100 protein-coding genes, 4 tRNA genes, 3 rRNA genes and 1 riboswitch (2 of these 108 running past the window's edge) are annotated in these 115,343 nt (G+C 53.4%); of the genes, 69 read left to right on the top strand and 38 right to left on the bottom strand.

What is annotated here, in order from left to right; translation table 11 throughout:
• From ACF2G4_RS13745 to ACF2G4_RS13715, 7 genes are all read left to right on the top strand, one after another.
• Positions 1-543: ribosomal RNA gene (locus ACF2G4_RS13745) — 16S ribosomal RNA — on the top strand (it extends 999 nt beyond the left edge of the window).
• Positions 544-616: 73 nt separating this feature from the next.
• Positions 617-693: transfer RNA gene (locus ACF2G4_RS13740), tRNA-Ile, on the top strand.
• 47 nt (positions 694-740) lie between these two features.
• Positions 741-816 (top strand) — tRNA-Ala (locus tag ACF2G4_RS13735).
• A 208-nt stretch (positions 817-1,024) separates the two neighbouring features.
• Positions 1,025-3,931: ribosomal RNA gene (locus tag ACF2G4_RS13730) — 23S ribosomal RNA — on the top strand.
• Between the two features lie 96 nt (positions 3,932-4,027).
• Positions 4,028-4,143, top strand: a 5S ribosomal RNA gene (gene rrf / locus ACF2G4_RS13725).
• The 16S, 23S and 5S rRNA genes sit together here with 4 tRNA genes alongside, the layout of an rRNA operon.
• A 98-nt stretch (positions 4,144-4,241) precedes the next feature.
• Positions 4,242-4,318, top strand: a tRNA-Asp gene (locus ACF2G4_RS13720).
• Positions 4,319-4,326: 8 nt separating this feature from the next.
• Positions 4,327-4,402 (top strand) — tRNA-Trp (locus tag ACF2G4_RS13715).
• Positions 4,403-4,527: 125 nt separating this feature from the next.
• Here the strand turns inward: ACF2G4_RS13715 and hdfR are convergent.
• Positions 4,528-5,352, bottom strand: coding sequence for an HTH-type transcriptional regulator HdfR (hdfR, locus tag ACF2G4_RS13710; RefSeq protein WP_243079952.1), 825 nt, complete (start codon positions 5,350-5,352; stop codon positions 4,528-4,530).
• 121 nt (positions 5,353-5,473) lie between these two features.
• Here hdfR and ACF2G4_RS13705 point away from each other — a divergent pair, with 121 nt between their 5' ends.
• The gene (locus ACF2G4_RS13705) at positions 5,474-5,812 is read left to right on the top strand and encodes a DUF413 domain-containing protein (RefSeq protein WP_215845272.1); all 339 of its coding nucleotides are present in this window, start codon (positions 5,474-5,476) and stop codon (positions 5,810-5,812) included.
• A 22-nt stretch (positions 5,813-5,834) separates the two neighbouring features.
• Here ACF2G4_RS13705 and ACF2G4_RS13700 read toward each other — a convergent pair whose 3' ends face one another.
• Positions 5,835-7,355 carry a YifB family Mg chelatase-like AAA ATPase gene (locus ACF2G4_RS13700; protein ID WP_409074986.1) on the bottom strand — a complete coding sequence of 507 codons (1,521 nt, stop codon included), beginning with the start codon at positions 7,353-7,355 and terminating at the stop codon, positions 5,835-5,837.
• Between the two features lie 330 nt (positions 7,356-7,685).
• Here ACF2G4_RS13700 and ilvL point away from each other — a divergent pair, with 330 nt between their 5' ends.
• The 6 genes from ilvL to ilvA all read left to right on the top strand — a co-directional run bounded on the left by ilvL (position 7,686) and on the right by ilvA (position 14,247).
• Positions 7,686-7,784 (top strand): ilv operon leader peptide, encoded by a 99-nt coding sequence (gene ilvL, locus ACF2G4_RS13695; protein WP_082097622.1) that lies wholly within the window; start codon positions 7,686-7,688, stop codon positions 7,782-7,784.
• A gap of 149 nt (positions 7,785-7,933) precedes the next feature.
• Positions 7,934-9,580, top strand: coding sequence for an acetolactate synthase 2 catalytic subunit (gene ilvG / locus ACF2G4_RS13690; RefSeq protein ID WP_215845273.1), 1,647 nt, complete (start codon positions 7,934-7,936; stop codon positions 9,578-9,580).
• A complete protein-coding gene (gene ilvM, locus ACF2G4_RS13685; protein WP_215845274.1) occupies positions 9,577-9,834 on the top strand; it encodes an acetolactate synthase 2 small subunit in 258 nt (85 codons plus the stop codon). The genes ilvG and ilvM overlap by 4 nt, the downstream gene beginning before the upstream one ends.
• A gap of 19 nt (positions 9,835-9,853) precedes the next feature.
• On the top strand, positions 9,854-10,783 hold the full coding sequence (locus ACF2G4_RS13680) for a branched-chain amino acid transaminase (RefSeq protein ID WP_243079949.1): 930 nt from the start codon (positions 9,854-9,856) through the stop codon (positions 10,781-10,783).
• A gap of 62 nt (positions 10,784-10,845) precedes the next feature.
• Positions 10,846-12,696 carry a dihydroxy-acid dehydratase gene (gene ilvD / locus ACF2G4_RS13675; RefSeq protein ID WP_215845275.1) on the top strand — a complete coding sequence of 617 codons (1,851 nt, stop codon included), beginning with the start codon at positions 10,846-10,848 and terminating at the stop codon, positions 12,694-12,696.
• A gap of 3 nt (positions 12,697-12,699) precedes the next feature.
• Positions 12,700-14,247: a threonine ammonia-lyase, biosynthetic gene (gene ilvA, locus ACF2G4_RS13670; RefSeq protein ID WP_243079948.1), complete on the top strand. Its 1,548-nt coding sequence runs from the start codon at positions 12,700-12,702 to the stop codon at positions 14,245-14,247.
• 10 nt (positions 14,248-14,257) lie between these two features.
• Here the strand turns inward: ilvA and ilvY are convergent, their stop codons facing one another.
• On the bottom strand, positions 14,258-15,139 hold the full coding sequence (ilvY, locus tag ACF2G4_RS13665; protein ID WP_243079947.1) for an HTH-type transcriptional activator IlvY: 882 nt from the start codon (positions 15,137-15,139) through the stop codon (positions 14,258-14,260).
• Positions 15,140-15,302: 163 nt separating this feature from the next.
• On the opposite strand from ilvY, the gene ilvC reads away from it, so the two are divergent.
• On the top strand, positions 15,303-16,778 hold the full coding sequence (gene ilvC, locus ACF2G4_RS13660; protein WP_243079946.1) for a ketol-acid reductoisomerase: 1,476 nt from the start codon (positions 15,303-15,305) through the stop codon (positions 16,776-16,778).
• A gap of 427 nt (positions 16,779-17,205) precedes the next feature.
• Here the strand turns inward: ilvC and ACF2G4_RS13655 are convergent, their stop codons facing one another.
• The 3 genes from ACF2G4_RS13655 to ACF2G4_RS13645 form a co-directional block, all read right to left on the bottom strand.
• Complete coding sequence (locus ACF2G4_RS13655) at positions 17,206-18,537, bottom strand: MFS transporter (protein ID WP_243079945.1); 1,332 nt, start codon at positions 18,535-18,537, stop codon at positions 17,206-17,208.
• A 277-nt stretch (positions 18,538-18,814) separates the two neighbouring features.
• A complete protein-coding gene (gene yhjD, locus ACF2G4_RS13650) occupies positions 18,815-19,828 on the bottom strand; it encodes an inner membrane protein YhjD (protein WP_215845277.1) in 1,014 nt (337 codons plus the stop codon).
• A gap of 45 nt (positions 19,829-19,873) precedes the next feature.
• On the bottom strand, positions 19,874-20,773 hold the full coding sequence (locus ACF2G4_RS13645; RefSeq protein WP_243079944.1) for a LysR family transcriptional regulator: 900 nt from the start codon (positions 20,771-20,773) through the stop codon (positions 19,874-19,876).
• Positions 20,774-20,888: 115 nt separating this feature from the next.
• On the opposite strand from ACF2G4_RS13645, the gene ACF2G4_RS13640 reads away from it, so the two are divergent.
• The gene (locus tag ACF2G4_RS13640) at positions 20,889-21,647 is read left to right on the top strand and encodes an SDR family NAD(P)-dependent oxidoreductase (RefSeq protein WP_243079943.1); all 759 of its coding nucleotides are present in this window, start codon (positions 20,889-20,891) and stop codon (positions 21,645-21,647) included.
• A gap of 48 nt (positions 21,648-21,695) precedes the next feature.
• Here ACF2G4_RS13640 and ACF2G4_RS13635 read toward each other — a convergent pair whose 3' ends face one another.
• Positions 21,696-22,544: a PhzF family phenazine biosynthesis protein gene (locus tag ACF2G4_RS13635; protein WP_332626037.1), complete on the bottom strand. Its 849-nt coding sequence runs from the start codon at positions 22,542-22,544 to the stop codon at positions 21,696-21,698.
• Between the two features lie 110 nt (positions 22,545-22,654).
• Between ACF2G4_RS13635 and ACF2G4_RS13630 the strand changes: the two genes are divergently transcribed.
• Positions 22,655-23,278 carry a glutathione S-transferase family protein gene (locus ACF2G4_RS13630; RefSeq protein ID WP_243079941.1) on the top strand — a complete coding sequence of 208 codons (624 nt, stop codon included), beginning with the start codon at positions 22,655-22,657 and terminating at the stop codon, positions 23,276-23,278.
• Here the strand turns inward: ACF2G4_RS13630 and ACF2G4_RS13625 are convergent.
• Entirely contained in the window at positions 23,245-24,732 is a 1,488-nt protein-coding gene (locus ACF2G4_RS13625) for a PLP-dependent aminotransferase family protein (RefSeq protein ID WP_409074985.1), read from the bottom strand. The genes ACF2G4_RS13630 and ACF2G4_RS13625 overlap by 34 nt on opposite strands.
• 134 nt (positions 24,733-24,866) lie before the next feature.
• On the opposite strand from ACF2G4_RS13625, the gene ACF2G4_RS13620 reads away from it, so the two are divergent.
• Positions 24,867-25,451: a LysE family translocator gene (locus ACF2G4_RS13620; protein ID WP_215845282.1), complete on the top strand. Its 585-nt coding sequence runs from the start codon at positions 24,867-24,869 to the stop codon at positions 25,449-25,451.
• Here the strand turns inward: ACF2G4_RS13620 and ACF2G4_RS13615 are convergent.
• The 3 genes from ACF2G4_RS13615 to ACF2G4_RS13605 form a co-directional block, all read right to left on the bottom strand.
• Entirely contained in the window at positions 25,448-27,832 is a 2,385-nt protein-coding gene (locus ACF2G4_RS13615; protein WP_409074984.1) for a phosphoketolase, read from the bottom strand. The two genes, ACF2G4_RS13620 and ACF2G4_RS13615, sit on opposite strands and share 4 nt — an antisense overlap.
• Positions 27,833-27,967: 135 nt before the next feature.
• The gene (mqo, locus tag ACF2G4_RS13610; protein ID WP_332626034.1) at positions 27,968-29,578 is read right to left on the bottom strand and encodes a malate dehydrogenase (quinone); all 1,611 of its coding nucleotides are present in this window, start codon (positions 29,576-29,578) and stop codon (positions 27,968-27,970) included.
• Positions 29,579-30,125: 547 nt separating this feature from the next.
• A complete protein-coding gene (locus tag ACF2G4_RS13605; protein ID WP_243079938.1) occupies positions 30,126-30,368 on the bottom strand; it encodes a DUF1158 domain-containing protein in 243 nt (80 codons plus the stop codon).
• A gap of 318 nt (positions 30,369-30,686) precedes the next feature.
• Between ACF2G4_RS13605 and mntP the strand changes: the two genes are divergently transcribed.
• From mntP to ACF2G4_RS13550, 11 genes are all read left to right on the top strand, one after another.
• Entirely contained in the window at positions 30,687-31,259 is a 573-nt protein-coding gene (gene mntP, locus ACF2G4_RS13600; RefSeq protein WP_243079937.1) for a manganese efflux pump MntP, read from the top strand.
• 125 nt (positions 31,260-31,384) lie between these two features.
• Positions 31,385-31,462, top strand: coding sequence for a stress response protein AzuC (gene azuC / locus ACF2G4_RS13595; RefSeq protein WP_215848200.1), 78 nt, complete (start codon positions 31,385-31,387; stop codon positions 31,460-31,462).
• A gap of 252 nt (positions 31,463-31,714) precedes the next feature.
• The gene (gene dgcN, locus ACF2G4_RS13590; protein ID WP_215845285.1) at positions 31,715-32,722 is read left to right on the top strand and encodes an N-acetyltransferase DgcN; all 1,008 of its coding nucleotides are present in this window, start codon (positions 31,715-31,717) and stop codon (positions 32,720-32,722) included.
• A gap of 1 nt (position 32,723) precedes the next feature.
• Positions 32,724-33,689, top strand: coding sequence for an N-acetyl-D-Glu racemase DgcA (gene dgcA / locus ACF2G4_RS13585; RefSeq protein ID WP_409074983.1), 966 nt, complete (start codon positions 32,724-32,726; stop codon positions 33,687-33,689).
• A 15-nt stretch (positions 33,690-33,704) separates the two neighbouring features.
• The gene (locus ACF2G4_RS13580; RefSeq protein WP_409074982.1) at positions 33,705-35,576 is read left to right on the top strand and encodes an ABC transporter ATP-binding protein; all 1,872 of its coding nucleotides are present in this window, start codon (positions 33,705-33,707) and stop codon (positions 35,574-35,576) included.
• Between the two features lie 22 nt (positions 35,577-35,598).
• Positions 35,599-37,140, top strand: coding sequence for a glutathione ABC transporter substrate-binding protein (locus tag ACF2G4_RS13575; protein WP_409074981.1), 1,542 nt, complete (start codon positions 35,599-35,601; stop codon positions 37,138-37,140).
• A 416-nt stretch (positions 37,141-37,556) separates the two neighbouring features.
• Positions 37,557-38,477 carry an ABC transporter permease subunit gene (locus ACF2G4_RS13570; protein ID WP_332626030.1) on the top strand — a complete coding sequence of 307 codons (921 nt, stop codon included), beginning with the start codon at positions 37,557-37,559 and terminating at the stop codon, positions 38,475-38,477.
• A 9-nt stretch (positions 38,478-38,486) separates the two neighbouring features.
• Positions 38,487-39,368, top strand: coding sequence for an ABC transporter permease subunit (locus ACF2G4_RS13565; protein WP_409074980.1), 882 nt, complete (start codon positions 38,487-38,489; stop codon positions 39,366-39,368).
• A gap of 2 nt (positions 39,369-39,370) precedes the next feature.
• A complete protein-coding gene (locus ACF2G4_RS13560) occupies positions 39,371-40,432 on the top strand; it encodes a P1 family peptidase (protein WP_409074979.1) in 1,062 nt (353 codons plus the stop codon).
• Positions 40,429-41,250: a M55 family metallopeptidase gene (locus ACF2G4_RS13555; protein ID WP_409074978.1), complete on the top strand. Its 822-nt coding sequence runs from the start codon at positions 40,429-40,431 to the stop codon at positions 41,248-41,250. Before ACF2G4_RS13560 ends, ACF2G4_RS13555 begins: the two co-directional genes overlap by 4 nt.
• Positions 41,251-41,408: 158 nt before the next feature.
• Positions 41,409-42,245 (top strand): fumarylacetoacetate hydrolase family protein, encoded by an 837-nt coding sequence (locus tag ACF2G4_RS13550; protein WP_243079929.1) that lies wholly within the window; start codon positions 41,409-41,411, stop codon positions 42,243-42,245.
• A gap of 205 nt (positions 42,246-42,450) precedes the next feature.
• On the opposite strand, the gene ACF2G4_RS13545 is transcribed toward ACF2G4_RS13550, so the two are convergent.
• The 6 genes from ACF2G4_RS13545 to ACF2G4_RS13520 are packed head-to-tail and all read right to left on the bottom strand — an operon-like array spanning position 42,451 to position 49,054.
• Positions 42,451-43,977: a serine hydrolase domain-containing protein gene (locus ACF2G4_RS13545; protein WP_409074977.1), complete on the bottom strand. Its 1,527-nt coding sequence runs from the start codon at positions 43,975-43,977 to the stop codon at positions 42,451-42,453.
• Positions 43,974-44,714, bottom strand: a complete 741-nt coding sequence (locus ACF2G4_RS13540) for an ABC transporter ATP-binding protein (protein WP_332626027.1) — start codon at positions 44,712-44,714, stop codon at positions 43,974-43,976. The genes ACF2G4_RS13545 and ACF2G4_RS13540 overlap by 4 nt, the downstream gene beginning before the upstream one ends.
• A gap of 10 nt (positions 44,715-44,724) precedes the next feature.
• The gene (locus ACF2G4_RS13535; RefSeq protein WP_332626026.1) at positions 44,725-45,552 is read right to left on the bottom strand and encodes an ABC transporter ATP-binding protein; all 828 of its coding nucleotides are present in this window, start codon (positions 45,550-45,552) and stop codon (positions 44,725-44,727) included.
• Complete coding sequence (locus ACF2G4_RS13530; RefSeq protein ID WP_332626025.1) at positions 45,553-46,452, bottom strand: ABC transporter permease; 900 nt, start codon at positions 46,450-46,452, stop codon at positions 45,553-45,555.
• A complete protein-coding gene (locus ACF2G4_RS13525; RefSeq protein WP_243079925.1) occupies positions 46,449-47,459 on the bottom strand; it encodes an ABC transporter permease in 1,011 nt (336 codons plus the stop codon). Before ACF2G4_RS13525 ends, ACF2G4_RS13530 begins: the two co-directional genes overlap by 4 nt.
• Positions 47,459-49,054: an ABC transporter substrate-binding protein gene (locus tag ACF2G4_RS13520; protein ID WP_215845295.1), complete on the bottom strand. Its 1,596-nt coding sequence runs from the start codon at positions 49,052-49,054 to the stop codon at positions 47,459-47,461. Before ACF2G4_RS13520 ends, ACF2G4_RS13525 begins: the two co-directional genes overlap by 1 nt.
• 186 nt (positions 49,055-49,240) lie before the next feature.
• Here ACF2G4_RS13520 and ACF2G4_RS13515 point away from each other — a divergent pair, with 186 nt between their 5' ends.
• The 4 genes from ACF2G4_RS13515 (at position 49,241) to ACF2G4_RS13500 (ending at position 53,589) form a co-directional block, all read left to right on the top strand.
• Positions 49,241-50,305 (top strand): dipeptidase, encoded by a 1,065-nt coding sequence (locus ACF2G4_RS13515; protein WP_409074976.1) that lies wholly within the window; start codon positions 49,241-49,243, stop codon positions 50,303-50,305.
• Between the two features lie 2 nt (positions 50,306-50,307).
• A complete protein-coding gene (locus ACF2G4_RS13510; RefSeq protein ID WP_215845297.1) occupies positions 50,308-51,222 on the top strand; it encodes a LysR family transcriptional regulator in 915 nt (304 codons plus the stop codon).
• Between the two features lie 62 nt (positions 51,223-51,284).
• On the top strand, positions 51,285-52,205 hold the full coding sequence (locus ACF2G4_RS13505; protein ID WP_243079921.1) for an alpha/beta fold hydrolase: 921 nt from the start codon (positions 51,285-51,287) through the stop codon (positions 52,203-52,205).
• On the top strand, positions 52,198-53,589 hold the full coding sequence (locus tag ACF2G4_RS13500; RefSeq protein ID WP_409074975.1) for a hypothetical protein: 1,392 nt from the start codon (positions 52,198-52,200) through the stop codon (positions 53,587-53,589). Before ACF2G4_RS13505 ends, ACF2G4_RS13500 begins: the two co-directional genes overlap by 8 nt.
• A 20-nt stretch (positions 53,590-53,609) precedes the next feature.
• Here the strand turns inward: ACF2G4_RS13500 and ACF2G4_RS13495 are convergent, their stop codons facing one another.
• Positions 53,610-54,962, bottom strand: a complete 1,353-nt coding sequence (locus ACF2G4_RS13495; protein WP_215845298.1) for an MFS transporter — start codon at positions 54,960-54,962, stop codon at positions 53,610-53,612.
• A 183-nt stretch (positions 54,963-55,145) separates the two neighbouring features.
• Positions 55,146-56,048: an FCD domain-containing protein gene (locus tag ACF2G4_RS13490; RefSeq protein ID WP_409074974.1), complete on the bottom strand. Its 903-nt coding sequence runs from the start codon at positions 56,046-56,048 to the stop codon at positions 55,146-55,148.
• Between the two features lie 136 nt (positions 56,049-56,184).
• Here ACF2G4_RS13490 and ACF2G4_RS13485 point away from each other — a divergent pair, with 136 nt between their 5' ends.
• Positions 56,185-57,213: a zinc-binding alcohol dehydrogenase family protein gene (locus ACF2G4_RS13485; RefSeq protein ID WP_332626022.1), complete on the top strand. Its 1,029-nt coding sequence runs from the start codon at positions 56,185-56,187 to the stop codon at positions 57,211-57,213.
• Between the two features lie 56 nt (positions 57,214-57,269).
• Here the strand turns inward: ACF2G4_RS13485 and ACF2G4_RS13480 are convergent, their stop codons facing one another.
• A complete protein-coding gene (locus ACF2G4_RS13480) occupies positions 57,270-58,196 on the bottom strand; it encodes a nucleoside hydrolase (protein ID WP_409074973.1) in 927 nt (308 codons plus the stop codon).
• A 220-nt stretch (positions 58,197-58,416) separates the two neighbouring features.
• Here ACF2G4_RS13480 and ACF2G4_RS13475 point away from each other — a divergent pair, with 220 nt between their 5' ends.
• The 5 genes from ACF2G4_RS13475 (at position 58,417) to ACF2G4_RS13455 (ending at position 62,799) form a co-directional block, all read left to right on the top strand.
• Entirely contained in the window at positions 58,417-59,169 is a 753-nt protein-coding gene (locus ACF2G4_RS13475; protein WP_409074972.1) for an alpha/beta hydrolase, read from the top strand.
• 36 nt (positions 59,170-59,205) lie between these two features.
• Complete coding sequence (locus ACF2G4_RS13470; RefSeq protein ID WP_215845301.1) at positions 59,206-59,880, top strand: heavy metal response regulator transcription factor; 675 nt, start codon at positions 59,206-59,208, stop codon at positions 59,878-59,880.
• On the top strand, positions 59,877-61,268 hold the full coding sequence (locus tag ACF2G4_RS13465) for a heavy metal sensor histidine kinase (protein WP_409074971.1): 1,392 nt from the start codon (positions 59,877-59,879) through the stop codon (positions 61,266-61,268). Before ACF2G4_RS13470 ends, ACF2G4_RS13465 begins: the two co-directional genes overlap by 4 nt.
• A 32-nt stretch (positions 61,269-61,300) precedes the next feature.
• A riboswitch (Fluoride riboswitch) is annotated at positions 61,301-61,377 on the top strand.
• Positions 61,378-61,467: 90 nt separating this feature from the next.
• Positions 61,468-61,845: a fluoride efflux transporter CrcB gene (gene crcB, locus ACF2G4_RS13460; RefSeq protein WP_215845303.1), complete on the top strand. Its 378-nt coding sequence runs from the start codon at positions 61,468-61,470 to the stop codon at positions 61,843-61,845.
• Between the two features lie 138 nt (positions 61,846-61,983).
• Complete coding sequence (locus ACF2G4_RS13455) at positions 61,984-62,799, top strand: sugar phosphate isomerase/epimerase (RefSeq protein WP_243079914.1); 816 nt, start codon at positions 61,984-61,986, stop codon at positions 62,797-62,799.
• Here ACF2G4_RS13455 and ACF2G4_RS13450 read toward each other — a convergent pair.
• Both ACF2G4_RS13450 and ACF2G4_RS13445 read right to left on the bottom strand, forming a co-directional pair.
• Positions 62,796-63,401, bottom strand: a complete 606-nt coding sequence (locus ACF2G4_RS13450) for an alpha/beta hydrolase (RefSeq protein ID WP_243079913.1) — start codon at positions 63,399-63,401, stop codon at positions 62,796-62,798. The two genes, ACF2G4_RS13455 and ACF2G4_RS13450, sit on opposite strands and share 4 nt — an antisense overlap.
• A 9-nt stretch (positions 63,402-63,410) precedes the next feature.
• Positions 63,411-64,352: a glutathione S-transferase family protein gene (locus tag ACF2G4_RS13445; RefSeq protein ID WP_215848202.1), complete on the bottom strand. Its 942-nt coding sequence runs from the start codon at positions 64,350-64,352 to the stop codon at positions 63,411-63,413.
• Positions 64,353-64,718: 366 nt separating this feature from the next.
• Between ACF2G4_RS13445 and ACF2G4_RS13440 the strand changes: the two genes are divergently transcribed.
• Entirely contained in the window at positions 64,719-65,843 is a 1,125-nt protein-coding gene (locus tag ACF2G4_RS13440; RefSeq protein ID WP_409074970.1) for a GNAT family N-acetyltransferase, read from the top strand.
• On the opposite strand, the gene ACF2G4_RS13435 is transcribed toward ACF2G4_RS13440, so the two are convergent.
• Positions 65,840-67,672 carry an ABC transporter ATP-binding protein gene (locus ACF2G4_RS13435; RefSeq protein ID WP_332626017.1) on the bottom strand — a complete coding sequence of 611 codons (1,833 nt, stop codon included), beginning with the start codon at positions 67,670-67,672 and terminating at the stop codon, positions 65,840-65,842. The two genes, ACF2G4_RS13440 and ACF2G4_RS13435, sit on opposite strands and share 4 nt — an antisense overlap.
• Positions 67,673-67,754: 82 nt before the next feature.
• Here ACF2G4_RS13435 and ACF2G4_RS13430 point away from each other — a divergent pair, with 82 nt between their 5' ends.
• Positions 67,755-68,252 (top strand): GNAT family N-acetyltransferase, encoded by a 498-nt coding sequence (locus ACF2G4_RS13430; RefSeq protein WP_215845306.1) that lies wholly within the window; start codon positions 67,755-67,757, stop codon positions 68,250-68,252.
• A 39-nt stretch (positions 68,253-68,291) separates the two neighbouring features.
• Here ACF2G4_RS13430 and ACF2G4_RS13425 read toward each other — a convergent pair whose 3' ends face one another.
• Positions 68,292-69,209: a sugar ABC transporter substrate-binding protein gene (locus ACF2G4_RS13425; RefSeq protein WP_215845307.1), complete on the bottom strand. Its 918-nt coding sequence runs from the start codon at positions 69,207-69,209 to the stop codon at positions 68,292-68,294.
• A gap of 421 nt (positions 69,210-69,630) precedes the next feature.
• On the opposite strand from ACF2G4_RS13425, the gene ACF2G4_RS13420 reads away from it, so the two are divergent.
• From ACF2G4_RS13420 to ACF2G4_RS13385, 8 genes are all read left to right on the top strand, one after another.
• The gene (locus ACF2G4_RS13420; protein WP_409074969.1) at positions 69,631-71,025 is read left to right on the top strand and encodes an MFS transporter; all 1,395 of its coding nucleotides are present in this window, start codon (positions 69,631-69,633) and stop codon (positions 71,023-71,025) included.
• Positions 71,026-71,343: 318 nt separating this feature from the next.
• Complete coding sequence (locus ACF2G4_RS13415) at positions 71,344-72,510, top strand: HD-GYP domain-containing protein (protein ID WP_409074968.1); 1,167 nt, start codon at positions 71,344-71,346, stop codon at positions 72,508-72,510.
• 154 nt (positions 72,511-72,664) lie between these two features.
• Positions 72,665-72,754 carry a K(+)-transporting ATPase subunit F gene (kdpF, locus tag ACF2G4_RS13410; protein ID WP_215845309.1) on the top strand — a complete coding sequence of 30 codons (90 nt, stop codon included), beginning with the start codon at positions 72,665-72,667 and terminating at the stop codon, positions 72,752-72,754.
• Positions 72,754-74,439: a potassium-transporting ATPase subunit KdpA gene (gene kdpA / locus ACF2G4_RS13405; RefSeq protein ID WP_409074967.1), complete on the top strand. Its 1,686-nt coding sequence runs from the start codon at positions 72,754-72,756 to the stop codon at positions 74,437-74,439. The genes kdpF and kdpA overlap by 1 nt, the downstream gene beginning before the upstream one ends.
• Entirely contained in the window at positions 74,436-76,484 is a 2,049-nt protein-coding gene (gene kdpB / locus ACF2G4_RS13400) for a potassium-transporting ATPase subunit KdpB (RefSeq protein WP_409074966.1), read from the top strand. Before kdpA ends, kdpB begins: the two co-directional genes overlap by 4 nt.
• A 10-nt stretch (positions 76,485-76,494) precedes the next feature.
• On the top strand, positions 76,495-77,076 hold the full coding sequence (gene kdpC / locus ACF2G4_RS13395; RefSeq protein WP_409074965.1) for a potassium-transporting ATPase subunit KdpC: 582 nt from the start codon (positions 76,495-76,497) through the stop codon (positions 77,074-77,076).
• A 7-nt stretch (positions 77,077-77,083) separates the two neighbouring features.
• Positions 77,084-79,759: a two-component system sensor histidine kinase KdpD gene (gene kdpD / locus ACF2G4_RS13390; protein WP_409074964.1), complete on the top strand. Its 2,676-nt coding sequence runs from the start codon at positions 77,084-77,086 to the stop codon at positions 79,757-79,759.
• 54 nt (positions 79,760-79,813) lie between these two features.
• On the top strand, positions 79,814-80,317 hold the full coding sequence (locus ACF2G4_RS13385; RefSeq protein ID WP_409074963.1) for a TIGR00645 family protein: 504 nt from the start codon (positions 79,814-79,816) through the stop codon (positions 80,315-80,317).
• A 130-nt stretch (positions 80,318-80,447) separates the two neighbouring features.
• Here the strand turns inward: ACF2G4_RS13385 and ACF2G4_RS13380 are convergent, their stop codons facing one another.
• Positions 80,448-81,380: a LysR family transcriptional regulator gene (locus ACF2G4_RS13380; protein ID WP_409074962.1), complete on the bottom strand. Its 933-nt coding sequence runs from the start codon at positions 81,378-81,380 to the stop codon at positions 80,448-80,450.
• Between the two features lie 93 nt (positions 81,381-81,473).
• On the opposite strand from ACF2G4_RS13380, the gene ACF2G4_RS13375 reads away from it, so the two are divergent.
• The 5 genes from ACF2G4_RS13375 to ACF2G4_RS13355 all read left to right on the top strand — a co-directional run bounded on the left by ACF2G4_RS13375 (position 81,474) and on the right by ACF2G4_RS13355 (position 86,427).
• A complete protein-coding gene (locus ACF2G4_RS13375) occupies positions 81,474-82,682 on the top strand; it encodes an MFS transporter (RefSeq protein WP_215845314.1) in 1,209 nt (402 codons plus the stop codon).
• An 83-nt stretch (positions 82,683-82,765) separates the two neighbouring features.
• On the top strand, positions 82,766-84,106 hold the full coding sequence (locus ACF2G4_RS13370) for a cation:proton antiporter (RefSeq protein WP_409074961.1): 1,341 nt from the start codon (positions 82,766-82,768) through the stop codon (positions 84,104-84,106).
• Positions 84,107-84,141: 35 nt separating this feature from the next.
• Positions 84,142-84,480: a hypothetical protein gene (locus ACF2G4_RS13365; RefSeq protein ID WP_215845315.1), complete on the top strand. Its 339-nt coding sequence runs from the start codon at positions 84,142-84,144 to the stop codon at positions 84,478-84,480.
• Between the two features lie 170 nt (positions 84,481-84,650).
• On the top strand, positions 84,651-85,547 hold the full coding sequence (locus ACF2G4_RS13360) for an alpha/beta hydrolase (protein ID WP_215845316.1): 897 nt from the start codon (positions 84,651-84,653) through the stop codon (positions 85,545-85,547).
• Positions 85,548-85,785: 238 nt separating this feature from the next.
• Positions 85,786-86,427 carry a hydrolase gene (locus tag ACF2G4_RS13355; RefSeq protein WP_215845317.1) on the top strand — a complete coding sequence of 214 codons (642 nt, stop codon included), beginning with the start codon at positions 85,786-85,788 and terminating at the stop codon, positions 86,425-86,427.
• 318 nt (positions 86,428-86,745) lie between these two features.
• Here ACF2G4_RS13355 and gorA read toward each other — a convergent pair whose 3' ends face one another.
• The gene (gene gorA / locus ACF2G4_RS13350) at positions 86,746-88,098 is read right to left on the bottom strand and encodes a glutathione-disulfide reductase (protein ID WP_409074960.1); all 1,353 of its coding nucleotides are present in this window, start codon (positions 88,096-88,098) and stop codon (positions 86,746-86,748) included.
• A gap of 128 nt (positions 88,099-88,226) precedes the next feature.
• On the opposite strand from gorA, the gene rnz reads away from it, so the two are divergent.
• A complete protein-coding gene (gene rnz / locus ACF2G4_RS13345) occupies positions 88,227-89,138 on the top strand; it encodes a ribonuclease Z (protein ID WP_215845318.1) in 912 nt (303 codons plus the stop codon).
• Here the strand turns inward: rnz and ACF2G4_RS13340 are convergent.
• Positions 89,135-89,950, bottom strand: coding sequence for a lysostaphin resistance A-like protein (locus ACF2G4_RS13340; RefSeq protein ID WP_409074959.1), 816 nt, complete (start codon positions 89,948-89,950; stop codon positions 89,135-89,137). The two genes, rnz and ACF2G4_RS13340, sit on opposite strands and share 4 nt — an antisense overlap.
• A gap of 57 nt (positions 89,951-90,007) precedes the next feature.
• Complete coding sequence (locus ACF2G4_RS13335) at positions 90,008-90,850, bottom strand: 23S rRNA (adenine(2030)-N(6))-methyltransferase RlmJ (protein WP_332626006.1); 843 nt, start codon at positions 90,848-90,850, stop codon at positions 90,008-90,010.
• Between the two features lie 436 nt (positions 90,851-91,286).
• On the opposite strand from ACF2G4_RS13335, the gene prlC reads away from it, so the two are divergent.
• Together prlC and rsmJ are read left to right on the top strand one after the other, a co-directional pair.
• The gene (gene prlC / locus ACF2G4_RS13330; protein ID WP_215845320.1) at positions 91,287-93,329 is read left to right on the top strand and encodes an oligopeptidase A; all 2,043 of its coding nucleotides are present in this window, start codon (positions 91,287-91,289) and stop codon (positions 93,327-93,329) included.
• Between the two features lie 8 nt (positions 93,330-93,337).
• Positions 93,338-94,090: a 16S rRNA (guanine(1516)-N(2))-methyltransferase RsmJ gene (gene rsmJ / locus ACF2G4_RS13325; RefSeq protein ID WP_332626005.1), complete on the top strand. Its 753-nt coding sequence runs from the start codon at positions 93,338-93,340 to the stop codon at positions 94,088-94,090.
• A 50-nt stretch (positions 94,091-94,140) separates the two neighbouring features.
• Here rsmJ and uspA read toward each other — a convergent pair whose 3' ends face one another.
• A complete protein-coding gene (gene uspA / locus ACF2G4_RS13320; protein WP_215845322.1) occupies positions 94,141-94,578 on the bottom strand; it encodes a universal stress protein UspA in 438 nt (145 codons plus the stop codon).
• A 428-nt stretch (positions 94,579-95,006) separates the two neighbouring features.
• On the opposite strand from uspA, the gene uspB reads away from it, so the two are divergent.
• Positions 95,007-95,342, top strand: a complete 336-nt coding sequence (gene uspB / locus ACF2G4_RS13315; protein WP_215848203.1) for a universal stress protein UspB — start codon at positions 95,007-95,009, stop codon at positions 95,340-95,342.
• Between the two features lie 37 nt (positions 95,343-95,379).
• Here uspB and pitA read toward each other — a convergent pair whose 3' ends face one another.
• On the bottom strand, positions 95,380-96,879 hold the full coding sequence (pitA, locus tag ACF2G4_RS13310; protein WP_215848204.1) for an inorganic phosphate transporter PitA: 1,500 nt from the start codon (positions 96,877-96,879) through the stop codon (positions 95,380-95,382).
• 243 nt (positions 96,880-97,122) lie between these two features.
• On the opposite strand from pitA, the gene ACF2G4_RS13305 reads away from it, so the two are divergent.
• The 6 genes from ACF2G4_RS13305 (at position 97,123) to ACF2G4_RS13280 (ending at position 101,931) form a co-directional block, all read left to right on the top strand.
• Complete coding sequence (locus ACF2G4_RS13305) at positions 97,123-98,307, top strand: NAD(P)/FAD-dependent oxidoreductase (protein WP_215845323.1); 1,185 nt, start codon at positions 97,123-97,125, stop codon at positions 98,305-98,307.
• Positions 98,308-98,335: 28 nt separating this feature from the next.
• The gene (rluF, locus tag ACF2G4_RS13300) at positions 98,336-99,208 is read left to right on the top strand and encodes a 23S rRNA pseudouridine(2604) synthase RluF (RefSeq protein ID WP_409074958.1); all 873 of its coding nucleotides are present in this window, start codon (positions 98,336-98,338) and stop codon (positions 99,206-99,208) included.
• A gap of 229 nt (positions 99,209-99,437) precedes the next feature.
• Positions 99,438-99,635 (top strand): hypothetical protein, encoded by a 198-nt coding sequence (locus ACF2G4_RS13295; RefSeq protein ID WP_409074957.1) that lies wholly within the window; start codon positions 99,438-99,440, stop codon positions 99,633-99,635.
• A 1-nt stretch (position 99,636) separates the two neighbouring features.
• On the top strand, positions 99,637-100,440 hold the full coding sequence (locus tag ACF2G4_RS13290) for a hypothetical protein (RefSeq protein WP_409074956.1): 804 nt from the start codon (positions 99,637-99,639) through the stop codon (positions 100,438-100,440).
• Positions 100,441-100,521: 81 nt separating this feature from the next.
• A complete protein-coding gene (locus ACF2G4_RS13285; protein WP_215848205.1) occupies positions 100,522-101,040 on the top strand; it encodes a GNAT family N-acetyltransferase in 519 nt (172 codons plus the stop codon).
• 210 nt (positions 101,041-101,250) lie between these two features.
• Complete coding sequence (locus tag ACF2G4_RS13280; RefSeq protein WP_243079897.1) at positions 101,251-101,931, top strand: SDR family oxidoreductase; 681 nt, start codon at positions 101,251-101,253, stop codon at positions 101,929-101,931.
• 14 nt (positions 101,932-101,945) lie between these two features.
• Here the strand turns inward: ACF2G4_RS13280 and ACF2G4_RS13275 are convergent, their stop codons facing one another.
• Complete coding sequence (locus ACF2G4_RS13275; protein ID WP_243079896.1) at positions 101,946-103,331, bottom strand: sugar porter family MFS transporter; 1,386 nt, start codon at positions 103,329-103,331, stop codon at positions 101,946-101,948.
• Positions 103,332-103,616: 285 nt separating this feature from the next.
• On the opposite strand from ACF2G4_RS13275, the gene ACF2G4_RS13270 reads away from it, so the two are divergent.
• Entirely contained in the window at positions 103,617-104,276 is a 660-nt protein-coding gene (locus ACF2G4_RS13270) for an epoxyqueuosine reductase QueH (RefSeq protein WP_409074955.1), read from the top strand.
• On the opposite strand, the gene ACF2G4_RS13265 is transcribed toward ACF2G4_RS13270, so the two are convergent.
• Positions 104,277-104,765, bottom strand: coding sequence for a helix-turn-helix domain-containing protein (locus ACF2G4_RS13265; protein WP_409074954.1), 489 nt, complete (start codon positions 104,763-104,765; stop codon positions 104,277-104,279).
• A gap of 350 nt (positions 104,766-105,115) precedes the next feature.
• Here ACF2G4_RS13265 and ACF2G4_RS13260 point away from each other — a divergent pair, with 350 nt between their 5' ends.
• Positions 105,116-106,135, top strand: a complete 1,020-nt coding sequence (locus ACF2G4_RS13260) for an alpha/beta fold hydrolase (protein ID WP_409074953.1) — start codon at positions 105,116-105,118, stop codon at positions 106,133-106,135.
• A 13-nt stretch (positions 106,136-106,148) separates the two neighbouring features.
• Here the strand turns inward: ACF2G4_RS13260 and ACF2G4_RS13255 are convergent, their stop codons facing one another.
• The 3 genes from ACF2G4_RS13255 to proP form a co-directional block, all read right to left on the bottom strand.
• Positions 106,149-107,135 carry a sensor domain-containing diguanylate cyclase gene (locus ACF2G4_RS13255; protein WP_215845331.1) on the bottom strand — a complete coding sequence of 329 codons (987 nt, stop codon included), beginning with the start codon at positions 107,133-107,135 and terminating at the stop codon, positions 106,149-106,151.
• 110 nt (positions 107,136-107,245) lie between these two features.
• Complete coding sequence (gene hemB / locus ACF2G4_RS13250; protein WP_215845332.1) at positions 107,246-108,223, bottom strand: porphobilinogen synthase; 978 nt, start codon at positions 108,221-108,223, stop codon at positions 107,246-107,248.
• A gap of 128 nt (positions 108,224-108,351) precedes the next feature.
• Positions 108,352-109,857, bottom strand: a complete 1,506-nt coding sequence (proP, locus tag ACF2G4_RS13245) for a glycine betaine/L-proline transporter ProP (RefSeq protein ID WP_215845333.1) — start codon at positions 109,855-109,857, stop codon at positions 108,352-108,354.
• Positions 109,858-110,281: 424 nt separating this feature from the next.
• Between proP and ACF2G4_RS13240 the strand changes: the two genes are divergently transcribed.
• Complete coding sequence (locus ACF2G4_RS13240) at positions 110,282-110,755, top strand: hypothetical protein (protein ID WP_215845334.1); 474 nt, start codon at positions 110,282-110,284, stop codon at positions 110,753-110,755.
• On the opposite strand, the gene ACF2G4_RS13235 is transcribed toward ACF2G4_RS13240, so the two are convergent.
• Both ACF2G4_RS13235 and ACF2G4_RS13230 read right to left on the bottom strand, forming a co-directional pair.
• A complete protein-coding gene (locus ACF2G4_RS13235) occupies positions 110,744-111,706 on the bottom strand; it encodes a D-2-hydroxyacid dehydrogenase family protein (RefSeq protein ID WP_332626041.1) in 963 nt (320 codons plus the stop codon). The genes ACF2G4_RS13240 and ACF2G4_RS13235 overlap by 12 nt on opposite strands.
• Positions 111,681-113,285, bottom strand: a complete 1,605-nt coding sequence (locus ACF2G4_RS13230) for an EAL domain-containing protein (RefSeq protein WP_409074952.1) — start codon at positions 113,283-113,285, stop codon at positions 111,681-111,683. Before ACF2G4_RS13230 ends, ACF2G4_RS13235 begins: the two co-directional genes overlap by 26 nt.
• Positions 113,286-113,519: 234 nt before the next feature.
• Between ACF2G4_RS13230 and ACF2G4_RS13225 the strand changes: the two genes are divergently transcribed.
• Positions 113,520-114,284, top strand: coding sequence for a class II aldolase/adducin family protein (locus tag ACF2G4_RS13225; protein ID WP_243079891.1), 765 nt, complete (start codon positions 113,520-113,522; stop codon positions 114,282-114,284).
• A gap of 9 nt (positions 114,285-114,293) precedes the next feature.
• Entirely contained in the window at positions 114,294-115,247 is a 954-nt protein-coding gene (locus tag ACF2G4_RS13220; protein ID WP_215845337.1) for an ABC transporter substrate-binding protein, read from the top strand.
• A 54-nt stretch (positions 115,248-115,301) separates the two neighbouring features.
• Here the strand turns inward: ACF2G4_RS13220 and uxuA are convergent, their stop codons facing one another.
• Positions 115,302-115,343, bottom strand: the end of a protein-coding gene (gene uxuA, locus ACF2G4_RS13215) for a mannonate dehydratase (RefSeq protein ID WP_243079890.1). Its footprint extends 1,143 nt past the window's final position; only the last 42 of its 1,185 coding nucleotides appear in the window; the start codon falls outside the window, past its right edge — the gene reads right to left on this strand; its stop codon occupies positions 115,302-115,304.

The raw sequence follows: 115,343 nt of genomic DNA, 5'->3' as shown, positions 1-115,343 counted from the left end.
AGAGAACTTAGCAGAGATGCTTTGGTGCCTTCGGGAACTCTGAGACAGGTGCTGCATGGCTGTCGTCAGCTCGTGTTGTGAAATGTTGGGTTAAGTCCCGCAACGAGCGCAACCCTTATCCTTTGTTGCCAGCGATTCGGTCGGGAACTCAAAGGAGACTGCCGGTGATAAACCGGAGGAAGGTGGGGATGACGTCAAGTCATCATGGCCCTTACGAGTAGGGCTACACACGTGCTACAATGGCGCATACAAAGAGAAGCGACCTCGCGAGAGCAAGCGGACCTCACAAAGTGCGTCGTAGTCCGGATCGGAGTCTGCAACTCGACTCCGTGAAGTCGGAATCGCTAGTAATCGTGGATCAGAATGCCACGGTGAATACGTTCCCGGGCCTTGTACACACCGCCCGTCACACCATGGGAGTGGGTTGCAAAAGAAGTAGGTAGCTTAACCTTCGGGAGGGCGCTTACCACTTTGTGATTCATGACTGGGGTGAAGTCGTAACAAGGTAACCGTAGGGGAACCTGCGGTTGGATCACCTCCTTACCTGAAGATACCTCCCGCGAAGTGCTCACACAGATTGTCTGATAGAAAAGTAAAGAAGCAGTAAAACCCCGGCAGGCTTGTAGCTCAGGTGGTTAGAGCGCACCCCTGATAAGGGTGAGGTCGGTGGTTCAAGTCCACTCAGGCCTACCAAATCCTGTTCGTCAGGATCACTGGTCGACGGGTTTTACCAGACTTTTGGGGCTATAGCTCAGCTGGGAGAGCGCCTGCCTTGCACGCAGGAGGTCAGCGGTTCGATCCCGCTTAGCTCCACCATCAACTCCCCCGTTGATACCCAAACAAAACTTCAGAATGCATTTTCGAGTGCATTGCGAAGTTTTACTGCTCTTTAACAATCCGGAACAAGCTGAAAATTGAAACGACGCGCGCCGCATCCCTCCGTAATAAGGGGTGCACAGGCGACGCGTTCGAGTCTCTCAAATGCTTACAGCACGCAGCGTTGCAAAACGCCTGTGGGTTGTGAGGTTAAGCGACTAAGCGTACACGGTGGATGCCCTGGCAGTCAGAGGCGATGAAGGACGTGCTAATCTGCGTAAAGCGACGGTAAGGTGATATGAACCGCTACAGCCGTCGATGTCCGAATGGGGAAACCCGGTGCACTCAGTGCATCATCGCAACATGAATACATAGTGTTGCGAGGCGAACCTGGGGAACTGAAACATCTAAGTACCCAGAGGAAAAGAAATCAACCGAGATTCCCCCAGTAGCGGCGAGCGAACGGGGAGCAGCCCAGAGCCTGAATCAGCTTGTGCATTAGTGGAACGGTCTGGAAAGTCCGACGGTACAGGGTGATAGTCCCGTACACAAAAGTGCACAAGCTGTGAGCTCGATGAGTAAGGCGGGACACGTGGTATCCTGTCTGAATATGGGGGGACCATCCTCCAAGGCTAAATACTCCTGACTGACCGATAGTGAACCAGTACCGTGAGGGAAAGGCGAAAAGAACCCCGGCGAGGGGAGTGAAACAGAACCTGAAACCGTGTACGTACAAGCAGTGGGAGCCTCTTTTATGGGGTGACTGCGTACCTTTTGTATAATGGGTCAGCGACTTATATTCTGTAGCAAGGTTAACCGTATAGGGGAGCCGCAGGGAAACCGAGTCTTAACTGGGCGTTAAGTTGCAGGGTATAGACCCGAAACCCGGTGATCTAGCCATGGGCAGGTTGAAGGTTGGGTAACACTAACTGGAGGACCGAACCGACTAATGTTGAAAAATTAGCGGATGACTTGTGGCTGGGGGTGAAAGGCCAATCAAACCGGGAGATAGCTGGTTCTCCCCGAAAGCTATTTAGGTAGCGCCTCGTGAACTCATCTCCGGGGGTAGAGCACTGTTTCGGCTAGGGGGCCATCCCGGCTTACCAACCCGATGCAAACTACGAATACCGGAGAATGTTATCACGGGAGACACACGGCGGGTGCTAACGTCCGTCGTGAAGAGGGAAACAACCCAGACCGCCAGCTAAGGTCCCAAAGTCATGGTTAAGTGGGAAACGATGTGGGAAGGCACAGACAGCCAGGATGTTGGCTTAGAAGCAGCCATCATTTAAAGAAAGCGTAATAGCTCACTGGTCGAGTCGGCCTGCGCGGAAGATGTAACGGGGCTAAACCATGCACCGAAGCTGCGGCAGCGGCGCGTAAGCGCTGTTGGGTAGGGGAGCGTTCTGTAAGCCGTCGAAGGTGGACTGTGAGGTCTGCTGGAGGTATCAGAAGTGCGAATGCTGACATAAGTAACGATAAAGCGGGTGAAAAGCCCGCTCGCCGGAAGACCAAGGGTTCCTGTTCAACGTTAATCGGAGCAGGGTGAGTCGACCCCTAAGGCGAGGCCGAAAGGCGTAGTCGATGGGAAACAGGTTAATATTCCTGTACTTGGTGTTACTGCGAAGGGGGGACGGAGAAGGTTAGGTTAGCCGGGCGACGGTTGTCCCGGTTTAAGCGTGTAGGCTGGCAGTCCAGGTAAATCCGGACGGCCTCAAGGCTGAGGCGTGACGACGAGGCACTACGGTGCTGAAGTAACTGATACCCTGCTTCCAGGAAAAGCCTCTAAGCATCAGGTAACACAAAATCGTACCCCAAACCGACACAGGTGGTCAGGTAGAGAATACCAAGGCGCTTGAGAGAACTCGGGTGAAGGAACTAGGCAAAATGGTGCCGTAACTTCGGGAGAAGGCACGCTGGCGCGTAGGTGAAGGGACTTGCTCCCGGAGCTGAAGCCAGTCGAAGATACCAGCTGGCTGCAACTGTTTATTAAAAACACAGCACTGTGCAAACACGAAAGTGGACGTATACGGTGTGACGCCTGCCCGGTGCCGGAAGGTTAATTGATGGGGTTATCCGCAAGGAGAAGCTCTTGATCGAAGCCCCGGTAAACGGCGGCCGTAACTATAACGGTCCTAAGGTAGCGAAATTCCTTGTCGGGTAAGTTCCGACCTGCACGAATGGCGTAATGATGGCCAGGCTGTCTCCACCCGAGACTCAGTGAAATTGAACTCGCTGTGAAGATGCAGTGTACCCGCGGCAAGACGGAAAGACCCCGTGAACCTTTACTACAGCTTGACACTGAACCTTGAGCCTTGATGTGTAGGATAGGTGGGAGGCTTTGAAGCGCGGACGCCAGTCCGCGTGGAGCCAACCTTGAAATACCACCCTTTAATGCTTGATGTTCTAACGTAGGCCCGTAATCCGGGCTGCGGACAGTGTCTGGTGGGTAGTTTGACTGGGGCGGTCTCCTCCTAAAGAGTAACGGAGGAGCACGAAGGTCAGCTAATCACGGTCGGACATCGTGAGGTTAGTGCAATGGCATAAGCTGGCTTGACTGCGAGAGTGACGGCTCGAGCAGGTGCGAAAGCAGGTCATAGTGATCCGGTGGTTCTGAATGGAAGGGCCATCGCTCAACGGATAAAAGGTACTCCGGGGATAACAGGCTGATACCGCCCAAGAGTTCATATCGACGGCGGTGTTTGGCACCTCGATGTCGGCTCATCACATCCTGGGGCTGAAGTAGGTCCCAAGGGTACGGCTGTTCGCCGTTTAAAGTGGTACGCGAGCTGGGTTTAGAACGTCGTGAGACAGTTCGGTCCCTATCTGCCGTGGGCGCTGGAAAACTGAGGGGGGTTGCTCCTAGTACGAGAGGACCGGAGTGAACGCACCGCTGGTGTTCGGGTTGTCACGCCAGTGGCACTGCCCGGTAGCTAAGTGCGGAAAAGATAAGTGCTGAAAGCATCTAAGCACGAAACTTGCCCCGAGATGAGTTTTCCCTGACCCCTTGAGGGTCCTGAAGGGACGTTGAAGACTACGACGTTGATAGGCCGGGTGTGTAAGCGCAGCGATGCGTTGAGCTAACCGGTACTAATGACCCGTGAGGCTTAACCTTACAACGCCAGAGGCGTTTTGGTTGAGAGACAGAGATTTTCAGCTTGTTCAGCGGATAACCCTGCGCGGCAGAAGCGGCGCGGGACAACAGAATTTGCCTGGCGGCTGTAGCGCGGTGGTCCCACCTGACCCCATGCCGAACTCAGAAGTGAAACGCCGTAGCGCCGATGGTAGTGTGGGGTCTCCCCATGCGAGAGTAGGGAACTGCCAGGCATCAATTTAAGACCAGCACGCTGGTCGTGACCCCGCGGGTGACGCGGCGGGGGCGAAACACCTGCAGCCTGCAGCGCGGGCGGCAGTACAGAATCGGTGGAGCGGTAGTTCAGTTGGTTAGAATACCTGCCTGTCACGCAGGGGGTCGCGGGTTCGAGCCCCGTCCGTTCCGCCACCCTATTTAGGGGCGTAGTTCAATTGGTAGAGCACCGGTCTCCAAAACCGGGTGTTGGGGGTTCGAGTCCCTCCGCCCCTGCCAGAAATGGAAAAAACCTTTGCTTAGGCAAAGGTTTTTTTTTGCCTTCAAAACAGCGACAAGAACAAAAATTAAGCCAGTTAACTTTATAACGGGCTTAATTAGTGCTTTGTTAGGCAAAAGATCTGTCAGCGTACCATTACCGGGAATTTTAATAGCTGTTTGATATGTGCCTGCTGATCACTGTTTTGCAGCCACACCGCATAAAGCGGGCGAACAGCAACCGGTGTGTCGGGAATAACCATCAGATCACTATAAAGGCTGTGCCAGTAATCAGGCAAAAACGCACAGGCGCCGGTGGTATGTAACAGTTCACGCGTGACGTGCGCAGAAGTAGTCGTTAAAACGGGTACGTCATCTCCTCCAGAAAGATAACTTTCATGCTGATGAAAATCCGCACCCCATTCCAACTTAATGTAATCGTATTTCTCACGCTTCTCTGTTTTACGCGCACGGAATAGGGCTAATGAGATATGACCTATCTGTTGGCTCGTCAGCTCATCCATTTTCGGTGCTTCAGTGGTGACCAGCAGGTCGAGTTGACGCTCATGTAATTGCTTAACCAGCAGATGACGTTGCGCCACACGCGCCTCAAGGTGAAGACTCTCACGATTCTCATAAAGCGTCTGCAGCCAGGGCGTCAAGTAAGCCTCCCATAACGAGGCGCTGGCCCCAATTGAGAGCTCATGATGCTGCTGAGTATGCGAGACTTCTTTCTTGGCCATGAGCCATGTACTCATCAAACTCTCGGCATAGGGCAATAACCGTTCGCCAGCTGAAGTCAGTCGTATGTTATTGCGGTGACGAGTAAAAAGATTTACACCAAGCTGATTTTCCAACTGACGGATGCGAAAACTGACAGCAGATTGCGTTAAGTAAAGTGCTTCTGCAGCGCGCCCGAAATGGCGAGTTCTACTCACTTCCAGGAAAGTTTTCAGTAATTCCGTATCCACAGCGTTCTCCCAAAAAATGTTTGTCGTATAGATTTAAATGTTTTGTTTTACACTCTGTCAAGCCTATCTAATACTCCGCGCCATAAATAGCACGGCCATACGAGAATCAGGAGCGTGTAACATGGCGGAAAGCTTCTCAACAGAAAATCGGTTCTTTGATAACAAACATTACCCTCGCGGTTTTTCGCGTCACGGTGACTTTACTATTAAAGAAGCACAGCTTCTTGAGCGCCACGGATTCGCTTTTAACGAACTTGATTTGTCAAAGCGTGAACCGATAACGGAAGAAGAACGTTTATTTATTGAAGTATGTCGTGGTGTGCGTGAGCCGCAAACGGAAGCGGAACGTGTATGGACAAAATATACCGCACGTATCAAGCGTCCTAAGCGTTTTCACACCTTGTCGGGTGGTAAGCCTCAAATGGATACCGTCGAAGATTACAGCGACAGTGAAGATTAAAAAAGGGGCGAAAGCCCCTTTTTTATTGCAGGCTTTTATGAAGATAAATCATTAACCTGTCAATACTGCGATAGCTCAGCGCTTCCTGCAAATGGCTTCGGTTAATATCCTTTTCTCCTGCCAGATCCGCCACTGTACGCGCCACTTTTAAAATCCGTTGCCATGCTCGTACTGATAAGCCCAGTTTATTCAGTACAGATTCAAGCCACTCTGCATCCTCTTTCCGAATGTCACACCAACACTGTATATCCGCATTGCTCATATGAGCGTTAATTTTTCCTGCACGCGCAATCTGTACAGCTCGAGCTGACAAAACGCGCTCACGTACTTTTGCAGATGTTTCACCCGCGTGACGTTGCTGGCTGAGCATCCCGCTTGGCAATAAAGGGACTTCAAGCGAGAGATCAAAACGATCGAGAAAGGGCCCAGAAAGCTTACTGAGATACCGTAAAACTTGCTGAGGTGTGCAGCGATTATGTTGGCCTTGGTAATGGCCAGTTGGGCTAGGATTCAGCGCTGCGATAAGCTGAAAGCGAGCAGGATAGGTCACTTTCGCTCGGGCTCGAGATATGGCGATTTCGCCAGATTCTATCGGTTCGCGTAATGAGTCTAAAACTTTTCGTTCAAACTCAGGAAGTTCATCCAAAAAAAGCACCCCATTGTGCGCTAATGAAATTTCGCCTGGACGAGGTAGCGAACCGCCCCCAATCAACGCATACAACGAAGCGCTATGATGAGGGGACCTGAATGGCCTTTTACGCCATTGCTGATGAAGATCACCGCTGTTGGCCAGGCTGGCGATAGCGGCACACTCCAGTGCTTCCTGATCGCTCAGCGGTGGCATAATACCTGGCAATCGCGTGGCCAACATGGTCTTTCCCGTACCGGGCGGGCCAATTAACATCAAATTATGTCCGCCTGCAGCGGTAATCTCTAAGGCTCTTCGGCCTTGTTCCTGCCCAATGATGTCACTTAAATCTTCGCTAAAACGCTCGGGTGTTTCATCCTGCGGTTCGGCTACGGTTAGTTCACACTGATTATGCAAAAAAGCGCAGACATCGAGTAGATGCGGACTAACCAGTGATGTACCCAAGCGGATAAGTCCTACATCTGCCTGATTCTCTACAGCGAGTATGAGTTGACGACCCGCTTCAAGCGCAGCCATTGCTGCCGGAATCGCGCCCTGAACGCGACAGAGCGCGCCATCAAGAGCTAACTCCCCCAGAAACTCATGCTGAGTCAATTTCTCGGCAGGAAGCTGTTCAGAAGCCACAAGAATGGCGATTGCCATCGGGAGGTCATAGCGTCCGCCTTCTTTCGGTAAATCGGCTGGGCCCAGATTGATGGTGATACGTTTAGCTGGAAAGTTAAAACCGCTGTTGATGATGGCGCTACGAACCCGCTCCCGGGCCTCTTTTACCGTCGTCTCGGGTAAGCCAACTAATGTCAATGCAGGCAAACCATTACTGATATGCACTTCAATGGTCACTAATGGTGCTTCCACACCCAATGCAGCACGCGTAAGTACTTTAGACAATGACATAACCGCTCCTTGTTGCAGCGATTCTGACGACATAAGGGAGAGATTACGAAAGGATAAAGGTGGACGCGCGAGATGCTGCACAGCAAATTTATGCCACTTGCTTGAGATTACGGCTAAGCGAGACACTGCCCGCAAAAGCACCAATCAATTATAACGTTAGGAAAGTGATGAATATTTATCATTCAGCAAATATCCTTTTAATTACAATCTGATAACGAATAACTCAAATCAAAATTATGAAAATAACTGATGAAAATTATTGTCATCACCCTGCTAACTATGATAACTCTGTAGGCATTACTTCGAACACGTAAAAGAATTGAACAAAAAATGAAAGCCCTTCTACAAGTGATTAGCCTAGTCGTGATTAGCGTGGTGGTGATTATTAACCTACCGTGCGGGGCAACGCTTGGAGAAAGAAAGGCTTAAAAATCAAGCCTGAAACTCGAAAAACCCCCGCACCGAAAGGTCCGGGGGTTTTTTTTCGGCCAGGCTAAATATCAGCAAATCATCAAGGAACAAACAATGAACAGTAGCATAAAATTCTGTTGTTCCCCTCAGGATACAGGAGAATAGCGATGACAGGTGCACAGTGGGTGGTTCAGGCTATACGCGCGCAGGGCGTTGATACCGTATTTGGTTATCCCGGCGGCGCAATCATGCCGGTATACGATGCGCTCTATGACGGCGGCGTGGAACACCTATTGTGCCGGCATGAGCAGGGCGCTGTGATGGCTGCAATCGGATATGCGCGTTCTACCGGTAAAACGGGTGTTTGCATTGCAACCTCAGGTCCGGGTGCGACCAACCTGATCACTGGCCTTGCTGACGCCATGATGGATTCCGTTCCTGTAGTTGCGATCACCGGGCAGGTTTCATCCGCGTTCATCGGAACCGATGCCTTTCAGGAAATTGATGTGTTAGGCCTTTCCCTGGCCTGCACCAAACACAGCTTTTTGGTTGAGTCGCTTGATGATCTGCCTTCCGTGATGGCTGAAGCGTTTGCCATTGCTCAATCTGGCCGTCCTGGCCCGGTTTTAGTTGATATTCCTAAAGATATCCAAATTGCGAAAGGTGAACCCGTGCCGCATCTGCTGCCGGTTGAAGAAGTGTTGGCGCTGCCGCACGACGCCATTCTTGAAGCGCGTGCGATGATGGCGCAGGCACAGAAACCGATGTTGTATATCGGCGGCGGTGTTGGCATGGCGCAGGCAGTTCCGGCGCTGCGTGCGCTGGCACAAGAAACTGGTATACCAGCCGTTGCCACATTAAAAGGGTTGGGCAGCGTAGATGCAGAAAGCGAGGTTTACCTCGGTATGCTGGGCATGCATGGAACCAAAGCCGCTAACTTGGCTGTTCAGTCTTGTGATTTGCTGATTGCGGTAGGTGCGCGCTTTGATGATCGCGTAACCGGCAAGCTGGATACCTTTGCGCCGCTTGCTAGCGTGATTCACTTGGATGTTGATCCTGCTGAATTCAATAAACTGCGCCGTGCCCATGTTTCTCTGCAAGCTGACCTGAATCATGTGTTACCTGCCCTGAGCCAGCCGCTGCAAATTGATGCCTGGCGTGAAGAGGTAAAAAGCCTCAAAGCAATGCACGAATGGCGTTACGATCATCCCGGTGATGCAATCTACGCTCCGCTGTTGTTAAAGCAGTTGTCCGATCGTAAGCCAACCAACGCTGTAGTCACCACAGATGTCGGACAGCATCAGATGTGGTCGGCGCAACATATGTCTTTTAGCGCCCCTGAAAATTTCATTACGTCCAGCGGACTGGGCACGATGGGTTTTGGGCTGCCCGCCGCCATTGGCGCGCAAGTCGCACGTCCGCAAGATACGGTGATCTGTGTCTCTGGCGATGGCTCCATCATGATGAATATTCAGGAGCTGGGCACCATCAAACGCGGCAAGCTGCCGGTAAAAATCGTGTTGTTGGATAACCAACGTTTAGGCATGGTACGCCAGTGGCAACAGCTGTTTTTTGATGGTCGCTACAGTGAAACGAATCTGTCCGATAACCCCGATTTTCTTACACTGGCGAGCGCCTTTAATATCCCAGGCCAGCGTATTACCCGTAAAGAACAGGTCGACGCCGCACTTGATGCTCTGCTGAACAGCGAAGGTCCTTACTTCCTGCATGTTGCGATTGATGAGCATGAAAACGTCTGGCCATTGGTACCACCGGGTGCCAGCAACGCAAACATGATGGAGAAAACCGCATGATCCAGCATCAATTGTCTATCGAAGCACGCTTCCGCCCTGAAATATTGGAGCGCATTTTACGCGTGGTCCGTCACCGGGGTTTCCAGGTGTGTTCCATGAACATGGCGTCAGTGGCCAATGCCGAAAACATTAATATTGAAATGACCGTTGCCAGCCAGCGCTCAGTCGATTTACTGTCTTCTCAGTTAAGCAAATTGATGGATGTCGCGTGCGTCCAGATTCAACAACAGACAACACAACAAATCCGCGCATAGTCGCGAAAGGAATAAAAAAATGAGCACGAAGAAAGCAGACTTTATTTGGTTCAATGGGGAGATGGTTAAGTGGGAAGATGCCAAGGTTAGCGTCATGTCTCACGCGTTGCATTACGGCACTTCAGTTTTTGAAGGCGTACGTTGCTACGACTCTCACATCGGACCGGTTGTGTTCCGCCATCGCGAGCACATGCAACGTCTGCACGATTCCGCCAAAATTTACCGTTTTCCAATCAAACCGAATGTTGACGAGTTGATGGAAGCTTGCCGCGAAGTTATCCGCGTTAACAAATTGAAAAGCGCCTATATCCGTCCGCTGGCATTCGTGGGTGACGTCGGTTTGGGCGTGAACCCGCCAGATGGCTTCAGCACTGATGTGATTATTGCTGCATTCCCGTGGGGGGCTTATCTGGGCGCTGAAGCGCTGGAGAACGGCATTGATGCGATGGTCTCTTCCTGGAATCGCGTTGCGCCAAACACGCTGCCAACCGCCGCTAAAGCGGGTGGTAACTATCTTTCTTCACTGTTGGTCGGTAGCGAAGCGCGCCGTCACGGTTATCAGGAAGGTATTGCCCTCGACACCAATGGCTATATTTCAGAAGGTGCGGGTGAAAACTTATTCGAAGTGAAAGATGGCATTCTGTTCACACCGCCGTTCACTTCCTCTGCACTGCCGGGCATCACGCGTGACGCCATCATCAAACTGGCCATCGACATGGGCATTGAAGTGCGTGAGCAAACGCTGTCGCGTGAATCGCTGTATCTGGCTGACGAAATCTTTATGTCAGGCACCGCAGCAGAAATCACCCCGGTTCGCAGCGTCGACGGCATCCAGGTCGGTGAAGGCAAGCGTGGTCCGGTGACTGCACGCATCCAGCAGGCATTCTTTGGCCTGTTCACTGGCGAGACTGAAGACAAATGGGGCTGGTTAGATCCGGTTAACTCATAATTAGATAGTGCGCGGGCGTCAGTCGACGTCCGCGACCTTATTCATTTTGGAGTAAATAGAGCATGCCTAAGTACCGTTCCGCCACTACCACCCATGGCCGTAATATGGCAGGTGCCCGTGCCTTGTGGCGCGCGACAGGAATGACCGACGACGATTTCGGCAAGCCGATTATTGCCGTGGTCAACTCATTCACCCAATTCGTACCTGGCCACGTTCATCTGCGTGACCTCGGCAAACTGGTCGCCGAGCAGATTGAAGCGGCGGGCGGTGTAGCCAAAGAGTTCAACACCATCGCGGTCGATGACGGTATTGCCATGGGGCATGGCGGCATGCTGTATTCACTGCCTTCACGCGAGCTCATTGCAGACTCGGTTGAATATATGGTCAACGCACACTGCGCCGATGCCATGGTCTGTATCTCTAACTGCGACAAAATCACCCCCGGCATGTTAATGGCGTCAATGCGTCTGAACATCCCGGTGATCTTTGTTTCCGGCGGTCCAATGGAAGCCGGTAAAACCAAGCTTTCAGACAAAATCATCAAGCTGGATCTGGTTGATGCGATGATTCAGGGTGCCAACCCAAACGTCAGCGATGCCGACAGCGAGCAGATCGAACGCTCTGCGTGTCCAACCTGCGGCTCGTGCTCCGGCATGTTCACTGCAAACTCAATGAACTGTCTGACCGAAGCGCTGGGTCTTTCGCAGCCGGGCAATGGTTCTTTGCTGGCAACTCACGCAGACCGCAAAGATCTCTTCATCAACGCCGGTAAGCGCATCGTGAGCCTGACCAAACGCTATTACGAGCAGGATGACGTCAACATGCTGCCGCGCAATATCGCCACCAAGGCAGCGTTTGAGAACGCCATGACGCTGGACATTGCCATGGGCGGTTCCACTAACACTGTTCTGCATCTGATAGCGGCGGCGCAGGAAGGGGGAATCGATTTCAATATTTCCGATATTGACCGCTTGTCACGCAAAGTGCCGCAACTGTGTAAAGTGGCGCCGAGTACGCCGAAATACCACATGGAAGATGTTCACCGTGCAGGTGGCGTAATCGGGATTCTGGGTGAGTTGGATCGTGCTGGCTTGCTCGACTCCAGCACTCGCAACATCCTCCAACAGACAATGCGTGAGACGTTAGATCAGTACGACGTCATGCTGACAAAAGACCAGGCGGTGAAGGACATGTTCCGCGCAGGTCCAGCCGGTATTCGTACCACCCAGGCATTCTCACAGAATTGCCGTTGGGACACGTTGGATGACGATCGTGCCGAGGGGTGTATTCGTACCCGCGAGCATGCGTACTCACAGGAAGGCGGCTTGGCGGTACTGTACGGCAACATTGCAGAAGATGGTTGTATCGTCAAAACTGCGGGCGTGGACGAAGAAAGCCTGACCTTCAGTGGCCCGGCGAAAGTTTACGAAAGCCAGGATGATGCGGTAGCCGCCATTCTGGGTGGCAAAGTCGTTGCGGGCGATGTGGTTGTCATCCGTTACGAAGGGCCGAAAGGCGGACCAGGCATGCAAGAAATGCTCTATCCGACCACTTACCTGAAATCCATGGGGCTGGGCAAAAGCTGTGCACTGATCACCGATGGCCGTTTCTCAGGCGGGACTTCAGGTCTGTCGATTGGTCACGCATCGCCAGAAGCCGCCAGCGGCGGCACTATCGCGCTGGTGAAAGAGGGCGATATCATTGAGATCGATATCCCGAACCGTGGCATCAAGCTGGCGGTACCGGATAACGAACTGCATGCGCGTCGTGAAGAGCAAGAAGCGCGCGGTGCCGAGGCTTATACGCCAGTCAACCGTGAACGTGAAGTCTCCTTTGCGCTGCGTGCCTATGCTTTGCTTGCAACCAGCGCAGACAAAGGCGCGGTACGTGACAAGAGTAAGCTGGGAGGCTAACTGATGGCTGAGTCTCAACCGCTACCCGATGCGCCATGTGGCGCAGAGTACTTGCGCGCGGTGCTGCGTTCACCGGTGTATGAAGTTGCACAGGTAACGCCGCTACAAAAAATGGAAAAAATTTCATCGCGTCTCGGTAACACCATTCTGGTGAAGCGCGAAGATCGTCAACCGGTGCACAGTTTCAAACTGCGTGGCGCCTACGCGATGATTGCCGGTCTGAATGAAGAGCAGAAAGCGCGCGGTGTGGTAACGGCTTCGGCCGGAAACCATGCACAGGGCGTGGCGCTCTCCGCCAGTAAGTTAGGTATCAAATCACTGATTGTGATGCCGCTGGCAACAGCCGATATCAAGGTTGATGCGGTGCGCGCATTTGGCGGTGAGGCTTATCTGTTTGGCGCCAACTTTGACGAGGCGAAAGCCAAGGCCATTGAATTGTCAGAGCAGCGGGGCTACACCTTCGTTCCGCCTTTTGATCATCCCGCAGTGATCGCCGGGCAAGGCACGCTGGCGTTGGAGCTGCTGCAACAGGATGCGCATCTCGATCGCGTTTTTGTGCCGGTTGGCGGCGGCGGTTTGGCGGCGGGCGTGGCGGTACTGATCAAACAGCTAATGCCACAAATCAAAGTGATTGCGGTGGAATCAGAAGATTCAGCTTGCCTGAAAGCAGCGCTGGAAGCGGGCCATCCGGTTGATCTGCCGCGTGTGGGTTTATTTGCTGAAGGCGTGGCGGTAAAGCGCATCGGCACTGAAACTTTCCGTCTCTGCCAGGAATACCTCGACGACATCATCACCGTTGACAGCGATGCTATCTGCGCCGCGATGAAGGATCTGTTCGAAGATGTGCGTGCCGTTGCTGAACCTTCTGGCGCGCTGGCGCTGGCGGGCATGAAAAAGTACATCCAGCAACATGACATCAAAGGCGAACGTCTGGCGCACGTGTTATCAGGCGCTAACGTCAACTTTCACGGGTTACGTTATGTTTCCGAGCGTTGCGAGTTAGGCGAACAGCGTGAAGCGCTGCTGGCAGTCACTATTCCCGAACAGCAGGGCAGTTTTCTTAAGTTCTGTCAGACGCTAGGTGGACGTTCCATTACTGAGTTCAACTATCGCTATGCTGATGCTGACAAAGCCTGCATTTTTGTGGGTGTGCGCTTAACGCGTGGCCTGGAAGAGCGCAGTGAAATCATCACGCATCTGACCGAAAGTGGTTATCAGGTAGTGGATTTGTCAGACGATGAAATGGCGAAGCTGCATGTGCGTTACATGGTGGGAGGACGTCCATCCAAGCCGCTGCGTGAACGCTTATTCAGTTTTGAGTTTCCAGAAGCGCCGGGCGCTTTGCTGAAATTTCTGCAAACGCTTGGTACCCACTGGAATATTTCGCTTTTTCACTACCGCAGCCACGGCACCGACTACGGTCGCGTGCTGGCGGGCTTTGAACTGGGCGATATCGAACCCCGCTTTGAAGAGCACCTCGCCGATCTGGGTTACGACTTTCATGATGAAACCCAGAACCCGGCGTTCCGCTTTTTCCTCGCGGGGCAGTAAATTTCGGTGACTACAGCTGGCTCCAGAAAGCACTAATAAGCGGCTCCCCGAGCCGCTTTTTTTGTACGCAGACACCAAGCTCGAATGGCGCGACCGATTCCACGTTTTCTAGCATCAATACGCGATTACGCACCGGTTCTGGGCTGTTTTCCAGTACCACATCAGGCAGCAAGGCAATGCCACACCCTAGCGCGACCATTGACACAATCGCTTCATGCCCGGAAACCGTGGCATAAATCAACGGATTGGGAATACGGTGACGCCGAAACCATAAATCGATGCGGCGGCGTGCAGGCCCTTGTTCCGGCAGAATAAAGGGAATTTGTGACCAGTCTGGCGTCGGCTGCGTGGCTTGTGCTCGCACCGTGCAGGGCAGCGCTGGCGCGATCAGCACCAGCGGGATCAGCCCCAATGGCATAAAATCAATGCTGGCGGGCAGCGTTTCAGGCCGTCCGGCAATCGCCAGATCGGCATCGCCGGAGTGCACTTTTTCCACCGCATCGGCGGCATCGCCGGTGTTGAGCTTGATTTCAACTTGTGGATGTTCAGCGCGAAAACGATCAAGAATTGGCGGGAGATGGCTGTAGGCGGCCGTTACCGAGCAGAAAAGACGGAGTTCACCACTCAGCGACGGGCCATTCAGATCCATCACGTGACGCAGCTGTTGATACTGCAACAGCGTTTGTTGCGCGAACTGGCGCAAGCGCTCACCTGCTTCAGTTAGCGTCACCGTGCGGTTATCACGTAAAAAAAGCGCGTGGCCCACATCTTCCTCCAGGCGCTGTATCTGACGCGACAGCGTCGAAGGGCTGACGTGCATAGCGCGTGCGGTACGGCCAAAGTGACAGCTTTCAGCCAGATGAAGAAACAATTTTAGATCTCGTAAGTCCATATGCGCATCGTCTCAAAGTGGTATTGCAAATATTGCAATGTAACGTTGTTAATATATCAATTTAAGCAACAGATTTCCTGTCATATGATGGGGTCATTCGCGGCGCTGCAATCAGCTGTCGTATCCAAACAAAAACAGTAAACACAACCTCACTGGAGTACCCATGGCCAACTATTTCAACACATTGAACCTGCGCAATCAGTTAGCGCAGTTAGGTAAATGTCGTTTCATGGCGCGCGATGAATTCGCGGACGGCGCTAGCTTTCTGAAAGGCAAAAAAGTCGTCATCGTTGGCTGTGGTGCTCAAGGCCTGAATCAGGGTCTTAACATGCGCGATTCCGGTCTGGACGTTTCCTACGCTCTGCGCGCGGAAGCCATCGCGGAGAAACGTGCATCGTGGCGCAAAGCGACCGATAACGGTTTCAAAGTAGGCACTTACGAAGAGCTGATTCCACAAGCTGATTTAGTGGTTAACCTGACGCCAGACAAGCAGCACTCAGCGGTCGTTCAGGCTGTTCAGCCGCTGATGAAAGATGGCGCTGCGCTGGGTTACTCGCACGGCTTTAACATCGTTGAAGTCGGTGAAACTATCCGTAAAGACATCACCGTGGTGATGGTTGCACCGAAATGTCCGGGCACCGAAGTGCGTGAAGAATATAAACGTGGTTTCGGCGTACCTACGCTGATCGCGGTTCACCCAGAAAACGATCCAAAAGGCGAAGGCATGGCCATCGCTAAAGCCTGGGCTGCGGCAACCGGCGGCGATCGCGCTGGTGTGTTGGAATCCTCTTTCGTGGCTGAAGTAAAATCTGACCTGATGGGCGAGCAAACCATTCTGTGTGGCATGCTGCAGGCGGGTTCACTGCTGTGCTTCGACAAGCTGGTGGCTGAAGGTACCGATCCGACCTATGCTGAAAAACTGATTCAGTTCGGCTGGGAAACCATCACCGAATCGCTGAAATTTGGTGGTATTACCTTGATGATGGATCGCCTCTCTAACCCGGCGAAACTGCGCGCTTATGCGCTGTCTGAACAGTTAAAAACCATCATGGCTCCCCTGTTCCAGAAGCACATGGACGACATCATCTCCGGCGAATTCTCTTCTGGCATGATGGCTGACTGGGCGAATGATGACAAAAATCTGCTGACCTGGCGTGAAGAGACCGGCCAAACTGCGTTTGAAACCGCGTCTCAGTACGAAGGTAAAATCGAAGAGCAAGAATACTACGACAAAGGCGTTGTGATGGTTGCCATGGTGAAAGCAGGCGTTGAGCTGGCTTTCGAAACCATGGTTGATGCAGGCATCATTGAAGAGTCAGCTTATTATGAATCACTGCATGAGCTGCCACTGATTGCTAACACCATTGCACGTAAGCGTCTGTATGAGATGAACGTGGTTATCTCTGACACCGCCGAGTACGGTAACTATCTGTTCTCCTTCGCGGCTGTTCCGCTGCTGAAAGAGTTCATGACCACTCTGCAGCCGGGCGATCTGGGCAAAGCGGTTGAAGGGACTCAGGTTGATAACGCACAGCTGCGTGATGTCAACGAAGCGGTTCGTCAGCATGCAATCGAAACCGTAGGCCGCAAACTGCGTGGCTACATGACTGATATGAAGCGTATCGCTGTCGCTGGTTAATCCTCAGTAACACGATTTTCAGCAGAGAAACCCCGGCTTGCCGGGGTTTTTTTATGGGCTGAATTGGGTACACGCTGCTTCATTCCGGGCAGGCTAAATAAGGTGTCTTTGTTGGTGCGCGCTGCCCCATTCCAGGCAGGCTAGATAAGGTGTCGTTTGTCGGTGCGCGCTGCCCCCCATCCCGGCCTTCCCCCGCGAAGCGGGGGAAGGCGACGCTGCCGCATGTAGCTTCATAACTAACAGATAGCAGCATCTTCCTCCCCCATTTATGGGGGAGGACCGAGGTGGGGGACAAACGACACCTTACTCAGGAGTAACCGGGATGGGGGACAGCGTGCACCATCAAATACTCAACCTAACCCAACCCCAATAAAAAACCCGGCCTGAGCCGGGTTTCTCATCACTACTGAAGCCGAAGTCTTAGCAATTATGCCTCATACAGCGTTTGGTTACGCGTCTCTTTACAGGCAATCAACGCAATCAGCGTCAGCACCGCCATTGAGGCCAGATAGAACCCTACCGCCTGCAAACCATAGTGGGTGTTCAGCCAGGTTGCGATATAAGGCGCAACGGACGCACCAAGAATCGATGAGAGGTTATAGGAGAACGACGCGCCGGTATAACGCACTTCTGTCGGGAACAACTCCGGCAGCAGCGCGCCCATTGGGCCGAAGGTCAAACCCATGATGCTCAGGCCGAGCAGCAAGAAGACCATGACCAGCGCTTGCGATCCTGAACCCAACAGCATCGGGAACATAAACGAAAAAACGATAATCAGCAGGGTAATGGTGATCATGGTTTTACGACGACCAAAGCGGTCAGCCAGGATACCGGCAATCGGCACCGTGATGCCAAAGCCAATCACGGCCACCATCAGCATCCACAGGAAACTGTTACGCGAGAACCCAAGGCCAGCAGGGGCCGCTGCGGTGCCGTAACTCATGGAGTAAACGGTCATGATGTAAAACAGCGTATAGGTCGCGAGCATGATAAAGGTGCCAAGGATCGTCGCGGTCATATGCTTGCTTAGCAGCGCCACAATCGGTACACGCACCTGTTTCTTCTCTTTTTGCACCTTGGCAAACACCGGGCTTTCATGCAGCGAAACGCGCACATACAAACCAATTAACACCAGCACGGCGGAAAGGATAAACGGCACGCGCCAGCCCCAATCCATGAACTGCTGATCGGTAAGCAGCCAGGAGAGCAGCAGGAACGTTCCGTTGGCAAAAAAGAAGCCGATCGGTGCGCCCAGCTGCGGGAATGAACCGTACAACGCACGCTTCTTAGCCGGTGCGTTTTCGGTTGCCAGCAGCGCCGCGCCGCCCCATTCGCCGCCTAATCCCAAACCCTGCCCAAATCGCGCCAGTGCCAGCAGCAGCGGTGCCATCACACCAATGGTTTCATAACTTGGCAGCAGGCCAATCACCACGGTAGAAATGCCCATGGTCAGCAGTGAAGCGACCAGCGTGGCTTTACGGCCAATGCGATCACCAAAGTGGCCAAATAGCGCGGAGCCAATTGGACGCGCCACGAAGGCGATGGCAAAAGTCGCCAGCGATTGTAGCGTCGCGACGGTGGCATCACCTTGTGGGAAGAAGATGTGCGGAAAAACAATCACGGCGGCAGTGGCATAAATATAGAAATCGAAGAATTCAATGGCTGTACCGACCAGCGATGCAATAACCACTTTGCTACGCGAATTGACCGGCGTTGGATCATATTGCTTGTCGATTTTTTCTGAGATGGAGGCTTGCATAACTGTATCTTATTTGTAAATGAGACCAAGAATCTTACGCACCTGTATGACGTCATTCAATGACGAAAAACCGCGACACAACAGGCTTTAGCGGCCAAAAAGTGGATAATTTCTGTCTCTTAACTAATGTCGGGTTATGTCAGGGTGAAGTGGCGGAATTTTGGCGGGATACTCTACAAAATGGCTTAATAAAAGAGACCCCTCAGCTATTCATCCTGCTATTTGCATGAAAAATAGGCGAGGGGAAAGATTTTCCGCTGTTGTTAACGCTTTGTCATCAACGGTTACGTGAATCTTTAACCGTTTCCGAGATGCGCGGGTCATCTTTGTACTTAGCCGTAGCGATCCAGGCCGCACAAAACAGCGTCAAACGCGCGAAGAAATAGAAAAAGGCCATTAAGCCCAGCACCGAGCCAAAGGCGGCGCCAGAAGGTGAACTAGCCAGCTTGGGCAGCGTCAGCGTCATCACAAATTTAATCACCTCAAAGCCAATCGCCGCCAGCAGCGTACCGCGAAACAGCGCTTTTTTACGTGGCTTGTGGCGCGGCAGAATCCAGAAAATCCACAGAAACAGCAGATAGTTGGCTAAGACGGAAATCGACGTCGCGATGATAGTCAGCGCGGGGCGCAGCCATTCAATGCCATCCAGCCCTAACGCACGCACAATGGTTTCCTGCGCAGAACCGGCAACAGAGGTCAGCGATAGGGTGATAACCAACGCCAGCATTAAACCGATCAGCGACAAAAGATCGCGGAGGTAGCGTTTCCAAATCTTCTCTTTATCGTCGGGCTTGCGTTCCCAAACGTCACGCGACTGCGCGCGAATCGCTTCACGCAGATTGCCCATCCAGTTCAAACCTGAATAGAGTGCCAGCAGTAAACCGGTGATTCCCACCGTCGCACGCTGTTGAACCGCCGTATTCACCGTGTTCTTTAGCGTGGTTGCCAACGTGGGATCGCTGATGCTGCTCACAATCTTGTTGATCACATCGGTCAACAGATCCTGATTTGATGCCAACACAAAACCCACCGCGGCAAAGGAGACCATCAAAATCGGGATCAACGATAAAAAAGAAAAATAGGTAATGGCGGCACCAAACTGGCTGCCGAGACGATCGTTAAAGCGATCAAGCGCACGAATGAAATGCGCAACCGCGGGAATAGCCTGAAACCAGGCGGCAAAACGCGACACGCGAACAATGGATTTATCGACAGATTTATTGCCGGTCTTGATATCGATCAGCGGCTTATCAGGCTGCGTATCGTGTGGTTTTTCCTGGTTGTCTGTCATAGACGCTCATCATCCTGTTATTAATCAAAAATAAATTATAGCTTGTCAGGTAACGTACTCCTGCAAGACCTGGCTCAGCCACTCCATAAACACCCGCACGCGCCGTGCTACGTTGCGCCGATGTGGGTAGAGCAGATGGATAGGCATCGGTTTCGCCGGAAAATGGTGCAGCACTTCAACCAGCTCACCCGACTCCAGCAGTTTTTGAATGCCAATCGCCGGCACCTGAATAATGCCCAAACCCGCCAGGCAGGCAGCGCGATACGTTTCGGTGCTGTTCACCGTCACCACGCCGCCCGTCTTGACGAAATGCGTCAGTTTGCCATCGAAATACTCAAAACCGGGTGAAGGTTGGCCCAGCTGTTGGGTGTAATGCACCATCGCATGTTGCGATAATTCTTCCAGGCGAATCGGCATACCAAAGCGCGAAAGGTAGCCAGGACTTGCGCAGTTGATCAAGCTGTAGCTGCCGATCTTACGGGCAATCAAGCCTGAATCTTTCAAATCGCCAACGCGAATCACGCAATCAAACCCTTCCCGAACCACATCAACCTGGCGATCGCTGCTGCTGAGTTCTAATTCGATACCGGGATAGTGCTGCAAAAATTCCGGCAAGCGCGGCAGGACAAAACCGGTTGCCATCGCCACCGACATATCCACGCGCAGCTTACCGCTTAGGGTGGCGGGATCGTGTTGAAACAGGCTGTCCATATCATCCAGGATCGACAGCATGTCCAGGCAGCGATCGTAATAAACCAGCCCATCTTGAGTCAGTTGCACGCGACGCGTGGTGCGATGCAGTAGCCGCGTTCCCATCTGATTTTCCAGCGCCTGTAACTGCCGCGACACGCTGCCCTTAGGAAGACCTAAACTTTCTGCAGCTCGGGTAAAACTGCCCATTTCGGCAACCCGGACGAACACCTGCATTGCGTGAATTTTATCCATGTTGTTCACCGATTGTTGTTTTAAGTGAAACAGTGATGCGTATTGAACTGCGTTTATGGATCAATTATTAGCGAATATCCTTAACGCGTGTTCAATTTTGCAACAGGAGCGAAGTATGAGTCATAAAATAGCGTTAATTACTGGCGGAAGTCGTGGTTTAGGCAAGAATGCAGCCCTAAAACTGGCAGCCAGGCAGACCGATATCATTTTGACCTACCGTAGTCAGGCAGAAGAGGCGCAGGCGGTTGTTAAGGAGATTGAAGCGCTCGGTGGCCGTGCAGTCGCGCTGGCACTGGATGTCGGGGATACTCAACAATTTGACGGCTTCGTGGCCGCAGTAAAAAACGCGCTGCAAAATCGCTGGCAGCGAGAAAGCTTTGACTATTTAGTGAACAATGCTGGCATCGGTCATTACAAACCTTTCGCGGAAACCACCGAAGAGGAATTTGATAGTCTGATCAATGTCCATTTCAAAGGCCCTTTTTTCCTGACGCAGAAACTGTTGCCCGTGATTGCCGATGGCGGACGCATCCTGAATATCTCCAGCGGACTGACACGCATCATCCTGCCAGGTTCTGGCACCTACGGCTCGATCAAAGCAGCGATGGAAGTCTTAACGCGTTATCAGGCGAAAGAGTTAGGTGAGCGCGGTATCCGCGTCAACATTTTGGCGCCAGGCGCGATAGAAACCGATTTTGGTGGCGGTCGGGTGCGTGACAACCCAGAAATGAACAAGCACATCGCTTCACTAACGGCGTTGGGACGCGTGGGCTTACCAGACGATATTGGCAATGCCATCACCGCATTGCTGAGTGACGAAACCGGCTGGATCACCGGTCAACGCATTGAAGCATCAGGCGGGCAGTCGATTTAAGCGTGCGGGCGACAAGAGGTCGCCCGTTTCTTTTACCGCTGACCTCTTTTATAACTGAATCGTGCCGTCGATAACCGTAACGGTGTTACCACCAATCCAAATTCTTTCGCCGTCGAAATCGACTTGCACGCGGCCTGCACGCTGAATGGCGGTGCCCTGACGTACACGATACGCGCTGATTTGGCCTTGCGCGGCAAAGTAACGCGCCAGGCAGGCGTTAGCGCTGCCGGTGATCGGATCTTCTGTCAGGCTGCCGTTTTCTACCAGTAATCCGCGTACTTCATACTGCTCCGCTTCGCCTTCTGGCAGGCGACCAAACACCATCACGCCATTTACGCCAGCATGTTTCTTCAAGCGCTGCATATCGCTGACGTCAGGTTGGATTGCCAACACCGCGTCGGCGCTGATCATCGGAATCAACAACCAGCGGATTCCCATGTCTGCCACCGTGGCGCTGTGCGTATGATCGAACGCGTCGCTGTTTAAGGCACTGCTCATCAAGGCATCGTTATAGGGCGTTAAGGTTGCAGCCGGTGCCGCAAAGGCCAGCGCACCGCCGGCACCGATTTTCACCGTGACGTTACCCACCCCGCACTCCTGTACAATCTCTCCTGGCGTTTTAGTCGGCCAACCCGCTTCAAGCAGCGCATGAGCGGTGCCCAGCGTGGGATGTCCAGCAAACGGCAGCTCGCCTTCAACGGTAAAAATGCGCACGCGATAATCCGCCTGCGCATCTTGTGGTGGCAGCACAAAGGTGGTTTCTGACAAATTCGTCCAGCGCGCAATCGCGGCCAGCTGTTCATCACTCAATCCCTGTGCATCCATGATCACAGCCAGCGGATTACCGTTAAATGCTGACGAAGTAAACACATCTACTTGCTTAAACGCGACCTTCATTGTCTCTCCTTGCTGATTAGGGTTTGCAAAAGGCTTTTTCTGTCTGGTGATTGCTTATCACTGTTAACAGCGTTATGAATAAGTTAAAGATTTCGCTGGTGGAGCTGGTTATGTTGAAAATTCTTGGACGCGCTTCCTCAATCAACGTGCGCAAAGTTTTATGGCTGTGTGAAGAATTGGATCTTGATTACGAACGCGAAGAGTGGGGCGACAGCAACAAATCGCTGCACTCGCCCGAGTTCATGGCGCTCAATCCCAATGCGCTGATTCCGGTACTCAAAGATGATGACTTCGTGCTGTGGGAATCCAACGCCATCCTGCGCTACCTGGTCAACGCTTACAGCGGCGAATGGCTTTATCCGACACAACCGCAGGCGCGTGCGCCTGTCGATCAGTGGATGGATTGGCAATCCACCGAGCTTAATACGTCCTGGCGCTACGCGTTTATGTCGCTGGTGCGCAATTCGCCTGCCCATCAGGATCCACGCTTGCTGGCTGCCGCGTGTAAAGGCTGGTCTCACACCATGAATATCCTTGATCAGCAGCTAAAAAAAACCGGGCGCTACGTCGCAGGGCGTAACTTTACGCTGGCTGATATTCCGGTTGGCCTGGCGGTGAACCGCTGGTTTGAAACTCCATTGGATCATCCCGATTATCCGGCGGTGCGCACCTATTACGAACGGCTGACCGAACGCCACGGCTACACCGTTTGGGGCCGTAACGGTACGCCTTGATCCTGACCTGGCGGCAAACCCGCCAGTTCGCAAGCCACCGCGCCAGCCCGCTTGATAGCCCAGGTATAGCGGTCATCAAACGGGTAACAGCAGGAGAGGCGCAACGCATGGTTATAGCGTTCACTCAAAGAGTAGAGCGCGCCGGGCGTGACGCAAATTTGCTCGCGCAGCAGGCGATCAAACATTTCGGTAGTATTCACTCCACCCGGCAGCTCGACCCAAAATACAAAACCACCGCGCGGCAACGTCGCGCGCGTGCCTTGCGGGAAGTAACGCGCAATCAATCCTCGCGCTTCATCCAGATTCGCGGCATAACGGCGTCGTAACGTACGAAGATGATGATCGTAACCGCCGTTAGCTAAAAATTCCGCCAGGGTTTCAGACAGCAGCGCCGACTCAGCCATAGAAGAAACCGCTTTGAGTCGCGCCACCGCATCATGAAAGCGCCCGGCAGCAATCCAACCAATGCGAAAATCGGGTGCCACGGTTTTGGTAAAGCTGGTGCAGTAAAGCACCCAACCATGCTGATCAAAGGCTTTCACGGCAGGTGAGAGCGGCCAGTCAAACTGCAATTCGTCATACAGGCCATCTTCCAGCATTGGAATCTGGTAAGTATTCACTAACTTCGCAAGCCGCTTCTTATTCTCCAGCGACATGCAGTAACCCAGCGGATTCTGCGCACTCGGCATGGTAATCAGCGCCTGGATACGCTTCTCCTGCAGCAGCATTTCCAGCGCATCCAGCGATAAGCCTTGCTGCGGATCGGTAGGAATCTCCAGCGCCTTCAGGCCCAGCGACGCCAGCAGCGGAAACAGGAAAAAGTAAGTCGGTGACTCCAGCCCAATACAGTCGCCCGGTTGAGTTACCGCACGTAAGGCCAGCTGCAACGCCTCCATGCAACCGTGCGTCAGCGTGATCTCATCAGAAGTCAAAGATTGCCCGGCATGCAAAGCGCGCCGCGCAATCTCCTCCCGTAAGCGCTCACTACCAGGCGGAAGCGCATAGCGCCCAATCATGTTGGGATTTCGACGTAATAATGAAGCGGTAATGCGGCCAATACGCGCCGAGGGAAACAGCTCGCTATCTTGCGGGCAAGCCAGCGAAATATTGATGTAATCAGGGTGATTTTGCGCAGCAAATACTTTATCGATCAGGTCCAGTTTTTCACTGCTGGGATCTCTGACGCGCGCTTTATGCGGCGCGTCGCGCGTCACCGCCGGTAAAACGCTTCGGACATAATAACCTGATTGGGGACGCGCCTCGATTAAGCCGCGATCTTCCAGCAGTTGCCAGGCATTAAGTACAGTATTAACGCTAACCTGCTGCGATTGGGCTACCCGACGAATAGCGGGAAGGCGTTTGCCAGGCTTCAGCGTACCTTGATGGATCGCCTCAGCAAAGTTATCTGCTAGCTGATGATAAAGGCGTTGATCGGTTGATGGCGCAAGGGACACAGAAGCCTCCAAAATTAACGGGTACAATTTTAAATAATCTTAACTGTAACCATCACAATAGTAATTTTGTGTCTCTGTTACCATTGTTTTTATCGCCGTAGCATGAAGCTCTGTTCACTACCCGGAAAGCCATCATGCTCGATCCCTCTTTTTTCAGTTATGTCACCGTTATGTCCATTACGCCTGGCCCCAATAACCTGTTGCTTGCAACATCAGGTGTCAATTTTGGTATGCGGCGTACCTTGCCCATGGTGTTTGGCATTATGATTGGTTGTGCGGTGCAAACGGCGATTGCGGGCATGGCACTGGAACTCTTGCTGCACTGGATGGCGACGATTCGCCTGCCGCTAACGCTGGTGGGATGTGCCTATTTACTGTGGCTATCGTGGAAGCTGTTTCGGGCAGGCGCGCCGGAATTGCGGGCTAAGCCGCAGCCGATGTCGCTGTTAGGCGGTGCCTGTTTTCAGGCAATTAACCCTAAAGCCTGGCTGATGGCGAGTAACGTCGCGCTGCTTTACAGCACCAGCAGCGGCGTACTGACGGTAATGATCGGTTTTATGCTGCTTAATTTGCCGTGCATTTTAGTCTGGGCGGCATTGGGTGATCGGCTGCGCAGCCACCTGCAAATTGAGTGGAAGCGCCGCCTGTTTAACAGTTTGATGGCGCTGTCGCTGGTTGCAACGACAGCGTGGATGCTGGTGGATGCACTCGCGGCTTAATCGGGCGCGCCCGGCGCGTCCTGTGATGGCCACAACCAGTCGCGCACTTCAGGGATATCTTCGCCATATTCCCGTACGTAACGATGGTGCTCCGCAATGCGTTCCTGCAGGTCATCCAACAGCTCGGGGTGTTTATCGGCAAGGCCCGGCACGCGCAGAATCGCCTCCTGCGCCAGATGATAACGATCGAGTTCATTAAGCACTGTCATATCAAATGGCGTGGTGGTGGTGCCTTCTTCATTAAAACCGCGTACATGGAAGTTGCGGTCGTTGTTACGCTGATAGGTCAGGCGATGAATCAGGCTCGGATAACCGTGGAACGCAAAAATCACCGGTTTATCTTGCGTAAACAGCGCATCAAAATCTGCTTCGGATTTGCCGTGCGGATGCTGATCTTGCGTTTGCAGTGCAAGAAGATCCACCACGTTTACCACGCGAATACGCAAATCAGGCAAATAGCCGCGCAGTAAATCGACCGCAGCCAGGGTTTCCAGCGTCGGCACATCGCCAGCGCAGGCCATGACAACATCGGGCGATTCGCCTTCTGGCGTGGTGCCTGCCCAGCGCCATTCGCCCATGCCCGCTTCGCAGTGCGCAATCGCACTGTCCATATCCAGCCACTGCGCCGCGGGCTGCTTGCCTGCCACAATCACGTTGATACGATCCCAGGTGCGTAAACAGTGATCGCCAACCCACAGCAGTGTGTTGGCATCTGGCGGCAAATAGATACGCACAATGTCAGCTTTCTTGTTGGCAACATGATCGATAAAGCCCGGATCCTGATGACTGTAGCCATTATGGTCCTGCCGCCAGACATGCGAAGAGAGCAGATAATTCAGCGAGGAGATCGGTTTACGCCAGCCCAGCTTGCGCGTCACTTTCAGCCATTTAGCGTGCTGATTAAACATAGAATCGACGATATGAATAAACGCTTCATAACAGTTGAACAAGCCGTGGCGGCCAGTAAGTAAATAACCTTCCAGCCAACCCTGACACTGATGTTCACTGAGAATTTCCATTACCCGACCATCGCGGGCCAGCTGCTCGTCATAAGGCTTAACGGCCTCAAGCCACGTTTTACTGGTGACATCAAACACGGGCGTCAGGCGATTTGACGCGGTTTCATCTGGGCCAAACAGACGGAAATTATCTTTATTTCGCTGAAAGATGGCGCTTAAATAACGACCCAGATGCTCGGTAGCTTGCGCCTGTTGTGAGCCGGGTTTTTGCGTATCAAAAGCAAATTCGCGAATATCTGGCACATTCAGTTCGCGTCGCAGTAAGCCGCCATTAGCAAAGGGTGAAGCGCCCATGCGTTTGTCGCCCTGCGGTGCCAGCGCCTGTAATTCAGCTTTCAGCGCACCGTTTTCATCAAACAGATCTTCTGGCTGATAGCTGCGCATCCACTCTTCAAGAATTTTGCGGTGATCATCATTTTCACGACAGCCTGAAACCGGCACCTGATGCGCACGCCAGAAATCTTCTACTTTTTTGCCATCAACGGTTTGCGGGCCGGTCCAACCTTTAGGGCTGCGCAGAATAATCATTGGCCAGCGCGGAATATCTTCTGTGGCATGGCCTTCGCGTGCTTTACGCTGGTAAGTGGCGATTTTCGCAAAGGCGTTATCCAGGGCATCAGCCATCTGCACATGCATTTTTTCAGGTTCATGACCCGACACAAACAGCGGTTCGTAGCCATAACCGCTGAACAACTGATGCAAATCGTCATCGCTGGCGCGCCCAAGAATCGTCGGGTTAGCAATTTTGTAGCCGTTGAGATGCAGGATCGGTAGCACCGCGCCGTCACGTTCAGGATTAAGGAATTTGATGCCGTGCCAGCTTGACGCCAGCGGCCCGGTTTCCGCTTCGCCATCGCCTATCACACAAGGCACCACTAAATCGGGGTTATCAAAAGCCGCGCCGAACGCGTGAGAAAGCGAATAGCCCAGCTCACCCCCTTCGTTTATCGAACCCGGCGTTTCCGGCGCGGCATGGCTTGGAATCCCACCGGGAAAAGAAAATTGCTTAAATAGCCGCTGCATACCTTCCGCATCCTGGCTAATGTGCGGATAAATTTCGCTGTAGCTGCCCTCTAACCAGGTATTCGCCACCATTCCTGGGCCACCATGTCCTGGCCCACAGATATAAATCAGGTTGAGATCCTGCTGGCGGATGATGCGATTGAGATGGGCATAGATAAAATTCAGACCGGGTGTAGTGCCCCAATGCCCAAGCAGGCGGGGCTTGATGTGTTCCGGTTTCAGCGGCTCACGCAGTAGCGGGTTTGCCATCAGGTAAATCTGCCCAACAGAAAGGTAATTGGCAGCACGCCAATAGCGATCCAGCAAGGTGAGTTCAGCGGCGGCGGTCGGTTGGGACATATCATTTCCTCCTGATTCAGTGGGCAAATGGTGTGCAGCACACCACTAACCCTAATAGAGAATCAGTGAGTCGACCAGGCCAGCAGCAAACAAAAAGGCCTCGCAATGCGAGGCCTTGGAAGAAAGCTTAGCCGGTTACTTTCCAACAACGTGCGCGGTTTCGCGGCCTTCGTCGTTGGCAGCCATGGGCGTGACCGCGACGTATTCAAGCTGCAAAATACGGCTGGTATCAGCCAGTACGCGTTCTGTCAGCGCCACATCACCATTCAGTTTGCGGCCCCAGGATGGGATCACAGTGCGGATTTTGTTCTGCCATTCCGGCGATGCCATCTGCTCGGGATACACTTTTTGCATCAACTCCAGCATGATCGGTGCGGCGGTTGATGCACCTGGTGATGCGCCAAGCAGGGCAGAAATCGAGCCATCTTCCGATGCCACTACTTCGGTGCCAAGGCGCAGCACGCCGCCTTCTTTCTCATCTTTCTTGATGATTTGCACACGTTGGCCCGCTGTCACCAGACGCCAGTCTTCCTGCTTAGCTTGCGGAACGTACGCGCGCAGCGCATCCATTCGATCGCGATCGCTTTGCAGTACCTGATCCATCAGGTATTTCACCAGGTCAAAACTTTTCAAACCCACATGCATCATCGGCAGCAGGTTCGAACTGTTCATGGAAGCGAACATATCCAGCAGTGAACCTTGCTTCAAAAACTTAGTAGAGAAGGTCGCAAACGGCCCGAACAGCAGCACTTGCTTACCATCCAACACGCGAGTATCAACGTGCGGCACAGACATCGGCGGTGCGCCAACGCTGGCTTTGCCATAGACCTTCGCCATGTGCTGTTTCACAACTTCTGGGTTTTCGGTAACCAGGAAAGAGCCGCCGACCGGAAAACCTGCATAGCCGCTAGCTTCCGGGATGCCGGCTTTTTGCAGCAGCGGCAGCGCCGCACCACCTGCACCGATAAACACCGTTTTCGCCGTCAGCGTGCGCTGCGTACCGCTTGCCAGACAGTGCAGCGTGACCTGCCAGCGACCATCATCGAGGCGGCTGATATCACGCACTTCCTGATGCAGGCGCAGACGGAAATTAGGCTTTTTCTCCAGCGCTGCAATCAGCTGACGCGTGACTTCGCCGAAGTTAACGTCGGTACCCATTTCGGTCCAGGTCGCGGCCACTTTCTGGCTGCGATCGCGGCCTTTCATCACCAGCGGGATCCACTCCTCAATCTGCTGAGCATCTTCTGAGTAATCCATGCCACGGAACAAGGTGCTTTTCTGCAACGCCTTGAAGCGCTTGCGCAGAAACGAAACGTTATCCTCGCCCCAGACAAAACTCATGTGCGGCGTACTGTGGATAAAGCTTTTAGGGTTCTTCAGATTGCCTTTCTGGACGTGATAAGCCCAAAACTGGCGTGAAATCTGGAAGGATTCGTTGATCGCCACCGCTTTAGAGATGTCGATACTGCCGTCGGCCTTTTGCGGCGTATAGTTCAGCTCGGCCAACGCAGCGTGGCCGGTGCCCGCATTGTTCCAGCCATTCGACGACTCTTCAGCCACGCTGTCCAGACGCTCGACCATTTCGATTGACCAGTCTGGCTCTAAGTCTTGCAGCCATGCGCCTAAGGTTGCGCTCATGACGCCCGCGCCGATAAGCAGAACATCGACGTCTTTACGCTCCTGCGTGGTGGTGTCCTTGCCAATGGCACTCATCGCGAGCGCAAGGTTTACAGCTGAATTGCACATGAGGCGACATCTCCTCTTCTGTTGACCTGAAGCTCAACAGGTTTGCAGGCGAAATAGACACGCTTCGTTCGAGCGCGTTGCGCTATCTCTTAAGGTTAAGACTCAGGTATAGGTTAAAGCGGTGATAACGGTTAACTGCACGTTATGCTTTGTCTTAGGAATATAACATTCTCGCATCTGAATTAAACATTTGTTTATTTTTTAAATGCAGAAATGATTCAGCATAAGAATTAATCATCAAAGGCGGCGGGATATAAGGTGTTTTTACCATTAAATCAGTAAGTTAACCGAGTAATATGTTGCAGGTGGGTTTAAGCAAAAAACAGCAGAGGAAACCGTTGAGTTTTTAAGGAATTAATTAACTTAATGATTATAAACAATAAAAAAATAGTTGAGAATTTATGCGATTTTTTGGTTACGTGATCTGAATCACCTTTCTGTAAAAATTATGTTACATATTTGTGTGTATTCAAACAGGCTGCAAACCTCAACAGCCATCGCGCTTTGTTATGTCAGCAGAGAGAAAGAGCCGCTTTCCAGCTCAGGTTTAAACCCTAAACCAGCGGCGCCAGACAAAACGAATCACAAAGAACTCCACCGTTCCCAGCAGCAAAAACCAAATGCAAAAAACCACGGTGTAAAGCTGGCTGAGATCCTGGAAATGAAACATCTCCATCAGGCGTTGCGCCAAAGCGATGCCAAAAGCGGGCGCGGGCAGCAGCAGGGCGGAGAGGAAACCCAGCAATAAAATACCGCCTGGGATAATGACTGTTTCGAATGGGTTATTCATTAGCGACTTTCTCAAAGGGTTAGCCCGCTATTTTCGGGCAATCCACGTTGCGGTTCAATCCCACAATGCCGAACCGGGCGTCAAAAACGGTCTTAAATCACTAAGACAGGTCTCAGAAAATGCTTTTACACCATCAACTTAGCGTCAAACATAGCGGCTGTTAAAAGTTATAGCCTTTGCTATACTTAAATCCATGATTTTACTGTCTTTTTATCTTTAGTAATGCGTGCTAGACTGCGGCCACTTTTTCATTACTGAACAAAATGTGTGGTGAAATCAGCGGTAACTCTGGCTTTTTTCATCGCAATACCTGAAATCATGACTTTTATTGCCACGCTCATTCTTGCCTTAGGTATGTCCATGGACGCTTTTGCCGCTGCACTCGGCAAAGGTGCCACGCTGCATCGTCCTGGATTCAAAGAAGCGCTGCGTACCGGTCTGATTTTTGGTTCGATTGAAGCCTTAACGCCATTAATTGGCTGGGCAATCGGGCTTGCAGCCAGCCGCTACATTATGGCGTGGGATCATTGGGTTGCCTTTATTCTGCTGGCCTTTCTGGGTGGCCGTATGATGATGGAAGGTTTTCGCCAAAATGTCGCAGAACCTTGCGAAGCGCCACAGCAGCACGGGTTTATGGTGCTGGCCACCACGGCCGTAGCAACCAGTTTGGATGCGCTGGCGGTCGGCGTTGGTTTGGCTTTTTTGCAGGTCAATATTATTACCACGGCGTTAACCATCGGCGCGGCTACCACCGTCATGGCCACCACCGGCGTACTGGTCGGGCGTTTTATCGGTCCCATTCTTGGCAAATGGGCCGAAGTGCTCGGGGGTTTAGTCTTGATTGCAGTAGGCTCAACTATTCTGTTCCAACATCTTGGTTACTTCGCTTAAGCCGTGACTGAGTAAAAAGCAAAAAACCCAAAAAATGTGATCTACTTCAAAATTTATTGCCTGTAAAATGCGCGGAAGTTATACTTTTCGCGTATTTCTTCAACAAATTTTGAAACAGGTGACACATGAAACGCATTATTAAGTACGTGTTCCGCGCTTACGTTGAAACGTTTAAACACGTACCGCCGGGTGCAATGTACTAAACACCCCGCAAGAAACCCTCGATAATCGCGGTCAGGGATCGACCGGTGATTATCACTTTTTCCTCTCGCTTTTTCGCTGTAACGCCCTCTTATTCGCCTTTTTAAGCGCCCTCAGACTTACAACCATAAGCAGGCGATCTACACATAGCTGTAGGTTATACCCCAGCATCAAACAAGCATTCGTCACGCTGTCATCTGCATGAAATATTCCGTTCAGGCCCCCTAAACTCTGACGGAATAAAGAGAAACATCATGCTGATCCCTCAACCTTATTTGCTTTTCCTTGGTGATGTCACCGATCCGCTGGCAGCCAAAACAGCGCGCGGCATTCATGTATGGCGTCCTGAACAATGCGTTGGTGAAATCCGTTTGCCGGGTTGCACGGTCAGCCTTGGCCTGGAAGAACTCGACATCGCGACAGCGAAAGCGCGCGGCGCGAAAACACTGGTACTCGGTACCGCTAACGCAGGCGGATATTTGCCCACGCATTGGCTAGCAACCGTAACCGAGGCGATCACCGCAGGAATGAACGTTGCCAGCGGCTTGCATCATCGCCTGGCTGATGAACCGGAACTGGTGGCGTTAGCACAAGAGCATGGCGTGGAACTGTTCGATATTCGCCATATGCGGCCAAAATTGGATGTTGGCAGCGGTAAAAAACGCAGCGGTAAACGCATCTTAACGGTCGGTACGGATTGCTCGGTCGGCAAAATGTACACTTCGCTGGCGCTGGAAGCGGCAATGCGCGAGATCGGAATGAAAGCGGATTTCCGCGCTACCGGGCAAACCGGCATTCTGGTTGCAGGCGAAGGCATTGCGATTGATGCAGTGATTGCCGATTTCATCGCAGGTGCAGCAGAGGCGCTTTCGCCAGCTAACGATGACGATCACTGGGATATTGTCGAAGGTCAGGGTTCACTGTTCCATCCTTCTTATGCAGGCGTCAGCATGGGGTTGATTCATGGCGCACAGCCACATTGGCTGGTGATGTGTCATGAAATGGGCCGTCCGCATATGCGTCACTTGCCGCATCAACCGATGGTTAGCCTGGCCGATTGCGTTGACGCTAACCTGCGCGCCGCCGCAGTGACCAGCGACAACGTCCAACTCGCCGGTTTTGCTATCAACACCTCTAATTTCCCTGAACAAGAAGCCCGCGATTATTGCGCACAGGTCAGTGCTGAGTTTGGTGTTCCTGCGACCGATCCGGTGCGCTTTGGTATCGACGCGATCGCAGCGTTGCTGAAGGAGCAGGGCTAAGATGCGTCGCATGCAGATTCAGCTGCTGGAGTTGCCTTTAGCGCGTCCGTTTGCCATCTCACGCGGCACCCGTACTGCGGTAACGGTCATTCGCGTCACGTTAGAACAGAACGGTTTTATCGGGCGCGGTGAATGTACGCCAACGCCGCGTTATAGCGAAACCGCTGAAAGCGTGCATGCTCAGCTTGAAGCGTTACAGGCCGATATTGAAGCTGGCCTCAGCCGTGACGCGTTGCAAACCCGTCTCGCTGCCGGTTCAGCCCGTAACGCGCTGGACTGCGCTTTATGGCGGCTGGATGCCGCACTGGCGAAACAAACGCTGTGGCAGCAGGCGGCCCGCAAGGTGCCGGTCTCCGTTGTGACCGCTGAAACGTTGAGTCTGGATACGCGCGAAAACATGGCAGAAGCTGCCACAGATGCGGTATCGCGCGGTGCCGTGCTGCTGAAAATCAAACTCAACCGTGATGAGATTCTGGAAAAAGTGGCGGCAATCCGTGCCGTTGCGCCCCATGCGACGCTGATCATTGATGCCAATGAAGCCTGGGCGGGCCTTGATCTGCAAAGCCTGTTTAACGCCTTGCTGCCCTACAATATCGCCATGATTGAGCAGCCGTTACCTGCTGGTCAGGATGGTGATTTACAACGTTTCACCCATTCCATTCCTCTCTGCGCTGACGAAAGCTGTCACACCGTTGCCGAGATTGAAGGTCTGCGCAATCGCTATGAAATGATCAACATCAAGCTCGATAAGTGCGGTGGTTTGACCGAAGCGCTGGCGATGGTTGTCGAGGCGAAAAAGCAGGAAATGCGGGTGATGGTGGGCTGCATGCTGGGTTCGTCGCTGGCAATGGAAGCCGCGCTGCCGGTGGCGATTGATGCAGAGCATGTCGATCTCGACGGCCCCATTTGGTTAGCGGCAGACAGTTCGCCGTTTCTCACCTATTCGCAAGGCCGCATCTGGCTGTAACACTCTGGAGCAACGATGACGGACACCTCCTTTTTAACTGCCCCCGCCAGCGTTGCCGATACGCGTTCCGCGCCGGTACTCGCCATTCAGGATCTTTGCGTCAGCTTTCGTGGGCGCAGCGGCGTTCATCAGGCGCTCAAGGGCATCTCTTTTGCTATTCATCCCGGTGAAATTGTTGCTGTAGTCGGCGAAAGTGGTTCCGGTAAATCCGTGACCTCGCTGGCGATAATGGGATTGCTGGCCGCCTCGGCGCGCACCGAACGGGGTTCCATTTTTTTCCGCGATCGTGCCGGAAAAGAGCATGATCTGAGCAAATTGAGCGATGAACAGCGGCGAACGCTGCGTGGTCGTGAAATGGCGATGATTTTTCAGGAGCCGATGACGTCACTCAATCCGGTATTGCGGGTGGGCGATCAACTCACTGAAGCGTTGCGCGACCATCAGTTGTGCGATAAAGCGCAGGCCCATGCACGGGCGCGTGAGCTGTTACGTCAGGTGCGCATCGCCGATGTTGATCGCGTAATGAAAAGCTATCCCCATTCGCTGTCTGGCGGTATGCGCCAGCGCGTCATGATTGCGCAGGCGCTGGCGTGCGATCCGCAACTGCTGATTGCCGACGAACCGACCACCGCGCTCGACGTTACGGTGCAGGCGCGCATTCTGCATATCCTGCGTGATTTACAACAGCAAAAGCAGATGGCGGTGTTGTTCATCACCCATGACATGGGCGTAGTGGCAGAAGTTGCCGATCGCGTTGTGGTGATGTATCGCGGCAACGTTGTTGAGCAGGGCACGGTCGCAGAGGTTTTCACTGCACCGCAGCATGACTACACCAAGGCATTGCTGGCGGCAGTACCCAAACTCGGCGACATGCGTGAGCTGCCATGGCCGCAGCGCTTTCCATTACTGGGCGCAGAAACCACCGCCGCATCCAGCCAACACACCGCCCGTTACGAGGAAAAACCGTTGCTCGATGTACGCGGTTTGAAAGTGTACTTCCCGATACGCAGCGGTATTTTTTCAGCGCTAACCCATCAGGTTCATGCGGTAGAGCAGATCGACTTCACGCTCTGGCCAGGCGAAACCCTGGCGATTGTCGGCGAAAGCGGTTGTGGAAAGTCCACCACCGGACGAGCGCTGATGCGTTTATTACACAGCGATGCCGAGAGCATTCACTTTCAGGGCAATGAAATTACCAACCTGAAAGAGGCGCAATTCCAACCGCTGCGCCGTGAAATTCAAATGGTTTTTCAGGACCCTTATGCCTCGCTTAATCCTCGGTTAACCGTGGGTTTTACCATTGCGGAACCGCTGCTATTACATGGCGTGGTGAAGTCGCTGGAAGCGGCCACGCCGCAGGTTGAGGCGCTGTTGAAAAGTGTCGGTTTACTGCCGGAACATGCGCAGCGCTATCCGCATGAGTTTTCTGGCGGTCAGCGCCAGCGTATTGCTATCGCCCGCGCGATGGCGCTCAAACCCAAAGTCATTATTGCTGATGAAGCCGTTTCGGCGCTCGACGTCTCGATTCAGGCGCAGGTTGTCAATTTGATGATGGATTTGCAGCAGCAAACCGGCGTGGCATGGATTTTCATCTCTCATGATATGGCGGTGGTTGAGCGTATTGCCAATCGTGTGGCGGTGATGTATCTCGGCCAAATTGTCGAGATCGGCCCGCGCCAGTCAGTTTTCAACCATCCGCAACATCCTTATACCCAACGTCTGCTGGCTTCGGTGCCGGTTGCCGATCCATTGAACCGTCCTGAGCGTCATTTCGATGACAGCGAAATTCCCTCGCCGCTGCGCAAGGTTGGCGAGACGGTAGAGAAAAATCGTTATCGCCAGGTGGCTCCCCATCATTGGGTAGCCGAAGGCGCTTTTCCGCGTTAATTCATCAATACCAGGAGCCACCATGAAGCCGTTATTACGTCGTACGTCTCTCGCCCTTGGGCTGTCATTGTGTCTGGCGAATGTTGCCCAGGCGCAGGATCTGCGCATCTCCATGTATGCCGACATTACCGGGCTAGACCCGCACGATACCTCCGATAACATCAGCTATTCGGTGCAGAGCGGCATCTTTGAACGCTTGTTCCAGTTCGACGCCAAAATGACGCTGACACCGTGGCTCGCCACCGCTTACACCAGCAATGAAGACGCGACTCAATTTACGATTACGCTGCGCGATGGCGTGGCTTTCCAGGACGGCACGCCGTTTGATGCTGAGGCGGTGAAAGCTAACCTTGATCGCCTTGCCGATCAGAGCAAAGGGCTGAAACGCAACAGCCTGTATCGCATGATTAACACCGTCACGGTGCTGGCACCGAATAAGGTGCAGATCGATCTCAATGAATCCTTTGGTGCCTTCATCAACACGTTGGCGCATCCATCAGCCGTGATGTGGAGCCCGGCGATTCTCAAGCAATACCCAGAAGAGTCGCAACTGCGTTTGCATCCTGTGGGCACCGGCCCGTTCAAATTCGTTGCATGGCAGCCGGGCAAAGCAGTCACCATGGCGAAATATACGGGTTACTGGAATAAAGGCTGGCCGAAAGTCGACAACGTGATTTTCTCGCCTAGCCCAGAAGATGCTACACGCGTAGCAGCATTGAAGTCAGGCCAGGTAGATGCGATTTACCCGCTGCCGTCCGATTTAATTGGCACCGTGCAAAGCGACAGCAAGTTGGCGATTCAGCGCGATCCGAGCATTTATCTCTATTACATGGCGATCAACACGCAGCATAAAGCGCTGGCTGATGTGCGCGTGCGTCAGGCGATCAACTACGCCATTAACCGCGATCTCTGGCTGAAAGTTGGTTTTGCCGGTATGGGAACGCCAGCGACCTCGGCGATTCCAGCGGGCGTCCAGTTTTATCAGAAACAAGGCGAGCCGAATTACCGCTATGCGCCTGACGAAGCCAAGGCGCTGCTGAAAGCGGCGGGCTACCCGAACGGGCTGGACTTGAAATTGTGGAGCACCAATGCCACAGCCAGCGTGCGTGCTGCGCAGTTCCTGAAGGCCCAACTGGCAACCGTGGGCATCCGCGTAACGGTAACGCCAATGGATTCCGGCACCCGCAACGCCAAACTCTGGGGTGTGAAAGATCCTAAGCAGGCTGAATATGATCTCTATTACGGCGGCTGGTCTACCTCAACCGGTGATGCAGATTGGGCGTTGCGTCCGCTGTTCGCCACTGAATCTTGGGTGCCGACCTCCTATAACGTTTCTTACTACAGCAATCCCGCGGTGGATAAAGCCATTGCAGGCGGTTTAGCGACAGCCGATTCAACCAAGCGCGCTGCCTCTTACGCAGAAGCGCAGACGCTGCTGTGGAAAGATGCACCGATTGCATTCTTAGGTACGCCGGACAATTTAGTCGGCAAGACCAAAGCGCTGAGCGGCGTCTCGATGCTGCCAGACGGCAATTTGCTGTTTACCCAAGCGGCGTTTAAGTAAGGCTTTGTTGGGGTAGGGCGTTGTTTGCCTCCCATCTCGTTGCTCTTTAGTCCGGGGTCGTTTGTCCCCCACCTCAATCCTCCCCCATACATGGGGGAGGAAGACGCTGCTTTATGTTAGTGATGAAGTTGCATGTGGCAGCGTCTCCTTCCCCCGTTGGCGGGGGAAGGCCGGGATGGGGGACAGCGCGCAGATGAGGTCGTTTGTCCCCCACCTCGGTCCTCCCCCACATGTGGGGGAGGAAGAGGCTGCAATATGTTAGTGATGAGACTGCATGTGGCAGCGTCTCCTTCCCCCGCTAGCGGGGGAAGGCCGGGATGGGGGACAGCGAGCACAATCTTGCAGACAGCGAGCACAATCTTGGGTCCGCGCCTTGTCCCTGGACAATAAGCACCGAGTCAATAAAAAGGAACCTCATGTTCGCATACATCATTCGTCGACTGCTGGAGATGATCCCGGTGCTGTTGGTGGTCTCACTGCTGGTCTTCGGCTTCATCAAGCTGCTGCCCGGCGATCCGGCACGTATCTATGCGGGACCCGATGCGCCCATCGAGGCGGTCGAAGCAGCACGTCAGCACCTTGGTCTTAACGATCCGCTACCACAGCAATATATTCATTGGCTTGGCGGCATTTTTCGTGGCGACCTGGGCGTCACCTATCGTACCCAGCAACCGGTATTAGAGGTGATCAAACAAGGATTTATGCCAACTATGTGGCTGGCGCTGGCCGGTTTTGTCTGGTCAGTCGTGCTGGGCCTCATTTTGGGGGTGATCGCCGCGCTGCGTCGCGGAAAATGGCAAGACTGGACTTTAATGAGCGTGGCGGTTGGCGGCATCTCAATGCCAACCTTTTGGCTTGGCCTGCTGCTGATACAGTTTGTTGCCATGCCGTTTGGCCTGTTCTCCGTTAGCGGCTTCAATAAGCCCGCCGATATTATCCTGCCTGCTATCACGTTGGGTTCCTCAGTAGCGGCGGTCATGGCACGCTTTACCCGCTCAGCCTTTCTCGAAGTGGCGCAGGAAGATTACGTGCGCACCGCACGCGCCAAAGGGTTGCGCCAGCGGCTGGTCACCTGGAAACATGTGATGCGTAACGCACTGATCCCGGTGATCACCATGCTGGGTCTGCAGTTTGGTTTTCTGCTGGGTGGATCAATTGTGGTGGAAAGTGTCTTCAACTGGCCGGGTTTAGGCTGGCTGTTGATCGAGTCGATAAAATCGCAAGATCAGCCGGTGATCCAGGCGCTGGTGATGCTGTTTGTGTTTGAATTTATTGCAATCAACCTGCTGGTCGATCTGCTCTACGCGGTGGTTAATCCCGCCATCCGTTTGAAATAGGAGTCAGAGATGAGCGAAACGCTTTCTGCTGTTGTGCCTGACACTATCCGCTCGCCGTGGCGCGATTTTTTACACGCTTTAGTGCGTAATCCGCTGGCGCTGGTGTCGGGCAGCTTTGTGCTGCTGCTGGTGTTGGTGGCGATTTTTGCCCCCTGGTTAGCCCCGTGGAATCCCATGGAGCCGGACTGGATGGCGCTCTCTTCGCCGCCGTCTGTCACACACTGGATGGGCACCGATGATCTGGGCCGCGACGTATTAAGTCGTATTATTTATGGTGCGCGCATTTCGCTGTATGTCGGCGTGGTGTCTGTCACGCTCGGCATGCTGGTGGGGGTTTTCCTTGGCCTGCTGGCGGGTTATTACGGACGTTGGGTCGATATGCTGATCATGCGCGCTTCTGACGTATTGTTCGCCTTTCCCGGCATGCTATTGGCAATTGCGGTGGTGGCGATTCTTGGTCCCGGCTTGAATAACGTGATCATTGCCGTAGCGGTGTTCAGTGTGCCGGTCTTCGCCCGCATCGTGCGTGCCTCCACGTTGACGCTGAAACAGGCGGCCTATGTGGAAGCCGTGCGGTGCGCCGGTGCGCCAGATCGGGTTATCCTGCTACGCCACATTTTGCCCGGCACGCTTTCCAGCGTAATCGTCTACTTCACCATGCGTATTGGCACCAGTATTCTCACCGCAGCGGGCCTGAGCTTCATTGGCCTTGGCCCGGAGCCAGACGTGCCTGAATGGGGCAATATTCTGGCCATGAGCCGCAGCATGATGATGGCGGGCTTGTGGCATGTCAGCGTCTTTCCGGGGCTGGCGATATTTATCACCGTGCTGGCGTTTAACCTGCTGGGCGATGCCCTGCGTGACACCCTGGATCCAAAACTGAAGAGCTAATCATGGATTTTCAACAGATGCAGCGTGACCTGCTGTTGCAGCGCTGGCGCAGCGAACGTCAACTCGGTCAACCGCGCAGCGAATGTGGTGCAACTGATCGCATCACCGATGTTCCGGGCGTACGCGTCGGGCATCACACAATAGCAGCAGGCGAAGTGCAGACCGGTGTCACGGCAATTGTACCGCCCGGCGATAATCTTTTTACCCAGCCGCTGCCCTGTGCGGCGGCAGTATTTAACGGTTTTGCCAAGCCGGTTGGCTTAGTGCAGCTCAGTGAGTTGGGCGTGCTGCAAACCCCAATTTTGCTAAGCAACACGCTGGCGGTGGGCACGCTGTATACCACGCTGGTGCGTGAAGCGATTCTTGCTAATCCGGAATTAGGCCGCAGTTTACCCACCGTGAACCCGCTGGCGCTGGAGTGCAATGATGGCTGGCTAAATGATATTCAGGCGCTGGCGATCACGGAAGAGATGGCGCGCTCTGCGCTTAGCAATGCCGATGCAGATTTTGCGTGTGGCAGCGTGGGTGCTGGGCGTGGCATGAGCTGTTTCAGCCTGAAAGGGGGGATCGGCAGCGCCTCGCGGCTCATTCCCACGTTGAACGCCACGCTCGGTGTTTTGGTGCTGGCAAACTTCGGCGCATTAACCGCGTTAACGCTGGATGGCGTTCGCCTGGGCGAGATGATTGCGCCGCTGCTGCCGGAACTGACGCCGCAGCGCGATGCCGGTTCGATCATCATCATCATGGCTACCGATGCGCCGCTCGATGCTCGTCAGCTTAAGCGCGTCGCGAAACGCGCCGGTGCGGGTTTGGGGCGACTTGGCAGTTATTGGGGCCACGGTTCCGGTGACATCGCCGTCGCGTTTTCCACTCAAGCAACGCCGCAACCACCCGATGACGCTGCACTGGAGCTGCTGTTGGCCGCCGCCGCAGATGCCACCGAGCACGCGGTGCTGGATGCGTTACTCAGCGCCGAGGCAGTAACCGGTTTTCGCGATCATCATCGTCCGGCTTTGCGTGAGGTGCTGGATAGACTGGCTGCACAAGGAGAATCTGACCAATGAAAATCTTTATCTCTGCCGATATTGAAGGCATCGCTGGCGTCATGCGCCCGGAGCAGTGTTCTCCAGGACATGCAGAACATCAGTTGGCGCGTGGCCTGATGGAACAAGAGGTGAATGCCGCCATTGATGGCGCGTTTGCTGGTGGTGCAACGGAGGTGGTAGTGGCCGACAGTCACGCACAAATGACCAATCTGCGTGCTGAAAATATCGATCCGCGCGCCCGGCTGGTGCAGGGTAAACCGCGCGGCTTATCGATGGTGGAAGGGCTGGAGCAGCAAGCTTTCGACGGCATGATGTTTATCGGCTATCACAGTGCGGCGGGTGAGTTTGGCGTGCTGGCGCATACCATTAACGGGCGCGCATTTTGGCGTATTCAGATCAACGGCCAGGTGATGGGTGAAAGCGACATCTATGCCGCAGCGGGCGCGGAGCAGGGCACGCCACTGTGGCTGGTAAGCGGCGACGATTGCCTGAAAAAGTGGATTGGCGAATATTATCCGTCAGTGGAGTATGTCCAGGTGAAGCGGGCCATTTCACAAACCAGCGCTGAATCGCTCAGCCCTGAAATGGCCCGAACCGCGATTCGTGAAGCCGCAGAACATGCCGTTAAACGGGCGGACCTGAAATCGACGACGTTGCTCACCGCACCTTATCAGCTGCGTTTACAGGCCAGCAAACCGGTATTAGCCGATTTGTTCAGCCTGATACCGGGTGTAGAGCGGATTGATGCGGTGACGGTGGGTTATCAGGCTGACCGCATGGCGACAATTATCAGCCTGTTAAGCGCATTCTCTTATCTGGCGACGACGCAAAATTAGGTCATCCGATGAGCAGAACTCTGTACGATTTTTAGCGTCGCTTTTGTTACCCTGCACGGCATTGATTAAGCACACGTTTTTAAAACAGCGTTCACAACACGCGATACCCAAAATCATTCGAATTGAAGAGTGATGGGTATATAACAAATGAGGCAGTAATGCAGCTTTGCAGTTTTTACCTTCCTGACCAGGAAAGAAAAAGTTTTGGTATTGTGCTGGAAAATGGCGTTATCGATCTCGGCCTGCGTTTTGGCGCAGAATGTCCCGATCTTAAAAGCTTTCTGACCCGCTCATCGCTGGCCGATCTCGATGCGTTTCGTGCCATGCCCGCTGATCATCCGTTCTCTGCACTGCGCTTCCTGCCAGTGATTGAAAACCCGGGTAAAGTCTTCTGCGTAGGCATGAACTACGCCGATAAGCGTAAAGAGTTCGCCGAAACCCTCGACGCGCCGACTTTATTTGTTCGTTTCGCCGATTCGCTGACCGGCCACGATTCACCCTTGCAGAAGCCAGCTACTACACAAGAGTTTGATTATGAAGGTGAGCTGGCGGTGATTATCGGTAAAGCTGCGCATCAGGTAAAAGCCGCAGAGGCGTTAGATGTGGTCGCCGGTTACAGCTGCTTTATGGATGCGACAGTACGCGATATGCAGTTTACCTGGTTCACCGCTGGGAAAAACTGGCCGCAAACCGGGGGATTCGGGCCGTGGATGACCACCGCCGATGAAATCCCCGATCCGCAGCAGTTGGCAATCAAAACCTTCCTGAATGATCGGGAAGTGCAGAACGACAACACCAGCAGCATGGTGCATCCGGTGGCGAAGATTATTGAATATATCTCGGCATTCAGCCCGCTATCACCTGGCGATGTGATCATCACCGGTTCACCGGGCGGTGTCGGCAAGAAACGCACGCCGCCGCTGTTTATGTTTAGCGGAGATGTCATCGAAGTACATATCGAAAAAATCGGCCGTTTAGTTAACGCAATCGCGTAGCGCCTTCATACTTCGCGCTGCAGGTGCGTTGGCTGCATGGGTTAACCCCGGTCACTTACTCATGTAAGCTCCCGGGGATTAACCCGTTTGCCGCCTTCCTGCAGCACGAATTATTTTGGCTCGCTTCGGTGAGCGCTGAGGCTAAAAAGAGGGCGCTGCTGCGGCTCGCCTCGGTGAGCGCTGGAAAAGACGACGCTGCTGCGGCTCAGGTTGGTGAGCGCTGAAAATAGACCACGCGGCTGCGGCTGAGTTGGAGTCGAATACGCTCGCCCTGGCGCTGTATCACAAAGCGCTTCTGCCACGGGCCATCCTTACCGGTGGCGAGAACCCGATCCTGCCCCAGCGATTGCAGCGTGGCGGGGATTGCGGCGGGCCCGATTCCCATCATCAACACCTTGCCTTCCACAGTCAGCTCCGCGCGCTGTTCTGGCGCAAACCAGCGGCCTTGTAGTGCCGTAATTGATGCTTCATCCGGCTCTACCGGTACAAAGCGGCGTGCCGCGTGACCAATTTCACCGACAATTGCCTGCCCTTCATGACGTAAACGCAGCGGGAAAGTGCTGGAAAGCGACACGGCATCGCCATGCGCATCGCCGCGCCACAGCGTTTCGCCTGCGCCCAGCCAGGTCGCGGTCACGCCAGCGATTTCCAGCCAATCGGCGTCAGCCGGATTTTCTGCCACATACAGCCCAGGCGTTAAGTCATGACCTTTTTCTGGCAGGGAACGATTAATCAGCGCCGCCATCACCCGCATCGCGCTTTCAGAGGTTGTAATGTCCTCACGATTGGCAACCAACGCCACGCCAATTTTCAATTCCGGGTGCAGCAGAAAATAACTTTTATAACCCGCGTGCGAACCGCCGTGACCAAACAGCGTCTGGCTGCCGATCATGCTGCTGGTTAACCCCAAGCCGTAGCCGCTGGTGCGGCCATCTGCCAAGGTGCGTGGCGCACTGAGTCGCTGCAACACGCCCGCGCCTGGTCCGCTGTCTGCCAGCAAGGTTTGCAACCAGCGCGTCAAATGACGCAGGCTACCGGTGATACAACCTGATGCCGAAAGATGCAGGCCAGCGCTGGAAAGCAACCAGCGCTCACCATCATGCCAGTAACCTGGCACCAAACCCGGTACGATATCAAACCAGGTTTCGGCGGCGGTGAGATCAATCTCCAGTGGTTCGCAGAGATACTGCTGGAGCAGGTCGCGAAAGCGCACACCTTTGGCTTTCAACGCCTCTTCAACCAGGCGATAACCGGTATTGGTATAAGAAATTTCGCTGCCCGGCGAATAATTTAACTCGCCTTCTTCCGCTACAAAGTGCAGCAGATCTGCGGCTGAAGTCGCGTTGTAAACCGACAAACCCAGCAGCGATAACGTTTCACGCACGTCGGGTAAACCGCTGCTCATATCGAGTGCCTGGCCCACAGTAATCTGACCGTTCGCGCCGCGCAGCTGGGGTAAATGCTGCACCAGCTTATCGTCGAGCGATAAATAGTGACGGCCCGGCCCAGTAACCAGTGCTGCGAAAATGTGTTTGGTAATTGAAGCAAAGCGCACCACGCTGTCGGGGCTGAACGGCGTTTGCAGGGCTAAATCGGCCAGGCCCGCGCTGTGCGCTGAGTGGATCTGATGGGCGTCGAACAGCACGATTGCGCCGCCCGGTGCGCCCGGCTGTTGCCAGCTTTGGGTGATCTGTTCCGCGACGTCTGCCGCGTGTTGCCAGTTAACTGTCATGCAGGTTCCTCAAGCGTCATGCTGAGATCAAAAAGCTGCGCAGTATGCGGATGCTGAATGCGCCTGGCGCGCAAATCGTCCGCGCTCAGCTGCTCCACCATCTCACCGTTTTGCATCACGCCAATGCGCTGACAGAGATGCGCCACCACTGCCAGATTGTGCGTCACCATAATGTAGGTGAGTTTGCGTTCGCTGCGTAGATCACTGAGCAAATTCAGGATTTCCGCCTGCACCGAAACATCGAGCGCTGACGTCGGCTCATCCAGCAGCAGGACTTCAGGTTCAGCAATCAGCGCACGGGCAATCGCCACGCGCTGGCGCTGACCGCCAGAAAGCTGATGCGGAAAACGAAAACGCACCGCCGCCGCTAAACCAACTTCACTCAGCGCCTGGCTGATGCGCTGTTCAGCGCGATCCAGCCGATGCACCAGCAGCGGCTCGTGCAGGATACGGTCGATGGTTTGGCGCGGATGCAGCGAACCATAGGGATCCTGAAACACCATCTGCACCTGCTGGTAGAAATGGCGTCCGCGTTTTGCGCTCAATGCCATTTCGCCAAACCGCATCGTACCGCGCCAGTCGTGATTCAGCCCGGCCAACGCCCGCAAAAGGGTGGATTTGCCGGAACCGCTTTCGCCCACCAGCCCAAAACTTTCGCCATTGGCCACACGAAAACTCACGCCTTTCACCACCTCGTGCGCACCAAAAGCGATGCGCAGATCATCAATCTCAATCATCTTGATTCCCTTAATCGCGCCACGCGGCATCGCGCTGCAATACCGGTAAACGCGCGCGCGGATGGCGCAGCGACGGCAGGCAGGCCAGCAAACCTTGCGTATAAGGATGCTGCGCCTGATGCAGTTCGCCCGCCTTTAGCTGTTCAACAATCTTGCCGGCGTACATCACCGCCACGCGATCGCAGAAGTGCGACACCAAAGGCAGATCGTGGCTGATCAGGATCAATCCCATGCCGCGTGCAGAAACCAGATCGTCAATCAGTTTGAGGATCTCCGCCTGCACCGTGGCATCCAGCGCGCTGGTGGGTTCATCGGCAATCAGCAATTCAGGATCGGGTGCCAGCATCATGGCAATCATGACGCGCTGGCCCATGCCGCCAGAAACTTCATGCGCATACCGCTGTGCGACTGCTTCAGCGTCACGAATTTTGACCTGCTCCAGCAAACCAATGGCTGCCTGCATGGCGGCTTTTTTGCTGCCGCCTTTGTGCTCACGCCAGGCTTCTGCCACCTGCTGACCGATGGTCATCACGGGATTAAGCGAATATTTCGGATCTTGCAGGATAAAACCGACACGCTTGCCGCGAATCTGGCGCAGCACTTTCTCACTCGCCTGGCGCAGATCGATGCCGTCAAAGCGCAACACATCCGCGCTAACGTCTGCATTGCCGGGCAACAGCTGCATCAGGCTGCGTGCGGTAAGCGACTTGCCGGAACCGCTTTCGCCGACGATGGCAAACTTCTCTTTGCCGACGCTGAGGCTGACGCCGCGCACCGCCTCAACGGTTTCGCTGCGACTGCGAAAGGCGATGCGCAGGTTTTCAATTTCCACCAGCATTTAGCGCTCCTTGGGATCGAGGACGTCGCGTAAACCGTCGCCTAAAAAGTTAAACGCCAGCGATGTCAGGAAGATGGCGATACACGGCATCAGCGGCACCCACCATTCGCTGAACAGGAAGCGGCGTGCAGTCGCGATCATCGTGCCCCATTCGGGTGATGGCGGTTGCGCGCCCATGCCGAGAAAGCCCAGGCTGGCAGCTGTGATGATGATGGAGCTCATGTCTAACGTGATGCGCACAATCAGGCTGGGCACGCACAGCGGCATGATGTGACGCAGGATAATGCGCAGCGGTGTTGCACCCGTCAGGCGGTTGGCGGCGATAAAATCGCTGTGGCGATATTGCAGCGTTTCGGCACGCGCCAGACGTGCGTAAGGTGGCCACGAAGTTAAGGCAATCGCCAGCACCGCACTTTCAATGCCCGGTTTCAACGCAGCAACAAACGCCAGCGCCAGAATCAAACGCGGAAAGGCGAGAAAAATGTCGGTGATGCGCATCAACGCTTTATCAATAAAGCCGCCGCAATAACCCGCAATGCAGCCAATTAGCAGGCCGAGCGGGGCGGTAAGCAGCACTACCGCGATCACCATGCCCAACGTGGTTCTGCCGCCATAAATAATGCGCGTCCAGACATCGCGCCCGAGTTCATCGGTGCCGAGCCAGTGTGTAAAAGAGGGCGCGGCCAGGCGATTCTCCAGATGCTGTGCGCTGGGAGCGAAACCACTCAGCAGAGGCGCAAACAGCGCCAGCAGCAGCATAAGCATAATGACAATCAATCCTGCCACGGCCAGCGGATTGCTGCGCAGGTTGAGCCACAAGCGGTAGCGGCGGCCCCAAACTGCCTGTCGGCGGTTGCTGGGCGTGTCGTCGAGCAGCCAGGCTCGTGAGAAAAAAGTCATTTTACGCGGGGATCCCAAAGTCGATAGAGAAGGTCAGCTAGCTGATTTAGCAACACGTAAACCGCGCCGACCAGCAGCGTGGCACCGACCACTGGATTCATATCAGCGTTCATCAGCGAGGTAGTGAGATATTGGCCGAGACCAGGCCAGGCGAAGACATTTTCCGTCACCACCGCGCCTTCCAGTAATCCGGCGTAGGTAAGCGCCAGCACCGTGACCAACTGCACCGCCACGGTGGGAAAGGCGTGTCGCCAAATCACCCGACGGGACGACAACCCTTTGGCGCGGGCAGTGATCACAAATTCGCCGCCTAATGCGTTGAGCATGAAGGTACGCGTCATACGGGTGATATACGCCATGCTGAAATACGCCAGGATCAACACCGGCTGCGCCATGTGCGCCAGCGCATCCCAAAAGGCGTCATATTCGCCCGCCAGCAGGGAATCGATCGTTAAAAATCCCGTGACCTGCGGCACCATGTCCTGCCAAATAATGTCCTGGCGTCCCGGGCCAGGCGCGATACCCAACACCGCGTAGAACACCAGCAGGCTGAGCAGCGCCAGCACAAACACCGGCAGCGAATGGCCAGCAAGGCATATCACGCGAATGGTTTGATCTATCCACGAACGCTGGCGTACTGCGGCCCAGACCCCAAGGGGAATGCCAACCAGCGCGGCAATCACGATCGCCGCCGTTGCCAGCTCCATCGTCGCCGGAAAGAAGCGCGCAATATCGCTGGTGACAGCGTTAGAGGTGAGAATGGATTTGCCTAAATCTCCGTGCAGCAGTTGATTCAGGTAGTGACCAAACTGGATGTAGAGGGGCTGATCCAGCCCCATTTCCATCCGCACGCGCTCAACCACCGATTGCGGCGCGTTATCACCCACCGCCGCCAGCACCGGATCGGTGGGCATGACGCGGCCAATGAAAAAGGTCAACACGGATAAGCCAAACAGCGTCAGCACTAAACTGCCCAAGGTGCTGAAGGTTTTTTTCAACGCCCCCATCAGGCTTTTTTCACCTGCGCATAGGACCACTGTTCCAGCACCGTGAGATGCACATCAGAGATGTTTTTATTGCAGGCCACGGTTTGAATCTGCTGCATCATATAAATGAACGGGCTTTTTTCCCGGCCCATTTGCTGAATTTTTTGGTAGAGCGCAATGCGTTTCGCTGGGTCACTTTCATGCAGTGCCTGCTCGGTGAGCGTGTTGAATTCATCGTCGGACCAGCCGCAACGCCACGCCAGCGTGCGGTTGCGCGCATTGGTGCTGTTGTCGGTATTGACGCAGAACGCTTCGGTATTGGAGTTGGGATCAAAGTAATCTGCGCCCCATGATGTCAGCGCAAGCTGATGTTGGCGGGCGCGCATTTTGGTTAGCACCTGACGGTTTTCTGAAGAGATCAGCGACACCTTGATACCAATCGCGCCTAACTGAGTCTGAACCGCCTGAGCGATATCTGGGTAAGGCTGCATTGAATAGTGGTCGAGCGTGATGTCGAAACCGTCTGGATAACCCGCTTCTGCCAACAGCGCTTTGGCTTTACTGACGTCTTTATGGAACGGTGTGTCATCCAGCGCCGCCGGGAAGCCGCTCGGCAAGAAGCTTTGATGCACGTTATACGTCAGCGTCAGAATGTTTTTCTGGATGCTGTCGTAATCCAGCGCCCACTTGATCGCTTGCCATACCTGCGGCTTTTTCAGCAGTTCATTGGTGGTATTGCAAGACATCAGCATGATGGCGGAGAGCGGCTGTTTCACCAGCGACACGCTGGTGTCATTCACCAGCGGCTTGAGCTGTTCGGTGGTCAAATCATACGCCGCATCCACGTCGCCTTTTTTCAGCATCAGCGCCTGCGCAGCGGGATCGGCGATGTGTTTGAGGATCACACGTTTGATTTTGCTCTGGCTGGCGTAAGCCGGGTTCAGTTCCAGAATCACGCTTTCACTGGCTTTCCAGCCGCGCAGCGTAAAGGCGCCCGATCCCGCGCTGTGCTGTTTCAGCCAGGCGTTACCGAAATCGTTGCCTTGCTGATTCGCTAAACAGGCTTTCTTCGACACAATGCTGCCCACCGTCGCGGACAGGCAATACAACAGGAACGATTCCGATGCCGGGCCACCAAGCTTCATCTGCAATGTCTGCGCATCGGTCGCCGTGATCATCTGGTCAACGTTCTCTTTAGTAAAACCGAACTGGTTGATGATAAACGCCGGGCTTTTATCCAGTTTGACGATGCGTTGGAGTGAGAAAGCCGCATCTTCAGCGGTCAAAGCGGTTCCGTCAGCGAACTTTGCCGCCGGGTCGAGATGAAAAGTGAACACGCTATTATCACTGCTGACGTCCCAGCTTTTTGCCAGTTGACCTATCACTTTATCGGCCTGAACCGGGTCAGCCATCACCAGACGTTGATAGAGGTTGCCGCAGATTTGGCCACCGGTCACTTCGAAACTTTCATGCGGATCGAGGCTGGTTATATTATCGAGCTGCATCGCCATCACCAGCATGCTGGGCGGCGTAGCGGCAAAGGCAGAATTAAGGCTGAGATAGGAAACGAACGGAACGGCGCTGCATCCTGCGAGAAAACGTCTTCTGGTGACCATGCTATCTCCAACTAATTGATTATTAATGGAATTATTTTATATTTGTGCTTTTTTTGTCTTGACATCTTTCTGCGGCAAGCGGATTAATAACGCCTATAGCCGAAAACCCTTTGCCTCTTTTTGGTGCGTCCGCGCGGTCAGTTTGCCTGCGCTGTGCGCGCTCTCTCGTTAACGGAATGGATAAATATGTCTGACAAAATTACCGCTGCACGGCTTGCCATCCCGGTGTTTGATGGGCACAACGACGTGTTAAACAAGCTGTGGGAGCACCATCAGCCGGATCCGGTCCGCGCTTTTTTGCAGGGCACCGATTCAGGCCAAATGGATTTTCCGCGCATCCGCCAAGGCAATATGGCGGGCGGCATTTTCGCCACGTGGGTGCCAACGCATCCGTCTGTTGCAAGAAGCGAGCCAGATGCCTTGGATTTTCCTCAGGAAATTGTCTCAGCGGCACGCGATGCCACTTTTTCTATGCTGGCGTTGCTGCTACGAATTGAGGCGGCTTCAGCCGGTAAGATCAAAATCTGCCATAGCGTGCGAGAGATTCGTGAATGTATGGCGCAACAGGTTCTGGCAGTGGTGATGCACGTTGAAGGTGCGGAAGCGCTGGATACCAACGGTGATCTGCTGGATATGCTCTACGCCAGCGGTTTGCGCACGCTTGGCCCACTCTGGAGCCGCACCAACCAATTTGGTTATGGTGTGCCGTTCCGTTATCCCTCGTCGCCAGATCTTGGCGAGGGCTTAACACCCGCAGGTAAACAGCTGGTGCGCGACTGTAATCGTCGCCGTATCCTTGTTGACCTGTCGCACATGGATGAGAAAGGGTTCTGGCATACCGCTGAAATCAGCGATGCACCGTTGGTCGCCAGTCATTCCAATGCGCATGTGTTAAGCGCGCAGTCGCGTAATCTCACCGATCGCCAACTTGCGGCAATCGCCGAAACCAAAGGCTTTGTCGGCGTTAACTTTGCTGTGCCATTTTTGCGTGCCGATGGCGATCGTCATGCGGCAACCGGCGTGGATGAGATCGTGCGCCACGTTGAATATCTGCTGGAAAAAGTCGGTGAAGATGGCGTGGGTTTTGGTTCAGATCTGGATGGCGCAACCATGCCGGATGAGCTGAAAGATGTGGCGGGCTTCCCGCTGCTGGTCGAGGCGCTGGCGAAGCGCGGGTACAGCCACGCCTTGCTGAATAAAATTTGTCATGGCAACTGGTTGCGCGTGCTCGAAGCGACCTGGGGCGAATAACGATGCGGCTGCGGCATATTGAAGTCTTTCAGGCGATTGTACAGACCGGCACCATCAGCGGTGCGGCGCGCCTGCTGAATGTGTCACAGCCCAATGTGAGTCGGGTACTTAATCACGCCGAACAGCAGCTCGGTTTTACGCTGTTTGAGCGGCGTGCGCAGGGCATGGTGGTCACTGCTGAAGGGCGTCGCCTGTTACCGGAAATTGATGAGCTTTATCATCGCTTGCAGGCGATCAATCTGCTCGCTGAGCAGCTGCGACGTGGCGAAGGGCAAACGGTGCGCGTGGGCGCGGCGCACGCATTTGGTCAAATGGTATTGGCACCCGCGCTGGTGGCCTATCAACAACAGGCGGTGGCGGTAAACGTTGAGCTAGTGACCGAACACTTCGGCACGCTGTGTCGCAGTCTGCTTGATAATCAACTCGATTTCGCGCTGGTGTTTGGTCAACAGGTCGATGCTGATTTACTGGCCGAGCCGCTGTTTCAATCATCCATGGTAGCCTTGTTGCCAGCCGACTCGCCGCAGCAGGCTCCGGTTACGCTGGAATGGCTGTGCGCTAACAATCTGTTGATGATGCAGAATCAGGATCCGCTTGGGCGCGTTTTGCATCGCGCCCTGCGTGATAAGCAGCTGCATTCGGCGCTATCGTTGTCGATCAAAACCTATTCAGTCATTGCCGATATGGTGCTGGCGGGCGGCGGTGTAGGCGTGGTTGATCTGTTTACGGCTTGCCGCTACGCCGACAAACTCAAGCTGCTGCCCATCGCACAACCGCTGCCGTTTGAAGTGATGCTGATTAGCCGTCGCGACCAGCCACAATCACAATCTACGCTGCACCTGAAACAGGTGATCCGCAGCAAGCTGTGGGAAATTGCCCGCCAGTGTGAAATACAATTTATGGCCCCATTAATCTGATAAACCGCCTGCCGCTGAATCCCGTCCTACACTGAAAGTCTACGTCTGAACAGGAGCAGCAGATGGGGCGAACTATCCAGAGTAAACGGCGGCAGCGTGCGGCGCTGGTCGCCGGTGTAGGTTTAGGGGCCGCCGCCGCGTGGTGGGGCATCAAAAAATGGCAACAGCTGAAGCAAACTCCGCCAGTCTCAACGCGTAGCCATCACGCCGGGTTGGCCGGTTATTATCAGCAAATTGGTGACTGGCGCATGTTTACGCGGGTCACACCCAATGAAACCCACGGCTTGCCGGTGGTGCTGATTCACGGCCTGGTGTTGTCGGGCAGGTCGATGGAAGATCTGGCTTTAGCATTAAGCCGCGATTACCACGTTTTAGTGCCAGATTTGCCCGGCTTTGGCGCCAGCGCGTTACCGGCGAAAGCGCCCATCTTGTCGGTGGATGAGTTAGCCGAAGCGCTTTGGCTCTGGCTACAGCACAACAATTTCCAGCGCGCGATTTGGATCGGTAACTCGTTTGGCTGCCAAATTTTGGCGGCGTTAGCGGTTAATCATCCTGAAGCCGTGGCAGGTTTGGTGCTGCAAGGCCCAACGGTTGATCGTCACGCCCGAAGCCTGCCCCGTCAAATTTGGCGCGACTGGCACAACGGGCGACTGGAATCACATCGCTCTCCCAGTCAGCTGTCGCGTGTTGACTACGCCAAAGCGGGACTGTGGCGCGCCTTTGGCACCCTGCGCGCCATGATGCGCGACCATATCGAACGAAGGCTCACCTACATTACGGCACCCACGCTGTTACTGCGCGGCTCGCGTGATACGGTCTCGCCCGCACGCTGGGTTGAAGAGCTGGGTGCACTGCTGGCCAACGGTGAAACCCTTACGCTGCGCGGCGGCACCCATACGCTACATTTTGTTTATCCGTGGAGTTTCTGTCGCGCAATCCGTCCGTTCCTGGCGCGCATTCAGCAGGAGAATCATCATGAGTAAACCACCAAAAGGCATCGCCCGTTTCGATTCCTCTGCTGCCATGTTAGTGGCGTTAGCCAATGCGCTACACGATCGCCCGTTTGCCAGCCCCAGCCAGTCGCCAACACTGGATCGCCTGTTGCCGTCATTGAATAAACTGCCGACGCGGCTGCGAGAATGGGGATACGCCGTTGGCGGCATGGCGGAAGGGATCAGCGTGGCACAGGCTGGCGAACTGGATATTGAAGGTATTGCCGAATGGATGGTGAGCGAATATCCACAGCAATCCTATCCGGCGGCGTTTATCGGCTCATCAAATGGCGCAATGATTCATCTCGCGGCGGCAATGGGCGTGCCGTGGTTGCCACAAACCTTTCTTTGTCCGGTGCGGGCACTCAACAACGATCCCGATGATGCGCAGGCCGGTTTTGAGCAGGGCAAACACGTGGCTGCGGCTCTGCTTGCTGCCTGGCCGCAACTGGCGGTGCACCACATGCAGGATCCAAATCAGGATCGGTTGATGCTTGATCAGATGAGCTATTACCGACTGAAGCTGCGCGCGTTGCCGTTGGCGTTTAACGAATTTTTAATGGGCAGTTTGCCCGCCGGCTCAACACTGTTTATCAATCATTGCACGCGTCAATGGCCGGTGACACGCACCAGCGATCGCTCCTTTTTCCAGTTTGGTGCGTTGGGCGGAGCAACCGAAAAAGAGTATCTGGAGGGCGGGCCGCGCGTGGCTGAGTATCTGGCACGTTACGGTATTAATCGCGAAAAATGGGATGCGCCTCGCACCACCGACAGTGTGCCGGAAGCGGAATGGGGGCTGGACGGTTATCTGATTCCGCCGCTGAAAAATCTGGCGACATCACAAGGTCTCAAGCTGATGGAAATTCGTTACGAAGACCCGGAAGCGCTGAGTTTTGTCGTGGCTGAAATCTATCGAGACTGGTATCTGGCCGCCGGAATTTTGCCGACGCGCCTGACGGTGGACAGCTTCTTACTGATGGATCCGTGGTGCAGCATGCACCAGCACGCGATTCCCTTCTGGTTGGTGTTCTGTACCTCGCCTTCAGCGGCCGCGCTGCAAAAATTCCTGGAGAAACAGCCGCCATTCCGCAACATCGACATGATGCTGTTTTCACATGGCACCGAGAGTATTGGGTTGGCCGAGATTTCGCGCTGGCAGGAGTTATTAAATTTTGCCCGCGATGAAGGCGCTTTTGTTGGGGTAGATACGGAGCGTTTCCCACGTGATTTCGCCACGCTGGCACGCTTCGATTCTGCTTTGCGTGAGCGCGCAGCGCTGCTTCCGCCGCCGCCGCCGCTGAGTGTTGAAAAGGTGATTTCAGGGATTCAGCGTTACGGCGTACGGCATGGCGTAACGCTGAAGGCGCTGAACTGATCAGCGCCTTCGCGGGAAGATTAATCGTTGTCGGTAATGGGTTTACGTACCAGCACCAAATAAGCCAGCGCGCCAACTAAGGTGACGCAGGCACAAATCATCAGCGCCAGGCTGAAGGATTTGGTGGTGTCGAGTACCCAACCGGTAATAACCGGCGCGAACGAGGCGAAGATAAAACTGGCGAAGTTCTGGATGCTGCCCACAGATGCGGTCATACGCGCCGTCACGTTAGCGTGAATCAGGCCCCAGCATGAGGTACCCGCAAAGTGGATGCAGAACAGCGCCATGCCAATCAGCGTCACTGCGCTGGTGGTATCGGTGGCCCGCGTCACAATCGCGGTAAACGCTGCAGACAACACCATGCCGCTCACAATGCAAACTTTACGGGTTTTCACGGCGTCGTAACCGCGACGTACCAGCGCATCAACCACATAGCCGTTCAGCAACATGCCTGCCGCACCAAACAAGAACGGAATCGCTGCCAGCAGGCCGGTGCTTTTCAGATCAAGGTTGTAAGTGGATTGCAGGTAACCCGGCAGCCAGGCAATATACAACCATGCGGTGTAGTTGATGCCGCTGAAGCCAATCATCATGCCCCACATGGTGCGTTGCTTGAACAAACCACGCCAGGATTTGAAACTGATCGGTTCTTTACGCGACGCCACGCTGCCCGCTTGCAGATAATTAATCTCTTCTGCACTCAGCTTGCTGTTGTCACGATCGCGATAAATCATATACCAGCCGATGGCGAGGAAAATGCCCAGAATCCCAATGGTGACAAACATGCCGCGCCAGCCGAGCACCAGCATCATTGCTGCCAGAATGGGTGGCGCAACGGAAAGGCCAATCATCGAGGCAGCGTTGAACATGCCCATCGGCATGCCGCGATCTTTGATATTGAACCAATCGTTGATCACTTTGACGCCGCACGGGTTCATCGGCGCTTCACCGATTCCCAGGCCGATACGCACCAAAATAAATTGAGTGAAGTTGTTTACCAGTCCTGATGCCGCCTGGAACAGCGACCAGAAGAACATGCCTAACCCCAACATGATGCGGGGACCTTTGCGATCCAGCAACGCGCCACACGGCAGCTGTGCCAAACCGTAAGCCAGCGAGAACGCTGACAGCAGCAGCCCAATTTCGGTGGCGCTTAAACCCATTTCCTCACGGATGGTCATATTGGCGACAGAAAGCGAGCTGCGATCGAGATAGTTAATGATGGCGGCGAACAGCAACAGCAGCATTGCCGTAATTTGAATTTTGCGAATGCGCGGTGAGCGCACCACATCGCTACGCATCGGGATGTAATCCTGACCTGGCGAGGGCTTGCCGGGCGAGGTATCGCGACCGGTAACCGATGTATTGTCCATTGCAACCTCCCGGAACTGGGTACTTATCGTTATGGTGAAAGTCAGTGTTCGCGTGACGGTAAAAGGGGCCGCCATGACGTTGCAGTTGAGACTAGAAGCAAAGGGTCAACGATGTTGCAAAGATGTTTCTGATTCGTGCGGGAGCTAATGCTTTGTGGTTTTTAATCGGTTTTTAATCGGTTCTTAATTGTACTGACGAATGGATCGCACCATTGAAGTCTTGGCTGTCGTTAGATGATTGTGTAATGCGCACAGCGCATCGACATCTTGTCGGCCAATCAGCGCGGTGAGAATCGCCATATGCTCTTCCAGCGCCACAATATTACGCTGCTTTAAATCACTCTCATCCCATTGATAATGCGAATGAAAAATAACTGAAATAATCTCCAGCGATTGATTAAAAAAAGGATTATTGGCAGCGGATAAAATCAGGGAATGCATCTGCTTATCCAGCGCAGCGAAATGACGATAATTACTGGCGATGGTGTCGCGCATTGATCGATGACGGTTCAGCAGATCGCGCGCCTGAATCCAGCGTTCATCGTCGGCAGGTAAATTGAGGAAGCGGCTCAGTGCATGGGTTTCCAGCATTTCTCGCAGTTCGAACAGCTTCTCAGCGTAATCCTGCGTGAATTTCTTCATTCGCCATTGGCCACGCTTAACCGGTTCCAACAAGTCGTAACGCATAAAGCGCAGCAGGAATTCGCGCACCACCACCGGACTGACTTTCACCTGCTGGGCCAACTGCAACTCGCTAAACGCATCGCCAGGCGTTAACTGACGCTGGTTAATCATATTGAAAAACGCCTGCTCAAACTGACTGGCCTGCTGTTCAATTGGCGGCGTCAGGGCGCTGAAGCCATCTTCTTGAGTAGGATCGCGCACAATAACGTAGGTTTCCCCCACTTTGTCCAGTACGCCACGCTGATGCAGATAATGCAATGTGTGACGCACCGTGGTGCGACTGATGTTAAACATTTCCGCCAGCGCAGCCTGCGGCGGCAGTGGTGAGCGAATGTGGTGCTGCGCAATGCTTTCCAACATCTGGTTGATCACGTTTTGACGCAGGTTTTGACTTCGACTCATGACGCCTCCGGGTTTTTATGCATTAAAAACCATTCAAAGCCCAAAAAAATCGTCGTGCTTCACAGTTCCCACTGTTTAAATCCGCGGTTGCGCTGAGATTCGCCATAAATGCCTGCAAGACAACGGGAGAATCATCATGACGACAATGAAAACGCTGGTTATCGCTGAACCGCGCAAAATGGTTTGGACTACGCGTGACAAGCCGACGCCAGCGGCGGGCGAAGCGCTAATTAAAATTCTCACCGCCGGTATTTGCGGAACCGACATTCATGCCTGGGCAGGCAATCAACCTTTCTTCAGCTATCCACGCGTGTTAGGCCACGAATTGTGTGCCGAAGTCGTGGAGTTGGGCAGCGATGCTCGCGGGTTTGAACGGGGCCAACGCGTAGCGCTGATCCCCTATATTTCCTGCCAGCAATGCGATGCTTGTCAGAGCGGCAAAACTAACTGCTGCGAAAAAATCTCTGTGATTGGTGTTCATCAGGATGGCGGTTTTTGTGAATACCTGAACGTGCCGGTTAGCAATCTGCTGGCCGTGGACGATGTGGCACCCGAAGCTGCCGCACTGATTGAACCCTTCGCTATCAGTGCACATGCAGTGCGCCGCGCCGGAATCGTTGCCGGTGAACATGTTTTAGTCGTGGGAGCCGGGCCGATTGGGTTAGGCGTGGCCGCGATTGCCGCCGCAAACGGTGCAAGCGTGGTGGTAGCAGATACCAGCGAATTCCGTCGACAGCACGTCAACGATAAGTTGGCATTAGCGGCGCTTAATCCCGCCGACGAAAACTTTTACGATGCGCTGCGCGAGCAGTTTAATGGCCGATTGGCCCTGAAAGTCATTGATGCCACCGGCAGTCCAGCAGCGATGAACAACGCGGTGAATTTAATGCGTCACGGCGGCACCATCGTTTACGTCGGTCTGCATAAAGGTGATTTGGTGATCCCCGACAGCGAGTTTCATAAAAAAGAGACCACGCTAATGGGCAGCCGCAACGCGACGCGTGAAGATTTCGACCGTGTTCGTGCGTTGATGGCCAGCGGAAAATTGCGTGCTGAAATGATGTTAAATGAACACTTCGCTTTCTCAACGCTGGCGGAAGATTTTGAACCGCAGGTGATTAACAATCGTGAGCTGATCAAAGGTGTTATCTATTTTGACCGCTGATGTACCGCGCTAGCCTGGCGGGTTAACCCCATTCTCAAGGATTAACCCGCTTGAAGTCATGATGGCTGTGCGGAAAGGGTAGAGAAGAAGTGCGCGCGTACCGCATCGGCATCGACAGATAACGCAATACGCTGCGCAGGGAGGTCGCGAAACGCATCTTCGCGTGATGCTAACCTGCTGAGTTTTCTGACCGTTTGCCCGCTGGCGATGCCTTCAGTGATCACTCTTAGCGGGCTTTCGATCAATGTGAACGCGTGGGGCAAACAGAGCCAGGAAATGGTCAGCGTGTCATGCAGCGCCATGCCGGCAAAACCCTCTTTTGCCAGGCTGTAGGCAAGGTAAGGACGGCAGATGGCACTTAACACGGGCTGGTTCAGCTGATGCACTTCTGCCTCGCGAATTAAGACCTTGTGCGTAACATCCAGCGGCATCAAAACCACCGGTAACGCCGATGACAGCACCTGATCGGCGGCGTGCGGATCCTTCCAGATATTAAATTCACTGAAGGGCGTTACGTTGCCTGAATGGCCTTCTGTACCAAACGCGCCACCCATGATGACCAACTCTTTCACCAGCGGAATGATGTCAGGCGCCTGATTAATGGCGCTGGCGATATTGGTCAGCGGACCAATCGCCACCAGCGTGATGTCATGCGGCTGCGCCCGCACGCTATCAATGATGAACTGCACCGCGCCCGTGGCCTGATCGCTGTGTGGGTTTTCAAAGGCATCACCCAATCCGTCTTCACCGTGCAGTTTAGCGGCCGCACTGGGCGCCTGCGCCAGCGGACGTGAACAGCCGCGATAAACCGGCACATCAATGCCCATTTTTTCACAAAATAGCCGGGCATTTTTTGTCGCTTGCCCAACCGCAACATTACCAAACACGGTAGTGATACCGAGCAAACGCTGGGTTTTTGCTGCATACGCCAACGCAAATGCGTCATCAACGCCGATGTCAGTATCAAAAATCAGGGTGCGCATGGTGTTCTCCGAAAAACGTATTAAGTACCCAGCATTACAGCGATGAGTGCCAGCGCGTCAAGTAACTCTGGCGCGCCTGTTTAGCGCCTGATGTTTACACTGGGTTTCAATGTAATAGAGATAATCGAAACGAACGGTCATTCTTTTGTCATAACTTCCTCACCTCTGTGTCAGAGCCGATTCGTTATCCTCTTCACATCAAATCAATGAGGAAACGATCATGAAAAAGCAAATCATTCTGGCCGCAGGTATGCTGTGTGCACTGGCAGGAACAGCGGCACAGGCGGAAGCAGTAAAAAATATTGTATTAGTCCACGGCGCCTTTGTAGGCGGTTCGGGCTGGCGTCCGGTTTACGATCGGCTGACGCACGACGGCTATCACGTCACGCTGGTGCAGGAACCGTTAACCGGTTTTACTGACGACGTTGCCGCGACACGGCGCGTGCTTGATCAGCAAGAGGGGCCGGCGATTTTGGTCGGCCACAGCTACGGCGGCGCGATCATTACCGAAGCGGGCAACGACAACCATGTGGCGGGACTGGTCTATATCGCGGCACATGCGCTGGATAATGGGGAAACCGAAGCCAGCAACGGCAAAAAATTCCCTAATAGCGCGCACCCTTTCATGAAAACGCCGGATGGATTTTTGATGATTGCGCCGCAACACTTTCATAGCGACTTTGCTGCCGATTTGACGGCTAAACAAGCCGACTTTGAAGCGCATGCACAGATGCCGACGTCTGCTGCCGTGTTTACCGCCAACATTCCTGATCCTGCATGGAAAACCAAACCCAGCTGGTACATGGTGGCGAAAGCCGACAAAATTATTAATCCCGATCTCGAGCGGATGTACGCCAAACGCGCCCACAGTCACACAGTAGAAGTGGCCGGCGCCAGCCATTCGGTGTATGAATCACATCCTGATGCGGTCGCCAGTTTAATTGAGCAAGCAGCTCAACACGCCAAATCCTGACCACCGGCGCGCCCGCAGATATTCCCGGAGAACACGATGAAAATTCTGGTGATTGAAGACGAGGCGAAGGCCCGTGAATACATGCGACATGGCCTGACGGAAGCGGGTTATGTTGTCGATGTCGCCGCAAATGGCCAGGATGGCCTGTTTTGCGCACAAGAACACCATTACGATCTGATTTTACTGGATGTCATGATGCCGGAAATGAGCGGCTGGGAAGTGATGGCCTCGCTGGATCAACAGATCCACACGCCCGTGATTTTCCTGACGGCGAAAGGCACGCTAGAGGATCGCATTAAAGGTCTGGAGCTGGGCGCAGATGACTATTTAGTGAAACCGTTCTCGTTTGCTGAGCTGCTGGCGCGGGTACGAACGCAGTTGCGACGCGGCAGCCAGCAGAAGCTTCCCGATATTCTGACACTCTCCGACCTGCGGCTTAGCATTGCTAAACGGCGGGTTGAGCGTGCTGGTCAGCGCATCGATCTCACTAATAAAGAGTTCAATCTGCTGCTGCTGTTTATGCAGCATCCCGGCGAGGTGTTAACGCGCACGCTGATCGCTTCACGCGTCTGGGATATGAATTTTGATAGCGATACCAACGTCGTGGATGTGGCGGTGCGCCGCTTACGACAGAAAGTAGATGAACCCTTTTCCCGGCCACTGATTCACACCGTGCACGGCGTCGGTTATCGCTGCGAGGCGGAAGCATGAAACCGCTGTCGCTCACCACGCGGCTGTCGCTGATTCTGGCGTGTACCATGCTGGTAGTGATGGCGTTAACGGGGCTGGCGCTGTATCACTCGCTGGCGAAGCAAATCAGTGTACGTGATGATGGCGCGTTGCTGGCGCGCATGGATCAAATTCGTACGCTGCTGCGTGATGAGGACGCGATTGCGCTTATTCATCAAAAGCCGCGACTGTTTGCCAACATGTTGGGAAACACCGAGTCGCTATTAATGCTGCGTTTTCCCGGTCAATCGCCACTGATTGAGGTCAATCCTGGCCAGCGCACCTTGCCTGCCATCACGCCGATGTCCGCCGAACAGCCGCTGACGCTCAATGCTGTTCATCATTTACAGTCATCAGATGGCACGCCGTTTATCGCCGCTGCCGCGCTGGCCAACACGCGTGACGGACCGGGAAAAATAGAAATTGTCACCGGACGTTTGATGACCGAACGTACCCAAACCCTTGCCAGCTATCGTGATCAAATTATTACCTTTACCTTACTGGCTACGCTGTTAGTGGCGTTAATCGCGCATGTTTCCCTGCGCCGAGGATTGGTTGGGCTACGTCATTTGGCTTCAGAAACGGATGCGATAGATGTTCGCCACCTTTCTCATCGCATTCGACTCACAAAAGTGCCGCTTGAACTCCAGCCGCTGGTGGCGGCGTTTAACCAAATGCTGACGCGACTGGAAACAGGCTATCAGCAGTTGAGTCAGGTCTCAGCGGATATGGCTCACGACCTGCGCACACCCGTGAATACGCTCATCGGGCAAACCGAAGTGGCGCTGGGCCAGCAACGCACGTCCGCTGAATATCAGGCGCTGCTCGGCTCGAATTATGAAGAGCTAGAACGACTGGCAAAGATGATTGATAACATGCTGTTTCTGGCGAAAGCTGAAGATGCCAGCCAGGCGATTGCCCTACAAATCCTGGATCTTGAGAGTTTGGGTACACGCTTAGCAGACTATTTTGAAGGTCTGGCTGAAGAGCGTCAGATGGCGTTACGGGTTGAATTACAGGGCGAAGTGCAGGCCGATCTCGACCTGCTGCTGCGTGCGTTGGCCAATCTACTCGCCAACGCGCTGCGCTATGGTGACAGCGGCAGCGTGATTCGGTTGTTCAGCGAAACAGGCGCGAATGGCGTAACAATCAGCGTGGAAAATCACGGCCCAACCATTCCTTCAGAACGGCAAGCCAGACTGTTTGATCGCTTCTGGCGCGCCGACAGTTCACGTCATCTCTCTTCCAGCGGCAGCGGTTTAGGCTTGTCGATTGTGCGCAGCATAATGCAGTTACATCATGGACGCTGCGCGGTTCAGAGTGAGCAGGGATTAACCCGCTTCACGCTCTATTTCCCCTTAAAACCCTGAGTTGTCAGCGGCCAATCTCGCGAGTATTATCATCGCCTTAAGGTGATGGCGTTCCACCTTTCCCAACCGCTTGCGGCGTTAATCCGCGGCTGATGACGCCTGACATACACCGTAATCCTCACGCAGGAGCGGATGTGTCAGGCGCGTGTTTTGCCTGCCACCGCGATCCTGCGCGTATCCCTAAACAGGAGCATTACTGATGTTGAAATCTCTGTTAGCCGTGATGTTAGGCGGGGCGGTTGGATGTGCCCTGCGCTGGCTCATTTCACTGCGTTTTAATACGCTGTTTCCTAATCTGCCGCCAGGCACGTTAATCGTGAATCTGGTAGGCGGGTTTGTCATTGGTGCCGCACTGGCGTGGTTCGTAAAAAATCCTCAAATCGACCCAACCTGGAAATTGCTGATCGTCACCGGGTTATGCGGCGGCTTGACCACATTTTCGACCTTCTCCGCTGAAATTGTCGTGCTGCTACAATCAGGTAAATACCTTTGGGCGATGTCGAGCGTGTTAGTACACGTTATCGGTTCGCTGCTGATGACCTTTGCCGGCTTTGCCGTGGTCAACGTGCTGGGGTAATCCCTGGCGCGGAAAGGCAGCGAAATCGCCCTTGAATTAACCCTAAAGAGGTAGATACTGTTTCAGGTTCAGTAAAGAGTAAAAACAGAACCTGAACGTTAAGTCACCGATTATTCCGGACGATTAAGGAGCACGTTGATGAGCCACAACCCTAAATTCCTTAACCTGGTGTTGTTAAACGGTGGACCCGAGCAAAAATTGCAGGCGGCACGAGAAGCGGGCTTCGATCAGGTCGAAATATGGCGTGAGGATGTACAAGCTTGTGAGCAGGGTGCAGCGGCGTTAGCGCAGTTTGCGGGCCAACAGGGAATAGGTTTTACCAATCTACAAGTGTTACGCGATTTTACCGGCGCATCCGATGGCCTGCGCGTTGAAAAACGCGAGGAGCTACGTCAGTTTATTCAGATCGCGCAGGCGCTGGGCTGCGATACCATTCAGGCACCGGCAACCACACGTGAAGATTGTCTTCCAGAATGCATTGATGACGATTTACGCTGGATGGCGTCGGAAGCCGCCCGCTACAAAATGCGCATCATGTATGAGCCAATGGCGTGGTGCAGCGTGGATAACACGCTACCGCTGGCGTGGGAACGTTTGCAGCGTCTCGATCAGCCCAACATCGGTTTAGTGGTGGATCTGTTTCACATTTGCGCCCTTGGCGGCGATGCTTCGCAGCTGGACGGCATTCCTGCCGATCGCATCTATGAAGTGCAACTGTGCGATATGGCGGAAAAACCGTCACAGGATAAACAGGCATTGATCGACACCGCGCGCCATCAACGCCTGTTGCCCGGCGACGGCATCATCAATATTGAACATTTCGTTGATAAGCTGAAAAGTGCCGGTTATCAAGGCCCGGTGGGCATTGAAGTGTTTAACGATGAACTCAAACGCTTGCCGCCCGCCGAAGCGGCACAACACGCGTGGCGAGCATTAAATCGTTACTGGCCTTAATCCTGCAAACACTGGGCGATAAAAGCGGCAGCATGCATCGCGCCTTGCCCTGAAATCGAATGACCCGTTTTGGGTTCAAACAGCGTTTCGGTCGGGACATTGGCGCTTTTAAGCCGATGCGCTGCCGATTCGCTTTCTCTCCACGGAATCACATCATCGGCGTGCCCGTGAATCAGCATCGCTGGCGTATAAGGCTGCGGCGTTAGGGGGCCATCAAAAGCCAGTCGACCTGAAAAAGCCACCACGCCGGCCAACGGATAACGGCCATCTACCAGCGCATCCAGCGCCATTATTGAGCCTTGTGAAAACCCCACCAGCACGACTTTATCCCACTGATCGGCCATATTGTTTTGCGCCATGATCTCGCTTAGTCGGGCATCAAATGCGGCTCGCGCTTCACGCACGCGGGCTGGGCGATTTTCTACTGTTACACCAGCCAGACTGAACCATTGATAGCCGAATCCCTGCTCAAAAGCATAAGGCGCGTCAGGCGAGGCAAAAACAACATCGGGTAACAATGCAGTCCAATGCTGACCAATCGGAGCAAGATCGTCACCATTACTGCCAACGCCGTGTAAAAATATCACCAATGCTTTTGCCATGTTTATTCCTTAAAAGCCGTAATCGCTCAGGTCTGGGCCTGCGGGCACAATGCCGTTGGGGTTCAGCGCCTTGATCGAGTAATAACCCTGTTTAATATGATCAATATTGACGGTTTCGCGCACGCCAGACACCGACAGCATGCTCTTCAGGTAGCGGTTGAGCAACGGATAGTCACGTACCCGGCGCAAGTTGCATTTAAACAACCCGAAGTAGGCCGCATCAAAACGAATCAGCGTGACAAACAAGCGGATATCCGCCTCGGTGATACGCTCGCCAAGCAGAAAAGTGCGGCCATCTTGTAGGCGCGTTTCCAGCTCATCCATTTGCTCAAACACCTCATTGCATGCTTGCTGATAGCTGATTTGCGTGGTGGCAAATCCCGCCCGGTAGACGCCATTATTCAGGCGTGGATAGATTTGCGCGTTCAGGGCATCAATCTCTTCACGCAGACATTCAGGATAGAGATTGATGCGGTTATCCGCCAAACCGCCAAACCCGCTGTTCAGCATTCGCACAATATCAGCGGATTCGTTATTTACAATGGTGCCGGTCTTTTTATCCCACAATACCGGTACCGTGGCGCGACCGGTAAAGTCAGCGTCAGCGCGGGTATAAAGTTCGTGCAGATATTCTGCGCCGTTTACGCTGTCGCGATCGGCGCCCGGATAATCACCGAAACGCCAGCCTTGCTCACTTAATAGCGGTTCAACCACCGACACGCTAATCAGTGATTCCAACCCTTTGAGTTTACGGGTAATCAATGTACGTGATGCCCAAGGACAAATCAGCGCAACATAGAGATGATAGCGATCGGGTTCGGCAGCAAACTCCGTTGAGCCATCGCTGCTGATCCTGTCGCGGAAGCGTGAAGTCTGGCGAACAAATCCGCCTTGCTTATCGGTGGCCTGCACCGGATGCCATTCTGCACTCCATTTGCCGTTCACTAACATCATTCTGCTCCTCTATGATAATAAGAAGCAGCTTAACCCGCTGCGGGTTCAGTGATAATCCGGTCCAAAAGGTAAACGTTATTTCCAAAATGGAAAGAATAGTCGCGGTGATACGTTAAGCGGATACGGAGTGAAAATACGCGACATCCACATCGAGCAGCTAGCGTGATGTCTGTGCCAAATGACGAGTGAGCGGGTAAAATGCGCACCATCGAACGGGTGCAGTTTCAATGCGTTGTCATCACGGAACGATCTCTCCCGTTCGATCAATAGATAACGTCTGGCCGCTGCTGATACCATTACACTTTCCCTCTACTCAAAAACCTGCTTGACTGACGGTTCGCCCGTTCTTGTCTGGAGTTGTTGATGTCACTGATTCACCTGACTTCGTTAGCAGAGATTGCTGCCGCCGAATGGGATGCGCTGTTACCTGATGATCAACCTTTTTTACGCCACGCCTTTCTGTCTAGTCTGGAGGAGAGCGGCAGCGTGCGCGCTGAATCGGGCTGGCAACCGGATCATCTGCTGTGGCGTGAAAACGGCGTGCTGCGCGCTGCTATTCCTGGCTATCGCAAGCGTCACTCGCAGGGCGAATATGTATTTGATCATGTATGGGCCGATGCCAGCCAGCGTGCAGGAATCCGTTATTATCCAAAATGGCTTGGGGCCATTCCATTCAGTCCGGTAACGGGCGCACGTCTGATTGGCGCGCCCGACGCGGCGGCGCAATTGCTGGCAGCCTTACCGGAAACACTGCTAAAAAACGGATTGAGCGGCGCGCACATTAATTTTACCGATGCGCAGGCCAATCATCTGCTGCACGAGCAGCCCAACTGGCTTGAACGCTGGGGCCTGCAGTATCACTGGCACAATCGCGGCTACCGCGACTTTCAGGATTTCCTCGACACGTTGATGTCACGCAAGCGTAAACAGCTGCGCAAAGAGCGTGAACAGGTGACGCAGAGTGGCTTTGAATTCAGCGGGTATCGCGGCGATCAGCTCCGTGAAGATCAGTGGGATTTTGTGTATACCTGTTACGCCAACACTTACGCAGTGCGCGGCCAGCGGCCCTATTTAACGCGCAATTTCTTTAGTTTGCTGGCGGAGCGGATGCCAGAAAATATCCGCGTGGTGATTGCGCACCTTCAGCAGCAGCCCGCAGCGATGGCGTTTTACCTCAAAGATGAACACGCACTGTATGGACGTTATTGGGGATGTTTAGCCGAATTTGACCGGCTGCATTTTGAAACCTGTTTCTATCAGGGAATGGATTTTGCCATTGCAGAAGGATTGCAGCGTTTTGATGCGGGCGCACAAGGCGAACATAAACTGGTGCGCGGCTTTGAGCCGCATATTACCCACTCGTGGCATTACTTAATGCATCCGGGATTACGTGAAGCGGTGGATGATTTTCTTCAGCGAGAAAGGGAGGGCGTACGCGCCTGGGAAGAGGAGGCGCGCGACGCCTTGCCCTATCGACGCGGTGATTAATCGGTGCCGACAAAGCCGCCGGTTTGATGCTGCCACAAGCGGGCGTACAGTCCGTTTTGCGCCAGCAACTCGCGGTGGCTGCCCATCTCGACAATCTCACCTTTCTCCAGCACCACTAAGCGATCCATCTTGGCGATGGTCGACAAGCGGTGAGCGATAGCAATCACTGTTTTGCCCTGCATCAGCGATTCCAGGCTCTCCTGAATAGCCGCTTCGACTTCCGAGTCGAGTGCCGATGTGGCTTCATCCATGATCAAAATCGGCGCATCTTTCAGCAGCACGCGCGCAATCGCCACACGTTGACGCTGCCCGCCAGAAAGCTTCACGCCGCGCTCACCAACTTGCGCATCCAGCCCGGTACGTCCTTGCGGGTCAGAGAGCAGCGGAATGAATTCGTCTGCGCGGGCGCGATGAATAGCCAATTGCAGCGCTTGTTCGCTGGCATCGGGGCGGCCATACAGCAGGTTTTCCCGAATCGAACGGTGCAGCAGTGAGGTATCTTGGGTGATCATACCAATCTGGCTGCGCAAGCTTTCTTGGGTAACTTCCGCGATATTCTGGCCATCAATCACGATGCGCCCCCCGTTCAGGTCATACAGCCGCAGCAGCAGGTTGACCAGGGTGGATTTGCCCGCGCCAGACGGGCCAATTAGCCCAATCTTCTCGCCCGGTTTGATGTCGAGATTAAGGCGATTGATGACCTGACGGCCACCACCGTAATCAAAGCGCACATCCTCAAAGCGGATATTGCCGCGTGTCACTTCAAGGTTTTTGGCTTTTGGCGCATCCTGCACGCTCAGCGGCTGGGCGATGGTATTCAGGCCATCCTGCACCATGCCGATATTTTCAAAAATGCCGTTCACCACCCACATGATCCAACCGGACATGTTGACCAGGCGGATCACCAAACCAGTTGCCAGTGCGATAGCACCGACGCTGATCAGCGACTCGCTCCACAGCCACAGCGCCAGCCCGGAAGTGGAGACTATCAGCAGGCCATTCAACGCTGATAAGGTCAGATCCATGCTCGTAACCATGCGGCTGGCGTGCTGCGTTTTGTTGGTCTGTTCCTGAATCGCTTCGCGGGCATATTTGCGTTCCAGGTCGCTGTGGGCAAAGAGTTTGATGGTGGTGATATTGGTGTAGCCATCGACAATCGTGCCCATCAATTTTGAACGCGCTTCTGAAGAGACCACTGAACGCGCTTTCACGCGTGGCACAAAAAAGCGCAGCGAGGCGGCATAAGCAACAATCCAGATAATCAGTGGGATCATTAATCGCCAGTCCGCTTCGGCAAACAGAATCAGCGAGGTTACGGAATAGATCAGCACGTGCCAGATGGCATCCACCAGTTGGACTGATGAATCTCTGAGCGCATTGCCGGTTTGCATGATGCGCTGCGCAATGCGTCCAGCGAAGTCGTTCTGGAAAAAGTTCAGGCTCTGGCGCAACACATAGTTGTGGTGCTGCCAGCGGATCATACTGGTCATACTGGGGTTAATACTTTGATGCACCAACATGTCATGCAGCGCGATAAAGATGGGTCGCAGAATCAAGGCGACACATCCCATCCAGAGCAGAATTTGCCAGTTGTCGCGGAACAAGCTGGCGGGCGTTGAATGATTGACCAGGTCGATGATGCGGCTCAGGTAGCTGAAAAGCGCAACCTCCACCAACGCCGATCCTAGCCCAACCACCAACAGCGCCGCAAAACTGGGCCACACCTGACGCAAATAATACGCGTAAAAAGGCCAGACTGATGAGGGCGGCGATTCGGTGGGCGCATCCTGAAAAATATTGATAAAACGTTCAAAACGGCGATACAACATAGAATCACTCTTTCCAACCGATAAAGAATTACAGCTTAGTGCAATTTGGTGCAGTGAAACCCACCGTCTAACAGGAGAAAATATGGAAATTACCGTTCGTGGACGTGAACCCAGCGATGCTGCGGCTTATCAGCGTTTGTACAGCCATCCTGATGTTTATCCCTGGACGCTTCAGCTGCCGTATCCGAGCGTAGCGACCTGGGAAAAGAAATTTTTGAAAATGGATGCTGAAGGATTCATCGCTTTTGTTGCTGAAATTGACGGCAAAATGGTGGGCGAATTAACCCTGTTTGTTGAAAACAGGCCGCGGACGCGCCACTGCATCAGTTTTGGTATTGGTGTTGATCCGGCCTTTGCCGGGCGCGGCGTGGGCGAGCGATTGATTCGTACCGGGATAGATTATGCGCAAAACTGGCTGGGCGTGACGCGCATCGAACTGGAAGTGTTTCACGATAATCACCGTGCGCTGCGCTTGTATGAGCGTCTTGGGTTTGAGCGTGAAGGCGTACGGCGTCAGGCATCGCTGCGCGACGGAAAACGGCATGACGTGGTGATGATGGCGAAGCTGCTGGATAGTTAACCAAGCCCGGAGCGGCGGACAGGCCGCTCCGGTTTCAGGTTATTTACTTTTATCGATGTACTGCTGCATGTTCTCTTTAGTGACCAGCTCAAACGGGATCCACTGATGCGAATCCACTTTTTCGCCTTTTATTAAACGCTGCGCCACCTCAACAGACTTCTTGCCTTGTCCCACCGCATCCTGAAATACCGTGACCTGCATGCTGCCGTTAGCCATCGATTTTAATCCATCCGGCGTGGCATCAATGCCGCCGACCAGAATGTTTTTCTTCGGTTTTGCCTGCGCGATGGCCATGGTGGCACCAATCGCCATTTCGTCGTTATTGGCCGCAACAATGTCGATATCTTCACCGTTCGACAGCCAGTTCAACATCAAATCCATGCCTTCGCTGCGTGAATAGTTGGCGGTTTGTTTCAGCACCACTTTCATGTTGGGGTATTTCGCCACCACTTGCTCAACGTCTTTGGTACGCTGCAATGCACCCGCATCGGTGAGGTTGCCAATCATGATGGCGACGTTGCCGCGATAGTTAGCCATTTTTGCGAGCGCTTCCATCTGCAACACGCCCGATTCACGTTCGTCAGAACCCACAAACACCACACCCGGCGGCAGCGTTTTATCGCCTGGCGTACGGTTAACAAACACCAGCGGAATTTTTGCCTGTTGCGCCAGCTTGGTGAGCGCAGGCGTGCTGGCAGAATCAACCGGATCGACAATGATGGCGTCTACACCTGAGCCGATAAAGCTCTGTACCTGATCGGTTTGCCGACCGACATCGCCGCGCGCATCTTCAAACTGCGATTCCAGCCCCTGCGTTTTAGCCTCTTTATCAATCGACTGACGAATAATGGTGAGAAAGTTTTGGTCAAAGTAAGCCATCGATACGCCGATTTTTTCAGCCAGCGCCGAAGCGGAGAGACTCATCATGCACAGCATTACTAACGCTTTCTTTTTCATTGCAGACTCCGCAGGCTATTTTTGGAATTTTCTTTTCATTAATAAAGGAAACGGTTTAATGAATTCATTTGCAGCCTACGAGTCGGCGCGTGCTTTGACAATTGCCTGATTTTACTCTTGCAAGCGGGTGCACATTTTGCTGAAAAAATTTATGCTGCATAGCGTTCTCTGGTGCTGATTTCTCAGACACGGCGCACATTCCACGGCAAAAAGGGCGTACTTTTTCAGCTTATGTGCAGCGCCGCACTGCGCATTGTGGCAGATGCCAAAATTAGCGCTAAACATGGCCGACAATCTCACCATTCGCACAATGACCTTTAGTTAGGCTCCTATCTATATTTTCTTCACAAGGGAATCTCAGCGGTATTCCTGAAAAAAAACTATGCGGCAGGACGCTGCCCCTTTTTAAGGAATTCACCTCATGTTGAAAGATAAGCTCGCGACGAAAACCTCGCATGTTCGTATCTGGATTTTGTGTCTGATCCTGTTTTTATCGGTGGTGGCCTATGCTGACCGTTCGATCCTGTCGATCTCAGGATCGGCGATCAAAGATGAATTTGGCCTGTCCGCGATCCAGCTTGGGCTGATCCTGTCGGCATTCAGTTGGGCATATGTGATCGGCCAAATCCCCGGCGGACTTTTTCTGGATCGTTTTGGGGCTAAAAAAGTCTATGGCGTCACGCTGGCGCTCTGGTCGGTATCTACCATCGCGATGGGATTTGTCGGTGAGTTTTCCAGCGGCATGACAGGTGCACTGATACTGATGTTTGGCCTGCGTTTCCTGCTGGGATTGATAGAAGCACCCAGCTTTCCTGCCAACGCCCGCGTGGTGATCATGTGGTTTCCTGGCGCTGAACGCGGTCGTGCGTCGTCGCTGTTTAGCTCGGCGCAGTACTTTGCTGTCGCTATTTTTTCGCCGCTTTCTGCCTGGCTGGTTTCACGTCACGGTTGGGAATGGCCTTTCTTTGTGCTTGGCGGCATTGGCGTGCTGGCGGTGTTTGTTTGGGCAACCTATATGCGTGAACCGCGCAATCATCCCGGCGTGTCGGAAAACGAATTCCGCCACATCGTTGAGGGTGGCGCGCTGGTGGATATTGACTCAGCCAAGACACTGAAAGAGCGTCCGGCACTGAGCAAAGCGATGTTCAAAAAACTGCTGACCAACCGCATGTTGTGGTGCGCCTATCTCGGCCAGTACTGCATTATCGCGCTGAGCTACTTCTTCATTACCTGGTTTCCTATCTATCTGGTGCAGGCGCGCGGCATGAACATTATGGATGCCGGTTTAGCCACCATTGCACCGGCGCTGTTTGGCTTCCTCGGCGGCATCAGCGGCGGTTATATCTCTGACAAACTGCTGGCCAGAGGCTGGAGCGTTTCCTGGGCGCGTAAAGCGCCTTACATCGTGGGTATGTTGATGGCAGCCAGCTTGATTCTGGCGGCAGTGATCCCCAGCAATGTGGGCATTATCGCCATCATGTCGTTTGCTTTCTTTGGCAAAGGTGTGGCAGCGGGCGCAGGAACCTGGACCGTGATCAGCGATACCGCTCCCAAAGAAGCGGTTGGCCTGGCGGGCGCAATCTTTAACGGTATCGGTAATATCGCGGGTTTCACCACGCCGCTGCTGTTCGGCATCATTGTGGGTTTGACCGGCAGTTACAGTATCGGTTTGGTGTTTGTCGGCGCGCACTGCGTGATTGCCGCAGTATTGTTCCTGTTTGTGATGGGCCCTATCGAACGTGTCGGGGAAGAGCAGCAGGAAAATCACCAAGGCTTCGAAAAACAGGGGAAAGAAGATGGCATTAAAGCAATTTAACGTGCTGATAAAGGGCCCCATAAGTGCGAGGTCGTCTGCCCCCCACCTCAGTCCTCCCCCATACATGGGGGAGGAAGACGCTGCCACATGCGAGTATTGAAGGGGCATGTTGCAGCGTCTCCTTCCCCCGCAATGCGGGGGAAGGCCGGGATGGGGGACAGCGCGCAGAGGAGGCCGTTTGACAGCGCGCAGAGGACAGAAGACAGCGCGCACAATCCCGGTCTCGTCGTACCACACAGTTTGCACAAAACCTGTTGAAGAATATTTGCTCAGCTGCCGATATCACCCTACCACCCGCTGATATTAAGGAGTGATATCGTGATAAAGCTGATTGCCGTTGGCGAACTGCGGCTCGGAATGTTCATCCACAAACTGGACGTTTGGTGGATGAAAGACAAGCGCATTCGCAACCAAATGCTGATCACTGATCCTCATCAGATCATCACCTTACGCAACGAAGGGATCCAATCGATCTGGATCGATCTCGATAAATCGGTACAGGCCCCGCTTGCGCCAGCAGGAGAAAAAAAAGCTATTCCACGCACGCCGTTTTTTCAGGAACTGGATAAGGCGCAGATGATCTTTCAGCAGGGCAAGCCGAAAGTGTTAGCGATGTTCAACGAAGCGCGTCTGGGTAACAGCCTCGATCTCTCTTTTATGATCGATTTAGTCGATGAAATAGCCGGATCCATTGAGCGTGAACCTTCTGCTTTGCTGAGCGTGGCGCGGCTAAAAAGCCACGATGATTACACCTATCTGCATTCCATGGCGGTCTGCGGCTTGATGATCTCACTGGGTAAAACGTTGGGTCTCAACGAACAGCAGCTTCGTCGCGCGGGTATGGGCGGCTTGCTGCATGACGTGGGCAAGGCGGCGGTGCCGCTGGATATTCTCAATAAGCCCACCAAGCTGACAGAGGAAGAGTTCAACGTCATGCGTCAGCATCCCATTATCGGAGCACAGATTTTAATGGAGGCTGACGCTGACGCAGATCTGCTGGATATTGCCCTGCACCATCATGAAAGATATGACGGAAATGGCTATCCACATGGGCTGAAAGGCGAACAGATTACACAGTTCGCTCGCATGGCGGCGGTGTGCGATGTTTACGATGCACTGACGTCGACGCGTGTTTATCGTAAAGGCTGGACGCCCGCAGAAGCGATGCACAATATGCTGAGCTGGCGCGGTCATTTTGACAGCCACCTGCTCAATAGTTTTGTGCGTACTATTGGCATTTATCCGGTGGGATCGCTGGTGCGTCTGGCATCGGGCCGGGTTGCGCTGGTGGTAAAGGCAGGCGAAAAATCCCTGTTGCGTCCTTGTGTTCACGTATTCTGGTCGCTGCATGCCCAGCGCGAAATGAAGCCCGAAATAGTCGATCTCGGTGACAGCTTTTGTACTGACAGTATTGTTAGCGCAGAAGAGAGCAATTTATGGGTAAACGTCGATCTCAACCGTATTTGGGCGCTGCATGCGGCTTAAGCGCCGCCTATTAATACAGCCTGCATACCCCACATAAAACGCCTGATTTATCGCCATTTTTATACTTTATTTACGCCCACGCCACGCATTTTAACGCCTTCTTTATACGCCTCGGCGCAAGCTAATCAGCAAATCCAATTCTCTGGAGGTGACTGTGAGCGTGGACGTAATAACCGGCATTGTGCTGGTGGTGTTATTGCTGGGCTATTTAGTTTATGCCTTGCTCAATGCGGAGGCGTTCTAATGGCGGCCAATGCATTTTTACTGATCGCTGTCTATGTGCTGCTGCTCATGGTCCTGGCGCAGCCACTGGGACGCGGGCTGGCACGTTTCGTGGCTGACAAGCCGCTGTTTGCCGGGCTGGAGCGCCCGCTGTGGCGTCTGTTGGGAACGGAGCAGCCAGGCATGCGCTGGCCGCATTATCTGCTGGCGATTCTGCTGTTTAATGCCCTTGGTTTGCTGCTGTTGCTGGCCATTTTATTGCTACAAGGCGAATTGCCGCTTAACCCGCAGCAGTTGCCGAGCCTGAGTTGGCATCTGGCGCTGAATACCGCCGTGAGCTTTGTCACCAACACTAACTGGCAATCTTATGGTGGCGAAAGCACGCTGAGTTATTTCAGTCAGATGGTGGGATTAACGGTACAAAACTTCCTGTCTGCAGCCACCGGCATCGCGGTGGCGTTTGCGCTGATCCGCGGCTTCGCCAGTCGTTCGCTTGAAACTTTAGGCAACGCCTGGCGCGATCTCACACGCATTACGCTGTATATCCTGCTGCCAATTAGCCTGCTGATGGCGCTGTTTTTTGTCAGCCAGGGCAGCATCCAGAACTTTTTACCCTATCACAGCATCACCACGCTGGAGGGGGCACAGCAAACGCTGGCGATGGGGCCGGTGGCATCGCAGGAAGCGATCAAAATGCTCGGCACTAACGGCGGTGGCTTCTTTAACGTTAACTCCGCTCATCCCTTTGAAAACCCCAACGCATTAACCAATCTGGTGCAGATGCTCAGCATCTTTTTGATCCCCGCCGCGCTCTGCTTTGCCTTTGGTGAAAGCGTCAAAGATCGGCGTCAGGGCAACATGCTGCTGTGGGCGATGACGCTGATGTTTGTGGTCGCGGTAAGTGTTGTGATGTGGGCAGAGGTCAAGGGTAATCCGCATTTCATCGCATTAGGCGCTGACAGCGCGATGAATATGGAAGGCAAAGAGACGCGCTTTGGCATTCTCAACTCCAGCCTGTTTGCGGTGATCACCACTGCGGCTTCCTGCGGGGCGGTGAATGCCATGCACGATTCCTTTACCGCGCTGGGCGGCATGGTGCCGATGTGGTTGATGCAGTTGGGTGAAGTGGTATTTGGCGGCGTGGGCGCAGGCTTATACGGCATGCTGCTGTTTGTGCTGTTAGCGGTGTTTATCGCGGGCCTGATGATCGGTCGTACGCCAGAATTTCTCGGCAAAAAAATCGATGTGTGGGAAATGAAAATGACCGCGCTGGCGATTTTAGTCACGCCTGCGCTGGTACTGATCGGAACGGCGCTGGCGATGATGACCGATGCTGGGCGTGCTGGCATGTTAAATCCCGGCATTCATGGCTTCAGCGAAGTGCTGTATGCCGTTTCATCGGCGGCGAACAACAACGGCAGCGCCTTTGCGGGTCTAAGTGCTAACACCCCTTTCTGGAATCTACTGCTGGCAAGCTGCATGTTGCTGGGACGCTTTGGCATCATCATTCCAGTGATGGCGATTGCCGGTGCGATGGCGGTGAAAAAAGTGCAGCCGGTTGGCAACGGCACACTGCCGACACACGGCCCGTTATTTATTTCGCTGCTGATTGGCACCGTGCTGCTGGTGGGTGCACTGACTTTCATTCCTGCTCTGGCTTTAGGCCCGATCGCTGAGCATCTTAATCTTCAGGTGAAAACATCATGAGTCGTCAACAACAGGCGCTGTTTGATGCAGCGCTGCTGCGCATTGCGGTGCTCGATGCCATGAAAAAGCTCGATCCACGCGTGCAATTTCGTAATCCGGTGATGTTTGTGGTTTACCTCGGCAGCGTACTGACCAGCCTCTTAGCGTTGGCGATGCTGGCGGGAAAAACCAGCGGCAGCGCCAGCTTTACCGGCGCGATCGCGATTTGCCTGTGGTTTACCGTGCTGTTCGCCAACATGGCAGAAGCGCTGGCGGAAGGGCGCAGCAAGGCGCAAGCCAGTAGCTTAAAAGGCGTGAAGAAAACCAGCTTCGCCAAAAAACTCGCCGAGGCGCGCTACGGCGCAAGCTGGCAGCAGGTCGCGGCCGATCAGCTACGTAAAGGCGAGGTGGTGTTAGTGGAAGCGGGCGACATCATTCCCTGCGACGGTGAAGTGCTGGAAGGTGGCGCATCGGTGGATGAAAGCGCCATCACCGGCGAATCGGCACCGGTGATACGTGAGTCGGGTGGCGACTTTGCGTCGGTGACGGGTGGCACGCGCATTCTTTCCGATTGGCTGGTAATCAGTTGCAGCGCAAATCCGGGCGAAACCTTTTTAGACCGCATGATTGCCATGGTTGAAGGCGCGAAACGTCGTAAAACGCCCAACGAGATCGCGCTGACTATTTTGCTGGTGTCGCTCACCCTCGTCTTTTTGTTGGCAACGGTGACGCTGTGGCCCTTTTCCGCGTGGGGCGGCACGCCGGTTAGCGTTACGGTGCTGGTGGCGCTGCTGGTCTGTTTGATTCCAACTACCATTGGTGGCCTGCTTTCTGCGATTGGCGTGGCGGGAATGAGCCGCATGTTAGCCGCAAACGTGATTGCAACCAGCGGGCGGGCGGTGGAAGCGGCGGGTGATGTCGATGTGTTGATGCTGGATAAAACCGGCACCATCACGCTGGGTAATCGTCAGGCCACGCAATTTTTACCGGCACCAGGCGTCAGCGAAGAGCAACTGGCAGATGCGGCGCAGCTCGCCTCGCTGGCGGATGAAACCCCCGAAGGGCGCAGTATTGTGGTGCTCGCCAAGCAGAAGTTTAATCTGCGCGAGCGCGATCTCAGCAGCATGGGCGCGAGTTTTATTCCCTTCTCGGCACAAACCCGCATGAGCGGCGTGAACGTACAGGATCGCTTGATTCGTAAAGGCGCGGTGGACGCGGTACGTCGTCATATTGAAGCCAGTAATGGTCATTTTCCGGCTGAAGTGAATGCGCGAGTTGAAGAGGTGGCGCGCACCGGCGGTACGCCGCTGGTGGTGGCAGAAGGCGCGAACGTGTTAGGCGTGGTGGCGCTGAAAGATATCGTTAAAGGCGGTATTAAAGAGCGTTTTGCCGAGCTGCGCAAAATGGGCATTAAAACGGTGATGATCACGGGCGACAATCCACTGACGGCGGCGGCGATTGCTGCGGAAGCGGGCGTGGATGACTTTTTGTCGGAGGCAACGCCGGAAGCCAAGCTGGCGCTGATCCGTCAATATCAGGCTGAAGGCCGCCTGGTGGCGATGACAGGCGACGGCACCAACGATGCGCCTGCATTGGCACAGGCTGACGTTGCGGTGGCGATGAACTCGGGAACCCAGGCCGCAAAAGAGGCGGGCAACATGGTGGATCTCGATTCTAATCCCACCAAGCTGCTGGAAGTGGTGCACATCGGTAAACAGATGCTGATGACGCGCGGTTCGCTGACGACCTTCAGCATCGCCAACGACGTAGCCAAATATTTTGCCATTATTCCGGCGGCATTTGCCGCCACGTATCCGCAGCTCAATACGCTCAACGTGATGCAGCTGCATTCCCCTAACTCGGCCATTCTCTCGGCGGTGATATTCAACGCGCTGGTGATTGTGTTCCTGATCCCGCTGGCGCTAAAAGGCGTGAGTTATCGTCCCCTGAGTGCGGCGGCATTATTGCGCCGTAACCTGTTGGTCTACGGATTAGGTGGGCTGCTGGTGCCGTTTGTCGGTATCAAAGCCATCGACCTGATCCTGGTGCTGTTTGGCGTGGCCTGAGGAGAAAAAAATGAGTCAGTTACGTCCTGCGATTTTACTGTTGTTGCTGCTTACCGTTGTCACCGGCGTGGTTTATCCTTTGCTCACCACCGGCCTGGCGCAATGGCTTTTTCCCGCTCAGGCCAACGGTTCGTTATTAGAGGAAAAAGGTGTGGTGCGCGGTTCGGCGCTGATTGGCCAGAACTTTACCCAGCCAGATCGCTTTTGGGGTCGCCCGTCGGCAAGCGGCGATGCGCCTTACAATCCGCTGGCTTCCAGCGGCAGCAATCTGGCGGGCAGCAATCCGGCGCTGGATAACCTGGTGGCTGAGCGCGTTGCTGCGTTGCGAGCAGCCAATCCGCTCGCGCCAAAAGCGGTGCCGGTTGAATTAATTACCGCGTCGGGCAGCGGCCTCGATCCCGATATTTCGCCTGCGGCCGCGCAATGGCAAGCGCCGCGCATTGCCGCTGCGCGCCAGCTGCCGTTAGAACAGGTGCAGGCGCTGATTACACAACAGGCGCGTCGTCCGTTTTTGACCTTCAGCGGCGAAGCGACGGTGAACGTATTACAGCTAAATATGGCGCTGGATGCGATGCCAGCAAACCCTCGATAAGGACGCTATGAACGACGAGCCTTTGCGGCCCAATCCCGATGCGCTGCTGCAGGAAAACAGCGACAGCCATCGCGGCAAGCTGAAAATCTATTTTGGTGCCTGCGCGGGCGTCGGGAAAACTTACGCCATGCTGCAAGAGGCGCAGCGTATGCGGGCACAAGAGTTGGATGTATTGGTCGGCGTGGTAGAAACCCATGAACGGCCTGAGACGGCGCAGCTGCTGGAAGGTCTGGCGCTGTTGCCACGCCGCGCGACGGGGCGTTCGCGCCATGCCGAGTTCGATCTCGATGCCGCGCTGGCACGCCATCCTGCGGTCATCCTGATGGATGAACTGGCGCACACCAATGTGCAGGGGTCACGTCATCCAAAGCGCTGGCAGGATATTGAAGAGCTGCTGGAGGCGGGCATTGACGTACTCACCACCGTCAACGTTCAGCATCTTGAAAGTCTCAACGATGTTGTTGGCGGCGTGACCGGCATTCAGGTGCGCGAAACCGTGCCCGATCCCTTTTTCGACAGCGCCGATGAAGTGGTATTGGTCGATTTGCCGCCGGATGACCTGCGCCAGCGGCTGAAAGAGGGCAAGGTTTACATGGGGGAGCGCGCTGAACGCGCCATCGAAAATTTCTTCCGCAAAGGTAACTTGTTTGCACTGCGTGAGTTGGCGCTGCGCCGCACCGCCGATCGTGTTGATGACCAGATGCGCGCCTGGCGCGACCGTCAAGGCAGCGATCGCGTATGGCATACGCGTGACGCCATTTTGCTGTGCATTGGCGACGACAGTGGCAGCGAAAAATTAGTGCGCAGCGCGGCGCGGCTCGCCGCCAGGTTGGGCAGCGAATGGCATGCGGTTTACGTTGAGACGCCGCGGCTGAATCGCCTGCCAGAAGCCCGCCGTCGTGCCATTCTCCGCACCTTGCAACTGGCGCAGGAGCTGGGCGCCGAAACCGCTACGCTCTCCGATCCTGATGAAGCCCAGGCGGTGCTGCGTTACGCACGCGAACACAACCTTGGAAAAATTGTGACGGGTCGCCGTCCGGCACGCCGTTGGCGACGCGATAGCTTTGCCGAGCGTCTGGGTCAGCTCGGCCCGGATGTCGATTTATTGGTGGTGGCGCTGGATGAACCGGTGAAGGATGCGCCGCATCCCCTGGCGGAAGGACGCATTAGCAACGATAAATGGCGGTTGCACTTGCGTGGCTGCTTTATGGCGCTGGTGTTGTGCGTGCTGGTGACGGCGGTGGGGCAAACGTTGCTGATCGGTTTCGATCCCGCTAACAGCGTGATGATCTACTTGCTGGCGGTGGTGATCGTCGCGCTGCGTTACGGACGCTTGCCTTCGATCATTGCGACCATCTTGAACATTCTCGCTTTCGATCTGTTTTTTGTCGCGCCGACCGGCACGGTTGCGGTTTCCGATTTGCAATATCTGGTGACCTTTGCGGTGATGCTGGCGGTGGGTGTGATTGTCGGGAATCTTACCGCTGGCGTACGCTATCAGGCGCGGGTTGCACGTTACCGCGAGCAGCGGGCGCGCTATCTGTACGAGATGGCGAAATCGCTGAGCAGCGCATTAACGCCGCAGGATATCGCTGCGACCAGCCAGCGGGTAATTGACGTTACGTTACAGGCGCGCAGTCTGCTGCTGCTGCCGGATGAGCAGGGTGAGTTACAGTCGATTGGTGATGCGCTACCCGCCAATGAACCGGATCGCGCTATCGCCAAGTGGAGCTTCAGCAAAGGCCAACCCGCAGGCGCGGGCACTGACACCTTGTCCGCCGTGCCTTATCAAATCCTGCCGCTTAAAAGTGGGGCGCTGTGTCGCGGTTTGCTGGTGGTTGAGCCACAAAACCTGCGCCAGCTGATGATTCCTGAGCAGCAGCGGTTGGTCGAAACCTTTACCGTGCTGATCGCTAACGCGTTAGAGCGCATTGCACTTTCGCAGAGTGAAGCTGCGTCGCGCTTATCAGCAGAACGTGAACAGTTGAGGAATGCACTGCTTTCGGCGCTATCCCACGATTTGCGTACGCCGCTGACGGTGCTGTTTGGGCAGGCGGAAATGTTGATGCTCGATCTCGCCAGCGAAGATGAAAAATATGTGCAGCAGGCCAGCCAGATTCGCGAACAGACGTTGAGCACGATTCGGCTGGTGAGCAATATGTTGGATATGGCGCGTATCCAATCGGGCGGTTTGAATTTACGTGAAGAGTGGCTGGCGCTGGAAGAGGTGATTGGCGGCGCCCTTAGCAGCATGGCTGCCTCGCTGAAAGGGCAACATATTCAGCTGGCGTTACCGACAGAGATGGTACTGATCAAAGGCGACAGCACGCTGCTTGAGCGGGTGTTGACCAATTTGATTGAAAACAGCTTGAAATATGCGGGTCACGGCGCTCCTCGCGGCATCAAGGCGTGGCAGGAAAAAGACCGGCTGGAACTGGCGATTTGGGATGGCGGGCCGGGCATTGCCGAGGCAGAGTTAACCCGTATCTTTGATAAGTTTGCGCGCGGGAATAAGGAGTCGGCGGTGCCGGGTGTGGGCCTGGGTTTAGCCATCTGCAAAACCATTATTGAAAGCCACGGCGGGCAGATTTGGGCAGAGAATCGTCCACAGGGTGGTGCATCATTTCGCTTATCATTGCCGCTGCCGCCCGTGCCGGAAATTTCTGAAGAGGCACTGAAATAACTTCACAGTTCCTCGGTTATACTGCCCAGCTTATTTGATCATTATTGGGAAATTATGGAACGTTTTACCGAAAACCTGATGTATGCATCTCGCTGGTTGTTGGCTCCGGTTTACATTGGACTTTCGCTGGGATTGCTGGCGCTAACCATCAAATTTTTTCAGGAGATTGTTCACCTGTTGCCCAACATTTTCAGCGTGGCGGAAAACGATCTGATTTTGATCCTGCTGTCGTTGGTCGACATGGCGCTGGTGGGGGGATTGTTGGTGATGGTGATGCTGTCGGGCTATGAAAACTTTGTTTCTAAACTCGACATTGATGAAGATAAAGAGAAGCTGAGCTGGCTGGGCAAGATGGATTCTGGCTCGTTAAAAAACAAGGTTGCGGCCTCGATTGTGGCGATCTCGTCTATCCATTTGCTACGCGTGTTCATGGAAGCGCGCAATGTCGCTAATGACAAGCTGATGTGGTACGTGATTATTCACCTGACCTTTGTGCTGTCTGCGTTTGTGATGGGTTGGCTGGACACGATGTCGCGTAACCAAAAGAAAGATTATTAGAAAATTAAGCGGTGGTCAGGGCTTGTGCCACCTCAATCCGGTTAAGTGCGAGGTCGTTTGTCCCCCATCCCGGCCTTCCCCCGCGCTGCGGGGGAAGGCCGGGATGGGGGACAGCGCGCACCTTCCAAACCTAACTTGATGCTGGCCTTGTACCTGCCAGCGTAGGCATCACATCTTTAATCATTGCAAAAAACTGGGTTAGCCTTGCTGGGTAATAACTTGCCCACGGATAAGTTAGCCAAATGGGCAGCGGCGGTGCTTGCCATTCCGGCGTCAGTTGAATGAGCCGTCCAGCAGCCAAATCCTCTTGCACTACCCAAGCCGACACGATCGCTGCACCCATTCCTGCTAAGGCCGCTTTGCGCACCGCATATAAGCTGTCGCTGCTCAACCTTGGCGTAATAGCCAGATTCACGGGCTGTCCATCCTGAACTCGCTGCAATGCCACTTCATTACGATAAAAACTGGTCAGCGCCAGCCAAGGCAAATCACACAATTGTTCAACCTGTTCGACAGGAGCGTGCTGTGCCAATACGTCTGGCGATGCCACTACAATGCGCGGAACTTCAGCCAGTAAAATCGCTACCAGCGAGGTGTCTGTCGGTGCGCCGACCTGAATCGCGCAGTCTACGTTCTCTGCCATAAAATCGGGCGTGCGATCGTTTAACATCCACTCGACATTCAGGCGTGGATAACGCCGCAGGTAGTCGAGCAGCGGGGCGATCAGCTGATCTTGACCAAACGCATGCGGCGCACGCACGCGCAATGTTCCTACCGGATCGTCGCTGGCACGCGTCAAATCGTCTTCAAGCGCATACCAGGTTGCCAGCAGCTGCCGCGCTTGCGCATAGCAACGTTCACCATCATCGGTGAGTTTCAGCGCATGGGTAGTGCGCATAATCAGTTTCAGGCCGAGCCGCTGCTCCAGCGTCTGCAAGCGACGACTGATGGTCGGCTGCGTAGTGCCAAGTTGTTGCGCTGCGGCTGACAGACTGCCGCTCTCAACAATGCGGATAAAAGTTTGCATTAGTTCAATGCGATCACTGCTGATGGAGTTGCTCATACGCCTCATGCATAACGGTTTTGCCTTCAAGCAGTCTACCGCGTATAGCCGCAGTGCGCTTTAATGTGCGAAATGAATTTATAGGAAGAGATTATGTCAGCAGTTAACAGCATCAATAGCGACCAGGCCGAAGCCCTTCCGGGCCCGTTGGTTTTTACACTCGCAGCCGGCGCGGGTTTAAGCGTGGCGTCGATTTACTACAGCCAGCCCATGCTGGATATCATCAGCAAGCAATTCAACGTGGGCGTTGGCGCGGTGGGCATGGTACCAATGCTGACGCAGGCGGGTTATGCGTTGGGCATTTTACTGCTGGCACCGCTCGGCGACCGACACGATCGCCGCACCATTATATTAATCAAAGGGCTGCTGTTAATGGCGGCGCTGCTGCTGTGTGGATTTTCGGGTGGTCTGAGTGCGCTGCTGGTTGCCAGCTTTGCTACCGGATTAACCGCCACCGTGGCGCAGGATATCGTTCCCGCTTCGGCAGCGTTAGCACCAGAGCGCAGCCGCGGCAAAACAGTTGGCACCGTCATGACGGGTTTGCTGGTGGGGATTTTGCTGTCACGCGTAGTGAGCGGCGTAGTGGCGGAATATTTCGGCTGGCGCACCATGTATATGATCGCTGCGCTGGCGGTGCTTTTCATTAGCCTGGCACTGTGGCGCGTGTTGCCACGCTTTACGCCGGGCACATCGGTGAGCTATCCACGTTTACTGCTGTCGTTGGTGCATCTCTGGCGTCAGCATCAAACATTGCGCCGTGCAGCGTTAGCGCAAGGATTGTTATCGGTGGGTTTCAGCGCCTTTTGGTCAACGTTAGCGATCATGCTTAGCGAGCGGTTTCATTTCGACAGCGCCGTTGCGGGTGCATTTGGTTTGGCCGGCGCGGCGGGCGCATTGGCTGCGCCGCTGGCAGGCAGCGTAGCCGACCGCATCGGCCCGGCACGCGTTACCCAAGTGGGCGCAGCGTTAGTGACCGTTTCTTTCGCCTTGATGTTTTTACTGCCGCTGCTGCCGATGCCTGCTCAGCTAGCATTGATCATCATCAGTACCGTCGGTTTTGATTTGGGCGTGCAGGCCACCTTGGTCGCGCACCAAACATTGGTCTATGGCCTTGCCCCGGAAGCGCGTAGCCGTCTGAATGCCTTGCTGTTTACTGTGGTCTTTATTGGGATGGCAAGCGGTGCAGCCTTGGGAAGCCTGGCGCTGGCGCATTGGGGTTGGAACGGCGTGGTGGCGTTATCCACGTTAGCCGGAGCCGCGAGTTTGGCGGTGCGCTTCGCCAGTCGCCATCTTAAAAACTGATTATATTGTGCTTGCCATGACGCTCACCTCATTTTCAAAAGATGTGCCAGGATTAAAGGTAATCTGGAAATAATTGGAGCGTTATGGATTTTCTCGCCTGGACAGCCGCAACCGGCTGTCTGCTACTGCTTATGTCACTGGCTGCCGGTTGGATACACCGTGGGCCAGTGACCTCATTTGGACTTTTTCTGGTTGCGGGCGTGTTATGCGGCCCGTGGGTTTTTAACGTCCTGCAAATTGACATTATCCGCCATTCCGAGCTGGTAGCGCACATCACTGAAATCACCATGGCAGCGTCGCTGTTCATCACTGGGTTAAAATTGCGTTTGCCGTTAAAAGCGCGCAGCTGGCGTACTGGCGTCAGGCTGGCGTTCCCGGCTATGCTGCTCACTGTTGCCGCAATGACTGCGCTGGTGCACTGGATAATTGGTTTTGACTGGCCGCTGTCGCTGGCGTTTGGCGCAATTGTCGCACCCACCGATCCGGTGCTGGCGAGTTTGATTTCTGTTAACGATGCGCGTGACGATGATTCACTGCGTGTCGCAATCTCAAGTGAAGCTGGCATGAATGATGGCTCGGCATTGCCGTTGCTGGTTTTGGCGCTGGCGCTGTTTAACGGTAAAAGCCTGAACGGCGCGCTGCTGACACATTGGGGCGCGACTGAGGTGCTTTGGGCGATTGGCGGTGGTTTGCTGATTGGCTTTGTGCTTGGGCGATTGATCGGCTCGCTGGCAACCAATTTACGTAGTGCGCATGGTAATGTCGCACCCAATGATTTTCTTGCGCTGGCGCTGATCGCCCTGAGTTATGCGTTGACACAATGGCTGGGTGCGTCTGGCTTTCTCGCTGCGTTTGCTGCCGGCGTAGGCTTACGTCGTGCCGAGCTGGGGGTGTTCAAACGCTATCAAACGGATGATATGACCGATGATGAGCGCGTGTTGCCAGCGGAAGCCTTGGTAAATCCCAATAAACGCATGGAGCACGATGACAACGGCATGGTGAAATCGGTGGGTTTGGTCGTAGGCGATGCGTTGTCATTCGGCGATACTATTGAACGTTTATTGGCTGCGTTGATGATGGTGGTGCTGGGCGTAACGCTGGCGTATCACTGGAATCTCAACGGTGTGATGCTTGGCCTGCTACTGTTTGTTGTAGTACGGCCGGTCGCGGTGTGGCTGGTAACTATCGGAGCCGGCATTCCCACAGCGCAACGCTTGCTGATAGGTTGGCTGGGTATTCGCGGCATCGGTAGCCTTAACTATATCGCTTTTGCCTGGGTGCATGGCATGGAAGGTGCGCAGGCCGAAATGATGGTGGATATGGCGTTGACGCTGGTGGTAAGCAGCATTGTGGTTCACGGTGTAACGGTGACACCGCTGTTGAATTGGCGGCAGAAACGCCTTGAAGCACGACATCGTAACTAACGTTTTTGCTTAATTTAAAAAAACAGGAGTCAGTAATGAAAGCTACTCAACTACTGCTGCTGGGCATGCTGGTTTCCGGCAGTGCGCTGGCAGCCAACGAAGGCGAACAAAATGTGTATGCCAGCCAGCTGTGTCACATTGTTAGCAGCGAGCACGCGGTTTCCAGCGCTGATCAATACGTTGAAAAAATGAAGACGTATGTCGCGCAAAGCCAGTCACCTTCAGCCATGAATCAGCCCGAGTTTGATGAAGATACCGCCAATGAAGTGGCCAGTGCCTGGCTGCAACTGGGCGATGAAGAACGCGCTAAATTACGTGCCAATGAACAGCAGTGTGAACAGACTGTCATGACGCAGTTTCAGCAAGAAGATTAGTTCAGCTTGATTAACGAATAAACGCGCCTGGCTGGCGCGTTTTTTTATGGATTTTAAGGCAAAGTTGCGTACATAATCGCCAGCATTTGGCACTGGACTTGCATCACATAATCACTCCTCAGTGAACCGCAACGGTTTGCTGATCATTTGAGCATTGAAATACAGGCATCATGATTACGCGTCGACACTTTATTCTCGGCACGGGAGCCCTTGCGCTTTCTATGACCACTGGCAAATTGTTTGCTCGAGACGACATTATTCCCCTCTGGCCGGACGATCCGCCCGGCGGTGGCGGACCGTCCGGCGAGCTGCATATCAATAAAACGGGTTCATGGTCGAACATTGTTAGCCCGTCAATTCAACGGTTTAAGCCTGAAAATCCCAACGGCGAGGCGGTAATAATTGCTGCCGGTGGCGGCTATCGTTGGATTGGAATGGGACGTGAAGCCTGGCCGGTGGCGCGCTGGCTAAACGCCCATGGCTATACCGCGTATGTGCTGAGCTACCGTCTGCCGCAGGAAAAATGGCAAGCCGGGCATTTAGCGCCGCTACAGGATGCGCAACGCGCCATTCGCTTGGTGCGCTCTTTTGAGCGCAAGGTACATGTGCTGGGCTTCTCAGCGGGTGGTCATCTGTTGGGAATGGCGGCCGCGCGCCCAGAATATGACTCTTATGCTCCGCAGGATCCTCTGGATGAAGTCGTGCCGAAAGTGGATAGCGTAGGTCTGATCTACCCCGTGATTACGCTGGAAGCGCCGTATCAGCACACCACAACCCACTTAATGTTGGTGGGGAAAAACGCCACGCCGCAAGATGAAGCTAACTGGTCGGTGCAAAATTACGTTACACGCAGCTATCCGCCCACGTTCCTGGCGCAGGCCGAGGACGATCACACCTCAAACCCTTTCAATACGGAACTTATGCGCGATACCTGTCGGCGTAATCGTGTCCCGGTTGAGCTGATTCAAATCAGTAAAGGCGGACACGGTTTTGGTTTAGGTAAAGCGGGAACGCCTGCCGCACTGTGGGATCAAGCCTATGTAGGCTGGCTGGATCGACTAAGTTAATCTGCACCGAACCGGTGCAGCGCTGCACCCACAAAAAATGTTAATAAGGCGGCATAAAACCGCCTTTTTTCATGCCTGAATTCGCTATTTCCTCCAGAAAAATCCTTTCTTAACAGGCTTCTATAAATTCTTTGAACAAGTTATCAAATGCATTCCGTTATCTCTTATGCGCCTGTCGCCGTAAAGTTTATTCCAACAGCACAACAACCTAATCAACGGCTTCTGAGAGGAAATAATCATGTCTAAACTTGACCTGCTCGACCCACAAAACTCTACCCTGATCTTCATCGACCATCAGCCGCAAATGGCTTTCGGCGTCGCCAATATTGATCGTCAGCAGCTTAAAAATAACACTGTCGCTCTCGCCAAGGCGGGCAAGATTTTTAACGTGCCGACGATTTATACCTCCGTTGAGACCGAAAGCTTCAGCGGTTATATCTGGCCTGAACTGCTGGCGGTTCACCCGGAGATTAAACCGATTGAACGCACCTCGATGAACTCGTGGGAAGATGCCAAATTCGTCGAAGCCGTGAAAAAAACGGGCCGCAAAAAACTGGTGATTTCCGCGCTGTGGACGGAAGTTTGTCTGACATTCCCGGCGTTGATGGCACTGAACGAAGGCTTTGAAGTCTACGTGGTCACCGATACGTCGGGCGGCACCAGCGTTGATGCACACGAACGCTCAGTACAGCGTATGGTGCAGGCGGGTGCTATTCCTGTCACCTGGCAGCAGGTGCTGCTTGAATATCAACGCGACTGGTCACGTAAAGAGACCTATGACGCGGTGATGGATCTGGTTCGTGAACACAGCGGTGCTTACGGCATGGGCGTTGATTACGCTTACACGCTGGTGCACAACGCGCCAGCGCGTCAGGGCTGACAGGTGGCTTTCACCGCATCAATAAGCAGCTGTAGGGCCACCGGTATGATTAACTGCATTGAAAGCGCAGAAGTCAGTTGCGTATAAAGTGGATAGCGCGAGGTTCTTATAGAGAGAGTTAACCCTTTTATTATGAACCAAGCATCTTATAGGGTTGGTATGATCGTAAAAGGCTCAAGATTGAGCCTTTTTTATTCTTTTAAAACTCTGGGTTCATATAAAGGATGAATTGCCGATCCTAAGTAGATTGCCAAAAAAAATCCTACATTCAACATGTAGGATTCTGATGAGAAATAAATGTGTAATCAATGGCGGCTATTAGCGCATTGTCACAAACTCTTCCGAAGCCGTTGGGTGAATCGCGACGGTATTATCAAAATCTTTTTTGGTCGCGCCCATTTTCAGCGCCACGGCGAAGCCTTGCAGCATCTCGTCCATACCAAATCCGATTCCGTGAATGCCGACAATCTTCTCTTCAGCGCCGACACAAACCAACTTCATGCGGCAGGGTTGGCGATGCTGCGTCACTGCGGTATACATCGCGGTAAAGGCCGATTTATAGATTTTTACCTGATCGTCACCATATTGCTCACGCGCTTGTGGCTCGGTTAAACCTATGGTGCCAATCGGTGGATGGCTAAATACCACGGTTGGGATGTTGCTGTAATCCAGATGCTCGTCCGGCTTGTTGTTGAACAAGCGCTCGGAAAGACGACGGCCAGCGGCGACGGCCACGGGTGTTAGCTCGACTGCGCCCGTATTATCGCCCACGGCGTAAACGCCTGGCACGTTGGTGTTCTGGAACTTATCAACCTTGATATAGCCTTTTTCGTCCAGCTCCACGCCTGCGGCTTCAATGTTCAACACATCGTTAGCCGGTTCGCGGCCAATAGCCCAAACCAGACAATCAACCGTTTGCTCACTGCCATTTTCTAACTGCAGCGTCAGGCTGCCATCACTATTTTTAATCACCGCTTTAGGGATGGAATGGGTGTGCAGTGTTGGGCCTTCGGTGTTCATGACTTCAACCAGCGTTTCGGTGATCAGCGGATCAAAGGTGCGCAGCGGCGCATGTTGACGCACGAACAGATGTGTTTCCGAACCCAGCGCATTCACCACGCCCGCCAGCTCAACGGCGATATAACCGGCACCGATGACCGCAGTACGCTTTGGCAACGCGTCGAGTTCAAAGAAACCGTCGGAATCGATGCCATATTCCGCACCCGGAATGCGAGGATGGCTTGGACGGCCGCCGGTCGCGATCAAGATGTGATCGGCGGTGATGGTTTCACCGTTGACTTCCACTGTGTTCGCATCAACGAAGCGGGCAAAACCTCTGATCACTTCAACCTGGTTTTTGCCCAGCACGTTGTCGTAGGAGGTGTGAATACGATCAATATAGGCGCTGCGATTTTTCACCAGGGTCGCCCAATCGAAGCGGTTTACCGTGGTATCGAAGCCGTAATCGGGGCCATAAAGATGGATAGCTTCAGCGATTTGCGCAGCGTGCCACATTATTTTCTTCGGCACGCAACCTACGTTGACGCAGGTGCCGCCCAATTCTTTGGCTTCGATCAGGGCGCATTTTTGTCCATGCATCGCCGCACGGTTAATTGAAGCGATGCCGCCGCTGCCGCCGCCAATGGCGAGATAGTCAAAATGTCGGGTCATTGCAGTATCCATCTGGTTGCAAGAAAAATTGGCATAGAGTGTAACGCTGCGGGTCGAAATGACGCAAAGTTTGCGCCTATGATTGTAATAGGGTCGAATTTTTTCCACACATTACAGGGAAGCATAGCATGCACCTTACTTTTCTTGGTACCGGCGGCGGTGCGCCCAGCCTGCAACGCAACGTAACCTCTATCGCTTTTACCCGCTCAATTCGCGGCGAAACCTGGCTCTTCGATTGTGGTGAAGGGACCCAGCTTCAATTCATGCGCACTGCGCTGAAACCGGGCAGATTGGATAAGATTTTCATTACGCACCTGCACGGCGATCACATCTTTGGCCTGCCGGGTTTATTAACCAGCCGCTCAATGGCGGGACTGCTTGATCCTTTTACCGTTTATGGGCCAAAAGGCATCAAAACCTTTATTGAAACTGCGCTGTCACTGAGCGGATCTTTTACCAGCTATCCGCTGGACATTATTGAGATTGAAGCCGGAACGGTTTTGGATGATGGCGAATTTCGGGTGACGGCCTGGCCGTTGAATCACGTCATTGAATGCTTTGGTTATCGCATTGAACAGTACGATAAACCGGGTTTTCTGGATGCGCCGCGTCTGAAAGCGGAAGGTGTGCCGCGCGGGCCGTGGTATCAACAGCTGAAGCTGGGCCAAAAAGTGACGCTGGAAGATGGCCGCGTGATTAATGGCGCACACTATTTGGGGCCTGCGACCAAAGGCAAAACGCTGGCGATATTTGGCGACACTGCACCGACTGAGGTTGCGCTTCAGCTCGCGGCGGATGTTGATTTGATGGTGCATGAAACCACGCTTGAAGCCGCGATGATTGAAAAGGCAAACGGACGTGGGCATTCAACCACGCTTCAGGCAGCACAAGCGGCGAAAGACGCAGGGGCTAAGCGTTTGATTGCCACGCACTTTAGCTCACGCTACCTGCCGCAGGATATGGCGCGCCTGCTGGCAGAATGTCAGACCATTTTTCCGGCGACTGAGATAGCGCATGATTTGGCGGTCTTCACCTTTTAATGCTGCAGCGCAGGGTAAGTAAAAAACAGCAGATGCGTCATATTGAGGGTGAAGTGGCATGCGGTTGCGATCCACAAGCGGCCGCTCCAGTGCCACGCAAGGCCGTAAATTATCCCGGCGAGCGTGGCAAAAATCACCAGCAATACACCGCCTGGAAAATGTACCAATCCAAACAGCAGTGACGTTATCCACAGGGCTTTGTCTCCGCCTACTCGCTGGCGCAAGCGGTGCTGCAAATAACCGCGAAAAAAAGCTTCTTCAGCCAGCGCCACGAAAAACAGATTGGCCAACATGAACGCCCAAATCCACGCGGGAAAATGAGGTTCAAATCCTAATCCACCCAGCATCACCGCCAAACAAAGCAGCAGGGGAATAGCAGCCACCAAGGCAAACCAAACGATGTTATGCCGTGGCGGATGGGCGGCAGTGTTGAACAGCGTGGGCGTGCAGGCCAGCAGCAGAAAAGGAATTAATGCTTTATCAAGATTGAACGAGAAGCTAAAAGGCACGCTTTGCGGGCCTGCTCTCACCGCTTCGACGTGCGGCGGCTGATGAAATCCGGGGAAAAGATGCAGAAACAGCCCAATACAGATGAAGACTAACAGCGCTTCGGTGCTGCTTTGCAGTTGAGGATTGGCTGGGTAACGTAAACGCAGCCCGACGAGGCTTGCCGAAAGTAAAATCAATACGCCGGCTGGCCAGCTCAATAGACCCTGATAAAGTCCCAGCAAAAGTGAGAGTGTCAGCAGCAGCAGCGCCAGGCGTTTTGCCTGCGCCAGTGAAATCAGCGCGCCAGCCAGAACTAACCACATGACAGAAGCCTACAGATGACATTTGCCGCGACGTTAACATCGCGGCAGCGTTATGCGTTACTCGGGTACGACCTGCGTCACGCTGAAATGACCGGTGCCAGCAGGAACCAACTTTTTATGCAGCCAAGGCAGCAACGTGTTCATTTGGCCAGCCAGTTTCCATGGCGGATTGATCACAATCATGCCCGATGCTGTCATGCCACGTTGAGCGCTGTCAGGACGCACCGCCAGTTCAATCTGCAAAATATTGCGAATGCCGGTCGCTTCGAAATCACGCATCATGTGTTTGATCTGCTGACGCATAACCACTGGATACCACAGCGCAAAGACGCCAGTGTTAAAGCGTTTGTGGCCTTCCTGAATACCTTTTACTACCGCCTGATAATCACTTTTCATCTCATACGGCGGATCGATCAGAATCAAGCCACGACGTGAAGGCGGCGGCAGCTTGGCCTTTAACTGCTGATAACCGTCGGCGCGTTCTACGCGGGCGCGGCTATCTTTGCCAAACTCGTTACGCAGCAGCGGGTAATCGCTGGAATGCAGTTCGGTCAGTTGCAGTTTGTCATCTTCACGCAGCAAATGACGGGCAATCAGCGGCGAACCGGGGTAATAACGCAAGGTATCGCCACGATTAAGCGATTTAATGGCATCGAAATAAGGTTGCAACAGCTCGGGTGCGTCTGGCTGTTGCCAGATACGCGAAATTCCTTCCAGGTATTCGCCGGTGCGCTCAGCGTGCTCACCGCTCAATTGATAACGTCCTGCACCCGCATGCGTATCGAGATAGAAAAACGGTTTTTCTTTCTCTTTAAGGGCGGTGATGATCAGGCTTTGTACGGTGTGTTTCAGCACATCAGCATGGTTGCCGGCGTGAAAACTGTGGCGATAACTCAGCATAAAAAATGGGATTTCCGAGGTTGCAGCTAAAAAGGGATACAGCGAGTGCGCTGGATTATAACGTCAGATGCGAACAATTGCTGACGTTTCGCGCTATTCAACAGCGCTTGCAGCTTAAGTTTAGTCATTTTATGGCCCTTTCGACCTGTACGACGTGGCTGAATTCCAGAAATCCGGCGCACAAACCAATAAATATCTGCAAATTAAAGATTCGGTTAGCGGTGACTCAACAATCGGGTGATGTCGCGCTACCCGTTCCAGATGTGTGAATTGTGCTTTTGTATCACGACGCTTTTTTATGCCTTGCGCCTCGTCGCTGTCCGTTTCTTCCGCGCCTCATCATAGCCGCCATTGATTTTCGCTACACTTAACCGCATGTTACTTTGATTGCATTGCGCGACCTGTCGCGCCTCATACATCGATAAAGGACTGCGCTATGACCAATCCGTTACTCACTTCTTTTGATCTGCCGCCATTTTCTGCCATCCAACCTGAACATGTGGTTCCCGCCGTTACCGAGGTGCTGACCGACTGTCGTGCCATGGTGGAAAAAGTCGTGGCGCAAGGCGCACCTTACACCTGGGATAATCTTGTTCAGCCGCTGGCGGAAACCGATGATCGTCTTGGCCGCATCTTCTCGCCGGTTAGCCATCTTAACTCAGTGAAAAACAGCCCGGAGCTGCGTCAGGCGTATGAACAAACGCTGCCGCTGCTCTCTGAATACAGCACATGGGTAGGACAGCATGAAGGTTTGTATCAGGCGTATCGCAATCTAAAAGAGGGCGAAAATTACGCGGCACTGGATTTAGCACAGAAAAAAGCGGTCGATAACGCGCTGCGTGATTTTGAACTCTCCGGTATTGGTCTGGATAAAGAGAAGCAGAAACGTTATGGCGAAATCGCCGCGCGCCTCTCTGAGTTGGGTTCTGCCTACAGCAACAACGTGCTCGATGCCACCATGGGCTGGAGCAAGCTGATCACCGATGAAAGCGAGCTTGCCGGTATGCCGGAAAGCGCAATGGCGGCGGCCAAAGCTCAAGCCGAAGCGAAAGAGCAAGAGGGCTGGTTGCTGACGCTGGATATCCCAAGCTATTTGCCGGTGATGACCTATTGCGATAACGCCGCACTGCGTGAAGAGATGTATCGCGCATACTCAACGCGTGCATCTGATCAAGGTCCGAACGCCGGTAAGTGGGACAACGGTCCGATCATGGCAGAAGAGTTGGCGCTGCGCCATGAGCTGGCACAGCTGCTGGGCTTTGATTCCTTTGCCCATAAATCACTGGCCACCAAAATGGCGGAAAGCCCATCGCAGGTGATCGACTTCCTGAATGATTTAGCAAAACGCGCTCGTCCACAGGGTGAAAAAGAGCTGCAACAGCTGCGCGCCTTTGCTGAAAAAGAGCATGGCGTTGAAAGCCTGAATCCTTGGGATCTCACTTACTACGGCGAAAAACAGAAGCAGCATCTTTATACCATCAGCGATGAACAACTGCGTCCTTACTTCCCAGAATCACGCGCGGTTGCGGGCTTGTTTGAAGTGGTAAAACGCATTTACGGCATTACCGCTAAAGAGCGTACCGATGTTGATGTTTATCATCCAGACGTGCGTTTCTTCGACCTGTTTGATGAAACCGGCGAGCTGCGCGGCAGCTTCTACCTTGACCTGTATGCGCGCGAGCACAAACGCGGCGGGGCATGGATGGACGATTGCGTCGGCCAGATGCGTAAAGCGGATGGTAATCTGCAAAAACCGGTGGCGTATCTCACCTGTAACTTCAACCGCCCGGTGAAAGGGAAACCTGCGCTGTTCACGCACGATGAAGTGATCACGCTGTTCCATGAATTTGGTCATGGCTTGCACCATATGCTCACGCGCGTGGAAACCCCCGGCGTGGCGGGTATCAACGGTGTGCCTTGGGATGCGGTCGAGCTGCCAAGTCAGTTTATGGAAAACTGGTGCTGGGAACCGGATGCGCTGGCGTTTATTTCGGGTCACTTTGAAACCGGCGAACCGCTGCCAAAAGAATTGCTGGATAAAATGCTGGCGGCGAAGAACTATCAGGCGGCGCTGTTTATCCTGCGTCAGCTGGAGTTTGGCCTGTTCGATTTCCGCTTGCACACGGAATTCAATCCAGAGAAAGGTGCACAAATTCTGGAAACCCTGCGCGAAGTGAAAAGCCGGGTTGCCGTGGTGCCAAGCCCAGAATGGGGCCGATTCCCGCACGCGTTCAGCCATATCTTTGCCGGCGGTTACGCCGCAGGTTATTACAGCTATTTGTGGGCAGATGTACTGGCCGCAGATGCCTATTCACGCTTTGAGGAAGAGGGGATTTTTAACCGCGAAACCGGTCAATCCTTCCTTGATAACATCCTGACGCGCGGCGGCTCTGAAGAGCCGATGGAGCTGTTTAAACGCTTCCGTGGACGTGAGCCGCAGCTGGATGCGATGCTGGAACATTACGGCATTCAGGGATAAGTCGTTACGTGAAAATCTGTTTGATCGATGAATCAGGCGCCGGAGACGGCGCCTTATCACTTTTAGCGCAGCGCTGGCAGTTAGAGCATGACGACGATGCACCGCTGGCGCTGGTACAAACGCCTACGCATCTTGAGCTGCGTAAGCGCGATGAACCGAAGCTGGGCGGCATTTTTGTCGATTTCGTCTCCGGTGCGATGGCGCATCGTCGCCGTTTTGGCGGCGGACGCGGTGAAGCGGTAGCGAAAGCGGTGGGCATTAAAGGCGGTTATTTGCCTGATGTGGTTGATGCAACAGCCGGTCTGGGACGTGATGCCTTTGTGCTGGCAGCGTTAGGTTGCCGGGTGCGGATGCTTGAGCGTCATCCGGTGGTGGCAGCGCTGTTAGAAGATGGTTTACAGCGCGGCTATCAGGATGCCGAAATCGGGGGTTGGCTACGTGAAAGGTTGACGTTGATCCATGCGTCCAGCGCCCTGGCGTTAAGCGAGATATCGCCACAACCTGACGTAGTCTATCTCGATCCGATGTATCCGCATCGCCAGAAAAGCGCCATGGTGAAGAAAGAGATGCGGGTATTTCAGTCCCTGGTGGGTGCCGATGAGGATGCTGACGCGTTGCTGGAACCGGCGCGGCGCTTAGCGAAAAAGCGCATCGTGGTGAAACGCCCCGATTACGCACCGCCGCTGGCAAATATTGAGACGCAATCGGCGGTGGTGACAAAAAGCCATCGCTTCGATATCTATCCGCCCTTGGCAAAATAAGCATAAAAAAAGCCGGTTATTCAACCGGCTTTTTTAGGCGAAAAAACGCGTTATTCGTCTTCTTCATCGCGCAACGGCACGATCAGCATGTCTATATGAACGGTGTTGATGAGCTGACGCGCTGAGGACATCAGTTTGCTCCAGAAATCTTGATGATGACCGCAGACCACCATATCTACATCATATTTTTTGATTGCGTCTACCAGCACTTGGGCAAGATCGCCGCTGCCGCTCAGGGTTTCGCTGATTGGATAACCCGCCGAGTCAGATAAGCCTCTTAATGCCTGGTGCGTCTCCTGAGAAATACGCTTTTGCATATCGCCAAGATTTACGTCAATCAAACCGGTGTAGAGATCGGAGTAATTCACGTCTACGTGAATCAGAGAAATTTTTGCATCATAAGGGCGAGCCAACGAAACGGCTTTATCCACTAACAGTTGGCTTTCGGGAGAAAGATCTACTGCAATCAGGATATGTTTATAAGCCATGATATAACTCCTTCCACGAGATTAAGGATGGCAACCGGTATTCCTGCCGCGTCACAGCTGGGCGAAATCCTTTGCGCGAACGGGCGATGAGCGCCACCAAAGTGTTTGCCTGCGAGGCAGGCGTCATATTGTTTTACCGTTGAGTATAGCTGCGAATGTTAACAAATGCTTCCGCGGCCGCTACGGTTGTGAATAAGATCAAAGGTCCGCTATTTTTGCTCGCGCCGAACGAAAATCATCGCTGGAAAAAAATGAAACATTTCTCCTACACTGAAAATGACGGTTACTCACGTATGGTACTGAGCGCCCGAGCTTGTCAGAACAATATCGCAGTCTGGTTCATTCAGTGGTTGGCAATTTCTGTGGGGCGTATTTAGCGTTATTCCGCTGCAAGCGTCTCCGCGGCTCCAGCCGGGAGGGGGAACATGATGATCAGCACCATCGCGCTTTTTTGGGCTCTGTGTGTGGTTTGTATTGTGAATATGGCGCGCTATTTCTCTTCTCTGCGCGCCTTGCTGGCGGTATTACGAGGCTGCGATCCGCTGCTCTATCAATATGTCGATGGCGCGGGCTTTTTCACTTCTCATGGGCAGCCAAGCAAACAAGTCCGGCTGGTACGTTATATCTGGGCTAAGCGTTATCTTGATCACCACGATGAAGAGTTTATTCGTCGCTGCGAGCGGGTACGTGGGCAGTTTATGCTGACCAGTTCTTTGTGCGGATTAGTGGTGATTAGCCTGATAGCGATGGCTATCTGGCATTAAAAAAGGGCGACTTGCGTCGCCCTCTATTCAAACTGATTTACACCAGTTTTAACGCTATCCAGTACAGCGAGCCTGAAAGAACAATACAGACAGGCAAGGTGAATATCCACGCCATGGCAATGTTCTTGATGGTTCGACTCTGCAAGCCGCCGCCGTCTACCAGCATGGTACCCGCGACAGAAGAAGAGAGGATATGTGTGGTGGAAACCGGCAAGCCGGTATAACTGGCCACACCAATTGAAACCGCAGCCGTGACCTGCGCGGACATCCCTTGTGCGTAAGTCATGCCTTTTTTACCGATCTTTTCACCAATTGTGGTCGCAACACGACGCCAGCCAATCATCGTGCCAATGCCTAATGCCAGCGCAACTGCCACAATAATCCACACCGGCGCATATTCAATCGTGCCGAGCAGATCGCTTTTCAGCTTGTTAAGGAAGCGTTTGTCATCGCCAGTGGTTTCCGGCAGCTTAGCCGCTTTATCTGCGGTATCAGAGATACACAGCAGCAGGCGACGCATCTGGCTGCGTTGTTCCACAGAAAGCTGATCGTAGCTCTGCAGGTTATTCAGCAAGCTTTGCGCACGCTGAACGGCTTGCAGCGCACGTGCGCTATCACAATGGAACTGCTGCGGGCCTGACGGCACTTCTTCCGGGGTTGGCAGCGCAGGCGGAGCCATCTGGATGATGTGCGTCAGCGATTCATTGTGCTGCTGATAATACTGTTCGAGATGATTAACTGCATCGCGGGTACGCGTGATGTCATAACCCGACGCATTCATATTCACCACGAATCCCGCAGGCGCAACGCCAATCAGGACCAGCATGATCAGGCCAATGCCTTTCTGACCATCATTCGCACCGTGCGAATAACTCACCCCAATTGCAGAAACAATCAGCGCGATACGCGTCCAGAAAGGCGGCTTTTTCTTGCCATCGATCTTTTCACGGTCAGCAGGCGTCATATGAATCCGGGCGCGCTTCTTGGTGTTGCTCCAGTAGCGACGCAGAATGAAAATCAATCCACCCGCTATCAGCAGACCCACGATGGGCGACAGAATCAGTGACAGGAAGATGTTGATCACTTTCGGGATGTTGAGTGCATCAACCACCGAAGTACCATTCATCAACGCATTGGTGAGACCGATACCGATAATGGCACCAATCAAGGTATGGGAGCTGGAAGCCGGTAACCCTAAATACCAGGTGCCGAGGTTCCAGATGATCGCCGCTAATAGCATAGAAAACACCATAGCGAGACCGTGAGCCGATCCGACATTCAACAGCAAGTCGGTGGGAAGCATGTGAACAATGGCATAGGCAACGCTCAAACCACCGAGCAGCACACCAAAGAAGTTGAATACACCCGCCATCACCACAGCAAGCTGGGCACGCATGGCACGCGTATAGATGACCGTCGCAACTGCGTTGGCCGTGTCGTGAAAACCGTTGATTGCTTCGTAAAACAATACAAACAGCAGGGCAAGAACCAATAACAGGCCGGTACTGAGGTCTAGGCCAGCAAACAGATGTAGCATAAACGTTACGCCATTTTGGGAGGACATGAACGCGGCGCATTATCCGCGACAACGTGCTGTATGGGAAAGGAAAATATAGTCCTAATTTACCGTTAAGTTGTAATTTACACGATATAACGGGGTAAAAAGGTCTAAAAATTAGTCAGTTACATTATGACACATTTACGGCAAATTTTTGACGCTGGCGTCGGAGTGAGCAGATCACTACAATCTGCGCCTTTCAGATAAAGTGGGTAAGAAGCAGTGGAACAGTTTGACGTTATCATCATTGGTGCGGGTGCCGCAGGCCTGTTCTGTGCCGCGCAGGCTGGCCTTCGTGGCCGTCGCGTGCTGCTGCTGGATAACGGTAAGAAGCCGGGCCGTAAAATTTTGATGTCGGGCGGCGGCCGCTGCAACTTCACCAATCTCTATACCGAAGCCGCGGCTTATCTGTCGCACAATCCTCACTTCTGCAAGTCTGCGCTGGCGCGTTATACCCAATGGGATTTCATCGATCTGGTGAACAAACATGGCATCGCCTGGCATGAAAAGACCTTAGGGCAGCTGTTTTGTGATGATTCGGCGCAGCAAATCGTCGAACTGTTAGTGAAAGAGTGCGAAAAAGCAGAGGTTACGCTGCGTCTACGCTCGGAAGTATTGAGTGTCAGCCGTGATGAATCTGGCTATACGCTGCAACTGAATGGCGACACGGTGCGGGCTAAAAAGCTGGTGATCGCCAGCGGCGGATTGTCGATGCCAGGATTGGGCGCAACCCCGTTTGGCTATAAAATTGCCGAGCAGTTCGGCCTTAGCGTCTTTCCCACTCGCGCCGCGCTGGTGCCGTTTACGCTGCACAAGCCGTTGCTGGATCAGCTGCAAACCCTTTCCGGCGTCGCCATCGACAGTACCATTGAAGCGCAGGACGGCACGCTGTTCAAAGAGGCGATGCTCTTTACGCATCGCGGTTTGTCGGGACCGGCAGTATTACAAATTTCAAGTTACTGGCAGCCCGGTGAATTCGTCACTATCAATTTATCGCCGGCCAACGATCTGGACGCGTTTATTAACGTGCAGCGCGAGGCGCATCCCAATCTCAGTGTAAAAAACAGCCTGGCAAAATTGCTGCCTAAGCGTCTGGTCGAAATTCTGCAAGAGATGAAGGTCGTGCCGGACGCCAGCCTGAAGCAGCTCAACAGCAAACAGCAGGCCGAGCTGGTACAAACGCTCCATCAATGGCGAGTTCAGCCAAACGGCACTGAGGGCTATCGCACGGCGGAAGTCACGCTGGGTGGCGTGGATACCACTCAACTCTCTTCGAAAACCATGGAAGCGCGTGATGTGCCTGGACTGTTTTTTATTGGCGAAGTGGTAGACGTAACCGGTTGGTTAGGTGGCTATAACTTTCAATGGGCGTGGAGCTCGGCCTGGGCATGTGCGCAGGCGCTTTAATGTATCGTTCGATTTTTAAGGAGGCATCATGCTGATCAATTCATCCATTCGTCTTAACAAATACATTAGCGAGAGCGGTATCTGTTCTCGTCGCGATGCCGATCGTTACATCGAACAGGGAAATGTTTTTATTAACGGCAAGCGAGCCGCAATCGGCGACCAGGTCAAGGCTGGGGATGTGGTGAAAGTCAATGGTCAGCTTATTGAGCCGCGCGACGAAGAGGACTTAGTGCTGATTGCGCTGAATAAACCAGTGGGAATCGTCAGCACGACGGAAGAGGGTGAACGAGACAATATTGTTGATTTCGTTAACCACAGCAAACGCGTCTTTCCGATTGGTCGTCTGGATAAAGATTCGCAAGGGCTGATTTTCCTGACGAACCATGGCGATCTGGTCAACAAAATTCTGCGAGCCGGCAACGATCACGAAAAAGAGTATCTGGTCACCGTCAACAAGCCGATAACCGATGAATTTATTCACGGTTTGGGTGCGGGCGTGCCGATGCTGGGAACGGTGACAAAAAAATGCAAAGTGAAGAAAGAAGCGCCTTTTGTGTTTCGCATTACGCTGGTACAGGGGCTTAATCGACAGATTCGTCGGATGTGTGAACACTTTGGCTATGAAGTCACCAAGCTTGAACGCACGCGTATCATGAACGTCAATCTTAAAGGGCTGCCGCTGGGTGAATGGCGCGATTTAAATGACGATGAGCTAATTGCGTTGTTTAAACTGATTGAAAACTCCTCCTCAGAAGCCAAACCGGCGAAGAAAACGCAGGCTAAATCAGGCGCGGCTAAAAAGCCGGGCGTTAACCGCCCTAAAATCGCAGAAAAAGCGGAGAGCAATGCTGCATCGCGTAAACGTTTTAACCAGCCGGGACGTAAAAAGAAGGGGCGATAATCCCCGCTGTTTCTCCGCCGCCGGGGACATTATCCTCGGCAAAGCAAAACAGATTTTGCACGACACAGAGCGCGCTGCAAAACAGCGCTACGTAAGCCTCAGTATTCCCTGAATTAAGTGCTAGCCGCTTGGTTAATTATTTGAATTTAGGAACTTTTACCCTTAATAAAATGGCAAGAATGGGTATCCGATCACATACTTTCACTTTAAGCCAAATGAAGTGAGAAATATGTTTAGATATGTTCTTTCCGTTTTTGCCAGCCCAGAAAAATTCATTCAACTCATGTCACGCCAGGACATCAACGAATCCATCGCTGATGGTGATCGCATCATCATTGATGAGGATGGCAACGCGTCGGTTAACGTCACCAGTGATGAGGTACGCGAAGATTTCGCTCGCCATGTGAACGCTTTAAAAGGAGTGTGACATGGGTACGGCAATCTTTATGGTGTTGATGGTCAGCGGGTATTGGTACACCAGCCGCGATCTCTCTAGCCGCTTTAAAATTCGGCGATCATCGGGTTGGGATGTTTACTTTCTGGTCGCGCTTTACGGCTGCATCTTCGTATTACAAGGCGTGTTTGCCACCGGTATTATTTGGATCGTGCTGTTAGGTATCTCAGCGATTGCGAATGCACTGCAGGAAATCCCCGGCGTGCATTTAAAATGGCAAATCGAGTTCATGAACTGGAGTTTCCTCGGCATCCAGGCGCCGGTCGTGGTGATGCTGGCATTCGCGATACTGTTTTGCCTCTATCGTTCCAACTGGTCCGGCAGCGCACGTCTTAATGCGCCGGGACGCAAAGATCTCTACCAGAAGTTGTCCCGTTCTAACGGCGTTGAGCAGTTGCTGTTTCAATGTATGGAAGAGGGTGAACTGGCCTGGATTACCTTAAAATCACGTCGTATCTATATTGGCATGATACACGCCGCCACGTTTGAATATGAAAACACGGCCAATATCGTATTGATCCCGATGCTCAGCGGCTACCGTGACAGCAAAACGCTGAAATTAGCGGTCGAACACAACTACAGCAAATGGTACGCGGAGCATAATATTACGCTGGAGTCTGAACCTAAAAATGCCATGGCTTTTCGTAAAGTGCTTATGGTTGATCAGATAGAGAGCCTTTCCCTGTTCGATCCGGCCAGCGCCAGCGCTTTGGCCTATGGCGATCCGCAAGCGGTGACTAAAAGTCCGCAGTCAGAAGAGTCACCAGAAGAGTTATAAATTTTTCTTATCACGACGACGCTCCTCTCTTAATCGCAACAGGAGTAGGCTGTGAAAAAAGCCGCTAAGGGGGTCGTCGAGATGGAAATTATTCAGGCAGAAGAACACCATATTCCTGCAATACAAAAAATTTATGCCTGGCATGTGCTGCATGGCACGGCAACGTTTGAAACCGAACCGCCCAGCGAAGCTGAGATGCTTAATCGGCTGAGGAAAATTCAGCAAGCAGGCTTGCTGTGGTTGGTGGTCATTCATGACGGCGAGGTAAAAGGCTACTGTTACCTTGGCCGTTATCGAGAACGCTTTGCCTACCGTTTCACCCTCGAAGATTCCATCTACATCAACGTCGATTTTCAAAAGCGTGGCGCAGGCCGTGCGCTGCTGGAGTGCGCTATTAGCTGGGCGGAGCAGAAAGGTTTTCGTCAACTGCTGGCGGTGGTGGGCGACAGCGCTAATCAAGGCTCGCTCAATGTGCATTATGCCAGCGGATATAAGCTTATTGGCACACTAGAGTCGGTAGGATTTAAACACGGCCGCTGGCTTGACACCGTTATCATGCAGCGTGATTTAGGTGAAGGTAACCGCACCGATCCGCTTTAAAAGTAAGCCAGGATAAAATCCTGGCTGGATGATTACCCCTGATATTGCACCGCTGTTTCTCTTAATACTGCTGCAAAATTATAAATATCGTTGAGTGATGAAATAGGGTGTTTACACCTCGTGCTATGCGCCCGTCAAACCGCATTTGCGAATCAATGCCTCATGAATGAAAAGCTAAGCTGGCAGTTAACGTAAAAAAGAGGAACGGTTATGGCACAGCAAGGCAAAGTATTAGTGGTAGGGGCGTCACGCGGTATCGGCTTGGCAGTTGTTCAAGCATTTTCAGCTCAAAACTGGGATGTGACAGCCACTTACCGCAGTGAAATTCCTGCGGCGGGCCATGTTGCGAAGAGTGACTGGCACCGGCTGGATATGACACAGCCGCAGGCGGTAAACGCATTCGCGGCGCAGCTTGGTGAGCAACGGTTTGACCTGATCCTGATTAATGCGGGCATTTTTGGCCCTTCACATCAAAAGCTGGCGCAAAGCGAAGATGATGAGCTGGCTCAGCTGTTCCTTACCAACGCGGTGGCGCCGGTGCGCACCGCAGAAGTGCTGCTGCCTTTACTGAGTGATGAGAAAGGCGTGCTTGCCTTTACCTCCTCAACGTTAAGTAGCCTGAATGAAAACCCAGATGCAGAGATGCCGATCTATTCTGCCAGTAAGGCGGCGTTAAACATGCTGACTCGCACGCTGGCGGGTGAAGTCGAAGCACAACGCGGCACGCTGCTAACGCTACATCCCGGCTGGGTAAAAACGGATATGGGCGGTGAATCTGCGCCGCTGACGGCGGAAGAGAGTGCTGCCGGTATTATCCAGCAGCTCAATACCTGGCGCGGGCGCGGCGGTCATCACTTTGTTGACTACGCCGGCCATACGCTGCAATGGTAGAAAAAGCGGGGCGGTTACGCCCCGATATCCCGCAGCGCTTTTCCTTTCATCAAATTGCGCTCAATGTGCTCCAGCGTGACGTGTTTGGTTTCTGGCACCAGCAGCATCGTCAGTAAAATAAACACCAGGTTCAGCGCCGCATAGAACCAGAAGGTGTTGGCATTGCCCAGCTTGTCGAGCAGGGTTAAAAAGGTCGCGCCAACAATCATATTACCGACCCAGTTGGTGGTGGTTGAGGCGGTAATGCCAAAGTCACGGCCTTTTAGCGGCTGGATTTCAGAACAAAGTAGCCAGATCACCGGCCCTGCTGCCATGGCAAAACCAACGATAAACATCAGCAGCATGGCGATGGCGAAGTATTTGCGGAAGTCCGTTTCAACCCCCATGTGCAGCAGCGTGCCTAGCGCGCCCATACCCACCGCCATCACCAGAAAACTGGTGGTGAGCATCGGTTTACGTCCCCAGCGATCGACAAAGCCAATCGCAATCAACGTCGCCAGCATGTTTACCAGGCCGACAATCACCGTGCCCCACATCTGCTCGCTGGTGCTGGAAAAGCCAGCAATATTGAATATTTTTGGCGCGTAATACATCACTACGTTCATACCGGTGAACTGCTGCATAACCTGAAGCAGCATGCCCAACCACACGGCACGACGAAAGTTACTGTTGCTTTTAAACAGTGACCAGCCGCGTTGTTTCACTTGCAGACTTTCACGAATCTCTTCCAGCTCTTGCTTCGCTTGTTCGCTGCTATTACGCAGCCGGTCTAGCACCCGTTGAGCTTCATTGAAGCGGCCATGCGCTGCCAACCAGCGTGGGCTGTTGGGCAAAAAAAGCACGCCAATGAATAAGATCACCGCAGGAATAGCGATCACACCCAGCATTCCGCGCCAGTTACCGCTGTAGCTAAAAGCGGTATCCGACAGATAAGCCACGACAATGCCAGTGGTTAACATCAGTTGGTACATCGAAATCATTGAGCCACGCACGCGTTCTGGCGCGATTTCTGCCAGATAAAGGGGGGCGGTGTAAGAGGCGATTCCCACTGCTAAACCCAACATCACACGGGCGCACACCAGCGATTCAACATCAGGAGAAAACGCTGACCACAATGAGCCGATGACAAAAAGCGTGGCGCCGGCCAGCATGCTTTTTTTGCGTCCCAGCTTGGAAGACATCCAGCCTGCACCCAGCGCACCGATTGCTGCGCCAAACATCATTGAACTGACTACCCATTCCTGTTCGTGATTAGAGATATGCAGGTCGTCGGAAAGAAATGGCAGCGCTCCCGCAATCACGCCAATATCTAATCCAAACAGCAGGCCAGACAATGCGGCCATGAAACAGACGAACCAGGTAAAACGATTTTGGCTGGTTTTTTTGTGAGCGGCACTCATGCATTTCTCCTTGAAGGTTCAGCTTTGTCAATATTGTTAATGTTATGTAAACATAGCTGATGCAGACGTGTTGCCGGTCACATAAAAGTCAGTTTAGCGGCGTCGAGGTAAGTGATATGGCGGGAAAAGCATTAGAGAACAAAGAGGTTAACAACGATTTGCTCAGCTGCGCTGCCGCACAAATGCGCAAAGGACGGTGGTTTACTGCCTTTATAAAGCGAAATTTTGCAACATAACGCGCCGGAAACTACACTGCCGCTTTCAAGCTTTACATTGAAGGTGCTTATGACTCAACCCTTTCAACGATCACCGCTGCCGCTGCCCGGTGGGCATCGTAAAGTCCTGTTGCACTCTTGCTGTGCGCCCTGTTCCGGCGAAGTGATGGAAGCGATGCTGGCATCTGGCATCGAATATACCCTCTATTTCTACAACCCAAATATTCATCCGCTTAAAGAGTATGAGCTGCGCAAGCAGGAGAATATTCGGTTTGCCGAAAAATTTGGCGTGCCGTTTGTGGATGCGGATTATGATCGTGATGACTGGTTTGCACGGGCGCGCGGTATGGAATGGGAACCGGAACGCGGCGCACGCTGTACCATGTGTTTTGATATGCGTTTCGAACGCACCGCGCTTTACGCCCATGAAAATGGTTTTCCGGTGATCACCAGTTCGCTGGGGATTTCGCGCTGGAAGAATATGCAGCAAATTAATGATTGTGGCGTGCGCGCCGCGGCGCATTATCCCGATCTGAGTTACTGGGAATTTAACTGGCGTAAAGGCGGAGGTGCAGCGCGCATGATTGAAATCAGCAAGCGCGAACACTTTTATCAACAGGAGTATTGTGGTTGCGTTTATTCATTGCGCGACACCAATCGTCATCGCGTTGCCAATGGTCGCGAGCGTATTCAGATTGGTGTGCAATATTATCAGCCTGACGAATCTTAATCAGGAAACGTAGCGCGACGGAATAAGGTGTCGCGTGGAAGCGAGTGCCATGCGTTGTGATGACCCGCAGCGCATAATCTCTTGCTTAGTCGAGTAAAAGCAGAGCGCACAAGGGTTATGACTTTTCTCCAGTTGCGCCTGTGTTTCTGCATTCAGCTGTCGTTTACGGCATACGCTCGGTGTGCATCCCATAACCTGTTTAAACGAGCGAGTAAAAGATTGCTGGCTTTCAAAATGGTATTTCACGGCCAGACTAATAATCGGCGCGTTACTGTTTTTTAAATCATGCACGCAGGCGGCTAATTTCCGCTTGCGAATATAGCGTGCCAGCGTTTCATGGTGATAACGCGCAAACAGTTTTTGTAAATACCATTTGGAATAACCGGATTTCTCGGCAATGTCATTAATACTCAAGCGCTGATTGAGATTGTTATTAATCCATTCAGTGATGGAGATAATCACACCTTCATTGTATTTATTCTCGTTCATAAGCCACCTCATTTAAGATGCGGGAAGTTTAGAATAATTTATCTTTCTCTACACGCTGCTTTAGTAAAGATTTATCAGGAAATGAATTTTTATTTTTTAGATATAAGACCGGTCTTTGAAATGGTGATTTTTTAAGGGCTTTTGTTGTTTGGATGTTATAAATTCTGAAGGAATAGAGGAATTAGATGATGGAATTAATTTGCTTATTCCAAAATAATTTATCTATTCAAGGGCATCGCCGGGTTAAATGACGGTTGAATCTGAATTAACCACATAGCACGGCGTATCAATACATTTTCAGGTGGGTCGTGCCAGGCTTAGTGCTCTTTTTATCGCATGGAGAAATTCGGATGGGCCCGACATACGTGTTGAAGAAACCGCTTGCCGCTTTGCTCACCTCGCTGACCTTACTCAGCGCCGCACCTGCCTTTGCCGCCAATGTTTATGGCGAGCAGCTTGAAGGCTTTACCTACCCCTATACGTTGCAGCACTTCAATTTTTCATCACAACAGCAATCGCTTAGCATGGGCTATATGGATGTAAAGCCGCAGCAAAATGCCAATGGGAAAACTGTAGTGCTAATGCACGGGAAGAATTTTTGCGGGGCCACCTGGGAAGAGACAATCCGTGATCTGAGTGAAAAAGGGTATCGCGTGATTGCCCCCGATCAAATTGGTTTTTGTAGCTCGACCAAACCCGCTAATTACCAGTACACCTTTCAACAGTTGGCTGAAAATACCCATCAACTGTTGACTAAACTGGGCGTCCAAAAAGCGGTCATTATTGGGCATTCAACCGGCGGCATGCTGGCAACACGTTATGCGCTGATGTATCCCAATCAAACGGAAAAATTGGTGTTAGTGAATCCAATTGGCTTAGAAGACTGGAAAGCCAAAGGCGCACCCTATCGCACCGTCGATCAATGGTATGAGCGTGAGTTAAAATTAAGCGCGGAAGGCATTAAAAAATATGAGCAGCAAACCTATTATGTGGGACGCTGGAAACCAGAATATGACAAATGGGTTGATATGCTGGCTGGGCTGAACAGCGGGCCAGGACATAAAAAGGTCGCCTGGAACTCAGCACTGATTTACGACATGATTTTTACCCAGCCAGTGTATTACGAATTTAAAGAGATTAACGTGCCGACTACGTTAATCATCGGTACCTCAGACACCACTGCTATCGGCAGCGATATCGCCTCACCGGCGGTGAAAGCGACGCTGGGCAACTATAAGGTGTTGGGCAAAGAGGTTGCGAAGCTGATTCCAGGGGCGCGATTGATTGAGCTTCCTGGTATGGGACATGCGCCGCAAATGGAAGAGCCAGCTAAGTTTAACCAGACGTTGATAGACGATCTGGCCAGGTAAACCCGTTCAGGCGCTACGGCGCTTGAATAGCGGATATCAGCGCTTGCTTGCTCTTTTTATTCAGGTACATCTGTTCATCACTGTTATGCAGCAGTTGTTCCAGCGTCTGCGGCTGGGCTGCATCAAATTCCACCACGCCAGCTGAAAATTGCAGGTTATATCGGCGGTTAAGGTGGCTAAATTGCTGCTGCAAATAGCGTGAGAACTGTTGCAACAATGCTTCTGCCTGCGGTTGCTTCAGGCCATTAAATAGCACCACAAACTCATCTCCGCCCAGGCGGGCGAAAAGATCAGAGTGATTAAAAACCACTTTCATCGCATCGGCAAAATCCATGAGGGCGCGATCGCCTTCACGGTGTCCTAACGTGTCATTGATCTGCTTAAACTTGTCGAGATCGAGAAAAGTCAGACAAGCAGGCTTTTGCTTGATAATGCACTCATTCAACACCAGCTGGCCCAGCGTCATAAAACCACGACGATTGGTAATTTGTGTCAGCTCATCGCAGGTTGCGGTCTGAAATGCTGCCAGCTCCGCTTCAGCCATGGCGGCCAGATCGCGCAAGGTCACCTCATCATCTTCAGTAAATTGACGCGGCTCCCGACCGATAATGCACAGGGTGCCTAGTTTTGCGCCGCCCGGTGCCCGCAACGGACATCCCGCATAAAAGCGGATGTGGGGATCGCCAGTGACCAGAGGATTATCGTGAAAACGCTGATCTTCTAATGCGTTTTCGACAACCAGAACGTCGTCCCGGAGAATGGCATGTCCACAAAATGAGGTGGTGCGCGGGGAACGGGTTTGGTCAAATCCCTGAGAAGATTTAAACCATTGATAATCGGCTTCCAGCAGGCTGACTAACGCGATAGGAACGTTAAACAGGCGGCGAGCCAGGCGGGTTAAACGATCAAAACGCTCTTCCGCCGGTGTATTCATGATATTTAACGCACGCAGTTGCGATAAACGTTGTGCCTCGTCGGCAGCAAACTTAGGTGCTTTCATCACAGAGACCTTTTATTTTTTTAGCTGAAGCCAGGTTCTGGTGTTTGCCTTGCGGCGAAGAAAAAGACAGCGACTGAAGCGATGCAGTACGCTGTCTTTGAGAGAGGGGATCAGAGCACTTTTTGTTCTGCGAGATCAAGGGCAAAATAGCTGAAAATCAGGTCTGCACCGGCTCGCTTAATCGCACCGAGGCTTTCCAGTACCACATTACGTTCATCAATAGCACCAGCCTGCGCAGCGAATTTGATCATCGCGTATTCACCACTGACCTGGTACGCAGCCAGCGGCAGCTCTGTGCGCTCGCGGATATCACGCAGGATATCGAGGTAAGCGCCAGCCGGTTTCACCATCAGTGAATCTGCGCCTTCTGCGGCATCCAACAGCGACTCACGAATCGCTTCGCGGCGGTTCATCGGATTCATCTGATAAGTCTTGCGATCGCCTTTCAGAGCCGTGCCCGCAGCTTCACGGAACGGGCCGTAGAACGATGAAGCAAACTTGGTTGAGTAAGACATGATAGCTGTTTGGGTGAATCCAGCTGCATCCAGTGCCTGACGTATCGCCTGCACCTGGCCATCCATCGCCGCTGAAGGCGCGATAAAGTCAGCACCGGCTGCTGCGGCAACCACCGCCTGCTTGCCCAGGTTGATCAGCGTTTGGTCGTTATCGACGCCGTGATCGCACAGCACGCCGCAATGACCGTGGCTGGTGTATTCACAAAAACAGGTGTCAGACATAACAATCATTTCCGGCACGGTGTCTTTACAGATACGCGACATACGCGCCACCAAACCGTTCTCATTCCACGCGTCGCTGCCTGTGGCATCAAGGTGGTGAGAAATACCAAATGTCATGACTGAGCGGATGCCCGCTTTCGCAATACGTTCGATTTCATAAGCGAGACGTTTTTCTGGAATGCGAACCACGCCAGGCATTGCCTGAATCGCTTTGTAATCATCAACACCTTCCTCAACGAAGATTGGCAACGCCAGATCGTTCACGCTAAGAGAGGATTCCTGAAACATTGCGCGCATTGACGCGCTAGAGCGCAGCCTTCTAGGGCGCTGAATAAGGGAGAAATCAGACATATTCATTGCTTACCAGTATAAAAAAGTGGCGATAGTTTACTCCCTTTGGCAGCAAGGGATGAAGGTTTGTGTGCGGCGGAGAGCAGAGACAGAAAAAAATCTCCCGCCGGGCGGCGGGAGAGAAAAGATTACTCGTTGATGTCTGGGTGCTGCTGCACCAGGTTTTTACGCTTCGCTTCGAGGCGCGTAATTTCTTCATCGATATCTTCGATTTTCTGCTCGATATTATCGTGATGTTCCTGAAGAATTTCACGCGCTTCATTAAGGTCAGACGCCGCAGGCGTAGCGCCTTTCAGTGGTTTGTTCGCGGTCTCTTTCATGTAGATACCGGTAATTAAACCAATCACGGCGATGACCATCAGGTAGTAAGCCGGCATATAAAGGTTGTTGGTGGTTTCAACCAGCCAGGCAGCAAAGGTGGGCGTCAGACCCGCAATCAGTACCGAAATGTTGAAGGCGCTGGCTAACGCACTGTAACGGATGTGCGTTGGAAACATGGCGGGCAGCGACGATGCCATCACGCCGGTAAAAGCATTCAGAATCACAGCAAGCAATAGCAGACCCGCAAAAATCAATCCTAATACGCCGCTATTAATCAACATGAACGCCGGAATCGCGAAGATCAGTAACGCGATACTGCCAATGATGATAAAGGGACGACGACCGAAGCGGTCGCTCAACATTCCCATGACGGGCTGAACGAACAGCATACCAATCATGATAGCGATGATGATCAATACGCCATGATCTTCGGAGTAATGCAGGTTATGCGACAGGTAACTTGGCATGTAGGTGAGCAACATGTAGTAGGTTACGTTGGTTGCAATCACCAGCCCTACGCATGCCAGCAGGCTGCGCCAGTGTTTAGTGGCAATCTCTTTGAAAGAGACTTTTGGACCGTCACGCAGGCCTTCGCGATCGCCTTGTTCCAGTTTTTCAACGTGCTGCTGAAACGCCGGCGTCTCTTCCAGCGCATGACGCAGATAGAGACCAATGATGCCCAGCGGTAACGCCACAAAGAACGGTAAGCGCCAGCCCCATTCAAGGAAGCTCTCTTCACCAATAATGGCGGAGATCAGCACCACTAAGCCTGCACCCAACACAAAGCCCGCGATAGAGCCGAAGTCGAGCCAGCTGCCCATGAAGCCGCGTTTGCGGTCCGGCGAATATTCGGCAACGAAGATCGATGCACCGGTATATTCACCGCCCACCGAGAAGCCCTGTGCCATTTTTGCCAACAGCAACAGAATAGGTGCCCAAATGCCGATTGAGGCGTAAGACGGTATCAGGCCGATACAGAACGTACTGATCGACATGATGATAATGGTAATAGAGAGAATCTTTTGGCGACCATATTTATCGCCCAGCCTACCGAAGAACAAGCCGCCCAAAGGACGAATTAAGAAAGGAACAGAGAACGTACCCAGCGCAGCAATCATCTGCACACTGGGAGAAGCATCTGGAAAGAACACCTTGCCCAGCGCATAGGCTACAAAGCCGTATACACCAAAATCAAACCACTCCATCGCGTTGCCCAAAGATGCCGCGGTGATGGCTTTACGTAAACGGGCATCATCAATGATGGTGACATCATCAAGCCCAATTGGTTTTACACGCTTCCTACGCAATTTCATAGAATTACCCTGTAATGGAACATGAAAGTCCTCAACGGCGCGAACCGAGCAAATGCATTCAGACCGCTGCGTTGAGGAAATTTAAGCATAGCCGGAAAAGTGCCTTTTCCCCTGGCGGTAAAAGCAATAATTCCTGTCGAAATTATCGCTTCAAGCGACAGAGTATACCGTTTTAGTGTGATATTTGTCATGTTTGACCTGATAATGACCGTTTTGGCCGGGTAACAAGCAGCAGGCTAGTGGGTTAAAAATGGCGGTGTCTGATGACGATTGATGGATTTTTCCGCAGTGCTGAAAAGCGCCAGTACTGCGCTTAATAAGGTTAATCTTAAGTTAAAGTAATGTATATTTTGACTGCTTATTGAAACTTGCCAGATTTGAAACATTCGGTAATACTCTGCGCGTCATGACGTAAGGAGGATAAATGACACGGATATCGCTTCAGCCCTTCAAGAACTCCTGGCTGTCTCAATTTGACACCATAGAAAGAAAATTAATCAATTATCGGCCCCTCTCTCGACGAAAGCCTGCTACTAAGGTGATTCCGCAGTTCTGGATTCAGTGTGACGATCGCGCTGAACAAGCACTGCAACAGCTAGCACAAAATCCTGATGATTTACTTCGACGCGCAAACGATTGGCTGACCAGGCAGGGCAAGGATTGCATCCGACAATTGCAGCAATTAGGCGAAGCGCTACACATTTCTACCCGTACCGGCAAAAATAGCGCTCAACTGGATGAATATCAGCGCTTGGTGGGGCAATTAATGCCGACGCTGGAGCGGATTAATCAGCGCCTTCAGGCGCAATCCGCCGCGCCGCTGCAGGCAGGGAATGAAGATTCCGTTGAAGTGGCGTTACGCGTCGCCATGAAGCGCCGCGCGCCACTATTTAAGTAGAGAACGCAGCGGCTTGTTATCCAGCCACGCCGCGATATTTTCTACCGCCTGAGCAAAGTAAGCCTGATAATTGCTGTCGGCGACGTAACCCAGATGCGGCGTAGCCACGACGTTAGGCAAATTGCGCAAAGGGTGATCGGCAGGAAGCGGCTCAGTTTCAAATACATCCAGTGCAGCTCCCGCAAGTTGCCCCGATTTGAGAGCAGCAACCATCGCGGATTGATCAACCAGCCCAGCACGCGAAGTATTAACCAGCAGCGCGCCCGGTTTCATGTGCGCCAACGTGCTGGCGTCCAGTAGGTTACGCGTGCGATCGCTAAGCACCAGATGAAGTGAGACGACATCGCTGTTTGCCAGCAGCGCCTGTAACGTGGGCATTTGGGTTACGCCACATTCTGCTGCGCGTTCAGCCGTCAGATTCTGGCTCCACGCACAGACCTTCATATCAAATGCCTGCGCGACTTTTGCCATCGCGCTGCCTATTTTGCCTAAACCCACTAATCCCAGCGTTTTACCTTGCAGCGTCATGCCCAGAGATTGCTGCCAAGGGCCGTTGGTGCGCAGCGCCTGATTCTCGTCGGTAATGCGCCGTGCCAGTGCGAGTAAAAGTCCCCATGTCAGCTCCATTGGCGGCGCGCTGCTGCTGCTGGTGCCGCACACTTCAATGCCACGCTCGCGGCAAGCAGCCAGATCGATCGCGGCATTGCGCATGCCAGAGGTCACAATCAGTTTTAATGCAGGTAAACGCGCTATTAGCGCCGCATCAATGGCTGTGCGTTCGCGCATCACCACTAAAATATCGCTGTTGGCAAGTTGCTCAACCAGCTGGTCGGGTTCATCAATATGTTGTTGCAGGCTACGCGAAGTGACAACGGGTTGCAGCGATTCCCAGTCCGCCAGTGATAAGGCGATATTCTGATAATCATCAAGAAGGGTGCAATTCAGACGCATCATGATCCTCAACGTGAATGGGCAAGGGGCCTTTTTCTTTGAGCCAGATTTTCAGCGCGCTATTACTCATGGGCTGAGCGTAATAGTAGCCCTGAATAAACACCACGCCGCGTTGTTGCAAATAAAGAAGCTGTAACGGCGTTTCCACGCCTTCACCCAAAACCTGTAAACGCAATTTAAAGCTGAGATTGATAATAGCGTCCAGTACCGGTGTTTCACCGCCCAGCGATTCAATAGCGTTAATAAAACCCCGATCAATTTTTAAATAATCGAGCGAGAAGGTCATTAAATAGCTCAGCGAGCAATGACCGGTGCCAAAATCATCAATCGCGACCTTAATGCCGACTTCACGCAACGCATCAAGTTTACGCGCCACGGCGTCGCCATCTTTAATCAGACTGCGCTCCGTTAATTCCAGCGTAATAACAAATTGTTGATGCTTTACTTTTTCGACAAATTGCAGCATATCGCTGACGAATTCAGGATGCTGTAAATGTTCAGCGGCCACGTTAATGGCTAAATGAAAACCCGGCTCAACTTCCCAATCCTGCACATCTTCAGCGATTAATTCTATTAAGTGGCGTGTTAGCGGCACAATCATGCCTTCGGCTTCAGCCGCGCTGATAAAAATATCGGGACGGATCACGGTGCCGTTAGGCAACGTCCAGCGCATTAATGCTTCGGCACCGGAGCAGCGCTGCAGTTGGTCGTTGTAAACCGGTTGATAATGCACGGTAAACTGGCGGCCATTAATGGCGCGGCGTATCTCATCGCGCCATGATATCCGCCGTTGCAGCCAGTTAGCGGTAAGGATCATCAACAGAATTGAAAAAATGGCAGCCATCGGCAGAAAGACAAACAGAACCTGACGCCAGGCACGGGCTAATTCAGAGCCTGGTGCCACGATATTGACGCTAATCGGGTAGCGCAATGAGGTCGTCTGATAGGTTTGAGCATCAAAAAAACGATTTTTCACCGTCTCAACTTTACCGACAGAAATAGGCGCGCCGTCGTTGAAACGCATTGAGAGCTGATAACTGCGCGATTCACCGATGGCCTCCATGAAATCCATCAAGTATTGACCATCAATCACCGCCCAAAAGCCTTCACCGTCTGGCAATTGGCGCACAAAGATCACCGCAGGGCGATTGGGCACGCCTGCAGTGCCGGCAATCGACAAACTCCACCAGGCGCGGCCTGTTACCGGCGGATCGCGCATGATCATCTCTTTGAGCGAACCCGGGTTTAAGCCATACGCGGATGAGCAGGCCACCCTGTCATCCTTTAACTTCCCAATAGCCCTGAAATAGGCACTTAGCGTGCCTGCAAGCTGTAATTTATCTTCGATTTGGTTGCAAGGTTGGTAATGGTATTTACGCAGAGAAGTGATCATATCCCAGCCGCTATCGCTCATTTTTTCGGCCTGAGACAAAAGCGTTTTTGCGGCGCTCACCTGTTGCTGGCGGACCGTATGGTGAGCATCGATAACGGTAAAAATAGTGCCAAGAATCAATGGCAATGCGCCAGCGAGGAGAATGATGAGCCTGGCGTAATCACGTTTTCGTTTCAGTGGCGGCACCGCAAAATCCTCTAAAGGTGATCCATATTGAGGAGGTGCTAATGAGTCAGCGCAGCATAGCATGTCCTCGGGCGATGCAGGGTAGCGTTTTGATTAAGATCAAAACTGATTAAGGTCAATTATCGACCGTTCATTGCAAATATTGACAATGTTTTGCCGTTTTTGGCATTTCCCTGACGTGAAAAGGCTGTGTCACGATGACCGCAAGCACATATTCAGCAACAAGGAGCGGACATGAGCACGGCAATTCTGACCTCAACTTCCTTACAACAGCGCGTAAGCGATGCCGAATGGCAGGCTCGCGTTAAGCTCTCACAAGCCTACGTATTAGCCGCAAAACTCCGTTGGACCGATCACATCTACACCCATTTTTCGCTGCGTGTGCCGGGCGATCAACCCCACTTTCTTATCAATGCTTATGGGCAAACGTTTGATGAAATTCGGCCTGAAACGTTGGTGAAGATTGATATTGACGGCAATATTATTGACGACCCAACAGGGCTGGGAATTAACCCTGCGGGATTTGTTATTCACAGTGCTATTCATCGTGCGCGCCCAGATGCACATGCGGTAATGCATACCCACACCGCCGCAGGAATTGGCGTATCGGCACAAAAACAGGGTTTGCTGATGATTTCTCAGCACAGCACCCGTTTTCACCAGCGCGTGGGTTACCACGATTATGAAGGTATCGCCCTCGATCTGGATGAACAGCAGCGCATCGTCGCCGACCTCGGTTCTCTCAATGCGCTGATCCTGCGCAATCATGGCTTGCTGACCAGCGGTGGCAGCATCGAAGAAGCTTTCTACAACCTTTATTACCTTGAGCGAGCGTGCCAGGCGCAGCTTGCGGCGCAGTCTGGCGGCGCTGAATTACTGATTCTGCCGGATGCGGTGGCAGAGAAAGCCGCGCAGACGTTTGAGAACAGCATTACCAATAAAAAATATCTACTGCATTGGGATGCCTACATCCGCCAGCTCAACCGTAACGCGCTGTAAGGGATAAAGATGAAAATCATCAGAGTGGCGCTCGTCGCCCTGTTAGTCAGTGTGAATCTCAGTGCGCAGGCAGCAGAGGATTTGAGTAAGGTGACGCTGGTGTTGGGCGATCAAGCTCGCAATCTGCGCTCGCTGGTAGAAGCGGCAGACGTAATGAAAGATGCGCCTTATCACTACCGCTGGGCGAATTTTCAGGGTGCTGCACCTTTGTTTGAAGCACAGCGGGCGGGCGCGGTTGATACCTCTTACGCGGGCGACCTGCCGGTATTGATGGCCGCCTCCGGCGGCGTGCCGCTGAAAATAATTGCCACCAATGTTGGTGATGGCGGCTCAAATGGTTTGGTGGTTCCCGCCGACTCGCCGATCCACAGCGTAAAAGATTTAACGGGTAAAGAAGTGGTGGTCTCATCGGCACGCGGCAGTATCTCGCAGTATTTGCTGTATCAGGCGTTGGATGAAGCGGGGGTAAAACGCGACAGCGTGCCGGTACGTTTTGTGTTGCCTACCGATGCCAGTGCAGCCTTTAACTCCGGTCAAATCGGCGTTTGGGCAACGTTTGATCCCTATTTAGGTATTGCGGAACAACAGGGTGGACGCGTGTTGCGTGATGGAAAAGGGCTTACCACAGCGTTGTCATTTGTGACTGCTACGCAAGCATCGCTCGACGATCCGGGTAAGCGTGCGGCGATTGCTGATTTCACCCAGCGACTCGAAAAAGCCCGTAAATGGGCGATCAGCCATCCAGAAGCGTACAACAACGTTTATGCACAGCTAACGCGCCTGAAACCACAGGATGCGCAGAAAATTACCGCCCGTATTTCCCACGGTATTCGCCCTGTGACACCGGACGATATTGCCAAAGTGCAGGAAGTCTCGAATCTCTTCAGCGAATTGAAGATTTTGCCAAACGCCGTGAACGTGCAGGCGATTACGGATAGAACCGTATTTAACGCAGCCCCTTAATCGCTGAAAGAAAGCCCCGAACAGCGCAACCTGTTCGGGGCTTTTTTATGGCCTTTAATCCTGAAAAAACGTTTGGCGCAGCGCCACTTCAACGCC

Source organism: Pantoea phytostimulans (genome assembly GCF_046118715.1).
GTDB classification, from domain to species: Bacteria; Pseudomonadota; Gammaproteobacteria; order Enterobacterales; family Enterobacteriaceae; genus Pantoea; species Pantoea phytostimulans.
The sequence above is the reverse complement of the archived record's forward strand: the minus strand, read 5'-3'. Positions and strand labels throughout refer to the sequence as shown.

Coding starts and splice junctions, on each gene's coding strand:
- ACF2G4_RS13705 (WP_215845272.1), top strand. CDS start 5,474: ATGGCGGAAAGCTTCTCAACAGAAAATCGGTTCTTTGATAACAAACAT.
- ACF2G4_RS13700 (WP_409074986.1), bottom strand. CDS start 7,355: ATGTCATTGTCTAAAGTACTTACGCGTGCTGCATTGGGTGTGGAAGCA.
- ilvL (WP_082097622.1), top strand. CDS start 7,686: ATGAAAGCCCTTCTACAAGTGATTAGCCTAGTCGTGATTAGCGTGGTG.
- ilvG (WP_215845273.1), top strand. CDS start 7,934: ATGACAGGTGCACAGTGGGTGGTTCAGGCTATACGCGCGCAGGGCGTT.
- ilvM (WP_215845274.1), top strand. CDS start 9,577: ATGATCCAGCATCAATTGTCTATCGAAGCACGCTTCCGCCCTGAAATA.
- ACF2G4_RS13680 (WP_243079949.1), top strand. CDS start 9,854: ATGAGCACGAAGAAAGCAGACTTTATTTGGTTCAATGGGGAGATGGTT.
- ilvD (WP_215845275.1), top strand. CDS start 10,846: ATGCCTAAGTACCGTTCCGCCACTACCACCCATGGCCGTAATATGGCA.
- ilvA (WP_243079948.1), top strand. CDS start 12,700: ATGGCTGAGTCTCAACCGCTACCCGATGCGCCATGTGGCGCAGAGTAC.
- ilvY (WP_243079947.1), bottom strand. CDS start 15,139: ATGGACTTACGAGATCTAAAATTGTTTCTTCATCTGGCTGAAAGCTGT.
- ilvC (WP_243079946.1), top strand. CDS start 15,303: ATGGCCAACTATTTCAACACATTGAACCTGCGCAATCAGTTAGCGCAG.
- ACF2G4_RS13655 (WP_243079945.1), bottom strand. CDS start 18,537: ATGCAAGCCTCCATCTCAGAAAAAATCGACAAGCAATATGATCCAACG.
- yhjD (WP_215845277.1), bottom strand. CDS start 19,828: ATGACAGACAACCAGGAAAAACCACACGATACGCAGCCTGATAAGCCG.
- ACF2G4_RS13645 (WP_243079944.1), bottom strand. CDS start 20,773: ATGGATAAAATTCACGCAATGCAGGTGTTCGTCCGGGTTGCCGAAATG.
- ACF2G4_RS13640 (WP_243079943.1), top strand. CDS start 20,889: ATGAGTCATAAAATAGCGTTAATTACTGGCGGAAGTCGTGGTTTAGGC.
- ACF2G4_RS13635 (WP_332626037.1), bottom strand. CDS start 22,544: ATGAAGGTCGCGTTTAAGCAAGTAGATGTGTTTACTTCGTCAGCATTT.
- ACF2G4_RS13630 (WP_243079941.1), top strand. CDS start 22,655: ATGTTGAAAATTCTTGGACGCGCTTCCTCAATCAACGTGCGCAAAGTT.
- ACF2G4_RS13620 (WP_215845282.1), top strand. CDS start 24,867: ATGCTCGATCCCTCTTTTTTCAGTTATGTCACCGTTATGTCCATTACG.
- ACF2G4_RS13615 (WP_409074984.1), bottom strand. CDS start 27,832: ATGTCCCAACCGACCGCCGCCGCTGAACTCACCTTGCTGGATCGCTAT.
- mqo (WP_332626034.1), bottom strand. CDS start 29,578: ATGTGCAATTCAGCTGTAAACCTTGCGCTCGCGATGAGTGCCATTGGC.
- ACF2G4_RS13605 (WP_243079938.1), bottom strand. CDS start 30,368: ATGAATAACCCATTCGAAACAGTCATTATCCCAGGCGGTATTTTATTG.
- mntP (WP_243079937.1), top strand. CDS start 30,687: ATGACTTTTATTGCCACGCTCATTCTTGCCTTAGGTATGTCCATGGAC.
- azuC (WP_215848200.1), top strand. CDS start 31,385: ATGAAACGCATTATTAAGTACGTGTTCCGCGCTTACGTTGAAACGTTT.
- dgcN (WP_215845285.1), top strand. CDS start 31,715: ATGCTGATCCCTCAACCTTATTTGCTTTTCCTTGGTGATGTCACCGAT.
- dgcA (WP_409074983.1), top strand. CDS start 32,724: ATGCGTCGCATGCAGATTCAGCTGCTGGAGTTGCCTTTAGCGCGTCCG.
- ACF2G4_RS13580 (WP_409074982.1), top strand. CDS start 33,705: ATGACGGACACCTCCTTTTTAACTGCCCCCGCCAGCGTTGCCGATACG.
- ACF2G4_RS13575 (WP_409074981.1), top strand. CDS start 35,599: ATGAAGCCGTTATTACGTCGTACGTCTCTCGCCCTTGGGCTGTCATTG.
- ACF2G4_RS13570 (WP_332626030.1), top strand. CDS start 37,557: ATGTTCGCATACATCATTCGTCGACTGCTGGAGATGATCCCGGTGCTG.
- ACF2G4_RS13565 (WP_409074980.1), top strand. CDS start 38,487: ATGAGCGAAACGCTTTCTGCTGTTGTGCCTGACACTATCCGCTCGCCG.
- ACF2G4_RS13560 (WP_409074979.1), top strand. CDS start 39,371: ATGGATTTTCAACAGATGCAGCGTGACCTGCTGTTGCAGCGCTGGCGC.
- ACF2G4_RS13555 (WP_409074978.1), top strand. CDS start 40,429: ATGAAAATCTTTATCTCTGCCGATATTGAAGGCATCGCTGGCGTCATG.
- ACF2G4_RS13550 (WP_243079929.1), top strand. CDS start 41,409: ATGCAGCTTTGCAGTTTTTACCTTCCTGACCAGGAAAGAAAAAGTTTT.
- ACF2G4_RS13545 (WP_409074977.1), bottom strand. CDS start 43,977: ATGACAGTTAACTGGCAACACGCGGCAGACGTCGCGGAACAGATCACC.
- ACF2G4_RS13540 (WP_332626027.1), bottom strand. CDS start 44,714: ATGATTGAGATTGATGATCTGCGCATCGCTTTTGGTGCGCACGAGGTG.
- ACF2G4_RS13535 (WP_332626026.1), bottom strand. CDS start 45,552: ATGCTGGTGGAAATTGAAAACCTGCGCATCGCCTTTCGCAGTCGCAGC.
- ACF2G4_RS13530 (WP_332626025.1), bottom strand. CDS start 46,452: ATGACTTTTTTCTCACGAGCCTGGCTGCTCGACGACACGCCCAGCAAC.
- ACF2G4_RS13525 (WP_243079925.1), bottom strand. CDS start 47,459: ATGGGGGCGTTGAAAAAAACCTTCAGCACCTTGGGCAGTTTAGTGCTG.
- ACF2G4_RS13520 (WP_215845295.1), bottom strand. CDS start 49,054: ATGGTCACCAGAAGACGTTTTCTCGCAGGATGCAGCGCCGTTCCGTTC.
- ACF2G4_RS13515 (WP_409074976.1), top strand. CDS start 49,241: ATGTCTGACAAAATTACCGCTGCACGGCTTGCCATCCCGGTGTTTGAT.
- ACF2G4_RS13510 (WP_215845297.1), top strand. CDS start 50,308: ATGCGGCTGCGGCATATTGAAGTCTTTCAGGCGATTGTACAGACCGGC.
- ACF2G4_RS13505 (WP_243079921.1), top strand. CDS start 51,285: ATGGGGCGAACTATCCAGAGTAAACGGCGGCAGCGTGCGGCGCTGGTC.
- ACF2G4_RS13500 (WP_409074975.1), top strand. CDS start 52,198: ATGAGTAAACCACCAAAAGGCATCGCCCGTTTCGATTCCTCTGCTGCC.
- ACF2G4_RS13495 (WP_215845298.1), bottom strand. CDS start 54,962: ATGGACAATACATCGGTTACCGGTCGCGATACCTCGCCCGGCAAGCCC.
- ACF2G4_RS13490 (WP_409074974.1), bottom strand. CDS start 56,048: ATGAGTCGAAGTCAAAACCTGCGTCAAAACGTGATCAACCAGATGTTG.
- ACF2G4_RS13485 (WP_332626022.1), top strand. CDS start 56,185: ATGACGACAATGAAAACGCTGGTTATCGCTGAACCGCGCAAAATGGTT.
- ACF2G4_RS13480 (WP_409074973.1), bottom strand. CDS start 58,196: ATGCGCACCCTGATTTTTGATACTGACATCGGCGTTGATGACGCATTT.
- ACF2G4_RS13475 (WP_409074972.1), top strand. CDS start 58,417: ATGAAAAAGCAAATCATTCTGGCCGCAGGTATGCTGTGTGCACTGGCA.
- ACF2G4_RS13470 (WP_215845301.1), top strand. CDS start 59,206: ATGAAAATTCTGGTGATTGAAGACGAGGCGAAGGCCCGTGAATACATG.
- ACF2G4_RS13465 (WP_409074971.1), top strand. CDS start 59,877: ATGAAACCGCTGTCGCTCACCACGCGGCTGTCGCTGATTCTGGCGTGT.
- crcB (WP_215845303.1), top strand. CDS start 61,468: ATGTTGAAATCTCTGTTAGCCGTGATGTTAGGCGGGGCGGTTGGATGT.
- ACF2G4_RS13455 (WP_243079914.1), top strand. CDS start 61,984: ATGAGCCACAACCCTAAATTCCTTAACCTGGTGTTGTTAAACGGTGGA.
- ACF2G4_RS13450 (WP_243079913.1), bottom strand. CDS start 63,401: ATGGCAAAAGCATTGGTGATATTTTTACACGGCGTTGGCAGTAATGGT.
- ACF2G4_RS13445 (WP_215848202.1), bottom strand. CDS start 64,352: ATGTTAGTGAACGGCAAATGGAGTGCAGAATGGCATCCGGTGCAGGCC.
- ACF2G4_RS13440 (WP_409074970.1), top strand. CDS start 64,719: ATGTCACTGATTCACCTGACTTCGTTAGCAGAGATTGCTGCCGCCGAA.
- ACF2G4_RS13435 (WP_332626017.1), bottom strand. CDS start 67,672: ATGTTGTATCGCCGTTTTGAACGTTTTATCAATATTTTTCAGGATGCG.
- ACF2G4_RS13430 (WP_215845306.1), top strand. CDS start 67,755: ATGGAAATTACCGTTCGTGGACGTGAACCCAGCGATGCTGCGGCTTAT.
- ACF2G4_RS13425 (WP_215845307.1), bottom strand. CDS start 69,209: ATGAAAAAGAAAGCGTTAGTAATGCTGTGCATGATGAGTCTCTCCGCT.
- ACF2G4_RS13420 (WP_409074969.1), top strand. CDS start 69,631: ATGTTGAAAGATAAGCTCGCGACGAAAACCTCGCATGTTCGTATCTGG.
- kdpA (WP_409074967.1), top strand. CDS start 72,754: ATGGCGGCCAATGCATTTTTACTGATCGCTGTCTATGTGCTGCTGCTC.
- kdpB (WP_409074966.1), top strand. CDS start 74,436: ATGAGTCGTCAACAACAGGCGCTGTTTGATGCAGCGCTGCTGCGCATT.
- kdpC (WP_409074965.1), top strand. CDS start 76,495: ATGAGTCAGTTACGTCCTGCGATTTTACTGTTGTTGCTGCTTACCGTT.
- kdpD (WP_409074964.1), top strand. CDS start 77,084: ATGAACGACGAGCCTTTGCGGCCCAATCCCGATGCGCTGCTGCAGGAA.
- ACF2G4_RS13385 (WP_409074963.1), top strand. CDS start 79,814: ATGGAACGTTTTACCGAAAACCTGATGTATGCATCTCGCTGGTTGTTG.
- ACF2G4_RS13380 (WP_409074962.1), bottom strand. CDS start 81,380: ATGAGCAACTCCATCAGCAGTGATCGCATTGAACTAATGCAAACTTTT.
- ACF2G4_RS13375 (WP_215845314.1), top strand. CDS start 81,474: ATGTCAGCAGTTAACAGCATCAATAGCGACCAGGCCGAAGCCCTTCCG.
- ACF2G4_RS13370 (WP_409074961.1), top strand. CDS start 82,766: ATGGATTTTCTCGCCTGGACAGCCGCAACCGGCTGTCTGCTACTGCTT.
- ACF2G4_RS13365 (WP_215845315.1), top strand. CDS start 84,142: ATGAAAGCTACTCAACTACTGCTGCTGGGCATGCTGGTTTCCGGCAGT.
- ACF2G4_RS13360 (WP_215845316.1), top strand. CDS start 84,651: ATGATTACGCGTCGACACTTTATTCTCGGCACGGGAGCCCTTGCGCTT.
- ACF2G4_RS13355 (WP_215845317.1), top strand. CDS start 85,786: ATGTCTAAACTTGACCTGCTCGACCCACAAAACTCTACCCTGATCTTC.
- gorA (WP_409074960.1), bottom strand. CDS start 88,098: ATGACCCGACATTTTGACTATCTCGCCATTGGCGGCGGCAGCGGCGGC.
- rnz (WP_215845318.1), top strand. CDS start 88,227: ATGCACCTTACTTTTCTTGGTACCGGCGGCGGTGCGCCCAGCCTGCAA.
- ACF2G4_RS13340 (WP_409074959.1), bottom strand. CDS start 89,950: ATGTGGTTAGTTCTGGCTGGCGCGCTGATTTCACTGGCGCAGGCAAAA.
- ACF2G4_RS13335 (WP_332626006.1), bottom strand. CDS start 90,850: ATGCTGAGTTATCGCCACAGTTTTCACGCCGGCAACCATGCTGATGTG.
- prlC (WP_215845320.1), top strand. CDS start 91,287: ATGACCAATCCGTTACTCACTTCTTTTGATCTGCCGCCATTTTCTGCC.
- uspA (WP_215845322.1), bottom strand. CDS start 94,578: ATGGCTTATAAACATATCCTGATTGCAGTAGATCTTTCTCCCGAAAGC.
- uspB (WP_215848203.1), top strand. CDS start 95,007: ATGATCAGCACCATCGCGCTTTTTTGGGCTCTGTGTGTGGTTTGTATT.
- pitA (WP_215848204.1), bottom strand. CDS start 96,879: ATGCTACATCTGTTTGCTGGCCTAGACCTCAGTACCGGCCTGTTATTG.
- rluF (WP_409074958.1), top strand. CDS start 98,336: ATGCTGATCAATTCATCCATTCGTCTTAACAAATACATTAGCGAGAGC.
- ACF2G4_RS13295 (WP_409074957.1), top strand. CDS start 99,438: ATGTTTAGATATGTTCTTTCCGTTTTTGCCAGCCCAGAAAAATTCATT.
- ACF2G4_RS13290 (WP_409074956.1), top strand. CDS start 99,637: ATGGGTACGGCAATCTTTATGGTGTTGATGGTCAGCGGGTATTGGTAC.
- ACF2G4_RS13285 (WP_215848205.1), top strand. CDS start 100,522: ATGGAAATTATTCAGGCAGAAGAACACCATATTCCTGCAATACAAAAA.
- ACF2G4_RS13280 (WP_243079897.1), top strand. CDS start 101,251: ATGGCACAGCAAGGCAAAGTATTAGTGGTAGGGGCGTCACGCGGTATC.
- ACF2G4_RS13275 (WP_243079896.1), bottom strand. CDS start 103,331: ATGAGTGCCGCTCACAAAAAAACCAGCCAAAATCGTTTTACCTGGTTC.
- ACF2G4_RS13270 (WP_409074955.1), top strand. CDS start 103,617: ATGACTCAACCCTTTCAACGATCACCGCTGCCGCTGCCCGGTGGGCAT.
- ACF2G4_RS13265 (WP_409074954.1), bottom strand. CDS start 104,765: ATGAACGAGAATAAATACAATGAAGGTGTGATTATCTCCATCACTGAA.
- ACF2G4_RS13260 (WP_409074953.1), top strand. CDS start 105,116: ATGGGCCCGACATACGTGTTGAAGAAACCGCTTGCCGCTTTGCTCACC.
- ACF2G4_RS13255 (WP_215845331.1), bottom strand. CDS start 107,135: ATGAAAGCACCTAAGTTTGCTGCCGACGAGGCACAACGTTTATCGCAA.
- hemB (WP_215845332.1), bottom strand. CDS start 108,223: ATGTCTGATTTCTCCCTTATTCAGCGCCCTAGAAGGCTGCGCTCTAGC.
- proP (WP_215845333.1), bottom strand. CDS start 109,857: ATGAAATTGCGTAGGAAGCGTGTAAAACCAATTGGGCTTGATGATGTC.
- ACF2G4_RS13240 (WP_215845334.1), top strand. CDS start 110,282: ATGACACGGATATCGCTTCAGCCCTTCAAGAACTCCTGGCTGTCTCAA.
- ACF2G4_RS13235 (WP_332626041.1), bottom strand. CDS start 111,706: ATGCGTCTGAATTGCACCCTTCTTGATGATTATCAGAATATCGCCTTA.
- ACF2G4_RS13225 (WP_243079891.1), top strand. CDS start 113,520: ATGAGCACGGCAATTCTGACCTCAACTTCCTTACAACAGCGCGTAAGC.
- ACF2G4_RS13220 (WP_215845337.1), top strand. CDS start 114,294: ATGAAAATCATCAGAGTGGCGCTCGTCGCCCTGTTAGTCAGTGTGAAT.